Genomic DNA, 115,343 nt, shown 5'->3' on the forward strand with positions numbered 1-115,343 from the left:
TCACCATCTGGGATTCTATTACATTTTCTTCTTTCAGTCGTTTCATCGAAATGACGTCTCTGTCCGAAAATGCAAGAAGAGTGTTGACTTCAGTCAACACTCAATGCGACTGCCCGTCGCACAAAAACAAGCTGACTCTTCAGCTTGTTAGATTGAGCTTATCCTTCTTCACGTGAGGTTTCCTCAAGCGAAGCATCAATTACTCCACTATTATAGGAATCCATAATCTGTTGGGTTACTTCAGATGTACCATTTTCAATATAAGAATACGTTTCGCGGTCATTTCGTTTTGGCTTTTCCATATCTTATCCTCCCTCCTGACTATCTTATTGTTCGCCAGTTTGTAACATTCATACAATAAAAACTACTGTATAATTAAGGTAAAGGAGGAGGATAGCAATGGGTTTAACATACAAGAATGTTTTAGTAGCGGTTGATGGTTCAAAAGAAGCGGCTTGGGCCTTTAAGAAGGCCATTGAAATTGCCAAAAGAAACAACGCTAAATTATTTTTGACGCATGTGATTGATTTACGAACATTTGCAACAGTCGAAGCTTATGATCGTACTATTTCAGAGCGTGCAAAGGAATTTGCTGAAGAACTCCTAGAAAATTATAAACAACAGGCACTTGAAGCGGGGGTGAAAGAAGTCACCTACGATATAGATTATGGCTCTCCAAAAGTAAAAATTGCTAAAGACATCGCAAAACGTTTTAATGTCGACCTAATCGTTTGTGGTGCTACAGGTATGAATGCAGTCGAACGCTTCTTTATCGGAAGCGTCTCTGAACACATCGTTCGCTATGCCCCTTGTGACGTCATGATTATCAGAACGGAAAAAGAAGAAGAACAATTAAGCTAGTCATTCTCCTAACGAAAAAGCACGCAACCTCTTGGTCGCGCGCTTTTATTATTCTATTGATTTACCTTCAAGGATTTGTTTCCCTTTGTGGATTTGAGCAGATACTTCAACAAAGCCTGTTCCCCCTGCAGAATTTCTCCGAGCAACTGCGTTGTAAGGATTCAAAGCTTCATATATATCCTCGTCAAATAATGAACTTGCTTCTTGCAATTCCTTAAGTGGAAGGTCCGCTAAGTAGCAGCCCTTTTGGATACAGTGAAGGACTAACTTACCGACCACTTCATGAGCCTCTCTAAACGGCATCCCTTTTGCAGCTAGATAGTCCGCAAGTTCTGTAGCATTTGAAAAATCATTTGTAACAGAAGTCTTCATGTTTTCTTCATTTACCTTCATTGTCTCAATCATGCCAGCAAAGATTTTCAGAGAACCTTTTACTGTTTTCACAGTATCGAACATTCCTTCTTTATCTTCCTGCATATCCTTATTATACGCAAGCGGCAGTCCTTTCAGGATGGTCAATAGGCTCATTAAGCCTCCATAAACGCGACCAGTTTTCCCTCTAATCAACTCAGCCATGTCTGGGTTTTTCTTCTGTGGCATTATGCTACTACCTGTTGCAAACGTATCATCTAATTCAATGAAGCGGAATTCTTGGCTTGACCATAAAATAATTTCTTCAGCAAATCGTGATAAATGCATCATCATGATACTACTAGCCGACATAAACTCCAGAATAAAGTCCCGATCACTTACTGCATCGAGACTATTCTGATAGATTCCATTAAAACCTAGCAATTCAGCACTATACTCGCGGTCAATCGGGAAGGTTGTCCCTGCTAAGGCTCCAGCTCCTAATGGACTAATATTAATACGTTCTAAGGCACTCGAAAAGCGCTGTTTATCACGCTCGAGCATCCAGAAATAGGCCATTAAATGATGTCCCAAAGAAATCGGCTGTGCTCTTTGCAGATGCGTATAACCTGGCATAATGGTTTCAACATGTTGCTCAGCCTTTTCGAGCAATACTGTCTGAAACTCTTGAATTAGACTTTCAATTTCCTTTACTTGTTCTCTTAAATATAAATGCATATCAGTCGCAACTTGATCGTTTCGACTTCTTGCTGTATGGAGCTTGCCGCCAACTGGTCCGACAAGCTCAGTAAGCAGATGTTCTAAGTTCAAATGAATATCCTCGTACTTAGTCGAGAATTCAAGTTCTTTTTTCTCTGCTTTTTCTTTTAATGTCTTTAATCCTGTTATGATTGTTTCTGCTTCCTCTGCCGTTAGAATATCGCACTTCGCCAACATCGTAGCATGTGCGATACTCCCTTGGATGTCTTCCATCACGAGTTCCTGGTCAAAGGAAATGGAGGCACCAAATTCATCGACCCATTCTTCAGCGGAAGCAGTAAATCTGCCGCCCCATAATTTCTTCACACGTTCACCTTCTTGCCTTGTACCATGCTACTCACTTTTGTAGGAAGCCCCCATAGGTTGATGAACCCTACAGCAGCACTATGGTCAAATTCATCTTCTTTTGTGTATGTTGCAAGTTTTTCATTGTATAGAGAATAAGGAGATTTTCGTCCTTCAACAATCGCATGACCTTTAAACAGTTTTACTCTTACTGTACCTGAAACAAATTTTTGTGTTTCCTTCAAGAATGCTTCAAGCGCATTACGTAATGGCGAAAACCATAGCCCCTCATAAATAAGTTCTGTCATTTTCTTTTCAATAACAGGTTTAAAGTGAGCCACTTCTTTTACTAGAGTAATATCTTCTAATTCTTTATGAGCTTTAATCAAAGTCATTGCCCCTGGTACTTCATATACTTCACGGGACTTAATTCCAACAAGGCGATTTTCAACATGGTCAACACGGCCTACTCCATGTTTCCCTGCAAGAATATTTAATTCAAGGATTAGCTGGGCAAGAGTAAAGCTTTTACCGTTTAAAGCAACAGGAACACCTTGTTCAAACTCAATTTCGACAATATCAGGTGTATCCGGAGTATCTTCCAGTTCATTCGTTAATTCATAAGCTTCTTTAGGTGGTGCAGCCCAAGGATCTTCTAAGATTCCACATTCATTACTGCGTCCCCATAAGTTTTGATCTATGGAGAATGGGCTATCAAGGTTAATTGGAATCGGGATATTGTTTTGTGCAGCATATTCAATTTCTTCTTCACGCGACCATTTCCACTCACGCACTGGAGCAAGAACCTCCAATTCTGGGTTCAGTGCTTTAATGGATACTTCAAATCGAACCTGGTCGTTTCCTTTTCCAGTACAACCATGTGCAACCGCTACAGCACCTTCTTTTTCAGCTACTTCCACAAGTTTCTTTGAAATCAATGGGCGTGATAAAGCCGACACTAGTGGGTATTTTCCTTCATATAATGCATGAGCTTGAAGTGCTATTAAAGCATATTCCTTAGCATATTCTTCTTTTACATCTAAAACATATGATTTTACGGCTCCAACATTTAGGGCCTTTTCTTTTACAAAGTTTAAATCCTTACCTTCTCCAACATCGAGACAACAAGCAATAACCTCATAACCTTGTTCTTGAAGCCATTTAATGGCCACCGATGTATCTAAACCTCCAGAATAAGCGAGTACAACTTTTTTAGTTTCAGTCATTTATGATTCTCTCCCCTTGAATATTTATACAAACAATTATATGTTTATTCATTATAATAAAACTTAACAGGTTTTGATTTATTTTTCAATCCTTATTTTCAAAAAAATCATAAATGAGCGGAATTTTCCTCAAAAAGCCTTTATTACGTAGAAGCATCGCCATTTATGTTGTAAAATAAAGGAAGCTATAGAATGGGGTGAACCAAAACATGAAGAACTATTTCAAATATAATCAGCGGCTTGGGATTTCGCTACCTTCCTTTGATAGGGATTGGGATACTTACTCTCATGAAACACAATATGAAATTCTTCTTTACTGGGAAAAAATTAGGGGGGCAATTCCTGACCGGATTGCTGATTTAGAAGCACTCATTAATTCAAAACAAGCGGAGTTAAATAACGAAGCAGATTTCAATCGCTCTTGCCAGTTAAATAGTGAAATTGCCGAGTTGGCTTCGATTATAAATGACCTATGGCTTTGGTACCGAACCCATCAAGAAATAACAGAAAAAACACATATGTAAACGAAAAGCGGAGGCGACTGCCCAGCGACGTATGGGCTGGAGCGCTTCGACTGAGATAAAGGAAACACGAAGAGCGTAAGCGATTCGATGTTGACTTATCGCAGGGAGAAGAGCGAAGTCCACTAGTCGTTAGGAGCCGCAGCTAGACAATGAGAAAAGCGGAAGCGCCCTGTTTAGCGGCGTATGGCCCGGAGCTCTCCAACTGAGATAAGACTTTTCTATTCGGTTAACTGTCGCAAAACCTGAAAATGCAATCAAAATGTATTTATACTGGCATTAATTGTTTTGCAATTAGGAATAAAATGGCTCAGTTCATTAAACTGAGCCGTTTTTTATATCCATTATTAGATGGCTGTTGAACTCTCTTAAAAATTCTGCTCCCTATCCAACCATAACCCTCACGACCCAATAAGCGGAGAAATTTCTCTTATATAGGAAATAGCACTAAAAATAGCTTAAATAGATGGAAGGATTCCGACTATTGATTCAAAAAACATAAAAATGGTAATTTTGCTTTGCTTAATCGGAAAAATTCCGCTTATATAGCTTAGCTGAATCGAGCCCTATTCTGCAGTTTAACCGGAATATCTCCGCTAAACTTTAAATTTTTGTAAGATAAAATTGCATACCAAAAAAGGTACGACAGCCTTTACCTATCAAAATGTCTCCATCCAAAGGGTTTTACATCAATAAAAAAAATGAGTGTCAATTCCCTATGAAAATTGGCACTCATTTTAATTTGCATTATTAAATGTTTATTCAAAGATCTTTTTTTAACTCTCTCACCACATGACCAATCTCAGACAAAATCAGCTTATTCATTGCCAATTTCACAGCCCCTGTGGATCCAGGAGTGGCAAAGACTGCTTTATCGTTTATTACCCCTGCAGTAGCTCTGGAAAGCAGCGCAGCCGAACCAATATCCTCCTGATAGCTTAACATGCGAAACAGCTCACCAAAACCAGTGATATCTTTATCGAACATGGATTGAACTGTTTCGATCGTAACATCGCGCTTGGCAATACCTGTTCCACCATTAGTTAATACAACATCAATTTGAGGATCACTGCACCCTTCAATGACCGCTTGATAAATAGCTTCTCTCTCGTCTTTCACAATGACATAATCAACAACAGTGTGCCCTTTGTCTTCAAGCAGTTCGATCATTAACTTGCCACTTTTATCGGTATCTTTATTTCTTGTATCACTTACGGTAATGACCTTACAATTTACAGAATTAGGAGCTGCTTGCTTATGTTCTTGCGTACTCATGAATCTTACACTCCTTTATGTACAAAATATCGCATTTGATAATATTTATGTGCAAAGTCCGTCACTTTTCTCGTCAGTTGGTAATTTGCTCCGGCACCGATTGCCATACTAATAATTGGGACTCCTTGTATTCTCCTTTTCCGAAACATGAGAATACATACTGCTTTCATAAGCTGTTTGATTGGTTGCTCAACCCAGGTTATGTCTGTCAGTTCTTCCTTGCCATGATAAAAGTACAAATCATCATCTTCTGTTTGCTTAAGTTCTTCCATTAATTCATTCCATCCACTTGCCTGCATTCTTTTCGGCATCATCGCTACATGGAACACTTTTAACGCGGTCATCATTTCAAATGGTGTATTCACTTCAAAGCCATAGGACATTGCTATTAATTGTACAGCTCTCAGATTAATCACTGCTAATGCTGGGATATCGGCTCCAAGTACAAGGTTTCCTCCACTCCCAGTCATCCCACCTTGAACAAATGAATACAGGCGGTGACGGGCAATTTGCTGTTCGGCGATATACTGAATTTGTTCAATCGAAAGGTACCTCATTTCTTCAATGGAATCCATCTCTGGATTGAATATCCGTCCTGCAGAGAGAATCCGGTCTTTAGCATCCGTCTGCAAGTGTGATCCTTGAATAAACGAGTGTAAATGAAATAGCCAATTGTCAAATTTAGAAAAGAACTGTTCTTGCACCTCTTCAGGTAACAGGGAAAACGTCCGTTCAATATATTTGTCATAAACAAGTTCTAAATCATTGGGTATATACTCAGAAAGAGAAATCTCCCATTCTTTTAATTCACCAAGTACTTTCTTGTCCCTTTCTGTTAATGACATTCGCGAACCCTCCAGCTTGATTTTATCTCTAGTATAGCATAACTAATAATCTAAAAGCTTCCTGCTAAGAGGATGCAAAAAGGCAAAAGCGTTTGCTTTTGCCTTCAAAAAAATTACTTTGTTAGACGCACAATATCACGTGCAATCATAACTTCCTCATCTGTAGGAATCACCATGATTTTCACTGGAGAATGTGGGTAGCTAATAAAAGATTCTTCCCCTTGAATTTGATTTAATGCTGGGTCCCAATATACACCCATAAATTCTAGTCCTTTAAGGATTCGGGCACGAATAGCTGAACTGTTCTCTCCGATACCAGCAGTGAAAATGATTGCATCGACCCCGCTCATACGTGCTGCATAAGATCCAATGTACTTATGAATACGGTTTGCAAATACTTGAAGCGTCAACTCTGCACGCTCATTTCCATTTAATGATTCTTGGTGGATATCACGTAAGTCACTAGAGAATCCAGATAAACCGAGCATTCCACTCTCTTTATTTAAAACATCTAGTACTTCATCCGCTGTTTTGTTTGTTTTCTCCATGATATATGGAATTAACGCCGGATCAATATTACCAGAACGCGTACCCATTGTTACACCAGCTAGCGGAGTAAAGCCCATGGATGTATCAATTGATTTTCCTGCTTCAATTGCAGCAATACTTGCACCGTTTCCTAGATGACAAGAAATTAAGCGAAGGTGTTCAATTGGTCTTCCAAGCATTTCTGCTGCACGCTCAGAAACGTATTTATGTGAAGTGCCATGGAAGCCATACTTACGAATACCGTACTTGGTATAGTAATCATAAGGTAAGCTGTATAAGAAAGAATCCTCAGGCATTGTTTGGTGGAAAGCTGTATCAAATACAACAACTGCTGGTACATTCGGCAAAGCTCGTTGGAATGCACGGATTCCTGTTAAGTTCGCTGGATTGTGAAGCGGAGCCAATTCCGCAAGCCTCTCAATTTTCTCAATTACTTCTTCTGTAACTACAGCAGAGTCACTGAATTCTTCACCACCATGTACGACGCGGTGGCCAACTCCTTCAATCTCGTCAATGGATTGAATAATACCAAGAGTTGTGAGTTTATCCAAAAGCATTTGGACAGCTACTTCATGATTTGGGATATCAAGTACATCTTTTTGTTTTTCACCATTTACAGATATTTGGAAGACCGAATCTTTTAGGCCGATTCGTTCAACAAGTCCTTTAGTAATTACTTCTTCATTAGGCATTTCAAAAAGCTGGAACTTTAATGATGAACTGCCCGCATTGATTGCAATCATTTTAGCCATATTTCTTTACGCTCCTTTAATTAACAACTTGTACAAGAATCATTTTTTATTCTGTGCAACAAGCCCTGTTTCTATCTCTCCATTCACAATTAAAGCACTGTCTATTTTGGTTTTCAAATGTGTTATCGCTTACATTAAAATATGTTTTAATTCAGATATCTAGAAAATTTCGTCAATACAACTTCAACCCTTTATCTGCCTCTGCAGTACAAGCCCACATTAGGTTTTTCTATTCCAACATTCCTTTAGAAATACTTATAGATGCTTCTTGCACTAAAATTGGCTTTAGATCTTCCAACAACAAACTCTTGTAAAATAACTCCATAAAAAAGCCCTTCATTGAAGAAATATGAAGGACATTTGTTGCATTATATTCTTTGTTTTTAACTATTTTTTATTCTCGGCGACCCAACCGTCAATTTGCTTGAGAATTCTACTCATCGCTTGACCATCAGATAGCTTAGGTAAGTCAACAAGTAATGCTTGTTTCGGAGGCTTTACCTGATCGGATTGTTTTTGTAAGATTAAGATGCTTTTGGCAGCTTGTTTATTTTTAAACATTGAAAGTGGCAACTGTATAACACCTTGAATATATAAATGATTTTTTATAAATTCGTGCAAATGTTTAGCTTGTTCACTTTCAAATAAACCATTAGGAATAAGAAAAAATAAATACCCTCCTTGTTTTGTATGCTTCGCGCTTTGTTCAATAAATAAATGATGTGCATAGGTATGGCCTGATTCAGCGTGAATTTCATAGTCTGAAGCGCGAAGGTCATTCGGATAATATCCAATTGGTAAATCACAGATAACAGCATCAACAGGATCGATAAACAAAGGCTCTAAGCTATCCTGGTTAAAAAACTCTACTTCATGCATTTGCAAGTTAGCATTCACATAAGCAAGTTTAAGGAGGACCTCATCAATTTCACTACCAAGAGATTGAACATTTTTATCAGTTTGATGATTCAATACCGCTGATAGTAAATTGCCAGTCCCAACAGCAGGGTCTAACAGTCGATAACTAGTCTGGTCGATAAATTTGCTTACTAAATAACCGATAAACATCCCTATTGAGTCAGGCGTCATTTGATGGTTAGGCTGAATATTTTGTTGCATGCCTTTTAAAATCGCTAACTGGAATGCCTTTCGAATTTCTTCTCTAGAATAATCCGCTAGCTTTAGTTCATTATAAATCTTCTTAATACGTTTTATGCTAAGTTCACTCAATTCATCTTGAAGAATGTCTCCATGAAACATATTCTCTCCAGTCTCTGCTAGAGCTTCAAGGTAAGTACAAGATAATTCTTCTGCTAATATATCTGCTGTTTCACTAAAAATAGTAAATAACTTTTCTACTGGTACAATACTCAATTCTTTTCCTCCCGAATACAATATTTCTTCATTTTACTCTTCAATATTAGTGGACACAAGCAATGAGTTTATTGGTGATTCTTAACAAAGAAAACTCGCCAAATAGCGAGCATGAAGGCGGAGAATGCATGCGTGGGTTCCTTAGGGCATAGTTAATTATGTATGCTATAAACACCTTCTTGCAGAGAGGGCAATCCTCCCGTTTAGCCAACAAAAACCGCAGATTACTCTGCGGCTCTGTATTAATGTGATAAAACTAAGCTTGTTTAGCGGCTTCAATCGCTGCATCGTAATTTGGATGGTCTGTTGCTTCACTTACATATTCAACATAAGTAACTTTATCATTTGCATCTACAACAAATACAGCACGAGCTAAAAGTCTTAACTCTTTGATTGCCACTCCATATGCTTCACCAAAAGATAATTCACGATGGTCAGATAAAGTTTGAACATTTTCGATTCCGTTCGCACCACACCAACGCTTTTGAGCGAATGGTAAATCAACACTCACCGTTAGTACTTTAACATTACCAAGATTCGCTGCTTCTTCGTTAAAACGACGAGTTTGAGCATCGCAAACACCCGTATCAATCGACGGTACTACACTAATTAATCTTACTGACCCTTTAGAATCCTGAAGAGATACTTCAGATAAATCGTTCGCTAAAACTTTAAAATCTGGTGCTTGATCTCCAACCTTCACTTCATTTCCAAGTAAAGTTACTGAATTCCCTTTAAACGTAATATTTGCCACTTACCTCATCTCCTTGTCCATTATATGTACAGTGTTAAATATATCTTTAATCGTAAATATTTTCAATTAATTGCATTTAAACATGCTTTTTCGGAGCCCGATTTTAATGTCCCTATGGGTGTATACAAAGCTCAAAAGGCCGCAAATAAAAAGTTAACTTTTCAACGAAAAGTTAACTCTTGCTGTTTCTTATATATCTAAATCCTGCTTTGGTCCTTTATATTCACTTGGGTTACTTGGCTGTAAGTCATCGTTTTTTTTGTCGTTGCCTTTATTTCCTTTATCACCTTTTGAGAGCATTTGTTGAATCTTCTCAACTGCTTGCGGCGCAACATCTAAAATCTTTTCAATGAGATGTGTATTCTCGTCCAAATGAAGCATTTTTACCCCTTGGGAACTGACAATTAAAAAGGCAATAGGTGTAATAGAAACCCCGCCTCCACTACCTCCACCAAAAGGTTGCTTTTTTGAATCTTCTCCATCAACCACAAACTCACTTCCGCCTGCAGCAAAACCAAAGCCAACCTTTGAAACTGTCATGATAACACTTCCATCCGGGGTCTCAACAGGGTCTCCAATGATTGTATTAACATCAATCATTTCCTTTAAATTTTCCATTGCGGTCGTCATAAGTCCTTGAATTGGATGATCAGACATAAAAAATCCTCCTTAGTTAAACTGAGTTTGTATTATCACTAGGAAGGACAGATAAAGGCTTTGTTTTAAAATCTGGTATTCCGCCCTTCCAATATTTAACCAGTTTGAGTCCTGTCCACATAGCATGCCCGACACGTAGTTGAAAAATACACTTTAGCTGTATTTGTGATGCGAATTGTTGAAAGTTAGGAGTGACTGTTAATACTGGATGGACAGTGAGCCTCATATAATTACTAATTAATCCAACTATTGCTCCTTTAAGGCCCCAAATAGCACCACAAAGGATCGCTGTTGAAGCCGCATCACCAATTCCTACCCCGGTATGCCATTCAAGCTTTTTTACCTTTACTTTGCGCATCAGTTTGCGCACAAGTGTATGTAAGCCGAGAACATGCTCTAAGATTGCTTTTGTATCATGAAGACTGTTAACAAGATCTTTTTCATTAAAACTATTTTCTTGTTCATGCGTTGTGTTCTCAGATGGACCAGTTTTCGTTTTTTCTTTTATCACAACAGCGGCATCATCTTCAGCTACTTTAATCATTGGGATTTCTTTTTTATAGGTTAAGAGTCCCCCCCATGCTTTTAAAGTAATTGTTAATTGATCATCATCTTTTCCATGATAAAAATCGATAAACACCTTTATCTTGGTCAACACAATGCTTATGAGGAGTAGGATTAAAATAAGTAGAATTAGTAACAGCCACTTCAAATTGCTCACTACCTTTCAGCCTTTCATTATGCTCAAAAGATAAAAAAATAAACCTATCTTTAGATAGGTTTATCGTTCATGAACAACGGAAGTGTCAGCAAAAAGATCGTGAAGCCCTTGTTTTTTCGGCAAAAAAGCAACGATGATATATGTAATAAGAATCGTAGATGAAATAAAACGACCAATCCATTCACGGAATAAAATCGTACCCCATGAAAGTGTTTCTCCTTTTAAATTTACAACTTTTATCCCAAATACCATTTTTCCAAGCGTTTGCCCTAAGAATTTTGTCATTAACACAAAATATAAATAAAATGTAAGGGCAGTTGCAATCGCAATCGGTGTGAACATGTTCTGTTCAACAATTGAAAGATCCAATGCTCGAAAAACTGGATAAATGATTAAACGATTAAAGCTTCCAATCACAAGAAGGTCAAGCAAATACGCCCAAAATCTCATCCAAAATCCCGCAAACCGGACTGATTCCATTCTTTGTTCAATCTCATTTATTTCTTCAATCTGAGTTTCTTCTATCAAATTTGTTTCGTTATTTTCTAGGTTAGATCCATCATAATGGTCGTTGCTCAAAACGGTCCCTCCTTATTCAGCATATAAGTACATTAACCTTGGGGAGTTTGGCTGTGATAAAAGCTGAATTAGACCCGTCTCTTCCCCCATAAGTTTTTGCGTTCCCACACTTAAGAGTGAGTTCCAACCCATGTTTTCTGTATATTGACTAACTTGAGCATTCTCTAAGTTTTCTTCTGCCTTAACCGTTTCAATGACATCTTCTAAATGACCTAAACCATCAATTAAATTGACCTCTAAAGCTTGACGCCCATCATAAATACGACCATCAGCAAGCTTCTTAACTTCTGCTTCAGACATATTTCTACCTTCCGATATCACTTTAACAAACCCTTCATAAGAGTTGTCGATCATTTCTTGAAGAATCTCTCTTTCCTCACCTGTCATTTCCCTTGAACCACTCATAATATCTTTATATGGGCCACTTTTAATGGTCACAAATTCAACACCATAATTCTCCGCTAACTTTGAATAATTCACTCCCTGCATGATGACCCCTAAAGAACCGGTTAACGTTTCAGGACTAGCGTAGATTTTTTTTGCCGGAGCCGAGATATAGTACCCACCAGATGCCGCCATTGACCCCATTGAAACATAAACCGGCTTTCCTGCTTCTTCTTGAATCTCGACAATCTTATCATGTATTTCAGCACTTTCAACAACCCCACCACCAGGACTATTCACACGAAGAACAATTGCTTTAACATCCGCATCATCTTTAGCGTAATTCAATTGCTTCATAAATTTATTATGATGATACCCGGTTGAATCTAAAAAGGAGGATGAGTCCCCAGTATCTTGGATTGTTCCATTTACTGTTAAGACAGCAATTTTATTATAGGCATCTCCTTCTTCAAGAACCTCTTCCATCACCTCTTGATCAGTTGCTAATAAATCCGTAAATGCGGTATCCACCTTTGAGAACGCAAAACTAGATAATAGGTTAACAAACACAGATACTCCAAATAATACTACAGCAATTCCAAGCGCTGCCCATCTTTTCCCGTTCATCAAATTCCTCCTTTTTTTATTATCTTCCTAATTTCCCCGGCACGGTCAGAATGAATCTCCCTTATTTTAGCAAAATATGTGAAGAAAGGGGTAATATAACAATATAAAGCAAATTTTTTGGAGGTGTCCTTTATGCCAGATCGTCGAAAGCTCTATTTTTATCATAAACCTGACCCTGAAACGAAAGAAATTGTTGCACCCCTTTACAATTTAGCCACGAGAAGTAAGTTTGACCTTGTGAAAGACTATCGGTCTGCAAATATTATCGTGAGCATTGGAGACGATGACACTTTTTTACAAGCAGTTCGAAATACAGGATTTCGAGATGATTGTTTGTATACGGGCGTTTCGTTTACAGACAAACGCAGCATGTATTGTGATTTTCAACTAAACAATCTTTCCTCTATTATTGATGCTATGACGAATGACAACCTTGAAGTTCGGCGCTATCCTACCATTGATGTCAAAATAGACGAAGAAACTAGTTTCCAGTGTTTAAATGAATTTAGTGTTCGTTCTTCTATCATTCGGACATTTGTAATGGACGTATTTATTGACCAACTTCACTTCGAAACATTTCGAGGAAACGGGATGATTGTTTCTACACCAACGGGGAGTACTGGTTATACTCGCTCCGTAAATGGATCCATTGTTGACCCACTAATCCCTTGTCTTCAGGTGAGTGAAGTAGCTTCCCTCAACACAAATGATTATCGATCACTTGGCTCATCCTTTATTTTAGCGGGAGGTCGCAAATTAACTTTAAAAGTTGTCCAGGACGGCAACGACTATCCAATCATGGGGATTGACAATGAAGCACTGAGTATTCAACATGTCGAGAAAATCGAGGTTCAGCTAAGTAATAAACAAGTAAAAACCTTGAAGTTAAAAGATAATTCCTTCTGGGAAAAAGTTAGACGGACTTTCCTTTAAAAGAAACAAATGCTCAGCTTCTCCTATAAGCAAAAAAGGCCATTCAAATGAAGGCCTTTTTTTGCTAGATATGAGTGCTTTTCTCTTTACGCATTTTCACTTCAAGCAATGAAGCTATTTTGGTTTTTGATAACGAAAAAATAGTTAACGCCGCCCAAATAAATGTAAAAGCTAATAAGTCTGTCTTTGTAAACGACTCATGATATATAAAGATTCCCAAAATTAGTGTGATGGTTGGAGCAATATACTGAAGGAACCCTAACATGGTTAACGGAATGCTTTGTGCACCTTTCGCAAAGAACAATAGCGGTACTGCTGTTGCAATTCCAGCCCCCATTAATAGAAGGCTCGTTAACCATCCATCAGAAATAAATGAGTTTTCTGTTCCCACAAAAAATATTAAGTAAATCCCTGCTATTGGAGTAACCACCATGGTTTCTAATGCTAAACCAACTGCAGAATCCATTTTTATGAGTTTCTTTGCCATTCCATACAAACCAAATGAAATAGCTAAAGTAAGGGCAATCCACGGGACCGATCCATAGGAAAATGTCATAATTAGAACCCCGATAATTGCAAACAAAAATGAAACAATTTGGGCAGGAGAAAGCTTTTCTTTAAAGAAAAGGATCCCTAATAAAACGGATACCAATGGATTAATATAATAGCCCATGCTCGCCTCAATCATTTGCTCACTATTGACAGCCCAAATATAGACAAACCAATTAATACTAATAAGCACGGAAGCTATGGTGAGTGCGACTAATTGCTTTTTATTCTTTGCAAACCCCTGGATAGTCGAGAGGAATAAAGACCATTTTTTTAATAAAAGTAATAATCCTATCATAAAAACAAACGACCAAATGACTCGATTCGCAAGGATTTCTTCTGCGCCAACATCCCCCAATAGCTTCCAATAGACTGGAAGTACTCCCCACAAAACATAAGCAACAGCCGCATAGAGAATTCCGATTTGTTGTTCTGTCCGGTTTGCCATCTAACGCACCTCATTTCTTTCTATACTCGAAATAAGATAATTATATCGAGTGTTCAACTAGGTGACAATTCTTTTTTTAGCTCCATTTCCAACATTAATTCCCCTTCATAAGAAAAGGCTGCTTCCTAAGGTTTTTTTCGTAAAGATTATTGTTAAAATTGGTTAGCACTCTTTTCTCTTAAAATGTAGTTATTTATATTGAATAACCTAGCTTTTTCAGACGTATTTTTTGTTCAAAAACAACAAAGTTTGAGAAAGGCCTAAATAAAAAAGGAAGGTGCAGGTTAAGCTTCTGCACCTTCCAATGATCACACCTCTAATTCTTTTTGACGAAGTTCGATCCGACGAATTTTTCCTGAAGTTGTTTTTGGCAATTCATCAATGAACTCAATCTTCCGAGGATATTTATATGGAGCTGTCAAAGTTTTTACATGTTCTTGCAGCTCTTTAATTAGTCCTGGTTTCTGTTGATCATCTTCATTTCTTAATACAACAAAAGCCTTTACAACATTGCCCCGCACCTCATCAGGAGAAGCTACTACTGCACATTCTTTTACAGCTGGATGTTTAACGAGGGCATCCTCAACTTCAAACGGCCCAATTGTATAGCCAGAACTAATAATAATATCATCACTACGACCTTCGAACCAAAAGTAACCTTCTTTATCTTTTTTCGCTCTATCGCCCGTAACATAATAGTCACCACGGTACTGCTTAGCTGTTCGTTCAGGATCTTTATAATAGGTTTTAAACAGAGCCGGAGTATCAATGTGAACAGCGATATCTCCGACGACACCAACTGGACAAGGATTGCCGTAATCGTCAATAATTTCAACACGATTTCCTGGAGTTGGTTTCCCCATTGCCCCTTCTCTCAGCTCTGTTCCTTTTGTTACACCTACAAGCAATGTGTTCTCTGTTTGTCCATAGCCATCGCGAACATCGATATTAAAATATTTTCTAAATATATCAATTACTTCACGATTTAGCGGCTCACCAGCAGATACTGCGCTTTTTAATGCAGGCAGTTGATAGTCTGCAATATTTTCTACTTTTGCCATTAAACGATACTCAGTTGGCGTACAACAAAGAACGTTAATGTCATATTCCCCCATAAGACTTAAATACTTCTTAGGCTCAAATCTCCCATTGAAAACAAAACCTGTAGCCCCCATTCCTAAAACAGAGAGGAATGGACTCCATATCCACTTTTGCCAACCTGGTGCAGCTGTAGCCCATACTTTATCGCCATTTTCAATTCCTAACCAATGTTCAGCAGCAGTATGCAGATGTGCATATGCCCAACCATGAGTATGAACAACTCCCTTTGGATTCCCAGTTGTTCCAGAAGTATAGGATAAAAAGGCCATGTCTTCTCGATCTGTACCTGTTAGTTCAAGAGTTGATGACGCACCCATTAGCTCATCATCTAAACAAATCCATCCTTGCTGCTTATTTCCTATCGTAAATTTTAATAGCTTCTCCATTGCTGGGATTTCAACAAATTGATCCACGTACGGATAATAACTAACAACCGCCTTCACATCTCCATGTGTAATTCGGTATTGTAAATCTTTCGTTCGCAACATTTCTGAACTCGGAATCACAACTAGTCCTAATTTTAACGCCGCAATATATACTTGATAAGCTTCTATTAGCCGCGGAATAACAACCAAGACAACATCTCCCTTGGTTAATCCACTAGCCTTGAAGACATTTCCAATTCTGTTCGCATTTATCATTAAATCATGATAAGTGATTTCCTTTTTATCTCCAGCTTCATTTTCCCATTGAAGTGCAAGCTTTCCTTCCACTTGTGCATGCCGTTCAAATTCAGAAATAAGATTATACTTTTGCGGTGCAATTAATTGTTCCCTTTTCATTATTGCCCCTCCTTAATTTAGTACCAAGTAATAATATCTAATAACATTATAAACAGAAAACATTGGAGTTGTGTACTATTTTTTATAAAAAAGAGGGAATAGTAAAGAGGGAATTTGTTGAATACATTGTCATATTATCCTATATCTGGTACTAATCTTAGGTACTATTTATATCTGTTTAAACTACAAGAAAACCGCGTCGATTGGCAACTGAATAAAGAATAAAGCTTATACAAAAATTCTTTATAAAACGCAAAAAAGGAACGGGAATTTCTTCCCGTTCCTGTAGCCATTTTATTTTTTTTATCGAGAAAATCCGCTCATTTGTTGTTGAGCCATAGAAACTAAACGCTTAGTGATTTCTCCACCAACAGATCCGTTAGCGCGAGAAGTAGTTTCAGCACCAAGGTTTACGCCAAATTCAGAGGCAATTTCATACTTCATTTGGTTAAGAGCTTCTTCAACCCCAGGTACTAAAAGGTTGTTTGAGTTGTTTGAGTTAGCCATGTGATGTTCACCTCCTTGTGAGTATAGAGTGTGTAGAATCACATGAACTAATACAAATCATTTGTTGGTAATTATTCACAATTTAAAGAAGCCGTATTTCTTAAAATAAATCCTCTTCCTCTTTTTGACTCATACCTGGTATTACAATGATTGTTTCTGTCTCACTTACTGCTTTTTCAATAAGTGGTTCAAAATCAAAATAACTTTCATAATGCTGAACCTTTTCAAGTTTTGGTTTTGTTTTAGGTGATGACGGAACAAACACCGTACAGCAATCCTCATATGGCAGGTTCGATATTTCAAGCGTATCAATCTTCGCTGCAATCTCCATAATGTCGGTTTTGTCAGTCGCTATAAGTGGTCTAATAATTGGTGTGCTTGTCACTTCATTAATCGCATACATGCTCTCCAATGTTTGACTGGCTACTTGCCCAAGGCTTTCTCCTGTAATAATTGCAAGACCACCATGCTGTTCACGAAGTCGGTCCGTAATTCGAAGCATCAGTCTCCGTGTTGTTGTCATCGTATAGTTTTCTGGTACTTGTTTTTGAATGGTTCGTTGAATCTCAGTAAATGGCACAATATGCAGAACCATTTTCCCACTCACGTCAGCTAATTTTTCCGTTAAATCGATTACCTTTTGCTTGGCACGTTCACTTGTAAATGGCGGGCTTGCAAAATGGACTCCTTCCACTTCCAAACCGCGTTTCATTGACAAATAACCTGCAACTGGGCTATCTATGCCACCTGAAAGCATAAGCATGGCCTTCCCACCTGAGCCAACTGGTAGACCTGCTGCGCCCCTAATATTTTCTGCTGATAGGTATGCTGCCTCTGCGCGAATCTCAATTTGCAAATTAATATCTGGATTACGAACGTCCACTTTTAACCCAGGTACATTTTTTAACAAATGACCACCAAATTCTTGGTTGATATCGTTTGTTGTTAATTCAAAGGTTTTGTCCGACCGTTTTCCAGTGATTTTAAACGTCTTACCTTCCTTGTATAAGTGCGTAAATAATTCTAATGCAGCGTCTTTCATTTTTTCGATATCTTTTTCTACTTTAATGGCAGGACTTAGCGATTGGATACCAAAAACTTTCTTTAACTTTTCCGCAACTTCAACACCATCTTCGCCATTTAACAAGACATACATTCTATCTCGCTCGGATTTGACCGTCGCTTTCGGAAAGTCTTGTATTGCACGCTTTACGCTCTTTCTCAGTTTATCAATAAATTTATTTCGATTCCGCCCTTTAGTCGATATTTCACCGTAGCGGATGACAATATGATCATATAACATTTTAATTCATTACCTCTCTTAATCGTTTTACACTTTCCGAAACGGCCTGAATCAATATTTCTGCTTCTTGCATCGTATTTTCATATGATAGACTTATTCGGATTGCCCGTTCTGCTTGTTCTACAGGAACTCCCATTGCTAGAAGCGTTTTGCTTGGAGCATTTCGTTTTGATGAACATGCACTTGTTGTGGACACGTATATCCCTTTTTCTTCAAGTGCGTGGACGAAAACTTCTGATTTAATTCCCTTTATTGAAAAATTAAGGATATGTGGTGCTGAATTTTCTTCAGGCGAATGGATACAGACATCCGGCAATTGCTTTAACCCGGATTTTATTGTACCCAAAATTTCTGTTAATTGTGCAAATTTTTGTTCACGCAAGTCTAGCGTCATTCTCAAAGCTTTAGCCATTGCCACCATACCGGCAACGTTCTCTGTCCCACTTCTTCTTTCAGTTTCCTGGCCACCTCCAGAAAGCAAGGAAGAAATTTTAATCCCGTCACGAATAAACAATGCTCCCGTACCTTTTAGCCCGTGAAACTTGTGCCCTGATATCGTGCATAAATCAATTCCACATTCATAAAAATTGAGTGGTAGCTTCCCCACTCCTTGAACATGGTCAACATGGAAATAAATCTTTGGATAGTCCTTAAGCAAGCGACCGATCTCTCTTATCGGTTGGATTGTTCCTACTTCGTTATTAATATGAATCACCGAAACAAGGATTGTATCAAAACGAATTGCCTGTTCGACATCTAAGGAGTTTACACGCCCCTCCGCATCTACAGGAATATAAGTTACATCAAATCCTAACTCTTCTAACTGCTTAAAAGAGTTTCGGACAGAGTCATGTTCAACCTCGGTTGTAATGATATGCTTTCCTCTTTTTCTATGCTCCATTGCAATTCCTTTAATTGCAAGGTTATTTCCTTCTGTACCTCCAGATGTAAAAACAATTTCATTTGTTTTCACTCCAAGTAATTTAGCTATTTGTGAATGTGCCTGAGACAAGAGCTTTTCTGCTTGTCCACCCATCTGATGCAAAGAGGAAGGATTTCCATAATAACTTGAAGCAACCTTCGTAAAAGAATCAATCACTTCTTTAAAAGGTTTCGTTGTTGCACTATTATCTAAATAAATCATTTATTCTACCCCCTCTCAAAAATACCGACATTGCTAACAAGAGATTTTATCACACTAGCCCATATTTGAAAATACAATCACCTTCCGTTTTATACTACCAATTTGCTCCAATACGAAAAGCGGAAACGGCTCGTTCAACTCCGACAACATGCAAAAAGGCCTCCAACACGGAGACCTTCTTTTATACTGTCGTTTCAACAAAGAGTTCTTGAATTTTCTTTATGGCACCTGGTTCAACTTCCTCAATCGCTGCAGCCGCTTCTTCTAATGCTTGGCTATAATCATATTTTCTAAATGCCTCTTCTGCTACTGCCAACCGTTTGGCAACAGAAGGATGGCTGCTGCGATAGCGATTTCCATATTGGATGACTCTTTCCGCCAATTTTACATGGTCAACAGTTTCTTCGGTCATCGTTACTAGTTTTTCCACTGTTATTTCAGCAATTTCAAGGTACTGCTGAACTGTTGGGATTTTAAGCGGTTTTTGTTCAAGCTTATCTGCAGCATTCTGGATACTTTCTTTAGCATCCTCTAATAGATACTTGTAATTCTGAGACAATCCTGGCAAATTACTTTTAGAAATAAGCTTAATCATCTCGGTAGTCTTTTGAGAAAGATTTCTCACTTTTTCCCTTGCAGCTATTTCATCTTTCCTAAAGGCATTCAACGTTTCTTTGAACTCTTCTTGTTCCTTAATACATTCTTCTAAGTCTTGCTTCAGCTCGGAGAGATCATCGCGTAAGAAGCTGTATGCTGTTTCTCCTTGATCGATTTTGGCAACAAGTAGTTCGTATCTTTTCACTAATTGTTCAAGCCTTCCTTCAGCAACAATATGAGCATCCATTTTCTGATCAGAAATCTCGTAGCTTTGCTGAATCGACTGGATTTCTTCCTGAATATTATCGTTTTCAACCATTGCATTTTGCATCAATTGAGTTAGGTTTTTCTCATTATGAATTACAAACTGCTTTGCTAATGCTTCATTCTCTAATTGGTCAAAAAGGTTTTCAAGCTTATCTTTAATTGCTTCTGTACCCTGTTGGATTTCAGCAACTTCTGTTTCTGAAATTAGTGATAAATATTCATTTAATTGATTCTCAACTTCTTCTAATTCCTTAATTGCTCCTAAATGATCGATAACATACCCTTGGGCCGCCATTTCACGACAACCTTCTTTTAATTCGTTCATTTGAGCAGGTATTCCTAACTGGCAATCATGAAGGAGCTGAGGAATTATTTCCATCTTAGTAGAAATCTCATCAAGTTTGGCCGCAATTGCTAGCACAACCTCTCTCGCCTCAAGGTAATTACCGCTTGACGTTTTTTCATCAAACAGCTCGAACTGAGTTAGAATTTCATTTAATTGGTTCTCAAGACTCTTCTCTGCTGTCCCAAAGCTATGTCGATGTGCAAGAAGATTTTTCCGGCAATCACGATACTGCTCTTTAAGCAAATCAATTTCACTGCGGTTCTTCTCTTCACTGCCAACTAACTCATTTAATTCCTGAAGGAGCTTCTCAATTTGCTGTTCAATATCAGCCAACTTTGTTTCAATCTTGGCAAACGACTCTTTTGCTTTCCTAAAACGAAGTTTGTCTGTGTAATCTTCCGCATCAAGAAGAAATTCCTCAATATCTGGTAGTTCGGAAGTAACAATTTCATCCCATTCTTTACGCCATCTCTCAAATAGCTCTTCTGTTTGACCTGTCATATTCAGCTTTTTCACTTTAGACATTTCATCTTGGACCGGTCGATTCATGATATCAATCTTCCAAGCTTCATAACGGTCCACTTCATTAAAATACTTACGTTTCATTAAATAAGTTATTAAAAATAGGCCTAGTGCTATGCCTATAGCAGCTATGATATACTCCATGCCAATCCCCCTGGGTTTCATACAAAAATCAGCTTCAATAGATTTATATAATATAAGAAAATATAAGAACTGTTTTTTTTATGTATTTATGATACCATGTAAACGACATTTTTTGACCAGTAATTTCAATTTTTTGTTTAATTTCTTATCGAACTATATCAAATCCTGTCACGAATAGCTTTGCGATTGGGGGCGAACGTAGAAAATGAGAGACGGTCATGTACATACTAGATTCTGTCCACATGGTACAAATGACTCTTTTGAAGCGTATATTGAGCGGGCTTTAGCACTCGGGTATACAGAAATCTCATTTACAGAGCATGCACCACTTCCCGATACATTTGTAGACCCTACACCACAATCGGACAGTGCAATGCAAAAAGAAAAGTTAGATGACTATTTTGAAGAGGTTTCAAAGTTAAAAGCGCAGTACGAAGGAAAAGTGAAAATCAACGCCGGTCTTGAAGTGGACTATATTGAAGGGTATGAAGCTGAAATCACTCAGTTTCTAAATGAAGTGGGGCCAAAACTAGATGATGCTATTCTTTCCGTTCACTTTTTGAAAAGCTCCTCTGGATACGATTGCTTAGATTATAGTCCAAATCATTTCGCAAATATGATCCAGGACTACGGTTCAGTTGAAAAAATTTATCGTCACTATTACCAAACCCTATTAAAATCAATCCATGCTGAATTAGGTTCCTACAAGCCAAAAAGAATTGGCCATATGACGCTTGTCCATAAATTCCAACGGAAATACCCTGTTCAGTCATCCTTTGACTCAGAGATTGACCTGATCTTAAACGCAGTCAAAGACCATGGTTACGAGTTGGACTATAATGGCGCTGGCACAGCAAAACCATTATGCCGCGAGCCTTACCCACCTGATGCCATCGTTCATAAGGCAAAAGAACGAGGTATTCCCCTTGTTTATGGATCGGATGCACACCAAGCGAAAGAACTCGGTCAAGGCTATGAGCGTATCAAGCGTTTAGCCAACCTATAGATTCATAACAAAAAACCGGTTGATGACCGGTTTTTTGTTATACAGAAACAATTCTTCGATTATCATATGGTTTCGGTTCACATAGAATGGCATCCAACCATTGGTAAATGTCTCGACTATATTTCTCAACAAAGTATGTCTCGTGAGGCAAAATGTGTAACACTTCATGAACATAATGGCTGTTTAAAAATGGCGTATTCAATAAACTTTTTATTTGGAGAATGAGGTAAGGAACAGAATGATTGCGAAACTCTTTTTTCCTCATCCCTCTTTCAAGGACTTTTTTAAAATAATATCGTTCTTTCACATGATAGGTTGACATTACTTCCCGAACCATCTGAGAATCCAGGGTCATCTCTCTTAAAATAAATCGTGTTAACTGAATATCTTGGCATTGATATTTCAGCAAATTCACAACGATTTGTTTTAATGCCACTTCTGCCCCTTCATCTAACAATGCATACCCTTTTTCAATTTCCTTCAAATAATTCTCAAAATAGGCTGTAAAACAGTACTCTAGTAGTCCTTTCTTATTTTGAAAATAATAGGCGATATTAGCTGGGTTTACCCCTGCTTTTGCAGCAATATCACGAATCGAAGTGCCACTGAAGCCTTGGGTATTAAATAAAAACACTGCCGCTTCAACGATTGACTCTTTCGAATTTTTTCGCATTCTCCTTACCCGCCCCTTATTCAAGATTTTCCCTAGACACCTGCAACCCATTCCTTCTCGTTCTTTATCTATTTCTTATTACTTCCTTCTAGACATCTCATATTCCTTTAAGAATCCATCGACAAATTCAAGCATTCTTCCTGCTTTTCTGATAAAATAAATCTTGCATTTTTAGAGGAAAGGGTGAAAAAACTTGTTTGAAGTCGAAACATATAATGGTAACCGTGAAGATCAGTATGATTTACTCATAAAACAACTTAAGAGCTTGCTTGAAGGCGAAAAAAATGTCATCGCCAACCTTAGCAATGCATCTGCTTTATTAAACCAATTCCTTGATCGGATTAATTGGGTAGGATTTTATTTAATGGAAGAAGGCGAGCTTGTCCTCGGACCTTTCCAAGGATTACCAGCATGTGTGAGAATCCCTGTAGGGAAAGGCGTGTGTGGAACAGCTGTAGTAAAATTAGAGACGGTTCGTGTTGAGGATGTCCACCTTTTCCCAGGACATATCGCTTGTGATGCTGCCTCTCAATCAGAAATTGTCATTCCAATGCTAGACAACGGAAAGCTAATTGGCGTTCTTGATATTGATTCACCTGAGAAAAATCGCTTTGATGAAATTGACCAGGCAAAGCTTGAGAAGTTTGTTTCTACTTTGATGGAAGTTTATAAAGGCTAAAAAGATAGAGCTGTGAGCCCTAGGGTTCACAGCTCTTTTTTACTCCCTGAATGGTTTTTATTTCTGTAACGCTTGCTCTAAATCCTCCCAAATATCTTCCGATGCTTCTAATCCCACCGATAGTCTGAGCATATTGTCGGGAATCCCCATTTCAATCCGCTTTTGAACCGGCACAACAGCATGGGTCATGGTAGCCGGATGTTGGATCAGTGTTTCCGCATCCCCTAAACTAACAGCTATTTTTATTAATTTTAATTTATTCATCAGTTCTTGGGCATCTTGCTTCGAGCCTTTAATGGTGAAAGAAATCAGTCCCCCAGGCTTTTTCATTTGTTTTTGAGCAATGTTAAAATCGGTTTGTTTGGGATTCCCGGGGTAATAGACTTGATCAATAGCAGGGTGGGTCATGAGCGCCGACGCTAGCTTTACTGCATTTTCACAATGACGGTCCATTCGAAGATGTAAGGTCTTTAACCCTCTTAGTAAGAGCCAAGCATCAAACGGTGCAATAATCCCACCTATATCTTTTTGGGTTGTCATGGAAATTTTATTCAGCCTTTCTTCATTCCCAGCTACGATTCCTGCAATTACATCTCCGTGTCCACAAATGTATTTTGTTGCACTGTGTATGACGATATCGCAACCTAGTTCTAGCGGCTTTTGTAAATACGGGGTACAAAATGTATTGTCGACAATTACAGGTATGCCTTTTTCCTTTGCTACTCTAGAGACCATCTCTAAGTCTACAAGTCTCATTGTTGGATTAATTGGAGTTTCAATATAAATACAAGCCGTATTTTCTGTGAGTGCGCTCCTCACCTCTTCCTCTGTCGTCATAAACGAAAAAGCATGAGAAACATCAAATTTTTCCCGCATTAATTGAAGGAGCCCGAAAGTGCAACCATACACACCCTGTGAACAAACAATATGGTCCCCTGTTTTGACAAAAGAGAATAGCACTGCCGACACAGCGGCCATCCCTGAACCAAAGGCCAATGCTTTTTCAGCTCCTTCTAGATTTGCAATTCTCTCTTCAAGAATTTTCACTGTTGGATTGCCTAAGCGTGAATAGATAAACCCTGCCTCTTCGCCTGCAAATCTTCGTTCTCCCTGTTGGGCATTTGCAAAAGTAAATGTACTGCTCTGAAAAATGGGTGGTACAAGACTATCTTGATATTCAGCGCTATCATAATTCCCATGAATCACTTCAGTTTCAAACTTTTTCTTCATCTTCATCCCCCTCGATTGATGACAATCAATCCTTCCTCTATAATTATGATATTGCACTACTTATAAAAATGTTTTTCAAACTTGCTCTTGACTTATGTCCATAAAAAATAATATAATACTCTTTGTGTAAAATATCGCAGCCTATGTGAACCCCTTTATGTGTATATTTTGTTCCTCAATGGTTATCTTTGATGGTGCATCGCGTAACCCGCTGCTGCTAGGGCGAAGGTGCATGAAAACAAAATGTCCATAATTGAAGTCTCACAAACTGTTTTTATTTTACAAAATAAAAACTAAGGAGGAGTCATTCATGGCTCGTTATACCGGCCCAAGCTGGAAATTATCACGCCGTCTTGGAATCTCTCTAAGCGGTACAGGTAAAGAATTAGAAAAACGCCCTTACGCACCTGGACAACATGGTCCTAACCAGCGTAAAAAGCTTTCCGAATACGGATTGCAATTACAAGAGAAGCAAAAGCTTCGTCATATGTATGGAGTAAACGAGCGTCAGTTCCGCACTCTATTCAACAGAGCTGGTAAAATGCAAGGTGTACACGGTGAAAACTTCATGGCTCTTTTAGAGTCTCGTTTGGACAACGTTGTTTACCGTCTTGGTTTAGCTCGTACTCGTCGTCAAGCTCGCCAATTGGTAAACCATGGTCACATTCTTGTTGACGGATCTCGCGTTGATATCCCATCATACCGCGTAGCTCCTGGTCAAACAATCGGCCTACGTGAAAAATCACGTAACCTAGACATCGTTAAAGAAGCAGTTGAAGTAAACAACTTCGTACCTGACTTCTTAACTTTCGATGCTGAAAAGCTAGAAGGAACTTTCACTCGTTTACCTGAGCGTTCTGAACTTCCGGCTGAAATCAACGAAGCTCTTATCGTCGAGTTCTACTCTCGTTAATAGTTTCAAAACAAGAACCCTCACCTTTTGGTGGGGTTTTTTGTTTATCATCATTGTCTTCGTTCTATCTGGGATTTTCCTATAATATTTTTTATGATTTTCACTTTCTATTTTCACTTTTCTTCATTCTATTTTCAGATTTGCTTTTTCTATTTTCAAATAAACACCACGTATTTTCACTTTTCCCCGTTCTATTTTCAGATTGACTTTCTATTTTCATTTTCCTTCATTCTATTTTCAGATCTGCTATTTCTATTTTCAAGAAACACCACCTATTTTCACTTTTCCCCGTTCTATTTTCATATCGATTTTCTATTTTCACTTCTCTTCATTCTATTTTCAGATCTGCTATTTCTATTTTCAAAAAATCACCACCTATTTTCACTTTTCCCTGTTCTATTTTCATATCGATTTTCTATTTTCACTTTTCTTCATTCTATTTTCAGATCTGCTATTTCTATTTTCAAAAAGTCACCACCTATTTTCACTTTTCCCTGTTCTATTTTCATATCGATTTTTTATTTTCACTTTCCTTCATTCTATTTTCAGATCTGCTATTTCTATTTTCAAAAAGTCACACCTATTTTCACTTTTCCCTGTTCTATTTTCATACACACCACACCACATAACTGTTCCTCACTCACTACTGAAATGAAAAACCTCCCGAAAGAATTCGAGAGGTAAAATATCTTAGTATTTAATTAAGAAATATTTTTTCTTTCCACGACGAACGATGGTAAACTGATCTTCAATTCGATCAGCAGTTGTTAAAACATAATTCGTATCGGTTACTTTTTCACCGTTAATCGAAACTGCTCCATTTGTGATGTCTTCACGCGCTTGACGTTTAGATGGGGATATCTTGGCAGCAACAATTAATTCCACCAACGATAACTCTTCTTCAGCAGGAGCTTCGTATGAAGGAACATCTTTGAAGCCTTGCTTAATTTCCGCAGCAGTTAAATTCTTAACGTCTCCACTAAATAGAGCAGCAGAAATTTTAATTGCTTGCTGTAACGCATCTTCTCCATGAATCATCCGGGTCATTTCTTCAGCTAGTGCTTTTTGGGCTTTACGTAGATGCGCCTCTTCTTGGATCGAAGCTTCTAACGCTTCGATTTCTTCTTTTCCGAGGAAAGTAAAGTATTTCAAGTATTTGATGACATCTGCATCTGCTGTGTTGATCCAGAACTGGTAGAACTCATACGGTGATGTTTTCTCAGGGTCAAGCCAGATTGCACCGCCTTCGGTTTTACCAAACTTTGTTCCATCAGCTTTAGTGACTAATGGAATCGTTAAACCAAATGCTTTCGAACCTTCTGAGGCCATTTTACGGATCAATTCAAGACCAGTTGTGATATTTCCCCACTGATCACTTCCACCGATTTGCAATTTACATTGATGGTTCTGGTATAAGTGTAGGAAATCCATCGCTTGTAAAATTGTGTAAGTAAATTCAGTAAAAGAAATTCCTGTTTCTAGTCGTGATGCGATTGTGTCTTTCGCTAACATATAGTTCACACCTACATGTTTTCCGAAGTCACGTAAGAAACTTACAACATCTAACTTACTTGTCCAATCATAGTTATTCACCATGATTGCACCGTTTTCTCCTTCAAAATCAAAGATGCGTTTCAATTGCCCTTGAATTCCTTGTACATTGCGTTCTACATCTTCTGTTGTCTGAAGTTTTCTCTCTTCGCTTTTTCCACTCGGGTCACCAATTAGCCCAGTTGCACCACCAACAAGAACAATCGGACGATGGCCTTGATTTTGGAAACGTCTTAACGTTAGGAATGGCAATAAATGACCAATATGCATACTATCTGCAGTTGGGTCAACACCGCAGTATAGTGAAATTTTTTCCTGGTTTAATAGATCAGTCAGACCTTCTTCATCTGTCTGTTGATAAACGACTCCACGCCATTTCAAATCTTCTAAAAGATTCATCTTTCTTCCTCCAAATCGTAAAAATAGCATATAAAAAAGCACCCCTGCACAATGCAGGGGCGCTATATGCGCGGTACCACCCAGCTTGAAAACATACGTTTTCCACTCAATTCGATAACGGTTCAACCGACCGTTGCTACTATATTTGTTCACAACGGTAGCTCAAGGAGGTAATTCATTTTTCTATTTGTACCGACTCCCATCAACCGCCGGCTTTCTGAAAACAGGGATAGAAAAACTACTGATTCCCATCATTGCTTAATATAAAGTTATTAAAGCATTTTTACCACAATAAAGCTATTATTGTCAAATATCTCATGAAATAAAAGGAAAATGCGGCAACCTAGCATTTCAAGACGGTTGTTTATGCTATAATGTATGTGATTTTAGGGGGAATGATAATGAACCATGAACAAAAAGGGTGGAAACACTTTCTTTCTTCGTTGCAGTCATTTTTTACAAATAAAAAGACCGTAAAAAGTGCTAGAATCACCTACAATGTTGTTTGGAACTTACTATTACTTTTTATCATTATTATGGTGATTGGTGCTGGCTTTGCTGGTGGAGCTGCAGCAGGGTACTTCGCTTCACTCGTTAAGGATGAGCCACTTCGATCCTACGAGCAAATGGAGAAGGATATCTATAATTATGAGGAAACATCTAATCTTTATTTTGATAATGATGTGTACCTTGGAAAACTCCGAACGGACCTTTATCGGGAAGAGGTTGAGCTTGAGGATATATCCCAATACCTTATTGACGCTGTCGTCGCAACTGAAGATGAATATTTCTATGAGCATGATGGAGTTGTCCCAAAAGCGATTTTTCGCGCTCTCTTCCAAGAGGTAACCAACTCAGCAACCCAATCAGGGGGAAGTACATTAACTCAACAGCTCATCAAAAACCAAATCTTGACGAATGAGGTTAGCTTCGAACGAAAGGCAAAAGAAATCTTGCTAGCACTTCGGTTAGAGAGATTCTTTGAAAAAGAGGAAATTCTTGAAGCTTACTTGAATGTAGCAACCTTAGGACGAGATGCATCAGGAAATAATATTGCTGGTGTAAAAGCAGCTGCACAAGGAATTTTTGGAGTTGAAGTAGATAAATTAACGTTGCCACAAGCTGCCTTTATCGCAGGACTTCCACAAAGTCCATTCGGGTATACGCCTTTTAGTAGCGATCAAGGAAAGCTTAAAGAAAACCTTGAACCAGGATTAACTAGAATGAAAACCGTCCTCTCAAGAATGCATACCGGCGGTTATATCACGTCAGAAGAATACAATAAAGCAATTGAGTATGATATTACGAAAGACTTTATCAAAAACGCGGATGATGGCCATACGATTGACGAATATCCTTGGCTAACATTTGAAATCGAAAAACGCGCCAAAAATGTTCTGGCTTATATTTTAGCTGAAAAGGACGGCTACGAAAAAGCCGATTTAGATGCAGATGAGGACCTAAAAGGAGAATACCTTACTCTAGCAGATCGAGACTTACGCCAAAATGGCTATAATGTCCATACAACAATCAACAAAGACATCTACGATAAGATGCAAAAGGTTGCCCAGAACTTTGAACTTTATGGCAACGATAAGCCTGAAGAAATAACCGATCCAGAAACTGGTGAAAAGGTAACAATCAAGGAGCCGGTTGAGCTTGGAGCCATTCTCATTGAAAACAAAACTGGGAAGATTATCAGTTTTGTAGGTGGCCGTGACTTTAAGCGAGAACAATTAAATCACGCAACAGATGCAAAAAGACAAAATGGTTCAACCATGAAGCCACTACTTGTATTTGCGCCAGCGATGGAACTTGGAACTCTCCAACCTGGATCTGTTTTGCCAAATGTTCAAGTGTATTTAAATGGCCCTGGTAAGCCATGGCCACATAACTACGACCGTAGCTATAGTGGGCTCACATCAGCAAGATATGCACTAACGAGATCCTATAATGTTCCAACTGTTATCGCCTATAAAAACATTGTTAATCAACGACCAACTACTTTCCTTGAAAAAATGGGCTTTACTTCATTATCCGAGGATGACCATGTGAATCTTTCAGCTTCAATTGGATCGATTTCGGGAGTTACCGTTGAAGAAAATGTCAATGCATATGCAACATTTGCGAATGGCGGTAAATTCGTCGATGCTTATTTGATTGATAAAATTGTTGATAAAGATGGAAATACCATCTTTGAACATAAGGCAGAAGAAGTCGATGTCTTCAGCCCTCAAACAGCGTATTTAACGATTGATATGATGAGAGACGTTATTAACCAAGGAACAGCGACATCAATGCATAATCGTCTGAAGTTCAGTTCAGATTGGGCTGGGAAAACTGGAACAGGACATAATTATTATGATTCTTGGTTTGTCGCGACGAACCCAAATGTGACGTTTGGTGTTTGGAACGGTTATGATACCCAGAAACCATTGGATCTGACTTATAAAGGTGTTAGTTATGGAGCAAGAAATATCTATTTATGGGCGGACTTAATGAACGCTGCTTACGATGTTGATTCAAAGCTTGTTGATCCAGAAGAGCGATTTGAAATGCCTGGTGGAATTGTTCGAAGATCTTATTGTGGTGCATCTGGTTTACTGCCTTCAAAAGCTTGTTCCGATGCAGGCCTTGTGCAGACAGATTACTATAATGCAAAATATGTTCCGACTAAGGTCGATGACACTGTTGCGTCTAGCAGATATGTTCGTGTTGGGGATAAGCGTTACTTTGCTTTAGATTCAACTCCGAATGAATTTGTTGAATCTGGCGGTGCAACAATTGACCCAAGTTATATGGAGAGCATTATTGGGCATAAGATCAGCAACCCGTCTCAGCTAATTCCTAATCGTGGAGCATGGTCAAACGTCCTTGTTGCAAATGCGAGACTGTCCGACAATGGCAACACCCCAGCGGCTCCATCAGTTGGTGGGTCTGGTAGTACAATCACTTGGAAAAAGCATCCTGAAAATGACGTGATTGGTTATCGCATCTACAATAATGGGAAAAAGGTAAAAACCGTGAAAGCCGGTGAAAATCTGTCATACAAAGGCGGTAACGGTTCATTCCATGTAACGGCTGTAGATATTGCAGGTAAAGAATCTGCACCTTCCAATGTTGTCAAAATTGGTGAGGAAAAGAAGAAGGAAAAAGAAGTCGAACAGAAAAAGCAAGAGAAACCTAAAGAGCCTGAGAAACCATCCGAGGATCCACAGGCCTCAGCAGAAACGAACTCAGAGTCTAACGAATAAACAGGAAAAAGGACCCGTACAAATGTGTATGGGTCCTTTTTGAAGGCTCTTTTCTTAAACTTTGTGCTTTTAGACATAAAGAGGAAAGAATTAGCTGTGTTATCACTGGACAGCAACTGAAAATCAGGAGAAAAGAGCAAGTAAACTTAATAAGAACGCACATAATGGATTATCCTGCGTTAAAATCGGCGTTAGGATTTTAACAACAATCTTTACAAAAATAGCCTTTTCGATAGATTACTTGAATTAGTCTTCCATTGTCGATAAATCGCCTGTTGGCAAGTCTAACTCCCAAGCCTTTAAGACGCGACGCATAATTTTTCCACTACGTGTTTTTGGAAGCTTTTCACGGAATTCAATCTCCCTTGGTGCTGCATGGGCAGCTAATCCTTGCTTAACAAATTGACGTATCTCTTCTTTTAGCCCATCTGTTGGTTCGTGACCATCAATAAGGGCAATAAACGCCTTGATGATTTCTCCTCTAACTGGGTCTGGCTTTCCGATTACGCCAGCCTCAGCAACGGCTGGATGCTCAAGTAGTTTACTCTCGACTTCAAAAGGACCGACTCGTTCTCCTGAAGTCATAATCACATCATCGATTCTTCCTTGGAACCAGAAGTAACCTTCATCATCCATGTATGCTGAATCACCTGAAACATACCAATCTCCTGGCATAAAATAGGATTCATATTTTTGTTCATTATTCCAGATGGTCGCCATCATCGAAGGCCATCCTTTTTTAATCGCCAAATTGCCCATTCGGAATGGTGGTAATTCTTCCCCACGATCATCTACAATCGCCGCTTTCACTCCAGGGATTGGTTTCCCCATTGAACCAGGTTTAATTTCCAGACAAGGATAGTTACAAATTAACTGAGCACCTGTTTCTGTCATCCACCAAGTATCATGAATACGAAGGCTAAACACCTTCATTCCCCAACGAACTACTTCTGGATTCAACGGCTCACCGACACTTAAAATGTGGCGAAGACTGCTAAGGTTAAAACGCTTAATCACTTCATCGCCTGCGCCCATTAACATCCTAAATGCTGTCGGCGCACTGTACCAAACCGTTACCCCATATTCTTCAATCATCCCATACCATGCTTCCGGACTAAAACGTCCCCCAACAATAACATTAGATGTTCCAGTCAGCCAAGGTCCAAAAATCCCGTAAGATGTCCCAGTTACCCATCCTGGGTCCGCTGTGCACCAGTAGATATCCTCTTCTTTTAAGTCCAAAACCCACTTAGCTGTTTGGTATTGTTGAATCATCGCATTATGAACATGTAAAACTCCTTTTGGTTTTCCAGTGGAACCGGATGTATAATGAAGAATCAAACCATCTGTTCGATCTACCCATTCTACTTGTAGGGATTTACTGGCTTGGGACATTTTTTTCTTGAAGTCTTGGTATTTGCCAGTTTCCTCTACCTGATCTCCTACTAAGAAGATATGTTGTAGTGCCGGCAACTCATCAACCGGGACCCTTTTTAAGAGCTCTGGAGTCGTAACAAGTACTTTTGCTTCACTATCTTGAAGGCGGTCGCGGACTGCTCCTTCCATAAATGCTTCAAATAACGGACCTACAATTGCCCCCAATTTAATTGCTCCTAATACAGCAAAGTATAGCTCTGGGGATCGAGGCATAAAAATAAATACGCGATCTCCCTTTTCCACATCTCCATAATTCTTAAAAACATTCCCTGCCTGATTGGAGTACTCTTTCATTTCTTTGAATGTATATTTTTCTTTTCGCGTTCCATCTTGGTAATAGAGAGCAATCTTATTTTTCCGGGGCCCATCCGCATGCCGGTCAATTGCTTCATGTGCCATATTGACTTTCCCTGTATCATGCCAAGAAAAGTTCTTCTCTACATCCTGCCAGTTAAAATTGTTATAAGTATCCTGATAGTTTTGTAGATTGAATTGTCCTTGAAGGGCTGGTAGCGCTTCCACTTTCATCGAATCCTCTCCTTTTTCTCTTTATGGTTAAGGTCTATTATAGTATAAATACACCATTTTCACAATTTTAAAATTTTTTTAAATTGTTTTTTTGTTATTATTCTATAACTTTTCTATCGTGATAAGACTGAAAATTTTGTGAAAACGCTTTTACCTAAAAGATTTAAATGTATAATGAAGAAGACAATTTTAATCATTATGGTGGTGACTTAATGGAACATAAAAAAACATATAACGCAAAGGAATTAAAGACAATTCATGGAAGTTTAATTATAGAAGGACCTATTTCCCCTGAAAAACTTAAAAGCCTAGAGTTCCATCATGATTTAGTTGCTTTTCGACCTCCGGAACAACAACATAAAGCATTGGTTGAAATTGCCGGCCTACCAGAGGGGCGAATTATTATTGCACGGCACGGAGAAATGGTTGTTGGTTATGTCACCTACCTTTACCCAGATCCGCTTGAGCGTTGGTCTGAGGGAAAAATGGAAGATTTAGTTGAACTTGGGGCCATTGAAGTCATCCCGAAATTCCGTGGCTGTGCAGTAGGAAAAAACCTGCTTATTGTATCCATGATGGACGATGCAATGGAAGATTATATTATCATTACAACCGAATATTACTGGCATTGGGATCTTAAAAATACCGGATTAAATGTTTGGGACTATCGAAAAATGATGGAGAAAATGATGAACGCCGGGGGCCTCACTTGGTATGCAACAGATGATCCTGAAATTAGTTCCCACCCAGCAAATTGTTTGATGGCGAGAATCGGAGATCGAGTTAGCCTTGAATCCGTCGAAAAATTTGACCGTTTAAGATTTATGAATCGCTTCATGTATTAACTGTTCACCACTTTGAACAAGAGGGGGATTCAAATGATTGTAGAAGAAATAATGAAAACAGACCTTGCCACTCTAAAAAAGGACAACACAATTGAAGAAGCTTGTCATTTAATGGAGTCAAAGCGGATTAGGCATCTTCCTATTGTTGATGACGAGTTTGTTTTAGTAGGCTTAGTATCCGACCGAGACATCCGTGATGCCATGCCTTCTAGATTTCTTATTGAGCAAGATTCAGAAGTTCTAAATAAACCGATTGAAAGTTTGATGACGACAAGTTTAATTACCTGTCACCCTTTAGATTTTGTTGAGGAAATTGCTGCCTTATTTTATGAGCACAGCATTGGTTGCCTTCCAATTGTAAAAGACCAAAAACTGGTTGGAATTGTCACTGAAACAGATTTATTGCACAGCCTAGTTGCACTTACCGGAGCACATCAGCCTGGCTCTCAGATTGAAGTAAAGGTCCCGAATAAAGGTGGAATGCTCAATAGTGTTGCTTCCATAATTAGTGCACGAAAAGCCAATATCTCTAGCGTTTTGGTTTATCCCTATCAAAAGGATGAGCGCTACAAAATCCTAGTATTTAGAGTTCAAACCATGAATCCTACTCGCATTATTGAAGATTTAAAGAAAGCAGATTTTCATGTTCTATGGCCTAACCTGCCAGGTGTTTCATCATGAGTGGTCGTTCTGTTTTTGTTTACTCAGATGAGTTATTAAAATACAAATTTAGCAGTCATCATCCTTTTAACCAAGTTCGCTTAAAATTAACACTCGATTTATTAAAAAAGACGAACGCGATTACAGACGCAGACATCATTCCCCCGCGACCAGCTACTGAAGAAGAATTATTCCTTATTCATGATCCCAATTATGTGAATGCTGTTCGCCTCGCAGGATTGGGTAAATTGAGTGAAGAAACGGCAGAAGGATACGGGCTTGGGACGGAGGATACTCCTATCTTTCCAAACATGCACGAAGCCAGTTCCTTGCTTGTCGGTGGGACATTGACCGCTGTGGACCAAGTCATGACTGGAAAAGCCGACCATGCCCTACATCTAGGTGGAGGGTTACATCATGGATTTCGCGGCAAGGCATCAGGATTTTGCATTTATAACGATAGTTCTGTTGCGATTAAGTACTTGATTGAAAAGTATAATGTCCGTGTGCTTTATGTCGATACGGATGCTCATCATGGAGATGGTGTACAGTGGTCTTTTTATGATGACCCCAACGTTTGCACATTATCCATTCATGAAACAGGCAGATACTTGTTCCCTGGGACAGGGAATGTAAACGAACGGGGACAAGGAAAAGGATATGGTTACTCCTTTAATATCCCTGTTGATGCCTTTACTGAGGATGAATCTTGGTTATATGCGTATCAAAACGCTCTCAAAGAAGTCGCGGATTTTTTCAAACCTGATGTTATTTTCACCCAAAACGGAGCTGACTCCCATTATTATGATCCTTTAACACACTTATCTGCAACGATGCGGATTTATCGAGAAATCCCAAGACTTGCACATGAGATTGCACACCAATATTGTAATGGCAAATGGATTGCTGTTGGTGGAGGAGGTTATGATATCTGGCGAGTGGTCCCAAGAGCTTGGTCTTTAATTTGGATGGAAATGACCGAAAACTCAAACTGTTATGGAAGTTTACCTGATGATTGGGTATCTTACTGGCAGGAAAAAAGCAGTGTGGCACTTCCCATTGAATGGGATGATCCAGCAACCCTTTATCCAGCAATCCCACGAAAAGACGAAATAACCGAAAAGAATCGCCTTACTTTGGAAAAGGCCCTCTATCCAATTTTACAAAAGAAATCGAACGAGCGAATCGATACATAAGGATCGAGAAGAGAGGCCCTCTATCTGATTAACAGGCCCATAAAATAAAAAGGCTCTTTTCTCAAGTGATTATGGGGAATTAAGAGTTGTTGCACCCCAAATATCGTATTTTTATGAGAAAAGAGCTTGCAAACTGACTGTAACGTAAAAAATAGCTTATCTTGCGTTAAAATCGGCTTTAGGAATTTAAAAACACCCTTTACGAAAACAGCCAATAAGAATGACCGCTTTTTACAAAGCGGCCATTTTTATTAATTATTTTTTGTTGAGTCGCGCAACTCAATACGATGAGGAAGAAGAACAGTTTGGTCCTCTACTTCCTCTTTATTCATTAATTTTGTAAGTAGACGCATCGATACCGCTCCGATATCATATAATGGCTGGACAATGGTTGTTAATTGCGGACGGACCATCATTGCAAGCCTTGTATTGTCTGAGCTAATCACTTCAAAGTCCTCTGGAACCTTAAAGCCACGGTCTAGCGCCCCATGAACCACTCCCAATGCCATCTCATCGGAACCAACCACAATAGCAGTAGGCTTTGTTTCTAGCTCTACAAGCTTTTCAATAGCCTCAAGACCTGAATCATACGTATAATCTCCCTCAATGACTAGCTCTTCATTGAATTCATAAGAAGCCTCTTCTAATGCACGTTTATAACCCGCTAGCTTACGAACACTATTTATTGGCTCTTGTAGAGGACCCACAACAAAAGCAATTTGTTTATGGCCTTTTTCAATTAATAATTGCACCACGTCAAAAATCGCTTTTTCATAGTCAATATTAACCGAAGGAATCGTTTCTGTTTGTTCAATTGAACCAGCTAGGACAATTGGTACTGGAGACTTTTTAAATTCCTCTACATGTTCTTCGGTGATATTACCACCCATGAACACAATCCCATCAACCTGTTTTCCAAGCATAGTATTTAATAAATGTAGTTCTTTCTCTTTATTTTGGTCAGAACTACTAAGGATTATATTGTATTTATACATCGAAGCAATATCTTCAATTCCTCTTGCTAGTTCGGCAAAGAAGATGCTTGATATATCAGGGATAACCACCCCAACTGTTGTTGTCTTTTTACTCGCTAACCCCCGTGCAACCGCATTTGGACGATATCCTAAACGGTCAATAACCTCCATAACCTTTTTTCTAGTCACAGGTTTAACATTCGGGTTACCATTCACGACACGTGACACCGTTGCCATTGATACATTTGCTTCTCTTGCTACATCATATATTGTAATATTCATGCCTTTCACTCCTTTAATCCGTAACACAGCTTTCTTCTATTTTACTGCATAAGTGGCAAGTTTAATCATTGCTAAGTTTGTGATTTAATATACATATGAAAGAATTCATGTATTTACTATACGCTATCTAATTAAATCTCGCAATCTGAACGTTAGATAATCTTGCATAATTAATATGTAAACTTGGTTAACTTATTGGTTTTACTTAAAATAAAGCTCTTTTCTCAAAGATTGTTACTTTTTAAAGGAAATATAGAATGATTTAGCTATGATTCCATTCCAAAGTTCGTATACTAGATGAGAAAAGGAGTATACAAATTAAGTAATAACACAAGAACGGCCTATTTCGCGTTAAAATCAGCTATTAGATTTTAACATCGAACTATACAAAGACAGCCTAGAATAAAGACACTTTATTGTGGTTAGTATCTTAACCCGATATTCCGGAAAAATGCTATATTATAATTCTGGGCCAAAACCAAAAGGATCCAATCTAAAAACAAGTTTGAGAAAAGACCCCAATAAAAACTTTGAAAAGAAGTTTTCGCTATATTAAAAAGCCTTCCCATTGCTGGGAAGGCTTGGAATGCTTTTAGATTTGCACAAAAGCAGATGAACGAAGGGATTCAACAAACTCATCAAATTGTTTCAAATCCATTTGCTGAGCATTATCTGATAAAGCTACCGCTGGATCAGGATGAACTTCCGCCATTACACCGTCAGCACCAATAGCAAGGGCTGCTTTTGCTGTTGGAAGAAGCAAGTCTCTTCTACCTGTTGAGTGTGTCACATCCACCATTACTGGTAAGTGAGTTTCTTGTTTAAGAATTGGAACTGCAGAAATATCAAGTGTATTTCTTGTTGCTTTTTCGTACGTACGGATTCCTCGTTCACAAAGGATAATTTGGCCATTTCCTTGAGCCATAATATACTCTGCCGCGTTAATAAATTCTTCAATAGTTGCTGAAAGACCACGCTTTAGGAGGACTGGTTTATTAACAGCGCCTGCTGCTTTTAACAGCTCAAAGTTTTGCATATTTCTGGCACCAATTTGAATGACATCAATGTAATCAACGGCCACTTCAATGTCGTTTGGATGGACAATTTCACTGATTGTCGCTAAATCGTATTCGTCGCCAATTTGCTTAAGTATTTTCAAACCTTCTAAGCCAAGACCTTGGAAATCATATGGCGAAGTTCTAGGTTTAAAAGCTCCTCCTCTTAAGAACTTAAAGCCTTTTTCTTTAACAGAAGCAGCAACAGATGCTACTTGCTCATACGACTCAACGGAACATGGACCGAATACAAAACGCTGTGTTCCATCACCAATCTTGACACCCTTCACTTCTACAACTGTATTTTCAGGCTTTTTCTTTCTAGATACAAGCAGTGCCTTCCGATGATCATCTTCTTGAAGTTCAAGACCAGCTTTAAAAATTTGCTTGAAAATATGTTCAATCGTTGAATTTTCAAATGGACCATTGTTGTTCTCTTTAATTAAATCAAGCATATGTCGCTCCCGAACAGGGTCATAGCGATGGACACCTTGCGTTTCTTTTGCTTTTCCGATTTCTTGAACCAATAGTGCTCTTTCATTAATTAAAGTTAGTAATTGGAGATTTAATTCATCAACTCGATCGCGTAGCTGATCTAATTTGTTTGTCATCGTTTCCCGCCCCTTCATTTCTTTTATTCAGAATGTACTGCATTTTCTATAATTAGGGTTTATTATAAAGGATATCAATTCGTTTGTCACGAACTTTTCTTTATTAATTAAACGCTTTTAAGCACTAAAGAATATTTTTGGTCCGAAAAGAGAAAATGGAAAACATCCATGTGCGCATGGATGTTCTAGTTAATCTCTTCAAGTGCTGCTGTTAATGATTTTTGGGTGATTTTCCAATGAGAAGCATGCCAGCCGACATTTCCCTTTGTAAATAAGATTGCCTGAGGAGATTCGTGCTTAATATGGAAGTGTTCAGCAATGTGATTCGATAATGACCTTGCTTCTTGAACAGCCAAGTAATAGCAAGGAACACTGGTTTCATTAGCGAAAGTTTCGTACTCTTGAAATGCTTCTTGGCTTATCGGACATGTTAAACTGTGCTTTACCATGAAGAATGGGTCTTCCCCTTCAGCAAGCTGGTTAAATTGTTCAATCGAATTGATCTTTTTCATACTTCCACTCCTAAATTCTTTTTTCAGAATAAAAAATTAACGGTGAAGTAATCTTACCACTCCACCGTTTGATTGACAAATTTATTAATGATTTAATTTCTGCTCGGTTTCATCAAAAGCTCTTTGCGTTTCTTCTAATTTTCTTTGAATTTCATCACCAAAATTATTGTCTTCTTCTCGAACCGATCCCCTAACTTTCTGAATCAATTCATTCGATTGTTGTGTAACATTATGAGCAACCGTGTTCGCTTTTTCTTTAACAACTGATGCTAATCCATTGCTCTTATAAAGCGCCCTATCTTTCAACTGAGAAGTCTGACCATCAATGGTTGATCTTAAGTCTTTACCAGACTTAGGCGTTAATAATAGTGCCGCTGCTGCTCCAGCAAGAGCGCCTATAAAAGCACCAACAAAAAAATCACGCGAGTTTGATGTTTTTGCATCTTCTTTCCCATTCATTTCTCTGCTTGCCATATTTGTTCACCTCATTTTTATTGATTGGCCCGTTCACGTTGTCTCGCAAGTATTTGTTCAGCTTCAGCATGGTGTTCAGAGTGAAGTTTTTTTGCTTTCCATTTATCTTTTAACTCAAAGAAAACATTACTCCATTGGACAACTTGGGAAATTTTATCCTGGCTTTTTTCTACTTCTTCATCAACCTTAGAAGTTATCGTTTGTATGGATTTGTTAAAACGCTGAACAGAGTGGCCAACATCTTTTACTGCTAGTACAACTGAATTCAGATTTTCAGACTTTTCCTGGATATCTTCCGCAAGCTCATTGGTTTTATGTAGCAGCGTCGTTGTCTCACGTGTTACTCCATCAAGTTGTTTTTCCAATCCCGTCAACGTGTGTGCGACACTGTCGAGCGTGCCTTGAAGGGATTTTAACGTCTTCGCTAAATAGATCACGAGCACGAAAAAAGCAATAGCTGCTACAGCCGCACTTAAATAAAGAATGATTTCCACATTTGCACCTCCATTAGCCCTATACATGCTTTTCCCTAACTAAACGAGACAAAACCTAAATATCCTTATGTATACCGTATAAGGCTTTCCATTTCACAGTCTTCTAATCATTAGGATAACATTTACAAGCCATTTCGGGTACAATTATAATTGTTTTTTCACATTGATTAGGAGGGATTTACATGAAAGACCCACGTATTGAAAAACTAGCCAAAAATTTAATCAATTATTCCATTAAGCTCCAAAAAGGGGAAAGTGTTTTAATTGAAAATTTCGGCTTACAGCGTGAGCTTGTGACAGCTCTTGTAAGAGAAGCCTATGCAGCTGGTGGCTATCCATTCGTTTCCCTAAAGGACCAACAAGTTGACAGGGCCCTTTTACTCGGGGCCGAAGAAGAGCATTTTAATCGCATCGCTGAGTATGAAGCAAATGTAATGAAGAATATGGATGCTTATATCGGGCTTCGCTCAGGCGACAATATTAACGAACATGCAGATGTGCCAGATAACAAAATGAAAATTCATGGTCAAACGATTGGGAAGAAAGTACATAGAGAAATCCGTGTTCCAAAAACAAAGTGGGTTGTTCTTCGTTATCCTACTTCTTCAATGGCACAGCTAGCCAAAATGAGCACGGAGGCGTTTGAAGATTTCTATTTTGATGTATGCAATTTAGATTATAGCAAGATGGATCATGCAATGGATTCGCTTGTGGAATTGATGAACAATACTGATCAAGTTCGGTTATCAGGTCCTGGAACTGATCTAACATTTTCAATAAAAGATATTCCGGCTGTTAAATGTGCTGGAGAAGCCAATATTCCAGACGGAGAAGTTTATACCGCTCCTGTTCGCGATTCAGTTAACGGAACGATTACGTATAATACCCCTTCGCCATATCAGGGATTCACGTTCGAAAATGTCCAACTTACATTTAAAGATGGAAAAATCATTGAGGCTACGGCAAATGATACAGACAGAATCAATAAAATTTTTGATACAGATGAGGGAGCCCGCTTTATAGGGGAGTTCGCAATTGGGGTAAATCCATATATCCTTCATCCAATGCAAGATATCCTTTTTGATGAAAAGATTGATGGTAGCTTCCATTTTACTCCTGGTCAATGCTATGACACCGCTTATAATGGAAACCAATCAAATATTCACTGGGACTTAGTAAATATTCAACGCCCTGAGTATGGTGGTGGGGAAATTTATTTCGATGGAAAGTTAATCCGTAAAGATGGACGTTTTGTACTTCCAGAGTTAGAAGCACTAAATCCAGAAAACTTAAAATAAATATGACAGAACGAGAATGTTCTTCTAAAAAGAAGGCTGTTTTCGTAAAGATTATTGTTAAAATCCTAAATCCGATTTTAACGCAGGATAAGCCATTTTGTGCATTCATAATAAGTTTACTGGCTTTTTTTCTTGATTTAGAGTTGATGTCCAGTGAAAACAAAGCTAATTTTTTCTCTTTATATCTAAAAGCAACAAAGTTTGAGAAAAGAGCAAAAAAGAAAAAGGATGCGAGTTTTCGCATCCTTTTTTTTAAACCAATTGGTTTTCATAGGCAGCCTGGAATTTTTGAATATCCCCAGCTCCCATAAAAATAATGACACCGTTATCGTGCTTCTTGAGGAGCGAAGTATCTTCTTCTGTAATAATTTCTGCTCCATCGATTTTTTCTTGCAAATCCTCGATTGATAATTTTCCATGATTCTCTCGGGCTGACCCAAAGATTTCGCATAAATAAACCTTATCTGCTTGGTTCAGGCTATCAGCAAATTCTTGAAGAAAAGTTTGCGTTCGAGTAAACGTGTGTGGTTGGAATACAGCAACGATTTCACGATCTGGGTATTTTTGATTCGCTGCTTCAATCGTCGCTTTTATTTCCGTTGGATGATGAGCATAGTCATCGATGATCACTTGACCACCAATCGTTTTTTCCGAAAATCTTCGCTTAACACCCTGGAACGTGTTTAATTGTTCTTCAATGATCTTCGCTTCAATTCCCTCATAATTGCAAAGAGCAATAACCCCAAGTGCATTAAGAACATTATGATCTCCATAAGCAGGAATAGAGAAGGTATGATAATACGTATTGCGAACAAAAACATCAAAGGTAGTCCCATCAGTAGACTTTACTACATTTCTGGCTTGAAAGTCATTTTCTTCCGCGAAGCCATAAAATACAACTGGTACCTTTGCCTGTATCTTTTGCAGTTGTTCATCATCGCCACACGCAATGATTCCTTTTTTCACTTGTAAAGACATTTCCTGAAAAGCAGAAAATACGTCTTCAAGATTTGCAAAATAATCTGGGTGGTCAAAATCAATATTTGTCATAATCGCATAATCCGGAAAATAGGACAAAAAGTGGCGTCGATACTCACAAGCTTCAAAGACAAAATACTCTGCTGCCTTGTCTCCCTTACCAGTTCCATCTCCGATCAGAAATGAAGTCGGTTTAGCTCCTTTCATCACATGTGCAAGGAGACCTGTCGTAGAGGTCTTCCCATGTGCACCAGTCACCGCAACGCTTGTGAAATTTTGCATAAAATCACCTAAGAAACGATGATATCGAACAATTGGGAGCCCTAATTCCATAGCCCGCTGAATTTCTTCGTGAGTATCTGGGAAAGCATTCCCAGCAATAATTGTCATTCCAGGCAGTATATTATCCTTATTGAACGGAAGGATCTTTATTCCGGATTGTTCAAGGGCAATCTGGGTGAAGAAATGTTTTTCAACATCAGAGCCCTGCACTTGATAGTCCATATCATGGAGAATCTGAGCAAGAGCGCTCATTCCAGACCCCTTTATACCTACAAAATGGTAAATAGTCATATAAAGAACCTCCAACAACGTCTGTATGTAACACAGTATATGACGGTAATCGTTTTTTTGCTCATTATTAATGGCTGTACGAACTGTTCAGTCTGTGCAACCTTGAATATTGAAACATTATATCATTTTTTCTTTGTAAAAACTATGGCATTACTAATATTCATATTTTCAGGTAAAACCATTCTTCCAATTCACTCCGACAATCACACACTTATTAGCTATCATGGAAGGCTTCTAAATCGTCTAGGGAAATAAGCACATCCCTTGGTTTACTTCCCCGCCCTTCAGAAATAAAACCGTTCTGTTCCATCATATCAATCAATCTTGCAGCACGGTTATAACCTATTTTAAATCGGCGCTGGATACTTGACGTAGAGGCTCCTCCCTGCTCAATGACATATAAACAAGCGTCATAAAATAGCTCATCCTCTTCTTCGGTAATTTGTGATTTTTTGATTAACTCATCCTGTTCAAATAAATAGTCAGGTTCCCGTTGCTTACGAACAAAAGCGACAATTTCATCAATTTCTTCATCCGAAACAAAGGTGCCTTGCAATCGGAAAGGCTTGGAAGAGCCGCTTTCTAAAAAGAGCATATCGCCCCTGCCTAACAGTTTCTCTGCCCCACTTATATCGATAATCGTTCGTGAATCGACTTGTGAGGACACAGAAAATGCAATTCGCGTTGGAACATTCGCCTTAATCAACCCTGTGATTACATCAACGGAAGGTCGTTGAGTAGCAATAATTAGATGTATTCCACAAGCACGCGCCTTTTGGGCAATCCTGCTGATGGCCTCTTCAACATCGGCTGGAGACATCATCATTAAATCAGCAAGCTCATCAATCACAATCACAATATAGGGTAATTTTTCCGCATAGCGACCATGCCCAATTGCCAATTCATTAAATCGGCCAATATCCCTTACCCCTGTATGTGCGAATAATTCATAGCGTCTTTCCATTTCCTCCACTGCCCATTTCAATGATGCGGTTGCCGCTTTTACATCTGTAATAACGGGACTCACTAGATGTGGAATGTGATTATATGGAGCAAGTTCAACCATCTTAGGATCTATAAGCAATAATTTTACATCATCAGGATGTGCTTTGTATAAGAGACTTACGAGCATCGTATTAATGCAGACACTCTTTCCTGAACCAGTAGCTCCTGCAATCAAACCGTGTGGCATTTTCTTTAAGTCTGTTACTACAGGGGTTCCAGCAATATCAAGACCTAACGCCACTGAGAGGGGGGATTTATTTTCATTAAATCCTTCAATTGAAAGAATCTCACTGATTAGCACAGGCCGGCTTACTGCATTTGGTACCTCAATCCCAATGGTATGTTTTCCTGGAATCGGAGCCTCCATCCTGATGTCTTTTGCCGCTAGGCTTAATTTAATATCATCGGATAGATTCGTAATTTTGTTTACCTTTACTCCAGGTTCAGGTTGCACCTCAAAACGAGTAACAGCCGGACCTTGGGTAACATTTACCACTTTTGCGCCAACATTAAAGTTTATTAAGGTTTCATTCAAAATTTGCTGTTGTTTTTCTAACCATTCGTCATTTGTTTCATATCGAACCGGCGGCTGTAACAGTTCAAGTGGTGGAAATTGATATGCAGTAGCCTCTCCAGGTACACCCTTCGAATTTACCTCTGGTTTTGTGTCCTTCAAATCCATACCATGCTTTGCATCAAGCAGTATATTTTGTTCTTGAGATTCAGTTGTACTCTCTTTTTCAATAATTGAAATGACATTACTAGTCTCTTCGAGTGAATGATCTTTTGAATCTATTTGTCGACTAGGTTCCATTTCTATCTGATTTTCTTCATTTGCTTTATTTGAGTATTTGGTTTGAATAGAGTCCGCTGTGTTCAGTCTAGTTGTAGTCGCGGCTCCTATTTTCCTCCGCTCCTCCATTTTCCGCTTATCTTGTTTTAACATCAACACATTAAATGGAAGTTGCTTTCGTTTCGGCTTTTCAGCTTTTTCCATTGTAGCAGCAACAGGCACAGTCTCCATTGCCTCTTTTAGCGCTTCATTCTCATCGATCGCTTGTTCTTCATTTTCCGAAGGTATAGATGTTTCTATAACCTCATCGTGTTTTTCCGTAATCGATTGTGTACTTGTGTCAGAGTCTAAATCTAGCGCTGTGCTCGACTCTGTCTCAAAACTGACAATGTCACTCTCCACCACATCGGGAGTTTCGGATTCTCTCCTATTAGGCTCCACATGCTCCATTATCTCTTCGGCTTCAGATTTCAATTGCTCTGTGTTGCCAAAGTTTTGCCCCTTTATTGCGGAAACAAAGGTTTCTTGAGTATGTTCTTCCTGAACTTGTTCTTCTTGTGCTTGCACTTCTTGAGCTTGCTCTTCCTGAACTTGTTCTTCTTGTGCTTGCTCTTCTTGTGCTTGCTCTTCTTGAACTTGCTCTTCCTGAATATGTTCTTCTTGAGCTTGCTCTTCTTGAACTTGCTCTTCCTGAACTTGTTCTTCTTGTGCTTGCACTTCTTGAACATGCTCTTCCTGAACTTGTTCTTCTTGTGCTTGCACTTCTTGAACTTGCTCTTCCTGAACTTGTTCTTCTTGTGCTTGCACTTCTTGAACTTGCTCTTCCTGAACTTGTTCTTCTTGTGCTTGCACTTCTTGAACATGCTCTTCCTGAACTTGTTCTTCTTGTGCTTGCACTTCTTGAACATGCTCTTCCTGAATTTGTTCTTCTTGTGCTTCCTGAATTTGTTCTTCTAGAACATAATCCCCTTGGACTTCTTCTTCTTGGGCTTTGGAAAGGAATGGTTCTCTTTTGTTGTTCTCTCGGGAAACATTTTCATTCGTTTTTTGTTTATTGATGCGATTTAGAAAGTCCAATTCACTTCCCTTAATTCCAATTACATCGTTTTCCTTGGTTTTTTCTCCATCGGAATCACCCTTATTAAAACCTTTCAATTCATACTCAACCTCACCTGTTGGTTTTGGTCGATTATTAAACGCAAAGATGGGCGATGGCGTTTCCGTCGGCCGAAACGGCTGACGACTTCCCTTATGAGGAATACTAGAAACCTTTGCACTCGACATTGTGGGTTTCGGCTTAGATTTTTGAATGGGTTTTTCTATTGGTTTTTCTATTGGTCTTCTTTTTTGTTCTTCTGCTTGGAATTTTTGCTCCTCCATAATCGGAGCTTCTTCCCTTTTTCTTCGCGGTTCATTCCTCTTTTCATTTACAGGATCAGGGATGAGTGGAAATTTAAACTGACCTTTTGGGTATTTGTATAAAACCCGTGTTTCTACTTCTTTTTTATATTCTTTTGTGTCTGACTCCACTAACGGGCGCTGTTTGCTCCTGTTGGTATTTGACTGGTGGTCGTCTTGTTGGTTTGGTTCATTCTCTTCTTCTCCACTAAACATTTGCAAAAGCCTTTTAATCCAACTCACATTATCACTCTTTCTTAATCCATATATCATTCCTATTTTAACAGTTATTGATTAATTTTCGAGTGAAACTTACTAGAATAGGTCGTATTATTCAGTTTTAAAAATAACGCGAACAAACGAAAAAGCCCTCTGTACAGGGCTTTTTCGTTTATTCTTAATATAGAATATTATGTTTGTTTATTTTTACCCAATATGAAAATTGGTTCAAGTTCCCCATCTTCATAGAGGAAAGATAAAGCTGTAATTGGTACTCTGCCACTTGCAAAAAAGCTCATCGTCATTTGTGCAAGTACGTCATACCCTGTGTTATTTCGGATATCTGCAACAATCAAAACATCCTGATGTGGCACAGCTATTGCAAAATCACCTTCAATTTTCTCCTTCATCTCAGTCAATAATCGGTCATTTAAAATACGACTCGCATCATAACCATCATTAGAATTTAGAAAATAAAAGTAATTTCCAGCCACTGCATCCTTTTTAAATTCTGTGGACAAAGAACGCAGATTGAATAAGGCCGTCTCTCTGATTTGACTTTCTTCCCAGCCTTCTTTTTTTATTAAATTTTTATCAATAAGCCGGTAAGTTTTCCCCATATCCAATGCATAATAAATTCGAGTTTCTGCAGTATGGTCATCATAAAAGAATGGAACACCCTCCTCAGCCTCCGCTGGAAAAGAGGTTGAACGAATAACAGGAAAAATATTTTTTTCATGGCCAGATAATTGCGCTTGATCCTCCATCGCATTAAGACCTTCAACGACATAGTACACCGTTTCATCAATGGCCTTTTCCTTTTGTTCGTTCCATTTAGCAATGATTCCAGGCAAAGTAATCGTGATTCCACGACCAGTTTCCTTTTGCTCAATTCGGAGCGTGTCTTTCTCACGGTCGAAGGTAATTTTACGGTCTGGATGCTTGAGTTTTTCCTCAAGCAACTTTTTCATTTTCTTACTATCCATTTTCTAGGCCAGGCCTCCAATAAATTCCTCTATTTGTTCTTTTGTTTTTCGATCTTTGCTTACAAAGCGACCAAGTTCTTTCCCATCTTCAAAAGCAAGGAAACTAGGAATTCCGAATACATCCATACTTGCACATAAATCAATAAATTCATCACGATCAACATAAATAAATTCATAGTCTGCAAATTTTGCCTCAACCTCAGGCAAAATTGGGTCAATAAACCTACAATCAGGACACCAATCTGCAGAGAACATAAATATATGTTTACCGTTATTTTTCATTGAATCAAATTGTTCTACGGATTCTAACTTTTTCACCGTCTCGTCCTCCAATCAACAAATAGCAATTTGTCTCTATTTTAAACTCCCACAACAAAAAAAGAAAATAAGCTGACTGATAGAAAAGCGGAAGTGGCTCGTATAGGGGCGACAGGCATAAGACGAGCCGGCTAGAAGGTTGCTTTTTAACCTTCTTGACGGATTGGCTTATGTCCCGAGCCCCTAGCCACTGCAGCTGGACAATAAGAAAAGCGGAAGTGGCTCGTTCAGGGGCGACAGGCAAAAAAAAACGCCATCACTAAGATGACGTTCTCTATTTTACCTGAACAGAATTTGCAATTTCCATCATAGTAACCGCATCAGACTTTAGGCTATTGGACTCTGTTGTTAACTTAACGCCACCAACACCAGCAACAATCTGATAAACCTCTTTATCTTCATCTAGGATTTTGACTAACAGATACCCAAATTCCCCGTCTTTTTCAAATACTTCCTTTACATCCCATTCTTCATTCTGTTCGAGAGTCGATTCATAAACAACTTTACTATTGCGATCTTCATACTGATTATAAAATAAGATATACGTACGAGATCCATTTTTTAAGATAATGTTATTTTCGGTTTCCTCTTGCTTTTCAACCCCAAAAGGCAAACGGTACTCTATATCTTTATTGCTTTCATTTACTTCTTTAGTTTCTTGAACAAGTTCTGTCTCTACAGCCTCAGTTGTTTCAACCACCACTTCCTCAAAGGAGGCAGAACAAGCACCTAAAAAGAATATCGAACCAAAAATAAGTAATGCTTTTAAGGCAACTAACCGCATTTCGTGAACCTCCTTTATTCAGGACAGCAAATCCTTGATCCCACACATAACGAAGTCAGCCTCTCCCTTAAATTTCTGAGACAAAGAAGGTGTGGGTGAGGACAACTTCCTGTAAAGGTCTGAGAATAAATATGTTTCTTAGAGGGATGGGCTTTATAGAAAAGTCCGTCAGGCTCTGCTTTTAATTATACGCTTTACCATCAATGGCTTCTCCACTGATGGAGGCCTTTATATCATACCGCTACTTTAGAATTAGTGACAACCCCTTTTTGCAGAAATATGATGAATATTGTCGAATATTTAATAAAGCGCAAATTTTATTTACCATGATTGAGTTTATATTCAAATTGGCCTACTAATAGTTTCACCACATGAGTGAACATTTCATCACGATTCAAACGTCCATTTGTAAAAATCCCTATAGCGCCTTCTTTTTTACGGACATTTTGTTTTTTTGCGTATTCATCCATGACTGGGCCTAATTCTTCTCCAGCCATTAGGCGTTCAGCAATTTCATTTGGCAAAGGGATTCGAGCTCCACCAGCAATGATTGGATCCATGTCTTTTCCTTTAAGTGCTCCCCAATTACATAAAACCAAGCCATACTCAGTTTGCTGAACGCCTCCTTCCAGCCCAATCCCTATATCTGCTTTTGTTGCATGAGCAGCAGAAATTGCCCGATTGATCGCTCCTTTTATCGTCTCCTCGTCTGTAAGCGGTTGTGCTCTGACACCTGATTCTGTTTCAACAGCTTTGATTTCATATAGTTGGTCCTGGAAGACCGATTGAACCGCAGCGATTTTCGCCGGATTTTTTGATCCGATACTTACAATCATCATACTACCTCCCAAAATTCAGCAAAAAGAGGCAGATAGCCTGCCTCTCACCTCTTAACTATTTTGTTTAATGGTTTCCACAGTCGTTTTATCACACGCTTTTACAAGTTTGACTAATAGTTCTTTCGCAGCAGCATAATCGTCAACGTGTACAATGGAAGCATGTGTATGAATATAACGAGAGCAAATCCCTATGACGGCACTTGGCACACCCTGGTTAGAGATATGAACTCGGCCTGCATCTGTCCCACCTTGGGAAACAAAATATTGATATGGGATTTTGTGACTCTCCGCAGTATCTAGGATAAATTCCCTCATTCCTCGATGCGTTACCATAGAACGGTCAAGTATTCTTAAAAGAGCTCCTTGTCCTAATTGCCCAAACTCATTTTTATCACCTGTCATATCATTGGCTGGGCTTGCATCTAGGGCAAAGAAGAGATCAGGGTCGATTAAGTTTGAGGCTGTTTGAGCCCCTCTCAAACCAACCTCTTCCTGTACCGTCGCACCTGAATAGAGGATATTTGGTAACTTTTCATCTTTTAATTCTTTAAGTAATTCAATAGATAGACCGCATCCATAACGATTATCCCATGCCTTCGCAAGAATCTTTTTCTCATTCGCCATTGGTGTAAACGGGCAAATAGGGACGATTTGCTGTCCAGGCTTAATCCCAATTCGAAGGGCATCTTCTTTATCATCAGCACCAATGTCAATTAGCATATCTTTAATGTCCATTGGCTTATTGCGTTTCGCATCATCCAACAAGTGAGGTGGGATTGAACCTATAACTCCAGTAACTGGACCTTGATCCGTAATAATTTGGACACGCTGTGCAAGTAAAACCTGGCTCCACCAACCACCAAGTGTTTGGAAACGGATCATTCCATTTTTAGTAATAGATGTAACCATAAACCCCACTTCGTCCATATGGCCAGCAACCATGATTGTAGGACCTTTTTCATCGCCTTTTTTTATGCCAAAGATACTTCCTAAATTGTCTTGCACAATTTCATCACTATAAGGTGTTAGTTGTTCCCTCATAAATTTACGCAAAGAATGTTCAAAACCGGGTGCTCCAGGAAGCTCGGTTAAGGTTTTAAATAAAGCTAATGTCTGTTCATTCATATTTGCAGCTCCTCATAAATAGTTAGTCTCTCTAAAGAATTTATGTACATATTGTATTTTACATAAAGTTAAAATAGGATGCCAATATTATTCTCTCCTAAGTACTTGTCATTCAACTCAATATTTCTTTGAAGGCTATTTAAATTTTGATATGATTAAAACAATGGTAAGAAATGATAAAGGGGGTACGTAATGAACTGGAAATATTTTTTTCTAGGAGTTAGTACAGGAGTTGCTGGTGCTTATCTTGTAAAAGAGGCCACTGCCAGAAAAGAGAATGTTGCTCCTGAGCAAATTCTTGAAAAAGTTAAGAACGCATTTAAAAAAGAAGGCCCGATTACAGGTTCTTGGATTAATATGACAACTGAAACTTACTTTCGTTTTCCCATTGAACATCAAGTTTATAAAGGTGGGATTACGCGAAATCTTTCTGGCCAGTCTGAACAATATGAGTTTATAGCTGACGCCAAAACAGGGACCATTCTTGAAACGAGCGCCATTACATAAGACCTGCTAGAAGCAGGCCTTTTTCTTTGGTAACTATTCATATATGTTTCATACTATACCCAGCTGATTATTTTGTTGATAGCGTGTGCTTTTCCCGCTTAATACTTGAACAAATTTCACCCTGTTCATCGAGTTTAATGGCTCGATATACAGCATCATGATAAAACGTAAACCAAGCATTTTTTTCTTTGGCATATTGCATCCATTTTTGTTTTGCAGCGATTGAATCCATCGGATAGTCATCATAAGCCATAACCCATAGAACATTCTGGTGTGCATGTGTTCCCATAAGGTCAGCCATATGTACTACCGTTTCTTCCTCTGCTTCAATAATTAAAATGGAATGCCCATTACTATGTCCTCCTGTGTGCACCATTCGTAACGGACCTTGATTCCACTCTTCTTCAAAAGTTTCCACTTGTTCCTGAATAGGCTCCCAATTTTGGCGCCAATAAGTGGCTTTCGACCGGATGTTTGGATTTCTCATCTCATCCCATTCAATTTTGGACGTAACAATGGTAGCGTTTGGAAAAACGGAGATAAACTGACCACCTTTTTCTACAGTTAAACCATTTGCATGATCATAGTGCATATGTGTCATTAATACATAATCAATATCCTCTGGCAATAGGCCTAGAGTTTTTAACGATTCAGTTACACTTGATTCTTCCGTCACACCAAAATTCCTCTTTTGTTTATCCGTCAATTTTCCATTCCCCAGGCCTGATTCCACTAAATAATTTTTACCGCCTGTCTGAATTAAAATGGGATCAGCTCTCAGTTCAATTTGGTTATTTTCATTTACTTCATACTTTCTCGACCATAGTGGTTTTGGTACAACCCCAAACATGGCACCACCATCTAGACGGGAAACTCCTCCATTTAACCATGTCAAAGTAATATCGGCCAATTCTAGTTTCTCCATGCACATCCCCCTTTTTAGTTTTCAGTTTATTCTAACACTTTTGCAAGAGTCTTAAAAGAAGGATGGTTTGAATAACTGCAAACTCAGCGGATAGCCTAAATTTATCCCTGCTACTTGAAAAAAAAGCTATTTTCGTAAAGATTTTTGTAAAAAAGTCCCAAAAGCTATTTTAGCGTAGGTTAAGCCACTGGCCCTTTTCTCCTGATTTAAAGTTTCCGTCCAATGAAAACACAACTAATCCTCTTCTCTTTATATCTAAAAGCAACAAAGTTTGAAAAAAGAGCCTAAAAAAAACCTGCACAATTTGTGCAGGTCCCACAACTTAATTTTGGTATTGAACTTCACAACGATAAATTCGGTTCCCTTTAGAGGAAAATTTTTCCTCGTATTCCGTCATGATGTTCCCTTCAAAATCACTATTGTGTAAATCAAGACTTAGGAATTTTAAAAGCAGTCCGTACTGAGAAAAACTCATTAAAGAATATTCAAATAAACCTTGATTATCGGTTTTAAAATGAATTTCACCTTTTGGTACAAGAATTTTTTCATATACTGATAAGAAACTTTTAAACGTTAACCGACGTTTTTCATGTCTTGTTTTTGGCCATGGATCAGAAAAATTCAAATAAACGCGATTCACTTCTCCAGGAGCAAAATATTTTTCTAGTTCGTCCGCATTAACATTCATAAGCTTACAATTTGGAAGCTCAGCTTCAATTATCAAGTCAAGTGCTGATACAATAACACTTTGTTGCAGTTCAATACCGATGTAGTTAACATTAGGATTTGCTTTCGCCATTTCCGTGATAAAACGACCTTTTCCAGTCCCAATTTCGATATGAAGTGGTTGATCCACCTCAAATACTTCATGCCACTTCTCACGGTTTTGCTCTGGCTCATGGATTACATATTGTGGATATTCCGAGAGCTTGTCTTTCGCCCAAGGCTTATGTCTTAATCTCATTCATACACCTCTGAAAAATTCATATCGTTCAAAACATATCATGCTGGAATGGCTTTTTCAAGCTTAATCATATTTTGTAACCCGTAGTATCAGACCCTTTTCTCATCTTAGTTGTTCTTTATGGCCAAACTAGGGTTGATTTCCAAGATTTACTTCCGCTAAGACGAGCGGTGAGCAATGTCATCAAGGTTCTTTAATCTAAAACGGAGTGAATGGGCAATCTTAACCGTGAAAACAGTATTACCTTAAACATATAAAAGCTTCTTCGTAATAACGTTATTTACGGAAGTATAAAGAAAAAAGGAATCCACAAACTATTTATGTGGATTCCTTTTTCCATACCTAAAGTGAAAGGGTGATGAAGATGCCACTGAGTTACCAAGACCAAGTGAATCTCCTGACTGATATTCTAACCAATCAGCAAACAGATTGTTGCGGTTCTGTTGCAGAATGCGAGCAATTGGAGAGACTCGTTAAATCATTAATGGCAAATACAAACCTTGACAATAACGTAAAACCTATTTTACAGGAAGTTTACAATTACAGTCAGAATGGCAAGTATTCGGCAGACTTGGATCAGCATATCACAACGAATCAAGAGAATCTATCTAATTGGGTTGACGATATTGGGCAGTTTTCTTAAATGGAAACAGCATCTAAGAAATCAATCCAGTTATCCATTTCAACAAACCGATTTTGATTCTTATGCCATTGTATAAAGGTAATCGCTTGGGCAATCACGTACCACTTCATACGTAGTTCTAAGTTCTCAGTCAAAGTGACCCCATAAAGTTCAAGCCAGTCTTCCCAGCCTTCTTTAGGGATATAGGAGTAAAGCAATAGTCCTAAGTCAATGGCAGGATCGCCAATTATGGCACCATCCCAATCAATTAAGTACAACTGGTTGTTTTCTGTAAGCAACCAGTTGTTATGATTGACATCACAATGACAAACAACTGTTTCATTATACTCAATGTTCTCAACCTGATTTGTTAAGAAATTTAGTGCTGCCTCAACAATCGGAAGACCCGCAATCTCTCCGTCTAAGTCTTTTTTCAAAAGATTTAGGATGGTCTCAGGCTGAATTGGAGTTTTCCCAAGTCTTGTCAGCATGTTGAGAAGTGGTTTAGAGCTATGAATTTTTTTTAATAATTTGGCGACATTATTGTCACCCATATCATGGGACTTGAGCGCTCTCCCATTCATCCATTGTTGGGCTGTAATAACATCACCATTTTCTAACCGCTTTGTCCATACTAGCTTTGGGACGATACCTTCAGCAGATAAGACCGCAAGAAAAGGAGAAGAATTCCGTTTTAAAAACAAGCGCTGTTCCTCATGCTGGGCAAAATAAGCGGCCCCAGTGGCACCGCCTGCAGGAATAATCTCCCAATCTTGTCCTAATAAATCTTCCAAAGTTGTTCACCTTCAATTATGTCACAATCTCTTCAAGCCGAGATTTTAAATTTTGTTAAGTAATAATAAATTAAAAAAGACAGCTATTGGTATAAGATTGTACAATAGCTATCTTAGTAAATTTTAGCCCCCATTTGCTTGCTACGTCAAGTACCCCATACAGTTATTCTAAATTAAATCCATATAAGAAAAAAAACTTGATTCCGTTAGCGTACGATAATCATAAGTGAATATGGCTCTATATCAACGCTTTTGCCTTGAATTTCTGCAAATGGAATTGCAGATGTATACAGGTGGTTAGCTAAAATTTTCCACTCACCTTCTTCTGGTAATAGAAAATTTTCTTGTTCGACCGTAGGGTTGATTAATACATAAATGTCTTTCCACTTTCCATATTCTTGCACCTCTAGCAGACAATAGCCTAAAAGTGGTGCAGGAAGAGACAAATATGAAACATGTTTTCGAATGGAGACAGTATCAGGTAATCGAAAAGCTCGATGTGATTTTCGAATGGCAATCAGCCCTTTTATATAGTCAACATTACCAATAAATTGGTCCCGCCGTTCCCAATCCAGCCAATTGATTTCATCCGGTGATTTATAACTATTTCCGACGCCGTTCTTTGTCCGGAAAAACTCCTGCCCACTATGAATAAATGGAATCCCTTGGGCAAGGAGGACAAGTGATGTGGCCAAACGATGTTTTCGTTCCGGAAAATCCACCTCACAAGCCACGAGCTTATCCCATAAAGTATGGTTATCATGACATTCAACATAATTCACCGACTGTCTCGGTTCTGAGAATAAACCTACTTTACGATTGTCGATCCCAACACTGCCAGCCAAAACCTGCTTAGCCGCCTCTGTATACCGTTCATTGCCGAGCGCATACCCACGGTCAAATAGGTTGAATGTGCTTCCTTTTATTGAATCTCGAAACCAATCATTAAATTGACCAATACACGGAAGCATAGCTTGATTTCCAATGGTTGCTTTCTTGCCAGCTTCGATTGGTGTATTTAAATCCCAACCTTCACCAATGAGAATAACTGAAGGGTCTATTTCCTGAGCGACTCTTTTTACTTCTAACATGGTTTGAATATCTAAAATGCCCATGAGATCAAATCGGAAACCATCCACTTGATATTCTGTTAACCAATAACGAATGGAATCAAGGATAAATTTTCTAGCCATCAACTTCTCTGAAGCAAAATCATTCCCAACACCTGTGCCATTTGAAGGTAGACCATCTTGGCCATGCCGAAAATAGTAACCTGGCACTAATTTTTCAAAAGGAGAATTTTCTCGAACATAAACATGATTGTACACAGCATCCATGATCACTCTAAGCCCTTGTGCATGAACAGTCGCAATTAGCTCCTTTAATTCAATGATTCTTCGATAGGGATCTTCTGGATTGGAAGCATAACTCCCTTCCGGCACATTAAAATGCACTGGATTGTATCCCCAATTATAATCCTTATCGGGATATCGTTCATCGACTCCTTCAAAATCATGAAAAGGAAGAAATTCAATATGTGTAACACCTAAATCTTTTATATAAGATAATCCCGTTACCCTTCCTGAAGGGCTTGTTGTTCCAATTTCAGCTGCACCCAAGTACGTTCCTTTTCGGTTTACTCCACTAGCAGGATGAGCACTTAAATCACGAATATGCGTCTCATAAATTATCGCATCACAAGGATGGACAAACTCTGGCAATTGCGGCTTAGACATTTTGGTTTGTTCGAGATGGACCACCACTCCATATTGCCCATTTACCGTGACAGCTCTCGCATAAGGATCGACCGCTTCCCGCCATTCTTGGTTAATGCACGCTAGAAAACTGTAGGGATAAGAGTCTAAATTCTCTTCTAGCTCAATTCTCCATACTCCTTTCTCCTCGCGCATCATCGGATAGTACTTTGGATTCTCATACTGTCTATCGTAAACCACTAGCTTTACTTGTGACGCAGTTGGGGCCCAAACTTTAAACATCGTTCTATTATCGATTACCGTGACACCTAAGTCGCTGCCATCATAATAAAAGGACTCATCAAACTCCGATGTTCGAATCACCGCACCTATCTGGAGATCTGTTTTCCCACCGTATTGGTCAATAATGGAATAGGATTGACCAATTTTAGGCTGAAATGGACTATAACAAACATATTTGAGGAATGCATCAAGGTGAATCTTTTCTTGTATCTCTAGGGGCGTATTACCGTTTCCATCTGCTAAGTGAAAAGATGATGAATGACCATCATAATAAGAGTATGGAAGTAAGATTGTGATCAGCTGACTTTCATCCAAATATGCAAAAAACAATCGATTAATGGTCATTTTATTCTTTCAGCTCCTAGCCTAATCCTCAGATTTCCCTGCAAGAATATGAAGAGAATTCTCAACTACTTCAATATTGATTGGGGTCGTACCAATTACTTCCCCATCTGCATGGATAACCACTTGGTTTTCCGTTTGAATAGAGATCTTTTTCCCTTTATAAAAATGAACCTCTTTGAAATTTGTGTGCCCTCCCCAAAAAACCGAAGCAAACACCAATAATAACTTCCATCTTGATAAATTGTGGACAACGATGACATCGAGCTCTCCATCCATTGGGAGTGCATGAGGAGCAATTTTCATCCCCCCGCCAAAATAAACCTGATTTGCGATTGTGGCAAACCATACATTTGCAAACTCTCTTTTCTGTCCATCTATGAAAATCGTCATTTTTGTACATTTATAAGTAAATAACAGTTTTAATAAAATCAATACATAAACCAATCCACCTAGAGAAACAGAATTAAGTTTCGCTTTTAATTTCGATTGATTCGCACTTTTGCAAATGGCGGCGTCAAATCCAACTCCCATATTATTGACAAAATAGGCTTCTGACTCCTTAGTCCTAACCCTTCCAGTGTCAATGACTCTAAGCTCGTGCTTCTTTAATATCGTCTCAAGTGCCTCAATCGGGCTTCTTGGAATTTCAAAACCTCTTGAGAAGTCATTTCCAGAGCCACCCGGGATAAATCCAAGCGATACGTTAAGATGACCTGCTACCCCGTTAGCCACTTCATGCAGCGTCCCATCTCCCCCAACAACTACAATGAAAATGGATTGGTTGCTTGTCGCCGAGATAATGGTTGAAGCAATTTGAGTAGCCTGACCTGCATATTCTGTAAAATAGACCTTGTAAGCTATCCCCAGCTTTTGTAGATGTTTTTCTACCTCTCCCCATACCCTCAAGCATTGACCATTTTTTGCTTTTGGGTTCACAATAAAATATCTCTCTATCATCAAGATCCGCCTTTAATATTTCATTTGTTCTTTAAAATGTATGTCATAACTCTAAAAAGAATCAACCAAACTTGTAGACATGGTTCAACTCTTGTCTTGTAAGGGGAACTTTGCGACTGCCTCATATTTTGGTTCTTTCCCTAAATGAGTCTTGTACAAAACAATATTCTGAGCCTGAAAAACAATCTTTTCATTTTTGAAGATATTCTCTTTTTCTAATAAAGTTGGGTGAAAAGGCTGTTCATCGTTCCACTTTCTAGCCAGTGTAATATGAGGCTTGAATGGTCGCGTTTCCAGTTTAAACCCTGATTCAAGACAAGTGGAATACACCTTTTCTCGGACTTGATGTAAGACAGGTTGTGAAGCTGTTCCTGCCCAAAAAATTCTTGGTGCATCTGTCTTCCCGAATACACCTAAGTGATTAATTTCTAGCACAAAAGAAGGAAATTGACATGCTTGTTCTAGTTTTTTATTCGCAATAGCTAGTTGATCTTCTTCAGCAAATCCTAAGAACGCTAACGTAATATGTAGATCTTGATGATGAACCCAACGCGTAAAAGAAAATTTCTCTTGGAGATTAACTTTTATATCACGTAACTTTTCCTTTGCTTCCAAAGGAATTTCAAGTGCGTAAAAATAATGCTGCTGTGTCATCCTAGGACTCCTTCCTCTACGAGTAATTTCGCCTCCGTTTAGTATCAGGTTATTCAAATAAAGGGACTGCTTAAATAGCAATCCCCTTTAAAAAGCTGTTTATACAGCCCCGCATTGTTTCTCAATTTCAGCTTTAAACAAAGTTTGTAATCTTTGAGTGATTGTCCCTGGCCTCCCACCGGCAATCATTTTTGCTTCTAATTCAACAACCGGCATTACTTCTACTGTCGTACCCGTCAGAAAAATCTCATCCGCTTGAGCTAACGCTTCTAATGAAAACGGTTCTTCGACTACTTGAATGCCCTCACGGTTACAGATTTCCAACATCACTTGTCTTGAAATGCCATTCAAAATAAAATTATTAGCAGGATGCGTTTGAATGATTCCGTCCTTCACAATACTGATATTCGAGTGACTTCCTTCCGTCACTATGCCATCTCGATGTAATACGGCCTCATCACAACCAGCCTCAGCTGCTTTTTGATTCGCTAATAAATTCCCGAGAAGATTCAAGCTTTTAATATCGCAGCGTAACCAGCGAATATCTTCAGTGACCATCGCCTTCACACCGTTTTCCAGCTTAGCAGTTGGCCTCCCCACTTCCTTTGTATACGCCACAAAAGTAGGTGTCACATCATCCCCAGGGAATGGATGTTTTCGTGGGGAGATTCCGCGAGTAAACTGTAAATAGATTGTCCCTGTCAATAATCGGTTTTTTTCTACTAGCTCTATTAACTGTTGTTGCAATTCTTGTTTTGTATACGGAATGGTAATTCCAATACTAGCTGCACTCGACCATAGTCGATTGAGATGCTCATTTCCTGTAAAAAGCTTCCCGTTATACACCCGAATGACTTCATAAACGCCGTCCCCAAATTGATAGCCTCGATCTTCAATATCAATAGAAGCATTGTTGCGATCCAACAGTTCCCCGTTCAAATTAACGTATAGCATTTGGTTTCCTCCTGTTCTTATTTAGCTAGTTCATATATTGCTTGAGCATAAATGGCCGTAGCCTTGACCATATCATCAATGATGATATATTCATCTTTTTGGTGGGCAATATCAGGTCTTCCTGGGAAGAGCGGACCAAAAGCAACCCCAGATTTCAATGACCTTGCGTATGTACCGCCTCCAATTGAAATGAGCTCAGCAGCTTCACCCGTTTGCTGTTCGTAAACCTTTTTCAAGGTTTGCACAAGAAAATCATTTTCATCCACATGATGTGGTTTTGAGTCAGTGAAGTTTTCAATCGTAAATCCTTTTTCTTCTCCAACTTTAGATAACACTTTTTTTACTTTTTCTAAGTCGGTTGTTACTGGATATCTCATGTTCAAACCTAATTGGCCGCCCTTTTCCGCAGTATAACTAAGCTTTCCAACATTAATGGTTAGATCCCCTGTAATATCATCATGATACGCAATTCCAAGTTCTCGTCCACGCGACTCTGTTCCAAAATACTTATGTACAAATTTAAAATAGTTCTCGGCTTGTTGATCTAATTGAAATTCTGTCAAGAAATGCACCATATGCAGTCCGGCATTTTTCCCATTATCCGGTTCCATCCCATGAGCTGAAACTCCTTCAAGTGTTAGTACAAGTAAACCGTTATCAACATGGCAATTGCCATTGAGCTCATGCTGCGCTTTATATTCCTCATAGCGCTGGATAACGACGTTATGGTTCCCTTCCACTTCTAAACTGATTGTAGCAAAATCAGGAACCATGTTATATCTTCTACCAGATGAGAATTCAATCACTTTTACTTTATAGTTCTCTCCAGCAGTCTCCAGTTTCTTCTGAACGAAGTCAAAATCAGCGATCCCTTTTTCGGCATAGATAATCGGAAAGTCGGCATCAGGTGCAAATCCCATCGTCGGCATTTCCTCGTTTTCGAAATAATGGTCCACACAACGCCAATCACTTTCTTCATCCGTCCCAATAATCATTCGAACTCTACGATTCAATGGCAAACCTAATTCTTTTACAATCTTCATCGCATAAAAAGCAGCCATTGTTGGCCCTTTATCATCAATGGCACCACGCGCAAAGATTTTGCCATCTCGTATTTCGGCTGCGAACGGATCACTAGACCAGCCATCACCTTCTGGAACCACATCAACATGGCAAAGAATCCCAACAATTTCATCTCCCTCGCCAAATTCAAGATGTCCTGCTAAGTTACCCGTATTCTTTGGGGTAAACCCTTCCTTTTCACCGAGATTTAACATAAAATCTAATGCTTCCTTTACACCTGCCCCCAATGGAGCAGCTTCAGTCCCATTGTCCTCATCAAGGACACTCTTTATTTTCAGTAAATTTTGTGTATCCTTAACTAAATCGCTTTTTCGCTTTTCAACTTCTTTTTCCCATTGAATGGTATCCATAAAAAAACCTCCATTGTAACAAGAATCCTTCGTTATTTTATTACTTATATATTTTACCTTATCTTACAGTTTCCCAACTTATTTTCAAACTTATTTCTAATAAGCTTGTATTTTTCGTAATTTTCAATTTTTTATTCATAAATTGCCTATCCAAGACCATATGGTAGTATAACAATAGTGATGGAGGAGGGATTTTCCGAACATTAACTTCCAAGATATGATAAATTTTTTGTAAATTTCGTTAATTTAGTAGAAATTTAGCTTAATAAAGGGTAGAATAGTTTAAAAGAGGCCTGGTCATTCTTTAGGTCTTGAAAAGGAGATGGCTGAAAAGAAGAAAACTACATAAGTCGAGATTCATCTCAATGAACTGTCGGTTGTAGAAAATGTCAAGGGTTTAATTTAGGATAGGGAGTGGTTGTTTGAAACCTTCAACTAACCGGATGATAAACCGAATAAAGTCCATTTACATGTTCATTCACGAGAATGGAACTGTAACAACCCAGGACCTTGTAGAAGAATTTGGCATTACCCCGAGAACGATTCAGAGGGACTTAAACGTCCTCGCCTATAACGACTTAGTAGAAAGCCCGAGCCGTGGAAAATGGACAACAACTCAAAAAAAGGTCAAAATGACATCTTAGCAATATAGAACAAATAAAACGAGCTTGAAGAAGCTCGTTTTATTTGTTCATGTTTTTTTACACCTGATAACCCATTAATGCGTCAATCTCTTCTTCGGTTAACTCTCGATATTCTCCTAATTCGAGGGTCTCGTCAAGTGCAAGTGGCCCCATTGTAAGACGTTGTAAGTAAACCACACGCTTCCCCACAGCTTGAAACATTCGTTTGACTTGATGAAACTTCCCCTCTGTTATGGTTAGTTCAATATCTGAGCGAATCCCCGATTTAAGGATCACAAGTTCACCAGGCTTCGTTTCATAGCCATCGTCTAAAACGACTCCTCTTTTAAAAGCCTGAATATCTTCTTCTGTCACTTCTCCATCAATGACGGCAAAATACGTTTTAGGAACATGTTTCTTTGGTGAAAGCAATTTATGCGCCAACTGACCATCATTTGTAATGAGCAACAGTCCTTCGGTGTCCTTATCTAACCGACCAACAGGGAACGGTTCAAAGATACGATCTTCCAGTTCTAGTAAATCAATGACTGTTTGATCTCGGTCATCTTCGGTTGCAGAGATCACGCCCGGGGGCTTATTCATCATTAAATAGATAAATTCACGATACTGGATCTCTTCCCCGTGTACAGTCACAACGTCCTGATCCGTATCCACATGATATTTTGGATCCTTAACTAATTCTTCATTAACTTGTACAGCACCATCTTTTAATAATTTTTTCACTTCTTTTCGGCTGCCAAACCCAAGGTTTGACAACATTTTATCAATACGCATTATGTATCACTCCAATTTCTAATAGGCAACCGCCCACTCGCTTTTACTCTAACCACATAGACTATTATCATGCTTGATGTGTAATTTATAAAGGAGATGAGAATGATGATGGATTATCGACAACAAGGTCAAGGACAAGGACAATTTTTCCCTGGTTTTCCTGGTGGTGGGTTCCCTGGTGGTGGATTTCCAGGTGGCGGCGGAAACGTTGATCGTCGATTAGATCAACTTGAGCGACAAATGCGAAGAGTGGAAAACAGATTAGAATCACTTGAGCGCCGTACGGAACGGATTGAACGTCGCCTAGGAATGGGATCCGGCCGTCCTGAATACGACACTTATGGATACTATTATTAATTCAACGAAATGGTCCCCGCATAAGCAGGGACCATTTTGATTTCAGGTGTTCCCGTAATGATTTTCCTTGAAATCCTGTCCTGACCCATCGTGCATACGTTAAGAAAAATCCCTAAATTAGAGAGGCAGTCGTAATTTTTGTTTCACACGGTCGACTTTATCTCCAAATAAAAGATTGATTAATTTCGTACGGAATCCAAGATAAAAATAAATCGCAACTCCTATCAAGGCACAAATCACAATGATGAGAATGGAACTAAATTTCTCAGCTGGTGACAGCCATAAAGTCACACCCAGATAAGCCGCATAAGTCACACCAGCCATCAGCCCTGAAAAAATCATGATTAAAAAACCACGTCTAATGACCATCTTAAATTGGTACTGAGCAAATTTTTTAATCACAAACAAATTAATAAGCACAGCCGCTAAATACCCAAGGGCCGTAGCTAAAACGGCTCCTTCCGTTTCAAACATCTTTATCAAAGGGATATTTAAGCTTAGTTTGACCAAAAGACCCGTTAGCAAACTTAAAACGGTAAACCTTTGTTCATTGATCCCCTGCATAACCGCTGCGGTTACAGAAAATAATGCAAACAGAATCGCAACAGGGGCATATAACCTCAAAATGTCTGTGCCAAGTTCTTTGTGCTCATAAAAGATCGTAAACGCAGGCTCTGCAAGTAGAGCTAATCCAATTGTAGCTGGAACAGTTAAATATAATAACACTTGAAAGGTTTGATCAAGTTGTTGTTTTAAACTGTTGTAATTTTTTTCAACAAATGCTTTCGTAATGCTTGGTACGAGCGTTAATGAAAAAGCGGTTGCTAAGGAGACAGGAATGATGACCAGTTTGTGTGTTTGGAAGTTCAATATCGCAAAGGCTGCTGTTGCCTCTGCACCTTTTCCAATCGATGTCATTGCCCTCTCAAATGTTATCTGGTCAATGAACTGAAACAGTGGGTTGGCAATTCCGACAAAAACAAATGGAGCAGCATAAACCAAAATCTCTTTGTATATATTCTTTAAGGAGATATCAATGGTTCCTTTATCCTGTTTTAGTAATTCATCAAGATGAGGCTTTCGTTTAAACCAGTACCAACCTAAAACCACCAAGCTCCCAATCGCCCCAATAAACGCCGCGAAAGTTGCAACACTCACAGCTGAAACGATACTACCATTCATCACATTTAGTACGATGTAAGCCCCTGCAAGAACGAATACAATCCGGACTATTTGTTCAACCACTTGGGAAACCGCAGATGGTCCCATGGATTGGTGTCCTTGGAAAAATCCTCTTATGAGACTCATAAAGGGGACAACAATTAAAGCAAATGACACAGCACGGATGACTGTAGCAACATCGTCCTTGTTTAAATCTGGATTCTCCTCAGCTGAACTTAGGGAAAGATCCGCAAGCATGGGTGCCGAAAAATACATAACCAAGAAAGAAATGGTCCCAGTAGCTAACATAACAGCAATTCCTGATTTAAATAGCTTTCTGCCAACTGCATATTCGCCCATGGCATTGTATTTTGAAATAAACTTTGAAACTGCTAGAGGAACTCCCGCAGTTGCTATACTGATAAAAATTGTATAAGGAACGTAGGAAAATTGATATAAAGCAGTTCCTTGGTCTTTCACAATCGCATAAAACGGAATCACGTAAAACAAACCAAGAACCTTTGAAATAATTGTACCTAAGGTCAAAATAAAGGTTCCTCTTAATAGCTTTGATGACATAGAATCCCTTCCTACTTTTAAAAAGCGTAAATGCTATTTACGCCTCCTTAAGATATATACTGATTGAATTGTTTGGTCTCAACTTTTTATTCTATCATAACCCTGGTTTTCTTCGATGACTTTTTACAATTATTTAGTTTACCTTTATTTCCCTCTCTACGCCACTTTTACTTTTGATTCATTTACCTTCATAATGGAAATGTTTTATAATGAGAGAATCATTTTAGATAGGATGAATTTACGCATGAAACAAACAACGTATGACTGTATTGTGATTGGCGGTGGACCTTCAGGCTTAATGGCTGCAATTGCTGCTGGTGAAAAAGGAGCTCAAGTATTGCTCATTGATAAAGGAGACAAGCTTGGTCGTAAGCTTGCCATTTCTGGTGGCGGTCGCTGTAATGTGACCAACCGACTACCGGTTGATGAAATCATCAAGCACATCCCTGGGAATGGACGATTTCTATATAGTGCTTTTTCAATTTTCAACAATGAAGACATTATCTCTTTTTTTGAAGAATTAGGAATTGAATTAAAAGAAGAAGACCACGGACGAATGTTTCCGGTGAGCAATAAAGCTCAATCGGTAGTTGATGCATTATTAAACAAATTAGCTCAATTGAATGTTGAGATCAGAGTCAATTCTCCTGTACGCGATGTCCATTACAAAAATGGCAATGTGTCTTCAGTGGAATTGATGACTGGTGAATCGTTTGAAACGAAAAGTGTAGTGATTGCTGTTGGTGGAAAATCTGTTCCACACACAGGCTCAACCGGTGATGGTTATGCATGGGCTGAAAAAGCTGGACATACGATTACGGAATTGTTCCCAACCGAAGTGCCGCTTTTATCAGACGAACCTTTTATCAAAGAAAAAGCGTTACAAGGACTTTCCTTACGAAGTGTTGCTTTAAGTGTGCTCAATCCGAAAGGAAAACCATTGGTCACTCATCAAATGGATATGATCTTTACCCATTTTGGCGTCAGCGGTCCAGCCGTGCTTCGCTGTAGTCAGTTTGTTGTCAAGGCAATGAAAAAATGGAATCTTGAACGAGTCACCATGAACTTAGATGTTTGTCCCGACTCGAAGGAAGGTCCCCTCTTTCAAGAGATTAGTCAACAATTAAAAGCTGAACCGAAAAAAGCGATAAAAAATGTTTTAAAAGGATTCGCTCCTGAACGATACTTGTTATTTTTACTAGAAAGAAGCGAAATTGACCCTTCCGCTCAATGCGGTCAACTCTCTCAAGAGAAAATACGCAACTTTGTCCATCTTTGTAAAAACTTCCGCTTCACCGTCAATGCCACCCAGCCACTTGAAAAAGCCTTTGTCACCGGTGGAGGGATTTCCGTAAAAGAAATTGAACCGCAAACGATGGCTTCAAAATTCATGAATGGCTTATATTTTTGTGGAGAAATTCTTGATATTCACGGTTACACAGGTGGCTATAATATCACTTCCGCTTTAGTGACGGGAAGGTTAGCCGGGACCAATGCAGCGCAATTTGTTACATCTGGATAATGAAATCGGGCCTGACACTTTGACGTCAGGCCCGATAAATTACCATCGCACTAAAACAATATATTTGGTCATCCTCTTCTTCTTCTTCAACAAGTGCCGCTACGTTGTACTTTATATCCACTAACTGATCCTCATCCATTTGTTTGAGGAACCGATTCATCTCTTTTTCAAGATCTTTTTCATGCTCATGATCGAACACCTTTACTTGAATCACCCTTTTTCCTCTCCCTTGCCATTTTTTATCATTCTTGACAAAAAATTAAATTTTCAGACGTATTGTTCTGAATAATTTTCCTCGTAAAATAGGAATGAAAGGATGTGGATGTTTTGCTGATTAAACCGCGTGCTAAATCACAATTATTAATTGTAATGGAGGTGTTACATGGAAGAATGCAGCTTCCTGAACAAGAAAAACAGTATTATTTGGTTTTAAAGAAGGGTTATGAAGGCGAACGATTAAACGACCTCTGGATTGAAAAGTTGGTTGAAGAGCGACTCGTTTTACATAATCTGCTATACGAAGTAAATAACTCCCAGTTTCAAATTGATACGTGGATGCTCACCCAAGACACCCTCTACGTATTCGATGTTAAAAATTATGAAGGCGATTATTCTTATAAGGATAATGGATTCTATAACTCTTCTGGAAAAGAAGTGAAGAACCCCCTTCACCAAAGCAAACGTTGCGAAACATTGCTCCGTCAAATGCTCCAAACACTCGGATTCAACATCCCGATAGAAAGTTACCTCATTTTTATCAATCACGGATTTCATCTATATCATGCCCCTGCTAACAAATCCATTGTGTATCCAACACAGCTTAAACGTTTTTACCAAAACCTCAATACTAAATCATCCAAACTTCATGAACGTCATAAAAAACTAGCCCAAAAACTGCTATCCGAGAATATCCAAGAATCCCTTTATTCCAAATTACCAACCTATGAGTATGAACAACTTCAAAAAGGAGTTTCTTGTTGTTCGTGTCAATCTTTAAGAACCTCACTTGTGAAGAAACAAGTTCTCTGTCATGACTGTGGCTTTGCCGAAGCCTTCGAAGCGGCAGTGATGCGAAGCATAGGTGAGTTTAGAATGCTCTTTCCAGAAAGGCAAGTGACGACTAATCGTGTTTGGGAGTGGTGTGGGGGAATTGGGTCTAAAAAGGTGATAAGGGTCGTACTTAGGGGGAATTATAGATTCGTAGAAAAGGGGAAGTATAGCTATTATGAATAGTGTAGGGAAGCTTCAATGTTTACTTTTCTCGGACGCTAGACTCTTCTTGCGTTCCCTCTTTTATTCCTAACACTGTTTTTGGGAACGTTAGACTCTCCTTGCGTTCCCTTTTTTATTCCTAACACTGTTTTTGGGAACGTTAGACTCTCCTTGCGTTCCCTTTTTTATTCCTAACACTGTTTTTGGGAACGCTAGACTCTCCTTGCGTTCCCTTTTTTATTCCTAACACTGTTTTTGGGAACGTTAGACTCTCCTTGCGTTCCCTTTTTTATTCCTAACACTGTTTTTGGGAACGCTAGCTCTCTCTTGCGTTCCCTTTTTTATTCCTAACACTGTTTTTGGGAACGCTAGACTCTCCTTGCGTTCCCTTTTTTATTCCTAACATTGTTTTTGGGAACGCTAGCTCTCACCTTCGCTCCCTTTATGATTCCCCCACACTGTTTTTGGGAACGCTAACTCTTCTTCCCTGTTTCCTTCTCCACACTGATTTTGGGTACACTAGCTCTCTCTAGCATTCCCTTTTTACTAACCCAAAATTTGTATACGCAAATCCTATTTAACACTGACTACCAAATAAATGCCTATTTATAAACCCAAAAAAGCCGATACCTCCCCTCCTAGGTATCAGCTTCAATGGTTGCCCCATCCTTACTCGATTATACTAAAACCGGGTCCCCGATAGATTCGCGCTTAACTACTTTAAGGTCTTCTGCTACTTCATAGGACGCTGGTGTCATTTCTTTTAGTTGTTCCAAAGAGATCTCGTCCACCATTTCGACTAAGTACATGCGTCCTTCGCGGAACTTAAAGACTGCGTATTCGGTGACAATGGTATCCACTCTGTTTTTAGCAGTAAGTGGGTAGGTGCATTCTGGTAAAATCTTAGGCTCCCCTTTTGGTGATAAATGGGACATTGCGGCAATAACACGTTTGGCACCGATGACGAGGTCCATTGCGCCCCCAACGCCAAGAACATCCTTCCCAGGAACTGCCCAGCTTGCTAAGTCCCCTGTTTCAGACACCTGTAATGCTCCAATAACGGTTGCATCCAAATGGCCACCTCTCATAATCGTGAAGGATAGGGAACTATCAAAATAGGAGGCATGTGGTAAAGCTGTGATCGGCTGGACTCCTGAAGCATTTACAAGTTCGATGGATTCAGGATCAACAACGAATTCATTTGGATCTGGCTCTGGCCCTACACCTAGAATCCCATTCTCAGAGTGCAAAGTAACGAGACCCTTTGGTAAATAATCCGCTACTAATGTTGGAATGCCAATTCCTAAATTCACGACACCAGATTGTAATTCCTGGGCACAACGCCATGCAATATAATGCTTTACTGAACCACTCATTATACTTCCTCCCTTTTAACAACGATATCAACAAAGATAAATGGAGTCATGATTTCATCGGGATTCAATTCTCCAATTTCAACGATTTCGTCCACTTCAACAATCGTTAATTTCGCCGCTGTGGCCATTGCTGGATTGAAGTTTTGTGCGGTTTTTCGATAAACAAGATTCCCCGCTTTGTCCGCTTTATGTGCTCGAATGATTGCAACATCCGCCGTTAAGGAGTGTTCTAGTACATGCTCCCTGCCGTTGATGACACGAGTCTCTTTCCCTTTTGCCAAGTCCGTGCCTGCAGCTGTTGGAGTAAAGAATGCTGGGATTCCAGCTCCGCCTAAACGGATTGCTTCTGTTAAAGTTCCTTGAGGTAAAAGTTCGATTTCTACTTTTCCTTCACGGTATGCTTTCACTAAATCTTTGTTTGTCGAAAAGAAACTTCCGATCACTTTTTTAATACGATTCTGTTCAAACAAAGCATTTAGAGTTGAAACACTTCCTAGGCTGTTCATGATTAAGGTGAGTTCGTCAATGTCTGTCTGTTCCACCAACGCTCTCGATAAATGGCGAGGCATTCCTGGGAAGCCAAACCCTCCTACCATAATAGATGCTGCCTTAGGTATCTTTTTTACTGCTTCATCAGCACTTAAAAATTGAACCCCTGTCTGGATTTGATCAAGCGTAGCGCTCATCATCCATTCCCCCTCTATGATTTTTCTGATTTCTAGGTTTGATACTAACTGGTTGGTATGTAACTGCATAATAAAATAATAACCCTTCGAATAATTTTCTGTCAATTCTAATTCCAATATTTTCTACAATATTCACAAAATTCTCGAAATGTCCAAGGCCCTGCGGAGGATTTTTTTGAACTAAAAAGATTGATCTCCACCTACTGCCTGTTAATAGTAAACGCTTTCAAATTACTATTATTACTGACGTCAGCGGCCCTTAACAATTTTAACAATAGGTCCTCCTAACTTAATTTTTAAATCACAAAATTATTAGAAAATTCAGTTGACAAAATGTGGCAAGGTAGTACAATTAAGCATATATTCAACCAAAAGTGAAAAGTTTTACCAAGTTATTTTATTATCCTAGGATAACTTTCAAACGTAAAAGAGGGGATGAGATGAGAATGAAATTAGAGGATATTACAAGACAGATTAGCACTCCATTGGATGCGCCAGCATTTCCGCGCGGGCCATATCGATTTAATAACCGCGAATTCGTTAACATTTATTATCGAACAGATATTGAAGCCCTTAGAAAAATTGTTCCTGAACCACTTGAGATCGATGAGCCAATTGTAAAATTTGAAGTCATCAACATGCCAGATGTATCTGGACTAGGGTCTTATGTGGAATGTGGACAAGTCATTCCAGTTACATATAACGGGGAAAAAGGCGATTATATCCACTGCATGTATTTAGATAATTTTGGAGCAATTGCTTCAGGTCGTGAAATTGGCGCCTATCCAAAAAAGCTAGGGAAAGCGAATATGTTCGTAGATTCTGATACACTTGTCGGAACACTTGACTATGGTTCTTTACGGGTCGCAACAGCGACAATGGGGTATAAACATGTACCATTAGATGTTGAGGAGGCGCGCGAAGAAATCTGTAAGCCTTATTTTATGTTAAAACATTTACGTGGCCAGAATGGACAAGCACGTATTTGTGAATTAGTACGTGGAGAAATTAAAGATGTGACAATTAAAGGAGCATGGAAGTCCCCTGCTCGTTTGCAATTATTTGCCCATGTTCTAGCGCCATTGGCTGACTTACCAGTGCATGAGGTGGTTTATGCTTCGCATATTTTAACGGACTTAACTCTACCTCGTACACAAGTAGTCTATGACTACCTTGCAGCTGAAAACCAGCCTGAAAAAGATAAAGAACTTGTTACTCAAAAATAACAGAAATTTAGGGCCAGCAAAAAAAGAAGCATTTGTTGGTCCTACCAGCAAAACACCAGCCTAGAGCCGAAGGTACGAAAGAAGAGATACCTGGTATGAGTACTTTGTACAAGAACTAACAAATGGATTCTTCAAACTATCAAAAAAAGCCGATTCCCTCCATTTAAGAAATCAGCTTTTTCGTTATCATTTTAAAAAACTTTCTCACCGTTCCAATTCATCATGCCACCGACCATATTACGAACCTTGTATCCTTGTTCATGTAAGTAATGGCATACATGACCACTACGGTTTCCTGAGCGACAAATAAAAATATATTCTTTGTCTTTATCAAAGTGGTCTAGATGATCTGGAATCGTCCCCATACGGATATGTATAGCGCCGGGTATCATTCCCTCTGCTACCTCATCATCTTCTCTGACATCGATAAGATCCAACTGTTCGCCTGCTTCTAGTTTTGCTTGAAGTTCATCCGTTGTAATTTTTTCAATATGATCCACATTCTCAACCCCTTATTATCAATACAAACATTCCATTTCATTATACAAAATCTATTAGGATATGCAAAAAAGCCCGCTTATAAACACTTCTTATTTCACTATTTTCTAAAAAAGGTTCAACCTCAAATAGTTTACTGCAATTTCTACTAGATCTATTTTTATAAAAAACGTCTAGCATTCATTTCCAAGATGCTCTCTCTCAGCATTCAAAAAAAGATGGAGTCGCAAAAAGCAACTCCATCCTTCTCATTAAATTAATTCGCCACAATATTGACAAGCTTTCCTGGTACAGCTATCACTTTGCGAACAGTTTTTCCATCAATCTGTTCTTTTACAGAATCCGTACCCATCGCAATTTGTTCTAGCGTTTCTCTTGTCGCATCTGCTGGAACCTTCATTTTCGCCTTAATTTTACCGTTAATTTGAATCACGATTTCAATTTCATCATCGACTAATTTTGCTTCGTCATATGCTGGCCACGCTGCATAGCTGATTGTTTCTTTATGACCTAGCTTCTCCCATAGTTCTTCAGAGATATGCGGACAAATTGGCGCTAAAAGCTTTACAAAGCCTTCAACATAACTCTTAGGAAGAGCCTCTGCCTTATAGGCTTCATTTATAAATACCATCAGTTGAGAGATGGCTGTATTAAAACGAAGTCCTTCAAAGTCCTCAGTGACTTTTTTAACTGTTTGGTGATAAACCTTTTCTAAATCCCCAGCAGGGGCACCATCTTTAACTTTTGCACTAAGTTCTCCATTTTCTTCCACGAACAAACGCCAAATCCGGTCAAGGAAACGACGAGATCCATCTAACCCATTGGTTGACCAAGCAATGCTCGCATCAAGAGGTCCCATGAACATTTCATATAATCTTAACGTGTCTGCACCATGGCTATCCACAACGGAATCCGGGTTGACGACATTGCCTTTTGATTTACTCATTTTTTCGTTGTTTTCACCAAGTATCATTCCTTGGTTAAATAACTTTTGAAATGGTTCTTTTGTAGGAACAACACCAATATCGTAAAGGAATTTATGCCAGAAACGTGCGTATAGCAAGTGAAGCACGGCATGCTCAGCTCCACCGATATAAATATCAACTGGTAGCCACTCTTCTAGCTTTTTCGCATCAGCTAAGGCTTCTTCGTTTTTAGGGTCAATGTAGCGCAAGAAGTACCAGCAGCTACCCGCCCATTGTGGCATTGTGTTTGTTTCGCGACGACCTTTTTTCCCGGTTTCAGGGTCCACTACATTTACCCAGTCATCGATGTTCGCAAGTGGAGATTCACCAGTTCCCGACGGCTTGATTTCAGTAGTTTTCGGAAGGACAAGCGGCAGCTGATCTTCTGGAACAGCGGACATTGTACCATCTTCCCAATGAATAATTGGAATTGGCTCTCCCCAATAACGTTGGCGGCTAAATAGCCAATCGCGCAAACGGTACGTCACTTTCTTCGTTCCAATTTCTTTTTCTTCAAGCCAAGCAATCATTTTACTAATGGCTTCTTCTTTGTTCATTCCATTTAGGAACTCGGAGTTGACATGGTCTCCATCACCGGTATAAGCTTCTTCAGCAACGTTTCCACCAGCAACAACCTCTTTAATTTCCAAATCGAATTTTTTCGCAAACTCATAGTCACGCTCATCATGTGCTGGAACAGCCATGATGGCACCAGTTCCATAGCTCATTAATACATAATCCGCAATCCAGATTGGCATTTTAGCCCCATTAACTGGATTAATTGCGTAAGCACCTGTGAATACACCAGTTTTATCTTTCGCAAGATCCGTACGCTCTAAATCACTTTTGCTTTTAATTTGTTCTAGATAGCTTTCCACAGCTTCACGCTGATCAGCTGAAGTAATCTGGTCAACAAGCGGATGCTCTGGAGCTAGTACAGCATAAGTTGCTCCAAACAATGTATCAGGACGAGTTGTAAAGACCGTAAATGTACCGTCATGTCCTTCAATATCAAACGTTACTTCCGCTCCTTCTGAACGGCCAATCCAATGGCGTTGCATATCTTTAATGCTTTCAGGCCAATCCAGTTCTTCAAGATCCTCAAGCAAACGATCCGCATAGGCAGTGATTTTCAGCATCCACTGTCGCATTGGACGGCGTTCAACCGGATGGCCACCGCGCTCACTCTTTCCATCGATGACTTCTTCATTTGCCAATACGGTTCCCAAAGCTGGACACCAGTTCACCGCAACCTCATCAATATAAGCAAGCCCTTTTTCGTAAAGCTTTAAGAAAATCCATTGTGTCCACTTATAATAAGAAGGGTCGGTTGTGTTTACTTCCCGGTCCCAATCATATGAAAATCCTAATGCCTTAATTTGGCGACGGAAGTTATCAATATTATGCTTTGTAAACTCTGCAGGATCATTTCCTGTATCAAGTGCATATTGCTCCGCAGGAAGTCCGAAAGCGTCCCAACCCATGGGATGCAACACATTGTATCCTTGCATTCTTTTCATTCTAGAAAGAATATCAGTCGCTGTATATCCTTCTGGATGTCCTACATGTAGCCCTGCTCCAGATGGATATGGGAACATATCCAGCGCATAAAATTTTCTTTTCCCTTCGTCTTCCGTTGTTTTAAACGATTTATTTTCTTCCCAATACTTTTGCCACTTTTTTTCAATTTCATGATGTTCAAAGCTCATGTTTCTTACCTCCTGATTTACCGTTAAAATATCCAGCTATCTTTTATGTGAGCTTCTAAAATAAGGCTCAGCTAACCTAATTTGATTTATGCTACCTTTAATAACACGAAAATCAATTAGATTTTTTAGAGTTAAAAATAAAAAAACTCCCGTCCCTATAAAAAGGGACGAGAGGATATGTATAGATTCTCCCGCGGTACCACCCACATTAGTGACAAGTCACTCGCTTCATTCATCCTTAACGCGGAAAACGGCCAGCCTTACTATTAGTTCACACCAGCGACTAAAAGGCGAGTTCATGATGAGTCAGACTGACTTGCACCTACCGTCAGCTCTCTTCCTGTCAGACTTACACCACTACTACTCCTTCATTAACGTCCATCTTTATGAAAGTAAATCTATTGTAAACAATTTATGCATGAGATGCAAGCAGTAGTTCTATTGGCCTGCGTCCATTTCACTTTAATAATCTCCATTATTCTATGCAACCAAATAATAGCTGTGACTTTCCCATTATAACCAATTCACAGAAAAATAAAAATCTATTTTGAATTTATTTTTACCGATTTTATTATTTATTGAAAATTAGCCGATTTCACTTTCATTGTTTACATAGTTTATAGTAGTATTATTTTAATTAAATATTCTGAATAGACAATCGTAAATTGACTAATTTCACTTAAATCACGCTTTTTTTATCCTTTAATAACTAGGGAGAGATAAATAATGAAAGTAACTCTTTTTGCAACCTGCTTAGTGGATATGTTTCAAAGTGATGTCGGCAAAGCCACGGTTGAATTGCTAGAGCGCTTAGGTTGTGAGATAGATTTCCCACAAACACAAGTTTGTTGCGGACAACCAGCTTATAATAGCGGCTATGTCAAAGAATCGAAGGATGCAATGAAAAAAATGATCGGTACCTTTGAACATGCGGAGTATATCGTTTGTCCTTCAGGTTCATGCGCTTATATGTTTCATGAGTACCAACATGTGTTTAAAGGAGATCCAATATGGGAACCAAAAGCAAAAAAGCTTGCGGCCAAAACCTATGAACTCACCCAATTTATTATTGAAGTTTTAAAGGTTGAGAATGTCGGCGCATGTTTAGAAGGAAAAGCAACCTACCACACTTCCTGCCATATGACTAGATTATTAGGCGTCCAGAAAGCTCCTATGACTCTCTTAAGCAAAGTAAAAGGTTTAGAGTTTGTAGAGCTACCAGGTAAAGAACAATGCTGCGGATTTGGTGGAACCTTTTCTGTCAAGATGGCGCAAATATCGGAGCAAATGGTTGACGAAAAAGTGCGACATGTGGAAGAAACCGATGCGGAGTACGTAATTGGAGCTGATGCAGGCTGTTTGATGAATATCGGCGGACGAATCAATCGTCAAGGTAAGCCGATCAAAGTGATGCATATTGCTGAAATTTTGAATAGTCGTTAAATCGTATAATCTAGTAAGCCATTACCTTTTTAGAATGGAGGCGATTTTCGATGCCAATGAAAATCGGCAATGAACGTTTCGGTGAGCGCGTCGAAAAAGGCATTAATAATTCTTTCATGCGAGGCGCAGTTGCAGGAGCTCAGGACAACATCGGTGCACGCCGCTTGAACGCGATCGAGGAACTAGGGAATTGGGAAGAATGGCGTTCCCATGGCGAAGAAATCCGCCAACATGTTCTCGAACATTTAGATTACTATTTGGAACAATTGAGTGACAATGTTGCAAAACGAGGTGGAAATGTTTTCTTTGCAGAAACTGCTGAAGAAGCAAATGAGTATATAAAAGAAGTTGTACAAAGTAAAAACGCTCAAAAAGTTGTAAAGTCGAAATCAATGGTGACGGAAGAAATCAATTTAAATGCGAGCCTTGAGGAAGTTGGCTGCCAAGTGATTGAAACAGACCTTGGGGAATACATTCTCCAAGTCGATGATCATGACCCACCATCCCATATTGTCGCACCCGCTTTACATAAAAATAAGGAACAAGTTCGCGACGTTTTCACTAAAAAACTTGGCTACAAAAAGTCAGCTGATCCAACCGAACTTGCATGGCATGCCCGTGAAATGTTGCGACAAGATTATTTAACAGCAGATGTTGGCATTACTGGCTGTAATTTCGCAGTGGCTGAAACAGGTTCCTTCGCACTAGTGACAAATGAAGGAAATGCCGATCTCGTTACCTCACTACCAAAGACACAAATTACGGTCATGGGGATGGAAAGATTGGTTCCAACCTTTGAAGAATTAGAAGTCCTTGTCAGCATGTTAACAAGAAGCGCTGTCGGCCAAAAGCTACCTAGTTACGTGACCGTACTAACCGGACCACGGGAAGAATTGGATGTAGATGGCCCTGAGGATTTTCATCTGGTAATCGTTGATAACGGGCGTTCAAAGATTCTTGGGACAGAGTTCCAATCGGTTCTCCAATGTATCCGCTGTGCGGCTTGTGTCAATGCCTGTCCTGTATACCGTCATGTAGGTGGTCATTCTTATGGTTCGATTTACTCCGGACCAATTGGTGCGGTGCTCTCTCCTCTCCTTGGTGGGTATGAGGATTACAAAGAGTTGCCTTATGCCTCGACCCTTTGCGGTGCTTGTTCTGAAGTTTGTCCGGTAAAAATCCCATTACACGAATTATTGCATAAACACCGTCAGGTTATTGTTGAAAAAGAAGGCAAAGCTCCTGTTTCTGAAAAATTGCTGATGAAAGCTTTTGGTCTGGGTGCTGCCTCACCAACTCTATATAAGTGGGGTTCAAAAATTGCTCCGACAGCAATGAACCCATTTACAAGTGAAGATAAAATTACCAAAGGACCTGGACCGCTAAAAGCATGGACAGAAGTTAGAGATTTCCCAGCTCCTAATAAAGAAAGATTTAGAGATTGGTTTAAGAACCGAGAGAAAGGCGGAGGTACTTCATGGCCGGAGCCATCCAAAACCGAGAAGCATTTTTAAATAATATTGCCAATAACCTTGGTCGTGACCGACTCACAACACCCGTCAATAGACCGACTTGGAAACATAACCCTCAAGACGAGGTTTTAAAAGGAGCGTCACAGGATGACCTTGTCCAAGTATTAACTGATCATTGTGAAAAAATTCATACAACAGTCATTAACACGACAAAATCCAATTTAGGGTCTACATTAAATGGAGCGGTCCAGAATTATGGTGGCGGGCCTGTGGTCACTTGGAAAGATGACCGTTTCGCGGAGTGGGGGTTAAAAGAGTTATTTACCAATGAGTGGGCAAAGCAAGAGATTGATTATCATGAGTGGGATTTCAACTCAGCGAGTACCAATATCAACTATGCAGAAAAAGCGAACATTGGAATTACAATAAGTGAATACACTTTAGCTGAATCGGCAACTGTTGTCATGCTTAGTAGCAAAGACCACGGCCGTACTGTTAACTTTCTTCCTAAAACCTATATAGCCCTAGTACCTAAAAGCAGCATCGTGCCTCGCATGACACAAGCAGCAAAAAAGCTGCGTGAAAGACATTTAAATGGAAAATCACTTCCTGCATGTATCAATTTCATTTCCGGTCCAAGTAATTCTGCTGACATTGAATTGCAACTTGTTGTCGGAGTACATGGTCCATTCAAGGCAACTTACATCATTATTGACGACCTCTAAGAAAAAGAGAAGATTTTCGTTAACGATGGAAACCACTCCCTAGAAGCATAAGCTAGTTTTGAACTTTACTATAGGCTGCTTTTCGTAAAGTTTATCGTTAAAATCCTAAGGTTGATGTTAACGACATTGCAGTCATTTCATATATTTAAAATTAGTATGCAAATTTCTCACAAAATGCTGCTATTTTTTGAATAACCTAGCTTTTAAGTGTTTTTTGTTCAAGAGCAACAAAGTTTGAGCAAAGAGCCTTGCTATAAGATAAGATAAGATAAGATAAGATAAGATAAGATAAGATAAGATAAGATAAGATAAGATAAAGCCAAAACAAAGAGCGGATAAAAGCATCCTAGTTAGGTTCTTTTACCCGCTCTTATTCTATAACTTTATTTCCCAGTTTCTGGAGTATAGGTCTGCAGCATTGCTTGTTTCTTTAAACTACGGTCATAAATTGCAGTTGTAAAAATGGCAACAATGATTAAGATGATTAGGACGGTAAATAAAGCCGTCATTCCGTACAAATCAACCATAATTCCGCCTAATAATGGCCCAATCATTCTCCCTCCGGTAGCGGTACTATTCACGATTCCTTGGTAGAAACCCTCTCGTCCTTTTGGAGCTAATGCGTCTGCAATCGTTGGTACTGCTGGCCATACAAGCATTTCACCGATTGTAAGAATAATCATTGCTGTAAAAAACCCAGAGAATTGCTCTGCTCCTGCAAGAACAATAAACGAGCCCATGAAAATGACCATACCAATTTGAATTTGAAGTTTCAAATTATTTTCAAACACCCGAATCAAACGATTTAAAATCGGCTGCCCAAGTACAATAAGGGCACCGTTTACTGTCCATAAAAGACTGTATTGTTTAAGAGGAATCCCTAACTCTACTGTGTAAGCAGACACCGTTGCGGACCACTGTGAGTATCCAACCCAACAAAGTAAATAACCCGCACATAATATCAATAATGCATAAAGTTTACTATGATTTCTAACAGCACCATTTTCCTGGATGACAGTTGTATGCGCCCGTGTATTCACTTGAATTCCACGGTAACCAAAAACGGCGATTAATAAAAACACCGCATAAAGTAGTGCATTGGCTAAAAAGATCAGGCCAAAAGAGTAGGCTGCAACAAAACCACCAAGTGCAGATCCAATGGCGACACCTAGGTTTTGTGCTACATATATGGCATTAAATGCTTTTCTTCCACCTTCTTTCCAAACCGTTCCAGCCATTGCAAAAATGGAAGGGAAGACAATTCCCGAACCGAAGCCGACAATGATTAAGAAAATTATATAATGTGGCCAACCGTTCCAAATCGTAAGACCAAATAAGGCCATAATCGTAATCCCAATTCCAAGTAAAATAGATTTATAGCCACCTAGCTTATCAAATAATGTTCCACCGATTAAATTACCAGCTACTGTTGCTGCTGAATTGAGCATGAGGACAAACCCTGCAACCGTCAATGATTTTCCGAGATTTTCGTGAATATAGATTGTATTTAAAGGCCATAAAAAAGAAGAGCCTGTTGCATTTACCGCCATCCCAATTACTAGCAGCCATAAGGCTCTAGGCATTGTCATAACTCCTATCTATAAAAATAATTAAGTTTCAATAACCTAAGTAATTTTAGGGGTTTTAGTCAAAACATGCAATAGAAAAATCCACAATCAAAATAGTGAAATAAATGCAAAAAATGGTCCCTAGACTCGATCTCAAATTACTAAATGAACGTTGTGAATCGTTTTTATCTGTAATGCTTGACACCGGAAAAACTCCTGTTTAAACTAAAGAAAACACTGCACAAATTCCTATTTGCACAGTGTTTTCGTTCGAAATTTTTTATCTCTTTATTTTGGCTGTTGTGCTGGGAAATAGTCGTTTGTCGCTAAATCCTTCTTTTTGAAGTTATCTACTTCTTCGTACACAGCCTTTTTTACTTTCTCAATCTCTTTATCTAATTCCTCTATATTTACGCCTTTTTTCACTAGTTCTTCTGTTGCAAGTTTAATTGCAGCAAAGGATTCTTCAGAAGACATTTTTAATGTGTCCATCGCTCCTTGCGGATTATGGAAACCTGCCGCACTCTCTGCAGCTACGATATCCCAGAACCATTGCCCCTTACGTACATGTTCTTGAGCTGCTTTAATTTTATTCTCACTAACACCTGACGTAATCATTTTGTTGACATAGTAATGGGAAGTGATTGAAACATCTTCTGCTTTATGCAATGCTTCCATATGTGTTTCTTGAATATCCATAACACGTTCTTCTAACTCGTCTAAATCGCGGTTACTGTGGCATGTCGCACAAGACTGTTCCATTGTTTTCAGTGGTGATTGCCAATGGTGAGAAGAAATTTTCTTCTTGCCATCTGCACGTTCGTACGGCATATGACAGTCCGAACAAGTAACGCCAGCTTCACCGTGTGGTCCAGTCATATGGGTTTCAAAGTCTGGATGCTGAGCCTTCAGAATTGGTGTCCCAGAAACGTTGTGGATCCAGTCCTGATTAAAACCATTTTCTTTTGCCACTGTTTCATAGTACTCATACATATCTTCTGGTTTGAAGCCATTATCCCATGGGTATGTTACTTCACTATTATCTGCAGCGAAGTAATATTCTACGTGACATTGACCACAAACGTAGTTTCTCATATCATTTTTCGTTGGATTAGACATGTCGATACCTTGCGCTTCCATCCCTTTAATAAAGCTGGGACGAGTTACACGTAGATCCATCGTTTCTGGATCATGGCAGTCCGAACAACCAATTGGTGAGTGTCCCATTGATTCAGCTTTTGGCCAGATCTCTTCATTGAAATTGCCACCCCAATAATCATCGCCCATTTCTTCAATCATATGTGGGACAGCTGTTGATTTACAAGTTAAACATGAACCAACAGATTTATCTGTAATACGGGCAATTTCCCGGACATCTTCAAGCGCATAGATATGTCCGCGATCTTCGTTATACTCTGTCGCAAATCCATACCCATTAAATAGAATCGGTAAATATGGTTCCTTATCATGATCAAATTTAGATCGTTTTTCTGAACCACTGTATTTGGTGTCTTCCATTTCTTCATTTTTCAAGTAGCTGTCATATTGTAGAGGAAAGAGATCTTTAAAAGCTTCATTGCTGATTTCATCCGCACTAAGCCCGGTTTTCGCTTCATTTGCAGCAGTCTCTTCTTTTGCGCCACATCCGGATAGGATTAGCATGACAGCGACTAGGAGCAAAGATGCCCATTTTAGTTTCCTAGCCATTATTCATTGTACCTCCCTTGTTTTCTAAAAGCTCCCCTGATTTTGCTGGTTTAAAATAATCTTCTGTTTTAAAGTCATTGCCGTGGGGAATAGCTTGGTGACAGCTAGAGCAGCTATCTTTTGCATCATGCGAAACATTGTCCAACGTACTTTGGTGACAATCAATACAGTTTTGATTGACCACTTCTTGGGTATTCTCAGTCGGATGTAGAACCTGTGGAATCTTATCTTCACCAAGCGTATTGTAGTAAACATGGCCAATCCCTGCCTTGGCTTTGTTTGTATACTTATTGATCAAAGTATCATGTGGTAAATGACAATCACTACAAGACAATTCCGCGTGAGTAGAGTTGGCAAAGGAATCATGAACATTGTTCATAATATGACAACTGCCACAAAACTCGGGCGAATCCGTATAAGCTAGACCTTTTACGGTGACGACTGATAAAATGATCCCGGTAAAAACCCCAATAAATAAAAGCATTCGCTTATCCATCGATAAGAACTTTCTTATGCCTCTTTTAAACATCACTTTCACCTCCCCAATCCTTTAATATCTATTTAAAGCACAAATGTGCTTTAAACCATGGTTAGGATGAAACTTTCTCTGTAATTAGTTCAATTAAACGATCCTTCGTTGTTGGTCCAGTAAAACGTTCAACAACAATTCCCTCTTTATTAATAATGAGTGTGTCTGGCTGACCAATGACACTGTACTCATTAGAGGTCTCTTCCTTCGTATCCAATAGATATAGTAGCTTTGAATTATTTTCCTTAATGTATTTTTCCATTCTCATTTTCGACTCGCCCTTAGCAATAATAATGAGTTGAGCATCTTTATATTCTTCTCCAAACGCTTCCAACTCTGGGGCTTCATCGATACAAGGTTGACACCATGTGGCGAAAAAGTTCAACACCACTATTTGCCCTTTAAAATCGGATAAACGGTAGACTTGTCCATTTATATCTTTCAACTCAAACTCAATTGCTTTGTCCCCGGGGTTAGCGGAGACTTTGCCACTTAGACCACTCATAAGAAAGCCTATAACCCCGATCGCAGCAGCAATGACGAAAATCGGTACAATCTTCTTGACCATCCTCTTCACCTGCTTTTTATATTTCTTGATTCCATTCCTCTAATTGCTTAATTTCCTTTTCAATTTGCTTTTGGCGCTTTCCTAAAATCATCATGTATCCTGCAATCAAAGCAAAGATTACTGAATAACCCATTAATAAATATGTCATTTTGTTTCCTCCTAAGTCTTTTTCTTGTTTTTGAACTTTCCATTGTTCACGGATAGAGGGACGCTGAACTGCTTCTTGCCCAGCTCCGCTTTTTTTTAACTAGCAATTTTATTGATTATGTTGGTTTTTGCTTTTTTGATTACCTCTCGCATTTTTTCAATTTGGGCGCCTTTTCTTAATAAGAAGACGTATAGAACCGTGATGGTAAAGATGCTAAAGAACATTGTAGCTAACATCTCGGGTTCCATTCCTCCTCCTGTTTGGTCTTTTCCTTCGCCAAATACGACAGGGTGAAGCTTTGTATTCCACCAACGAGTAGCCATGAAAACGATTGGTACATTGATGACTCCAATAATCCCAAACACGGACGACAGCTTCGCAATTTTCTCCCATGAACCTTCCATTTTTCTGACAAACAAATAAGCTACATAAATGAACCAAAGAATTAAGGTAGTGATCAGTCTTGGTTCCCATGTCCACCAGGTATTCCAGCTAGCTCTTCCCCAAATCATCCCTGTTAAAAGTGCTAATGTTGTAAACAAAACGCCTATTTCGGCAGAAATCCCTGCATATATAAATCGTTCCATCTTGGGTTTAATAAGAGTTAAGACACTATAAAATCCAACAACGCAAAAGGCTAAAAAGGCAACCCAAGCAGACCCAACATGGAAATAAAAGATTTTTTGAACATCGCCCATCACTTTTTCTACAGGTGACCAAACAAAAATTAAGTATAAGTTAATCAAAAAGGCAGGTACTAGAATATAAAACAAGACGCGATCAATCGGACCGGAGTTGTTAATCTTTATCATCATGAGCCCTCCATAATAAATTCAAATAATAATAAACATGCAGCAAAAAATAATAAATCGTAGGCAGACATCAATTGCAACCAAGAAACTGCATTTTCAAGGTTTTCATTTTCAAGTGCCGCCCTCATTGCCTGAACAGCTGCAATCATTAATGGACTAAGCAGCGGGAGCAATAATACCGGTAACAGCATCTCACTATTTTTCGCATTAGCCGATAGCGCTGATAAGAAAGTTCCTACGATAATAAATCCCAAAGTCCCCGCAAAAAGAATCAAGATAAACCAAAAATATGAACCAGTAAATCGGTAATTAAACAAGATAAAAAGTACTGGGATACTAATGATTTGGACCAAGGTCACAATGGTAAAATTGGCAAGCACTTTCCCAAGATATATGCTAGTTGCATCAATGGGCCCTGAACGTAAACCCGTTAAACAGTCGTTTTCTAATTCTGAAGTAAATGAGCGATTTAATCCAAGAATACCTGCAAATATGGTAATAACCCAGACAAGACCTGGAATGACTGCCTTTACGGCATTATTAGTTGGATCAAATGCAAAGCTAAAGACAAGAATCACTAGAACTGCGAATATAGCCATCATGCTAAATGTTTGTTTCGTTTTAAATTCATTCCTTAAATCTTTAGCTGCAATCGTAAGTGCATCAGTTAGGATTGTGATCAACCTCCCATCACCACCTTGTCGTACCATTCCTTCATCTCATTGAGACTCATCTTTCCATCTAACTGTATCGTGTCTACAATTACTCCCTTTTTTAGAATAGCAACACGGTCAGCTAGCGTATGAACTTGTTCAAAGTCATGAGAAATAATAAGAATGGATTTCCCATTTTTCTGTTTTTCTTTTATGATTTTATTTAGTAAAGCAACGGCTTCTTGATCAAGACCCGTATGCGGTTCATCCAGCATCAATATATTCGGTTCAGCTAGGAGCACCCGTGCAATCGCCAATCTTTGTATCATTCCTCTTGAGAAAGACCGAATCGGAACGTCACGGAAAAGATAGAGACCGACTTCTTTTAGAAGATTCATAGATTTATGCTCCAAATCACTTACTTTGTATAGCTTTCCATAAAACTTTAAGTTCTCAAATGGAGTTAAGTTGCTGTATAAGAACGATTCATGTCCCAAAAAGCCAATCTTTTTCTTTACTGCCACTGATTTCTTCTTAATGATTTCACCATCGAGAATGATTTCGCCCCCACTAGGTTGCAACAAGCCAACTGTACATTTAAAAAATGTACTCTTTCCGGCGCCGTTCGGACCAACTACTGCTAGAGTTTCCCCTTCTCCCAGTGAAAGACTGATATTTCGAAGGATCAACTTGTTTCCGAGAACCTTCGTAACATTTTTTAGTTCGAGCATAGTCTCCAACTCTTTCATATCGTAAATTGTTGTAAATCATAAACCGTTCGATCCAAATGCCTCTTAAACTCGTTTCTTTTTTGTGTATATTGTTGCGATGAAATTCTATGTTCTTCGTAACTTCTTGTTAACTCTTCGATTTGATCTTCAATCACCTTTTTTTTCATTAAAAGGTGCTTAAACGCTTCCTCTTCTTCATCTGGTTTCTCCTCTTTGACGCGCTTTTTTTTCAAATAAACGGCCATGATTGTCAATAGTGTCAAAATAAATAATGTATAATGTGGATTTAACTGTTGAAGACCAGGCGTACTAAACCATAACCGAATGATCCATTCGGGGTGATATGCGGGAAGACCACTCATGATGATCTCCCTTTCTTCTTCCTAAGTTTTTGCAACTCGCGGAGCAATTCTAATTCAGCTTCTTCCGCTTGCGAAACATTATTATTGGTTTCCCTTTTTGGTTTGCCTTCTTGCTTGACCAACTCTGTAGCAATCATTTGATATTGTTCTTTCAACTGAAGAAAATCTTTCTCTTTGATTTTTTTCATCAAATAATCCATTTCAAGTTCATTGACTGCACTATAGACGGAATCAAGAGTGAGAGTACTTTCCCAAGAATCCGTTTCACTTGATCTACCCTCGTTTCTGGAAAAAAAAGGAGACACAACGAAATAGAAACAGGTGAGAATGATCGCAGATCCAACGATTAAATAAATAAAGTCCATTGTCTCAACTCCTTTGTCTTCTCTTTCAGAAGAGTCACTCGGTAATATTAAGGCTCAATCAATTTCTATGATAGCGATGCCTGCATTTCTATTTGCCATGGAATTATCACTTACCTTCCATTTTTAGCTGTTTTAGAACCTTAAAAATGCTTCATCCGTTCTTCTTCAAAAAGTTTTTCAGCAATTTCTTTTTCTGTCTCAGACTCCCATTTCACTTCCGCTATATCAAAAGTGTCCGTTGCCTTCCCTTTAACCTTCCTAAGCCAAACTCCGACAATGGCAATTCCAGAAGCTAGTCCAACAAATGGCATTCCCCAAGCGATCCATCCACTTTTATCTGTAGCTGGGGTTCTTAAAGCAGCTTGTCCATATTCATTGACATACGATTGAATAATCTCTTCTTCAGACATGCCTCCGTTGAGCATTTCAATTACTTCATCGTAATATACTTTTTGGATGCTGCATGTCGAAAACTCATGGTCGGCATGACCTTGCATATCAAGTTGTTTAATCACATTTTTAAATTCCTGAGAATTTACCGTAAACGCAGATGTCCCTCCTGGTAAAATCATTAAGATGATTAAGCCTGCAAGTAAAATTTTCTTCCGCACTTTTATCACCTTCCTGCCCTAAATGCTTTCAGCAAGCCAGTTGAGTTCGTTCTTCCACCAATCAAGGCAATTGCTGTACCAAAGACCATTATGCCTCCACCAATCCAAATCCAACTGACAAATGGATTCACCTTCACTTGTAAGGTTATTTTTTCGCTATTTTCCCAAGAGCTTAATACCACATATAAATCCTCTTTCCAGTTGGTCTTTATCGCTACCTCAGTAGAAGGCTCTGGCCATGTTTCATAAAATATTTTTTCTGGATTAATTGAACCAACGTTTTTTCCGTTATAATCAACTTTTAAATCGGCTGTTACAATGCCATTTCCATTCTCTGTTTGTTCTGTTAATCCGTTAAAGGTTAATACATAATCACCGATAGCAATATTTTCACCGCGTTCAACTGTTTTTAAAATATCTTCTGGGTATGCATGCGAAGAAATAACTCCGATAGCAATTAGTGCAATACCGATATGAACTATATAACCACCATATCTTCTTTGATTTTTTCTCGTTAACTTATAAATGGCTTTCGCTATATTTTCTTTTGTAGCTTTCATCCGCGCTCGGGTTCCTTGGAGGAACTCTTGCACATGAGTGGCAAACATGAACACTGTTGAGGCTAAACCAATAATTGCAAAGGTCCCTTTTACCCCAACTACTACAAGAATAATTGCTGCTAAGACCCCAACAGCAAATGGCCAAATTGCATTTTTTAAGAAACGGTCAACTGTTGCTTTTTGCCAAGCAATTAGCGGACAAACAGCCATTAACAATAGAAGTAATAAAAGAATTGGAGCCATTACCGAGTTAAAATAAGGTGCTCCTACATTTATTTTTGTTCCTTTTAATGATTCTGAAATCAACGGATACATCGTTCCCCAAAATACCGCGAATGCTCCAGCAACTAATATCAAGTTATTTAATAAAAATGAACTTTCTTTTGAAAAATAAGATTCTATTGGAATGCTTTCTTTTTTAATTAGTTGATATCTTGAGATGACAATATAAATGGAGAATAGCATCATAAACGCCATGAATATAAGGAAATAGGTACCGAGAGGGCCACTTCCAAATGCATGTACGCTTGTTAACACTCCACTTCGAACTAAGAAGGTTCCAAACAGTGTTAATAAATAGGACAAGATTACTAAACTAATATTCCATGTTTTTAACATTCCTTTTCGCTCTTGAATCATGACAGAATGCAAGAAAGCGGAAACGGTTAACCATGGAAGAAAGCTCGCATTTTCAACAGGATCCCACGCCCAGTAACCTCCCCATCCTAATTCAAGGTAGGCCCACCATCCGCCAATCATGTTTCCTAGTGTTAAGAACAACCAAGCTGTGATTGTCCATCTTCTCGTCAGTTTAATCCATTCTGCATCCATTCTTCTTAAAATCAAAGCACCAATTGCAAACGCAAACGGGACAGCAAGACCGACATATCCGAGATACAGTGTAACCGGATGAAGAATCATCCCTGGATGCTGTAACATTGGGTTTAATCCCTTTCCATCTGCTGGGATCGTTTCTGTCATTGCAAACGGATTTCCTCCTAAAATCATGACGACAAAGAAGAAAAGAATATTTAAAGATAAAATACTAGAAACATATGGCATCATTGAATTTTGTTTTTCTTTTGAAAAAACTAGCATTGCTGTGTAAACACTTAGTAGGACTGTCCATAATAAAAGGGACCCTGCATTCCCAGCCCAAAAGGCGGTAAGCTTGTACACCATTGGAAGGTTATGACTTGTATAGGCTGCAACATACTCAAATTGAAACTGACTTGTTCCCAATAGGTAGAGCAGCAAAAACGAAGCAATCAAGGAGACAAACAAAAGGGACAAAACTCCTCCTCGCGCACTTTCAATCCATTTATTATTCTGTTTTCTTATTCCAATTACATTGGCAATAATGGTATAGGCTGCAATCACTATACCGAGGTATAATGTGATGTTCCCAATTAAGTACATGCGGATAACCACCAATCTGTTTTATTCCTGTGCGTCTTTATAAATCTCTTTATGCATTTCGCTATCGTAATTTTCCATATCTTCGCCTTCATATTTTGAAGGACATTTGGTCATCACTTTTTCTGCTTCGAAAACACCATTCTTACTAATAAACCCTTCGACAATGACAATGACATCTTCTGTGAAGTTATCAGGTTGAACCCCTTTGTAAACAACTGGGAGTTTGGTTTCATTTTCATCGTAGATTTCGAACTGCAACTCGATTTTATCCGCATTCCATTGAACAGTTTCTTTATTTAATAAACCTTCTGTCATGATATAATCGCCATCATATTTCTCTGCATTTGCCATAACATCAGAGATTGTCAATTCTTTACTTCCAGCACTTGGCATTGATGCAAAAGTCATAATTATGATTGCCGCCGCCATCAGCGACAAAGCAGTGATAATTTTTTGGTTTTTCGACATCTTACTTCTCTCCCCCTACTTTTTTTAACAGTTCGATATACTCTTGTTCTGTGATCGTTCCATCGACAAGCAAGGCTCTTAATTTCGCTTTTTTAATGTTTAATGCTGATTCCTTCCTAATGCCTTTTTCGTTGCTTTTCTTCGAACGCTTTCTTAAGAAAACTAGTAAAACTGCCGCAATCACAATGGAAACGCCGCCAATAACCGTCACAATCATCCAAACTGGAATTTTTTCATTATTTGTTGCAGTAACACCGTGATTAGAGGTTCCACCGACCATGTCATTCATTACTTCTTCCGTCGTTCTTTCTTCTGCACGATCATATTCGAGCTTAATGTTTTTTTCTTCACCTGGTTTGACTCCATTTGACATGTACATAAACATATTCATGTTGTAACTATTCTTTTGGTGGGATTCAGCTTCGGGCTCTAACTTCATACTCTCAGTATTAAGCGGCTCCACAAAAATCAAATTCAACATACCTATGTCTGTGTAACTTTTAAAACTATACTCGAGGGTGTTTGTTTTTTCCCCTTCATGAATACTGTTTGTATAGTATTCGATCACAAATCGATAAAGCTCTTGAGGTTGGATATCCTCTGTTGTTGTCCATGTGATTGTGCCTTTTTTTTGGTCAAGTTCGTACTCAATTTCATTCATCTCTGTTAAATCACTTGAATAATCTGCTACAAAGCCAATCCTGAAATTTTCCTCTTCCATTGGGAGGGGGATTTCTATTTGACCCCTCTGTGGTTGTTCGCTATTGTTTATCAACGCACCATGATAACCGACAAGTAATGGCAATTTATTTTTTCCAGTATCCTCTGGATGGTATGCAAATTCAGGCATTACCTGAATCGTCAACTCTTCCATTTGAAGTGGATTTTGGTTTTCCTCCGCAGCAACTGAATGAGTCAACAAAATGAATAATGTGAAAATCAACGGCCATACAAAAGCCTTTTTCAACATGTCCAATACTTCCTTTCTTGATAGAACTTTGTGACGATTACGTGAATATTTTCACAAACAAATCGATTATTTTCGCAAAAAACTTGTTCCCAAGGGAAAAACACTAAAAAGGGAACAAGATTTTTTGACTTTTTCTACATATGAACGATTCCTGGTAATATCTTCACTATTATTTAACCCGTTTCGACTATCTACTAGCTGTGACGATTATCACGAAATAATTTCTCAGATTTAACCGTTTTGTGAACAGAAATAATGGAAGAAAAATGGATGGTGCCAGGCACCATCCATTTTTCTTCCATTTGTGTTAACGTTTAGCGCGATTGTTCCGGTTCTGGGTGGAATTTCGATTTGACTGGTTGGCCTCCGGATTTTTCATATTTCTTTTTTGCTTCTTTAATCAAATCCCGGTCGGAACCAAATTCCATGTCTTGGTTGTTTACCCCATTGCGCGTTTTTTGCTCTGGGTTGTTTTGTTTTGAACGTTTTTTCATGATTCTTCCCCTCCCTTTAATGGTCGAGCAAAATCATATTATTTTGTACTTGTTGAAGTTGAAGGCGCATGCGATGCAATTGTTCACGTTGCTGTCCATTACAGCTTAGCGCAAGCTTAGCAATATCATTATAAGCCTGTTCGATCTGGAGCATGCTTTCCGTAAACGAAACATCCTCATAATGTTCTTGCATACTGGCCTTGTTAAACTGTTCTTGGGCATTTCTGATTGCATCTTCACATTGCTGGAGATGTTCCTCGACAGATTGTCTTGTCGCCAATGAAAGCCCCTCCTTTATCGTTAAAACGCAAATTGGAACAACCATTTGAAGCAGGAACTGCTTCCCTTTTATTTTGTTCATATTAACGCTTCCTATCACAATTCCTTGTTGTATTTTGCTTCCATTCTTTTAATGACAATTGGATAAGCTCTTTCTTCGTGTTACAATTCCTTTTGTGAACGATAGAAATAGATGGAGGTTACACCACTTGAGTCAATTAAATCCGTTTTCATATGCTACCGATAATAAACGGTATCACACATGGAACTATCATTTGCGCCAACAATTTGGTCATAAAGTGTTCAAAGTAGCTCTCGATGGCGGCTTTGACTGTCCAAACCGTGACGGTACAGTCGCACATGGAGGTTGTACATTTTGTAGCGCCTCAGGATCAGGTGATTCTGCCGGCAACCGGGCAGAAGATTTAGAAATTCAATTCTTAAAAATAAAAAACAAAATGCATACAAAGTGGAAAGATGGCAAATATATGGCCTACTTTCAAGCCTTCACCAATACTCATGCACCAGTTGATGTATTACGCGAAAAGTATGAATCTGTCTTAAAACAAGAAGGTGTTGTCGGATTATCAATTGCGACTAGACCCGATTGTTTACCAGATGATGTTGTTGATTACCTAGCCGAATTGAATGAACGGACATACCTTTGGGTTGAACTTGGATTGCAAACTGTACACCAATCAACTGCCGATTTAATCAACCGGGCACATGATTACCAAACCTATATTGAAGGTGTAAACAAACTTCGTAAACATAACATTCGGATTTGCACCCATGTGATTAACGGCCTACCACTGGAAACACCCGAAATGATGATGGAAACTGTTCGCGAGGTAACTAAACTAGATGTTCAAGGAATAAAAATCCACTTATTGCATTTACTAAAAGGAACTCCGATGATAAAGCAATATGAGAAAGGTTTACTTGAATTCTTAAGCTTCGATGAGTACGTAAACTTAGTGTGTGATCAGCTTGAAATCTTGCCTCCTGAAATGATTATTCATAGGATTACCGGAGATGGTCCGATTGATTTAATGGTCGGACCGATGTGGAGTGTCAATAAATGGGAAGTGCTCAATTCGATTGATGCCGAACTGAAAAGACGCAATAGTTGGCAAGGCAAATATTACGCGAAAGAAATGGAAGGGATTGTAAAATGAAATTAGAGCGAATCCTTCCGTTTGCAAAAACCCTGTTACAAAAAGCAGTCAGTCCTGGCGATATTGCCATTGACGCCACTGTTGGAAATGGACATGATACCCTATTCCTGGCTGATCTTGTAGGTCCAACTGGGAAAGTATTCGGATTTGATATCCAACAGCAAGCCCTTGTCGCCTGTAAAGAGAAGTTAACCAACCAACAGTTAGACGACCGTGTTACATTATTTCTACAGGGCCATGAAGAAGTAAGGAATTGTATTCCTGCCGAATCACAGGGGAAAGTATCTGGAGCAATCTTTAATCTTGGTTACTTACCTGGTGGAGATAAAAGCATCGTAACTAAACCAGATACAACCATTGTTGCAATTGAAGAAATTCTTGATATGCTTCGTCCAGAAGGAATTATCGTATTGGTCATTTATCATGGTCATTCAGAAGGTCAAATAGAACGTGACCGGTTGTTATCTTATGTGGAAAATTTGGACCAAAATCAAGCACATGTACTAAAATATCAGTTTCTAAATCAAAAAAATCATGCACCCTTTATTATTGCGATTGAAAAACGCGCTTAAAAAAATGCTCAGTGAGACCTAGTCAGCACTGAGCATTTTTTGTTAGAGCCTGTTTCTTAAAAAATCAAACAAACGTAGCACTTGTATTTAGACTATAAACAGGCAACAATCATTTGAAAATCACGACAAATTGTTTTTAATAGGCTTTTTTCGTAAAGTTTGTTGTTAAAATCCTAAGGCTGATTTTAACGCTTAATAAGCTTTTCTCTTTTAATAAAAGTTTCCATTCAAACATTATGTTCCAAAAGACTTTTGTAAAGCACGGTAAGCTCGTCCATTTAAATAAAAGAACCAACTAATAGGTCCTCCACTTTTGATCATTTCTTTCGCTAACTTTTTCACTTTTGCTTGACGGCGAACTTTTTCATCGGAGAGATAAACACCCAATAAGCCACGATTAATCAGCTGATGAAATCGGCGATGTGGTAATTCTGCAGTATGCTGATCCGCGTTTATTAGAAAATGACGCATTCGCTTAAATAGTGCTTCTTCACTTTCATAATAAAAGCAGAAGTTCAAATCTCCTTCCTTTTTATCCTCTTCTTGGTCAATAAAATAATCTAATAAAATATGTAGACCTTGGATGTAAGGAAAATAACCATTTCTGATACTGTCCGCAAACTCTGGTCGAAAATCATCTCTTAATGCATAAGCAACTAAACAAAAGACTCCTAATGTTGAACCCGTACAAGCCGAAAATTCGTACCATTGCATTTCTGGTTCGGGCAAATGGTCTTTATGACCATCGAACCAACTTTTTAAGCGTGGCACTCTTTCTTCTTGTTCAACATGCTTATGAATTTGTAAATCACAGTAAAACCGACAAAGTTCATATAAGTAGTCCGAAATAAGTGGATAATTCTCGAGCTCTTGTAGTTCTTCACGACAAGTTAAGACGAGTGCGTTTAAATATCCACCATCATCCTCGCCTGGTCGTTCACGATAATACTGACGGAGCTCTCCCTCAATCGTTAAAGCGTCTACCATCGATTCATGTAATGCGGCAAAATCACGTGGATCAAGCGAAACACTTCGATCACAAAGATTATCTAAATAATCACTGATTGTCTGATAAGCAACAATAAAACGAATTGCTTTTGGATAATTCTCCATCGCAATCAAACTCATAATTGAACCACCTTCACAATGAAAGGTTTTTGATTCTATGCTAGCTAACGCTTGGTTGCGCAATTCATCACTTGGAATTTTCTCAGCTTTTTGTTTCCAATAATGAAGCTCTTTATGAACCTGTGGCATAACCTTCCGATACACTTTATACATTAAACTTATCGGCATTTGTGGAATTGACATGTTTTCCTCCTATTCATATACATAACCAATTGCCTTTAACTGTCCAAGCACAAAATCAAGCGCATATTGGAATACATCTTTCCGCTCTGGTTCATTAAAAATTTCATGATACAGCTTTGGCCATTCTTTATAGCGTTTCTCCGACAATGCCACGTGATTGAACCAATCCTTTACGGCTTTCTTGTCAGTAATCTGCTCATCACCACTTTGCATGAGAAGCATTGGAACATCTTGAATCGAGTCAATTTTTTCAAAGGCTTGTTCAATGGCTTCGATGGTTTCAATGTACCATCTTACAGAAACCGTCTTGACCGTCAAACTATCGCCTCCGTCTGCTTCTAAAACATCTTGATTTCTCGTCGCTTTCGTACCGGTAAGTTCAGGATTTATTTTATATGTAGGCATTGCGACATTGATTCCTCGCATCGCCAACCGGAAAGATTTTGATGGTTGATAAACGAAGCCTAATGTTGGGGAAGATAAAATAACCCCAGCAATATTTAATTTATTTTCCTGAATCAGCCTAATGGCGATTAACCCGCCAAGATCGTGCCCCAATAGAAACACTGGAAGATCCTGTTCATAAGCTGCCTGAAGCCACGTTTGTACTTCTAGAAGATATTCATCAAAGGACTCTATATGACCACGATTTACACGCGAGGTCATTCCCTGTCCAGGTAAATCACCCATAATCACATGGAACCCAGCAGACCTCCATTGTTCGATTACCCAGCCATAGCGGCCATGGTGTTCCATTGCTCCGTGTATCATGATAATTACTGCCTTTGCATCTCCTTCGGCTTCCCACTTCCACATGAGTTGTCCCTCCTATTTTGTCCCATCCTTCGGCGCTATCATATATAATAAACAGAAAAGGGGAAATTCAACCAGTTTAAGGGTTCGATAACCGCCTTACCTATTATAATAATATTATTTTTGAGGAGAGTGTAAAATGATTTACCCATTTAACGGGAAAACACCGAAAATTGCAACTTCTGCTTTTATTGCTGATTATGTAACAATTACAGGAGATGTGGAAGTTGGCGAAGACTCAAACATTTGGTTCAATACCTCAATTCGTGGTGATGTTGCTCCAACCGTCATCGGGAAAAAAGTGAGCATCCAAGATAATTCTGTATTACATCAAAGTCCGGGTAACCCTTTAATCATTGAAGATGAAGTCACCGTTGGTCATCAAGTCGTTTTACATAGTTGCGTAATTCGAAAAAATGCCTTAATTGGCATGGGTTCGGTCATTCTTGATCAAGCAGAAATTGGCGAGGGGGCGTTTATTGGTGCTGGAAGTCTTGTACCTCAAGGAAAGAAAATCCCACCTAATACACTTGCATTCGGAAGGCCAGCAAAAGTCATTCGCGAATTAAATGAAGAAGATATTAAGGATATGCAGCGCATCACTAGAGAATACGTAGAAAAAGGTCAGTATTATAAATCTCTGCAAAACAATGGACCGAAATAAACCTCGGTGAATGTTTAGTACATCATTCTTGACTATAACAAAAAGCACAAGGAACAATTTTTCAAATTATTCCTTGTGCTTTTTTTGGTTGATTAATTCGTTTGCAAAGAACTCTGTTGTAAAAGCTCTTTATCGAAAGAGTATTTCTTCTCAACATAAACATCATGCCAAAGCATAAACATGAGAACCGTCCAAATTTTCCGGCTGTTATCTGCTTTGTTTTGGCAATGATCCTCTAATAATTGCAATACATAATTTTTATTAATCAGGTGCTCTGTATTGCTTTCTCTGATAATTGTCTTTGCCCATTCATTCATTTCATCTTTTAGCCAATGACGGATTGGTACTGGGAAACCAAGTTTCTTACGGTTAAGAACATGGTCTGGAACGACTCCTTCAGCGGCTTTACGTAAGATATATTTTGTTGTACCATTAGCTGTTTTTAAGCTTGTCGGAATCTTAGACGCGGTTTCAAAAACCACTTTATCTAAGAATGGAACCCGCAATTCTAATGAGTGAGCCATCGTCATTTTATCGGCTTTAAGAAGAATGTCACCGCGCATCCAAGTATGAATATCTACATACTGCATTTGGTCGACAGGGTCATAGCCTCTGCTTTCTGCATAAAGAGGCTTGGTCACATCCGTATAATGCAGCCCAGATTGATAGGCAGTCATTAACTTGCTCTTTTCATCTTCACGGAAGATTTTCGCATTACCAATATAGCGGTCTTCCATTGGTGTGACCCCACGTTCAATAAAGCTTTTGCCTTTCATACCTTCTGGCATCATCTTAGCGAGTACTTTTAAGAACGATTTAATGATCGATGGTATTTTATTAAAAACAGCTAAATCATGCGGTTCGCGATAGATATTATATCCGCCGAATAGTTCATCTGCACCTTCTCCTGAGAGAACAACAGTTACATGCTTTCGAGCTTCGCGCGCGACAAAATAAAGCGGAACACAGGCTGGGTCTGCAAGCGGATCGTCTAAATGCCAAATGATTTTTGGCATTTCCGCCATATACTCCTCTGGAGTAATCACATAGCTAATGTTCTCCAACCCTAGTTTGTCAGCCGTTTCTTTGGCTACATCAATTTCGCTAAAACCATTTTGTTCAAATCCAACAGAAAATGTCTTGATGGATGGGTGATATTCTTTTGCAATTGAAGCGATAATTGAAGAATCAATTCCTCCAGATAGGAATGAACCTACAGGTACATCACTGCGCATATGCATTTTTACTGAATCAAATAATACGTCTCTAATTTCTTTAGTGTATTCATCCTCAGATTTATGAACGGGTTGGAAAGATGCTTTCCAATACCGATTCGTTTTCATCGGCTGACCAATTTTTTTAGTGAAATAATGACCTGGTTCTAGTTTTTGGATCCCTTTAGACATGGTATTTGGCTCAGGAACAAACTGATACGTAAGGTAGTGTTGCAATGATTCATAATCAAGGACGTCATTTTCTAGCGCAAGAAGAATGCTCTTCTTTTCAGAAGCTAAAAACGTTTTTTCACCATCATCAAAATAGAAAAATGGTTTAATACCAAACGGGTCTCTTGCTCCGTATAATTTCTGTTCTTGTTTATCCCAAATAACAAACGCGAACATTCCTCTAAGCTTTTCAACCGCTTTTTCTTTTAGATGGCTGTAAAGAGCAATAATCACTTCGGTATCAGAATGTGTTGCAAACTCAAGCCCTTCGTTGATTAGCTCTTCTCTTAATTCAACATAGTTATAAATTTCTCCGTTAAAAATAATCCAATAGCGCTCATTCTCATAAGTTAATGGCTGTGAACCACATTCAATATCAATAATACTTAAGCGACGGAAGCCGAATTGAATATGATCATCAAAATAATAACCTTCATCATCTGGTCCCCTATGAGTAATTAGGGTATTCATATTTTGAAACAGCTGTTTATCTTCAGTGCTGTAATTTTGTGCATTTTCATGTACACAACCGATAAAACCACACATTATGTACGTCACCTTCTCCATTTCTATTAATAGTACCTATTCTCGAAAGCTGAGATAGACTTTAAAACATATTTTCTATACTACCACATTTCTCAGATTTTGCATGATTGGCAAAAAAAATAGTTTATTTAAATATGGTTTACATTTTTAACAAATGTAAAACTGAAAAGCGAAAGCGGCTCGTTCAGCCCTGACAAGCGCTGGAGGACCGGCAGCTGAAGTGACTTTTTGACTTCAACTGCCGGTCCTAAGCGACTCGAGGGGCTAGCCGCTGGAGCTAGACAATCAGAAAAGCGAAAGCGCCTTGGGCAGCGGCGTATGGCTTTAAACTTACATACCCTAATTAGATTTTATATAAAAACAAGTCTGTTTTCGTAAAGTTTGTTGTTAAAATCCTAAAGCCGATTTTAACGCGAAATAAGCCTTCTCTGCGTTACTATTTAGTTTGTAAGCTCTTTTCACATCTTGAAACAACTTAGAATGGATTCATAGCTAAATCATTCTATATTTCCTTTTAGAAAAGAGCCAAAAACAAACAGGAGTTACACGATTATGTAACTCCTGCCAAGTATCTTCATTATAGTTGCGCTTGTTGACGAAGTGCCTCTACTTTGTCTGTTCGCTCCCATGGTAAATCGATATCTGTACGACCAAAATGTCCGTAGGCAGCTGTTTTCTTGTAAATAGGTTTTCTTAAATCAAGCATCTTGATGATACCGGCTGGACGAAGATCAAAGTTTTTATCAACAAGTTCAACAAGAACCTCTTCACTAACTTTACCCGTTCCAAACGTATCAACCGAAATCGATACAGGCTTGGCCACTCCGATAGCATATGCAAGTTGAACTTCTACTTTTTCCGCTAACCCTGCTGCCACGAGATTTTTCGCCACATAACGAGCAGCATACGCAGCAGATCGGTCTACTTTAGTTGGATCTTTCCCAGAGAATGCACCTCCACCATGACGTGCATAACCACCATAAGTATCTACGATAATCTTACGACCAGTTAAACCAGCATCCCCTTGAGGTCCGCCAATAACAAAGCGTCCTGTTGGGTTAATAAAGTACTTTGTATTTTCATCAATTAATTCAGTTGGAACGACTGGATTAATGACATGTTCTTTAATGTTGCGCTGAATTTGCTCAAGCGTTACTTCCGGGTGATGTTGAGTAGAAATAACAATCGTGTCAATTCGCACAGGCTTGTCGTTTTCATCATACTCAACAGTAACCTGAGTTTTGCCATCCGGGCGTAGATAAGGAAGAATGTCATCCTTACGCACTTTTGTTAACCGACGAGAAAGCTTATGTGCTAAAGAAATCGGTAAAGGCATAAGCTCTTTTGTTTCATTACAAGCAAAACCGAACATGAGCCCTTGGTCACCTGCTCCAATCGCTTCAATTTCTTCATCGGTCATTTGACCTTCACGAGCTTCAAGTGCTTGGTCAACCCCCATAGCAATATCAGCGGATTGCTCGTCAATTGAAGTGAGTACAGCACACGTTTCAGAGTCAAATCCGTATTTTGCACGGGTATATCCAATTCCTTTCACTGTTTCACGAACAATTTTGGGGATATCCACATAAGTAGAAGTAGTAATTTCTCCTGCGACCAATACTAGACCGGTTGTAACAGAGGTTTCCGCTGCTACGCGGGCATTCGCATCCTTAGCTAAAATTGCATCCAGAATCGCATCTGAAATCTGGTCACAAATTTTATCAGGATGTCCTTCCGTTACTGATTCAGAAGTAAACAAACGGCGTCTCGTTGACATCTGATTTCCTCCTAATTTTATAAGATAACGCGAGCTCAAGAGTCTCAGAGCTCTCGGACTGATACGGTACTCATTCCCTATGTAGTATGAAATAAACTCTGGGCTTTTATGAGAAAAAATACGCAAAAATAAAAAACCTTTCCTATTGAGGAAAGGTTATCTGCTAAATCAGCGCCTTTCGCTCTTATCGATCAAGGAAAAATTCCTTGCGTCAGGTTAGCACCTTTGTTAATGAAGATTTTCACACTTCTTCCTAACAGGTTGCTGGGTTTCACTGGGCCTGTCCCTCCACCAGCTCGGGATAAGAGAGTATCCGTTCAAAATTCAATCATACGCAATGAAAAAATACTTGTCAATGAATATGGTTTGAAAATAATTTCATTTTTGTTCGAGCCCATTCCTCGTTTTAAATGTTAATTTTTTAAATAATTAGAATAGACTATTAGAATAAATGTGTTATACTATTTTTACAGATGCGTATGCTTTCAAAGCCATTTAAAACCTAGAAAAAGGAAGGTATTCATTTGATGAACAAGGTTAGTATTAAAAGTGAAGTGTCGCAATTGCTAAAGGGAAATAATATTGAAGTTCAATTATCGGTACCACAATTAGTAGAAAAAGTACTTGCTAGAAATGAAGGGCAGCTTACTGCTACGGGCGCAATCTGTGCTACAACTGGCACTTATACAGGGAGGTCTCCAAAGGATAAGTTCATTGTAAAGGACTCCACTGTTGCTGATAAAATTGACTGGGGTCCCGTTAACCAACCGATTGAAGAGGAAGTCTTTTCGAACCTTTATACGAAAGTGTTACAATATTTAAAAGAAAAAGAAGAAGTATATGTATTTAAGGGATTTGCAGGAGCGGATAAAAAACATCGTCTTCCAATTCAAGTGATCAACGAATATGCTTGGCATAATTTATTTGTTCATCAATTATTTATTCGCCCTTCAGAGGAAGAACTCTTAGAGCATGAAGCTGAGTTTACGGTGATTTCTGCTCCTGGTTTCAAAGCGGACCCTAAAGTTGATGGGACAAAATCAGAAACTTTTATCATCGTTTCTTTCGAACAGCGCGTAGTCTTAATCGGTGGTACTGAATATGCTGGCGAAATGAAGAAATCCATTTTCTCTGTCATGAACTACTTACTTCCTGAGAATGGCATTCTTCCAATGCATTGTTCGGCAAATGTAGGCCTTGAAGGGGATGTTGCATTATTCTTTGGTTTATCCGGTACAGGGAAAACAACTTTGTCTGCTGATCCTAACCGACGTTTAATCGGGGATGATGAACATGGGTGGTCTTCAAATGGTGTGTTCAATATTGAAGGCGGTTGCTATGCAAAATGTATTAATTTATCAAAAGAAAAAGAACCACAAATTTTTAGTGCCATTCGTTTTGGTTCTGTTCTTGAAAATGTAGTACTTCATAAAGAAAGTAGACTGCCTGATTATGATGATGGTACGTTAACCGAAAATACTCGAGCAGCATATTCAATCCAAGCGATTGACAATATCGTTGATCCAAGTATTGCGGGTCATCCGAACACGATTGTCTTTTTGACAGCAGATGCATTCGGAGTACTTCCACCAATCGCGAAATTAACAAAAGAACAGGCCATGTATCATTTCTTAAGTGGCTATACTTCTAAGCTTGCTGGTACTGAACGGGGCGTAACCTCTCCAGAAGCAACGTTTTCGACTTGTTTCGGATCACCATTCTTACCGTTACCTGCCCAAACCTATGCAGAAATGCTAGGAGAAAAAATTGATGAGTATGGGGCAAGAGTATACCTCGTGAACACAGGTTGGACTGGTGGCGAATACGGGGTTGGTAAGCGAATGAACTTAGCTTACACACGAGCAATGGTTCAGGCTGCTCTAGAAGGTGAAATCAGCAACGTCGAAACGGTTAAGGATGAAATCTTTGGTTTAGAGATTCCACTTCATGTTCCTGGAGTACCTGACGAGGTATTGCAACCAATCAAAACATGGAGAGATGAAGCTGCTTATCTTCAAAAAGCAAATGAGCTTGCTGAAAAGTTCAAAGACAACTTCAAAAAGTTTAGCACTATATCCACTGATATCCAACTAAAAGGCGGTCCTCTTGTTTAAGAGGTTAAAAAATGCAACATTTAGGGTAACTAACATCATTTATTAGTACCAAGGAGTTGATGATTAACCCTAGGAGATAACAATAAGCGAGTTGGGACTCTATGTGAAGCAAAAACGAGAAAAGGTCACCAATGTTTGTTGGTGACCTTTTTGATGTTGAAAATCATAGGGGTGACAGCAAAGGAATGAATTGATTGCCTTAGTGCTGTGATGAATAACGAGAATGGGCACCAATGGGGCGGATTGGTTACTAAATATTTAAAAAATGCAGTTCAACCTTAATAAAGAGGCAGGGAATCCCTGCCTCTTTGTTTTATTAGTTTGGCGTATAAAGTGATACTAATTGATAAATAATAACCGTTTTCTTTTCAGACCACTCTAATTTTCTTATAAATCCAGTGCCACTTGTGTCCCCTTCGATATACTTTTTTACTTCAAGGGGAACATCAATCGGATAAAGTCTGTAACCATCCTTTTCTAATCGAAACAAATTTTCTTCCAATCTTTCTTCGCGACCCTTTGTAACAATCATTGTATTTAGCTCTAAAGGCATCCCCATTGAAATGCACTCCTTTTTAGGTAGTCACATCTATTTTACCATTTTTCTGATTTTGTTTTCATCCAATCTGATAAATCTTTTACGACTTGACGATTGATTTGAGGCGGAAAATAATGTGTGTAATCAGGAAAGTACCAGCTTGTTACACTCTTCTCTAACGTACTTAATCTTCTTTCAAGTCGATAGGAATGTTCAACGGATACATTCCTATCCTGCTCCCCATGAATAATCAAGACGGGTGAATGTAACTTTTCTAATTGATATAACGGAGTCCTCGCCTGATACCGCCTTGGGAATTTACCCGGAGTACCACCAATAACTCGCTTCATCATTCTGCGCATGTCTTTGCGTTCAATATAAGTTAGGCTCATATCGGTTACGCCACCCCATGTCACAACAGATGCCGCCTCCGGGTATTCAATTGCTGTCCATAATGCCATTACACCACCACGCGAAAATCCAAAAATATGGACATTCTTGATTTCAGGAAAAGATTTTAATAACTCAAAACCCGAAAATGCATCACGACGGTCATCCCCAGCAAAATCTTCATTGCCTTCCCCTCCTCGATTTCCGCGGTAAAAAGGAGCAAATACAATAAATCCCTCCGAGGCAAATTGTGCAATTCTCGCAGGCCTTACTTGTCCTACGCCTTTTATCCCTCCACGTAAATATAAAAAACCATCCGCTACCTCGCCTTTATTTGGTTTCGCTAATAAACCCTTAACTCGCAATCCGCCAGAGTAATAAGTGACTAGGAACAGATTGACATTTGGGTTCGGGGAAGGATAGGCAAATTGCGAAATGATTGTACCATCTTTCATTGATCACCACTCCTTTATGTTCCTTTTTTTCATATAGGCATTCACACATTTTTTATAAACTTCATACGATATCGTAAAAAGAATTAGCCCATTTTTGAGGAGGTCTCTATCGTGAAAAAGTGGATAAAACCATATGTAGTGTTTTTCCTTGCCATAGTTCTCATTATACCTTTAGCGGCATGTGGACAAGAGAAAAAGGAAACCATTCGCTTAGCAGAAGTAACTCGGTCAATTTTCTATGCCCCACTTTATGCTGCTCTTACTGAAGGATTTTTTGAAGACGAGGGCCTGAAGATTGAACTAACAACCGTCTGGGGTGGTGACAAGGTCATGACTTCACTCATTTCAGATGGATCAGACATTGGCCTAGTTGGTTCTGAAACCTCCATTTACGTTTATGCCCGTGGGGCGAGTGACCCTGTTATTAACTTTGGGCAGTTAACGCAAACCGATGGAACATTCCTTGTTTCCCGGGATGAAGTCGATGATTTCCAATGGGAACAGTTGAAAGATTCCACATTCCTTGGTCAACGTAAAGGTGGAATGCCACAAATGGTAGGCGAGTTTGTTTTGAAAAAACACGGTATTGACCCTCAAAACGATTTAAATCTTATTCAGAATATTGATTTTGCAAATATCTCAAGTGCTTTTGCAAGTGGAACTGGTGACTATGTCCAATTATTCGAACCACAAGCTAGTATTTTTGAAAAAGAAGGCAGAGGACATATCGTCGCTTCTTTTGGTACTGAATCTGGTCATGTGCCATATACAACTTTCATGGCAAAGCAAAGCTATATGGAAGAAAATAGTGAAACTGTTGAGAAATTCACCCGCGCTCTCTATAAAGCGCAACAATGGGTATCAGAAAGTGACTCTGCTGTAATTGCCGAAGCGATTCAACCATTTTTCGAAGATACCGAACTTGAAATTCTTGAAATGGCTGTAGACCGTTATAAAACACAAGGATCATTTGCTACTGACCCCATTCTGGATGAAGAAGAATGGACCAACCTACAAGTCATCATGGAAGAAGCAGGAGAACTGCCGAAAGAAGTTTCCCATGAAGAATTAGTCAACACCACCATTGCCGAAAAAGTGATGAACTAAAAGGAGGACGCAGCCAAATGGACTTCTTAACAATAAAAAATGTGCACCATACCTATTTTACAAAATCAAGTATGACAACCGCATTAAGTGATATCACGTTAGATGTAAACGAAGGGGAGTTTATTTCCTTTCTAGGCCCAAGCGGCTGCGGCAAAACAACTCTCCTATCCATTATCGCTGGTTTAATTGAACCTACTAGCGGAACCGTCCAACTCGAAAATAAAACGGTCAAAACCTCGAAAAATGATATTGGTTATATGCTTCAACAAGATTATTTGTTTCCTTGGAAGACGATTGAAGAAAATATCTTGCTTGGGTTAAAAATAAATGGTTCTCTAACTTCAACAACACGAGATTATTCACTCCAACTACTTGAAAAAATGGGGCTTGCTCATGTTATTCACTCATCTCCTAAAGAATTGTCTGGTGGGATGCGTCAAAGAGTTGCCCTCGTGCGGACTTTGGCTACTGAACCAAAGCTATTAATGCTCGATGAACCTTTTTCAGCCTTAGACTTTCAAACAAAACTTAAATTGGAAGATCTGGTTTCAACCACTTTAAAAAATTTTAACAAAACGGCTATTCTGGTTACTCATGATATTGGTGAAGCGATTGCGATGAGTGACCGAATCATCTTATTCTCTCCAAGTCCAGGGAGAATTCATAAAACCTTTGTGATTCCAAACGAACTAAAATCGCTTACCCCGTTTCATGCTAGAAATCATCCTCAATATACGGAATTATTCCAAAAGATATGGAAGGAGTTGGAATCACTTGACGAATCCTGATTTACAAGGTTTGCACCACCAATATCTTAAAGGATTAAAAAGAGAAAAGCGATTAGTACGATTTTTTCAAGTACTGATTTTCACTTCATTTTTTGTTCTCTGGGAATTCGCCAGCAGACTGCATTGGATAGATCCCTTAATCTTTAGTTCTCCTTCAAAGGTCTGGAATTTGTTTATTCAGAAATCAGTTGATGGTTCACTAGCTGCGAACATTGGAATTACGGTCACGGAAACAATTTTGGGTTTTTTAGCAGGAACATTGCTTGGAACCCTTTTAGCAGCAGTGCTATGGTGGTCTCCGCTTTTATCTAAAATCCTTGATCCGTTTTTAGTTATTTTAAATGCAATGCCAAAAGTCGCCTTAGGTCCAATTCTAATTGTCGCGATTGGCGCGAATATGACTAGTATTGTAGCCATGGGTACTCTCGTTTCGGTAATTATTACAACCATTGTTGTTTATACTTCTTTCAAAGAAGTAGACCCAAATTATTTAAAAGTTTTATACGTTTTCGGTGCTACCCGTTCCGTGTGTTTTAAGCAAGCAATTCTCCCAGCTTCTTTTCCAACCATTATTTCGACCTTAAAAGTAAATGTTGGTTTAGCATGGGTAGGGGTTATTGTTGGTGAATTTCTAACTTCAGCACGTGGTCTCGGCTATATGATTATTTATGGATTCCAGGTATTTGATTTCACCTTGGTTTTCCTCTCGCTCCTAGTCATCGCAATATTCGCCACTCTTATGTATCAACTTGTTGAATTGCTTGAAAGAAAACTGATAAAGAATGATTAAACGGCCGGCATTAAAACCCGGCCGTTTCAATTCTCTGAAGACTCAATCTCACAACATCGTCCTTCATAATAAAACTAAACTCGGGATTTACTCTCTCTTTGAGGAGATTCCCATCTTTCAAGACAGGACCGTTTGTTTCAAAATAATGGTCTTGTGTATGAAAAGTATCGATTTCAGCAAAATAAATTCGCTTAATAAAAGCAGTTTCTCCATTTTGAACTTTATATTCTCCAATAACAATTGGTTCTTTATTAATCACTCCACCGGTTTCTTCATATACTTCACGAATAGCCGCTTGAATTAGAGTTTCTCCTTTTTCGCGCTTTCCTCCTGGGAACTCGAAACCACGGATCTTATGATTGGTTAATACCCACTTACCTTCATATCTGCATATAATAAATACGTGTTCTGGTTCTCGCTCAAAAGCCATTTTTTCAAAAGCTAAAGTAACTTTTGAGCCATTTGAGTCTAGAAAATGTTCCATTTTATCCCTCACTCATGCATATTCTACTATTCATGATTATACAATGAATGGAGAATAAAAAGGAAAACCGCCGCTTATTCCGGCAGAATTCCCATACTTTCAATATGCTTTTTTGCCTCGTCATCGCCAAGCTGATGAATCATTTTATAAAGTCGAGTTAAACTTCGATCTTGATCATGGTTTGATTTGTCATTGTGATACTCTTCAAAGGGAACATGTGCCCTTAAAAAATTCTCCACACCTTTATTATAGTTATAATCGAACTCTTCCCTGAGTTGAGTGATTTCTTCATCATTTGCTTCAATTTTAAAATTCCATGTCGAGTCTGTAGCGCTTTGTGTTATTTCGCCACTGCCAATATCAATATAATAGGTCTTCTTACGATCCTCCATTGAAACTCACTCCTTTGATATGAGTTTCCCCAGCTTCACGTTTTAATAAACGAAGATAAATCTATAGTCACAGCACAATTCATGGTAAAATTAAATTGTAGTAACAATGAGGAATAAATATTCTAGTGGAGGGTATCTACTAAATATAATCAATAGAAAAAACAGGAATCTAACTGTACTGGAGGTGAGAAAATGAAATTAGTTGATGAATTGTTTGAGCTGTACCGTGATAAGCTTACAGGGGACGAAGAAGATATTGATATGCTTGCATTTGCCTTCCTTGAAGAAATGAACCGCGAGGACTTACTTCATATCATAAAAGAAATGGACACCCAAGAACTCTATGACCTAATCGGCGTTTACTTAATTGAAAGTTTAAAGGGGAAATTTGCTCAAGAGGAATATGGTCAAAGGCGTTCACCTTTTTTTCACTCTCGTGATATCCACTAAACCATCCAACTACATATCTATTCTTAATATCAGGCCTCTTAATGAAGGCTCTCTTCTAAAACTTTGTTGCTTTTGAAGAAAAATCACGACTGAATAAGCTCTGTAACCTGAAAAAATAGCTTAATTATAAGAACAAGTCTTCAAACTTAATTTAAACGTAAATGAAAAAAAACCACAAATGCTTTTGATTTGTGGTTTTTTTCTTTATAATACGCTTTTTATTAATGAAATACTTCGCTATTATTAGGATCCAAGGTAAGCCTTAAACATCCATAAATGTTTCTTCATACTTTGTTTTACCCCAAGAAGCATATCAGCTGTCCCTTCGTCGCCAGCTTTTTCAGCCACTTCCATACTCGCCTGGAGCTCATCAACAAATTTGGCTAAGTCCCCTGCTAGGGATCGTACCATTTCCTCTTCATTTTCCTGATTGGTTGCTTCCTCAATAAACGAAAGCTCTAAACACTCTTTTAGGGTCCCACCAGGTTTACCTTCTAACGCTAATATTCTTTCCGCAAATTCATCAATAACTGTTGCGGCTTCATTGTATAATTCCTCAAATTTTTCATGTAAAGTAAAAAAGTGAGGGCCCTTTACATTCCAGTGGTAATTATGCAGTTTCGTATAGAACACGGTCCAAGTTGCGACTTGTTTATTCACAGATTGGATTAATTCTGATGACATATAATCAACCTCCTATTAGTGTTATTCCCCCTTATGGACAAGCTAAACATTTTTCGCCATATCCCTAGGTAGAATGAAAAAAAACATGCTACAATCATTTTGAAGCAAAGGAGGGGTTTTTATGCTAACCGTACTCATTATATCGATTATTATTGTTATTGTTGTACTACTATTGGCCGTTCTTACTACTTCAAAAGCCTATACCTATAAACATACGGTAGATCCAATCAAAGATGATTCCCACCATGAGTCTAGAGACGCTGATGAAAAATCAAAGAATACTGAATCTACAAAGCAGTAGATTAAACCGGAGTTATTTCTTCCTACTGCACAAAAAAGATGCCCATAGCATGGGCATCTTTTTTAAAGCTTTGGCTTACTAAGGCACTTTAAGCAAATACTTGTCTTAATTCTTCTTTACTTTGCGTTAACCAGAAGCGCATGAGTCGCTTGGCTCCCTCTAAATCATGAAGCTTGGCTTGGCCACACTGCTTTTCGGTTGCTGCAGGTATTTCAGTTACTTCAACTGCTGTTGTCATTGTAGCTTCTAATAAATCAATGATCTCATCAACAGTTGGTGTACCACTTACCACTAAATAATAGCCTGTTTGACATCCCATTGGTGAAATATCAATAATATCAAAATGATCATATTTCTCAGCATGCTCACGAAGGTTAAATGCAAGCAAATGCTCCAACGTATGAATTGTATCTGGTTTCATTGCTTGTTTATTTGGCTGACAAAAACGAATATCATATTTATTTACGACTCCGTCACTTCCTACTTTATGGACGCCACAATGTCTCACATACGGAGCTTTGACAGCGTTATGGTCAAGTTCAAAACTTTCAACTGAAGGCATTCTCGTATTCCACTCCTTTAATCTATCTTTTCCTATCATACACGAAATGTTAGTAATTTTCACTAGAATGCAACTTATTTCTAAATCCCATTAAATTATGATAAAGTATCTACATTATAAAAGGAGTGACGAAACCTTGTTTAAAAAACTGTTCCTTAAAATGATTCGTTTTTACCAAATCGTGATTTCTCCTCTAAAACCACCTAGCTGCCGATTTTACCCTACTTGTTCGCAGTATGGGCTCGAAGCTGTAAGCAAATTTGGCGCTATGAAAGGCGGCTGGCTAACACTAAAACGAATTGTTAAATGCCATCCCTTCCATCCTGGTGGTTTTGATTATGTACCCGAGGAATGGCCAAAGAAGAAAAAATTTAATTCTTCGAATAACCGTCAATAACTAGATCAAGCTTACCAGTTTTAGGATCAATAACGAGACCGTGAACTGGAGTATCTTTTGGCATTAATGGGTGATTCTTAATTACATCCACACTATGTGCAACACTCTCATTTACATTTTCAAAACCATGTAACCATTCATTTACATTGATTCCCGAATAATTGAGGGTTTCTAGGATCTCTTCTGTAACTCCACGTGCTTTCATTTCTCCTAAAATTACATCTGGTTTCATACCGCTCATTCCACAATCATGGTGACCAATAACTAAAACTTCTTGCGCTTGTAGTTGATACACGGCGACTAGAAGGCTCCTCATAATACTTCCAAACGGATGCATTACCAGTGCCCCAGCATTTTTTACAATTTTCACGTCTCCATTTTTAACATTTAACGCATTCGGTAATAACTCTAATAAGCGCGTATCCATACAAGTTAAAATAACCATCTTTTTATTTGGAAATTTTGTTGTCTCGTATTGCTTATATTTCTTTTCACTAACGAAGCTACGGTTATAATCTAGAATATTTCCGAGTAAACTCATGTGTAATCAACCTACTTTCTCAAATATCTTTTTTATAAGAATACAGCAATTTTTCTGGATTGAAAAATCTCTTGCTTTTAGCGTCATTATTCTGTATGATACAAAAAGTAAATCGTAATCATTACGTATTACAATATACAAATGTAAATCAATCTAAAAACGATTGACTGGAGGAACCTTTATGAAAAAACTCTCCTTAGTTGGAGTGATCGGACTTGTAATTGGCCTTATACTTTCGGGTTGTTCTGAACAAGAAACACCTTCGCAAACAAATCAGTCGGATATGTTAACTGTATACACAACTGTTTATCCTTTAGAGTACTTTGCCCAAAGGATTGGCGGCGAACATATCGAAGCTAAGACAATCTATCCTCCCGGTGCCGATGAACATACTTATGAACCATCGCAAAAAGATATGATTCAGTTGGCTGAGGCAGATTTATTTATTTACGTCGGCCTTGGTTTAGAAGGATTTGTTGAGAAAGCCAAGGGGACTTTAGAAAATGAAGACGTACACCTACTCGGTGCAGGGGAACATCTCCATCTCGAAGAAGTTGATGAAGAAAACCATTCAGATGAAGAAGGTGTGGATGAACACGATCATGAAGAAGAAGACCACAATCATGGCAATGTTGATCCGCATGTTTGGATCGACCCTATCTACTCTAAAGAACTTGCTGAGGCAATTAAAGTTGAACTCGTAGAACTATTACCTGAATATAAAGATGAACTAGAGGAAAATTACCAGCAGTTAATTTCCGAGCTATCTGCTTTGAATAACAAATTCACCAACTTAGTTGAAAACGCAAAGCAAAAAGAAATCCTTGTCTCTCATTCAGCTTATGGTTATTGGGAGGAACGATACGGGATTAAACAAATTAGCATTTCAGGCATGTCCACCACGAGTGAACCGTCACAAAGAGAGCTACAAAAGATTATTTCAGAAGCAAAAGGTACAAATTTGAAATACGTATTGTTTGAACAAAATTATCAGTCTAAACTTGCAGAAATGGTAAAACAAGAAATCGGTGCCAAGTCGCTCACCTTGCATAACCTTTCTGTCCTAACAAAAGAAGACATCGATAATCAAGAGACTTATTTTAGCCTAATGGAGAAGAATCTACAGACTCTAGAAAAAGCGTTAAACGAGTGATCTTAGTTTGTTTCATAGTTTTTTGAGTTTCTAATTACAGTAAATTCATCAATTCTTACCTGATTGTGGTACGTTTTTTCTCATGGCAAATGACAAAAAATATAAGTGTATCAACCAAATCAAAAGGAGTGATACACATGGCTAAAGATGTCTTATGTGAGGTAAATAATTGTCAGTACTGGGCACAAGGGAACCTTTGCAGCGCTGATCGAATATACGTTGTCAGTCACACAGGAGAAACAGCAGAATCCACCAAGGCCACAGACTGTAAAACCTTTGAACCAATAGAAGAAACATTAAGCTAAAACAGAAAAGCGGAAGCGCCCTGTTCAGCGGCGTATGGCCTGGAGCTCTCCAACTGAGATAAAGGAAACACGAAGAGCCGGAGGCGATTCGATGTTGACTTATCGTAGGGCGGAGAGGGAAGGACACTAGCCGCTAGGGCGCTGGAGCTGGACAGTAAGAAAAGCGGAAGCGGCTCGTTCAACTCCGACAGGCATAAGACAACCCACGATGGAAGGCGCTCTTTGCCTTCAATTGGGGGATGGCTTATGACCCCGAGGAGTTAGCCGCTGGAGCTGGACAGTAGAAAAGCGGAAGCGCCCTGTTCAGCGGCGTATGGCCTGGAGCTCTCCAACTTAGTTAGAATTTCGGGTCGTCTTTAGGCCTGAGCGAGAGTTAGCAACTACACTTTTCCAAAGTCAAACGCAAATCAAAAGCCAGGCAAAATGCCTGGCTTTTGATATTTACTATGCTTCTAATTTAGCCATCGGGCCAAAGAATTCAAAATGGATATGCTCCTCTTGAACCCCAAGGTCTTTTAACGATCCATTAATGGATTGCATAAACGGAACAGGTCCACAGAAATAATAATCCGTCTCACTTGATGTAAGAAGATTATTCTTTAACCAATCCTTTGTTACATAGCCTTCGTAATCGAAAAGTCCTCGTTCTCTGTCTTCACTAGTTGGCGAATCATAAAAGAAGAAAGTTTTAACATTCCCTTTAGATGCTGTTTCAAGTACTTCATCACGTAATGCGTGTACCTGACCATTCGCTGCCGCATGAATAAAAGTGACTGGACGATTTGGTTGAAGTGCAACTACTGTTTTTAACATGCTGACCATCGGTGTTAATCCTACTCCTCCACTTAGCAAAACAAGAGGAGCATCTTTTTCGGTATTTAAAAAGAAGTCACCTGCAGGTGCACTAACATTTACTTTGTCACCTTCTGATATTTGTTCGTGAAGGTAATTGGATACAATACCATCTGGATTTGTATTACCTGATTCCTGTTTTACACTGATTCGATAATAAGGTTTTCCTGCAGAATCAGATAAACTATATTGACGAATATGTGTAAATTTTTCCCCTTCAATTTCTAGTTTGACACTGATGTATTGTCCGGGCTTAAAGCCAGGAAGAATATTTTTGTCCTCTGGGACTAAGTAAAAAGAAGTGATTACGTCACTTTCTTTAACTTTACGGTCAACAATAAATGGTTTAAATCCGTCCCAACCACCATGTTGAGTTTTTGCCTCCTCATACATCTCAGCTTCTACACTAATAAATACATCCGCAATAACACCATAAGCTTCTGCCCAAGCATCAATGATTTCATCTGTAGCTGCATCGCCTAGTACTGTTTTAATTGCACCTAGTAAATGCTCTCCAACAATTGGATAATGTTCCGGTTTAATTCCTAAGCTTCGATGTTTATGAGCAATTTGCGTAACAACAGGAACAATTGCTTCTAAGTTGTCTATATATTGAGCTGCGGCGTATACAGTGGAAGCTAACGCTCTTTGCTGTCTTCCTTGCTTTTGGTTCGCATGGTTAAAAATATTTAGTAACTCTGGATGCGCTTCAAACATTTGCTGATAAAACACAGTTGTAATATTTTCCCCATGTTGTTCAAGAACTGGTACGGTAGATTTAATCACTGCAATCGTTCTTTGATTCAATTCAACCACTCCCCTTTTTTCTCCGGTAATGTTTCTAATATTTACATAGTAATTATAAGGAATATTTATATTTAAATAAGTGAGCTACATCACACTCTAGTTATTTTTTTCTAAAAAAACAGACCATAACCACCATTTTCTTTATGAATTCGTCACTCTAAATTAGTATCAGTGTTTACCTTTAAGAAACAATGTTAGCTCAATAAACTGGGAAGTTACTTAAATTAATCTGAACAAAAGGCTGTTTTCGGAAAGGTTGTTGTTAAAATCCAAAAACCCATTTTAACGCAATTAGTACCCATTTCGTATGTTTAATAAAGTTTGAGAAAAAATCCCCCAAAAAAGTATTTGTGATTGTAAAAAATACTCTGCCTTTTATGTAAGAGGGTGTATTTGACTAAAGATAGTTAAAAAGTTTCAATAAATACCTGCAAACTAACAGAATAACTTTTTAGAACGGGATAAAAAGTTAACAACACTAAAAATCCCTATTAATTAAATGGAAAATACTCTTCAAAGACTGTGACTTCTTGCATTCGTTTTTTATTTATTTTAAAGCCGATCCCATTCAAAGTAGGTACGGCAATCATTCCATTTTCCACAATAATTTCGGGCTCAATTACGTCTTCCTCCCAGTAACGGTCAGACCCTGAAATATCACCAGGGATGGTAAAACCAGGTAGTGAGGCAAGTGCGATATTATGAGCTCTCGAAATCCCAAATTCAATCATCCCACCACACCAAACCGGTATCCCTTTTTCTTTACAATAGTCATGAATCTTAATGGCGGTTTTCAGCCCACCGACTCTCCCTATCTTAATATTGATCACTTGACAGCTTTTCAGTTCAATTGCTTTATATACATCCTCAAAAGTAACGATACTTTCGTCAAGACAAATAGGGGTTTTTATTTGGTTTTGAATAACTGAATGTTCAATGATATCGTCATAGGCTAATGGCTGCTCAATCATTAGTAACCCATACTCATCTAAGGCTTTCAATCGGTCAATGTCTTTCAGCGTATACGCTGAATTTGCATCCGCCATCAATTCTAAGTCTGGAAACCTTTTCCTAAGTTCCGATACTAGTTGGATATCGTTCTTAGGGGAAATTTTCACTTTCACTCTTCGGTATCCTGTAGCTAGATAGGTTTCAATTTGTTGAATTGTCTCTTGTAAAGATTTTGTCGCAACTACTACACCAGAAGGGATTTTATCAACAGTTCCACCCAACACATTAGATAGAGATCGGTTTTCCTGCCTTGCATACAAATCCCAAAGAGCTGTCTCTAGGGCTGCTTTGGCCATTTGATTGCGGCGGAAAACCCTGAACTTTTCAGTCACCTCTGCCGGATGAGCAATTGGATTTTCCTTTAGATATGGGATGAGAAAGTCCTTCAACATATGGTAAGACGTTTGAACTGTCTCTTCTGTATACCAAGGGGAAGAAAATGCAACTCCTTCGCCATAACCTTGATGCCCATCCATACCGTTGACTTCAACAATAATTGATTCCCGTTCAACTACCGTTCCCAAATGCGTAGTAAAAGGGGCTTTTAAGGGCATTTTTATCACAGATAATTTGACGGATTTTATTTCCATATCTATTCATACCCCTTTTTATACCAATCACGTAGTTCTCTTCTTAATAATTTTTTGGAAGCATTACGAGGTAATTGCTCGACGAATAGAAACCTTTTCGGAACCTTGTACCTTGCTAGTTGGTCCGTACAAAATTGAACCAAATCACTTTCTGATAGATGTGTGTTTGACTTTTTCACAATAAAGGCGATCGGAACTTGCCCCCATTTATGATTGTCAATACCAATTACTCCTACATCAGCTACCGTTTCATGAGCCATTAAAACACTTTCAATTTCAGCAGGATAGATATTTTCACCACCTGAAATAATTAAATCAGAGCGCCGGTCAAGAACATAGAGGAAACCATCTTGATCTAGATATCCAATATCTCCTGTATGAAACCACCCATTCGACAATTTTTCTTTTGTTTCTTTATCACGATTTAAATAGCCTTTTGTCACATTTGGTCCTTTGACTAAAATTTCACCCTCTTGCCCATTAGGCAGCGTTTCTCCTATATCATTGATGATTTTTATTTGATTTGGCAGTAGAGGTTTACCAGCAGAACCAAGCTTACTAAGACTATATTCAGGGGCCAATGTTGCAAACTGAGAAGACGTTTCAGTCATTCCAAATGATTGATAAACAGGGATTCCTTTTTCTTTGCATTTTTCAAGCAAGGATAATGGGGCAGGTCCACCTCCAAGTAGCATCCCTCGAAAAGTATCTGGTAGCTGGTTTGCTATAAGAAGGTCATTTATTTTTAAAAGCATCGTACTTACTACTGACATTGTGGTAACCTGATACTTCCAAATATCTTCAATTGCAAGCTTAGCATTAAAATTGGAATGAAGCACAACAGCCATCCCATAAATCAAACTCCGCATGAGAATGGAATAACCACTAATATGGAAAACTGGAACCGCACAAAGCCAGCAATCCTTATCACTTAAACCTAGATTTAAAGCAGAGGCTGTTGCACTCCACCAGTGATTCCCATACGATTGCATAACTCCCTTTGGATGCCCTGTTGTTCCTGAGGTATACATAATGGTGGTGATTTCTTCTAAGTCAAATTCTTCTAAAATAGCACCCCTAATACCTTGCAACTGAAACAGTTCCTCTTTTTCTACAACATGTTGAAAAGACTTTCTAATCTCAGTAACCTTCTCAGCAAAACTTTGCTCGTAGATTAGCTTCTCTACTTGAGAATCTTCAATTTGCCAAAGTAATTCAGCAGACGTGAGTTTATTATTTAAAATCACCGTCCTTACGCCGGTCATTTGTAGTGCATACAGAATCAGGACTGTTTCTTTATGGTTTGAAAGCAGTACCCCTACAGAACCACCCTTTTTTAGACCAAGCTCATTCAATTGTGATGATATCCGCGCAGCTTGTTCAAAAACTTGCTGAAAGGTTAACTCTTCACCATTAAAAATCAGCGCTTTTCTATCAGGAGTTAAGTCTGCACGCTTTTTTAACCAGTTTGGTATCACTTGTGTCACAAAAAATCACTCCAATATGAAAAGAGCCTGATGGGGGAATCCATCAAGCTACTTTGAGATTTTCTTATTTAAATCAAGGGAAACGAGGGAATTGCCCAAAATCAGGTTTACGTTTCTCTTTGAAAGCATCCCGACCTTCTTTTGCTTCCTCGGTTGTGTAATAAAGCAATGTAGCATCGCCAGCAAATTGTTGGATTCCTGCTAATCCGTCAGTATCTGCATTCATTGCCGCTTTCAAGAAGCGAAGCGCTGTTGGACTTTTCTCAAGGATCTCTTCACACCATTTAATTGTTTCTTCTTCTACTTGATCAAGTGGAACAACAGTATTAACTAGCCCCATATCAAGTGCTTCTTGGGCATTATATTGACGGCAAAGGTACCAAATTTCACGTGCCTTTTTATGACCAATAATACGAGCTAAATACCCAGAACCATAACCAGCATCAAAGCTTCCAACCTTTGGTCCCGTTTGGCCAAAGATTGCATTATCAGCTGCAATTGTTAAATCACATACAACGTGTAGAACGTGTCCACCACCGATTGCATATCCTCTTACCATTGCAATAACTGGCTTAGGAATAACTCTGATTAAACGTTGTAAGTCTAGCACATTCAAACGCGGAATTTGGTCTTCCCCTACATAGCCACCGTGGCCACGTACAGATTGGTCACCACCGGAACAGAATGCTTTATCGCCTTCACCTGTTAATACGATTACTCCTACGTTTGAGTCATCTCGTGCATAAGCAAATGCATCAATTAATTCCATAACCGTTCTAGGAGTGAAAGCATTGCGTACTTCCGGACGATTGATGGTAATTTTAGCGATCCCATTGTATGTTTCATACTTAATTTCATCATACGTTCGCTCTGTAACCCATTCAACTGCCATCTCTAAATCCTCCTTCTTATGTATTCTATGTTTTTCAACTACTTGAGTTTTTCTACCACTTTATCATTCGACAAAAACTCACTTACTATTGTACCAAATTTTTCAGTTTCTTCCACATGAATCGCATGCCCAGCGTTTTTTATCTTCATGAAGAGACCATTTGGAACAGCACTAGCAACCTCGATACCAATTTTGCAGAACTTTTCATCCCATTCTCCTGCTAAAAATAAGGTAGGGAAAGACCAAGTCGGCAATGTCTCCCACCATGAAGGTTGTGATCCAGTTCCCATACCGAGTAAACTATTGGAAAGACCTATACAATTATTTTGCATGCGCTGATTTCTAATCTGTTCTCTAACCTTATCAGGAAGGTTCAGTTGCGTTTGAAACAAAGGGATATTTTCCCAATGACGAACAAATGCCTCTACTCCCTCTGAAAGAATCTTATTAGCCAGTTTAGCATCTCGTTCTCTTCTTTCTTGTCGATCAAAATCCCTCTTCAAACCAGGGGTCGTGCTCTCAAGGATTAATTTCCTAACTCTGTTTGGAAAAAGAACCGCAAAAGTAATCGCTAGTCTTCCTCCCATTGAGTATCCTAGAACATCCGTTTTTTCTATATCTAATTGATCTAAAAGAAGATTTAAATCCTCAGCAGCCTTTTGAATATCATAGCGGTTACTATCAGATGGAGACTCTGTCTTCCCATGCCCTAATAAATCAATCATTATGTTTTGAGATTTAAGAATGGGAAGAAAGGGATACCATGTCTCAATCGATCCTGTAAAACCATGTAACAACAAAAGTGGGAAACCACTCCCACTTTGTTCGACATTGTACATAACATCGTTAAGATTAATCTTCATTTTTCCCACTCTTTAAAACATTACTTATTTCCCGGGAAACATATTTCCACAAATCTCGATGTTCTT

Annotated in this window: 115 protein-coding genes, 1 riboswitch and 2 other annotated features (1 of these 118 running past the window's edge); of the genes, 33 read left to right on the forward strand and 82 right to left on the reverse strand. The window is 38.8% G+C overall.

Annotation, left to right across the window (positions count from 1 at the left end):
- Positions 1 to 158 precede the first annotated feature (158 nt).
- A complete protein-coding gene (locus tag M3182_RS19310) occupies positions 159 to 302 on the reverse strand; it encodes a hypothetical protein (protein WP_251431658.1) in 144 nt (47 codons plus the stop codon).
- A 97-nt stretch (positions 303 to 399) separates the two neighbouring features.
- Between M3182_RS19310 and M3182_RS19315 the strand changes: the two genes are divergently transcribed.
- Positions 400 to 861, forward strand: coding sequence for a universal stress protein (locus tag M3182_RS19315; RefSeq protein ID WP_251431660.1), 462 nt, complete (start codon positions 400 to 402; stop codon positions 859 to 861).
- Between the two features lie 48 nt (positions 862 to 909).
- On the opposite strand, the gene argH is transcribed toward M3182_RS19315, so the two are convergent.
- The gene (gene argH, locus M3182_RS19320) at positions 910 to 2,298 is read right to left on the reverse strand and encodes an argininosuccinate lyase (RefSeq protein ID WP_251431663.1); all 1,389 of its coding nucleotides are present in this window, start codon (positions 2,296 to 2,298) and stop codon (positions 910 to 912) included.
- Entirely contained in the window at positions 2,295 to 3,503 is a 1,209-nt protein-coding gene (locus tag M3182_RS19325) for an argininosuccinate synthase (protein WP_251431668.1), read from the reverse strand. Before M3182_RS19325 ends, argH begins: the two co-directional genes overlap by 4 nt.
- 209 nt (positions 3,504 to 3,712) lie before the next feature.
- Between M3182_RS19325 and M3182_RS19330 the strand changes: the two genes are divergently transcribed.
- The gene (locus M3182_RS19330) at positions 3,713 to 4,027 is read left to right on the forward strand and encodes a hypothetical protein (RefSeq protein WP_251431671.1); all 315 of its coding nucleotides are present in this window, start codon (positions 3,713 to 3,715) and stop codon (positions 4,025 to 4,027) included.
- Positions 4,028 to 4,786: 759 nt separating this feature from the next.
- On the opposite strand, the gene M3182_RS19335 is transcribed toward M3182_RS19330, so the two are convergent.
- The 9 genes from M3182_RS19335 to sppA all read right to left on the reverse strand — a co-directional run bounded on the left by M3182_RS19335 (position 4,787) and on the right by sppA (position 12,541).
- Entirely contained in the window at positions 4,787 to 5,299 is a 513-nt protein-coding gene (locus M3182_RS19335; protein ID WP_251431674.1) for a MogA/MoaB family molybdenum cofactor biosynthesis protein, read from the reverse strand.
- A 5-nt stretch (positions 5,300 to 5,304) separates the two neighbouring features.
- Positions 5,305 to 6,144, reverse strand: a complete 840-nt coding sequence (locus tag M3182_RS19340) for an EcsC family protein (RefSeq protein WP_251431677.1) — start codon at positions 6,142 to 6,144, stop codon at positions 5,305 to 5,307.
- 113 nt (positions 6,145 to 6,257) lie between these two features.
- Complete coding sequence (locus M3182_RS19345) at positions 6,258 to 7,445, reverse strand: acetate kinase (RefSeq protein WP_251559686.1); 1,188 nt, start codon at positions 7,443 to 7,445, stop codon at positions 6,258 to 6,260.
- 387 nt (positions 7,446 to 7,832) lie between these two features.
- Positions 7,833 to 8,819, reverse strand: coding sequence for a class I SAM-dependent methyltransferase (locus M3182_RS19350; protein WP_251559687.1), 987 nt, complete (start codon positions 8,817 to 8,819; stop codon positions 7,833 to 7,835).
- A gap of 256 nt (positions 8,820 to 9,075) precedes the next feature.
- A complete protein-coding gene (gene tpx / locus M3182_RS19355; protein ID WP_251431686.1) occupies positions 9,076 to 9,573 on the reverse strand; it encodes a thiol peroxidase in 498 nt (165 codons plus the stop codon).
- A 189-nt stretch (positions 9,574 to 9,762) separates the two neighbouring features.
- Positions 9,763 to 10,230 (reverse strand): GerW family sporulation protein, encoded by a 468-nt coding sequence (gene ytfJ / locus M3182_RS19360; RefSeq protein ID WP_251431689.1) that lies wholly within the window; start codon positions 10,228 to 10,230, stop codon positions 9,763 to 9,765.
- A gap of 16 nt (positions 10,231 to 10,246) precedes the next feature.
- Complete coding sequence (locus M3182_RS19365) at positions 10,247 to 10,951, reverse strand: DUF2953 domain-containing protein (protein ID WP_251559688.1); 705 nt, start codon at positions 10,949 to 10,951, stop codon at positions 10,247 to 10,249.
- A gap of 60 nt (positions 10,952 to 11,011) precedes the next feature.
- Positions 11,012 to 11,431 (reverse strand): RDD family protein, encoded by a 420-nt coding sequence (locus M3182_RS19370; protein WP_251432016.1) that lies wholly within the window; start codon positions 11,429 to 11,431, stop codon positions 11,012 to 11,014.
- A gap of 111 nt (positions 11,432 to 11,542) precedes the next feature.
- Positions 11,543 to 12,541: a signal peptide peptidase SppA gene (gene sppA / locus M3182_RS19375; RefSeq protein WP_251559689.1), complete on the reverse strand. Its 999-nt coding sequence runs from the start codon at positions 12,539 to 12,541 to the stop codon at positions 11,543 to 11,545.
- Positions 12,542 to 12,673: 132 nt separating this feature from the next.
- Here sppA and M3182_RS19380 point away from each other — a divergent pair, with 132 nt between their 5' ends.
- Positions 12,674 to 13,474 carry an NAD kinase gene (locus M3182_RS19380; protein WP_251431698.1) on the forward strand — a complete coding sequence of 267 codons (801 nt, stop codon included), beginning with the start codon at positions 12,674 to 12,676 and terminating at the stop codon, positions 13,472 to 13,474.
- 64 nt (positions 13,475 to 13,538) lie between these two features.
- Here the strand turns inward: M3182_RS19380 and rarD are convergent, their stop codons facing one another.
- The 6 genes from rarD to ezrA form a co-directional block, all read right to left on the reverse strand.
- Complete coding sequence (gene rarD, locus M3182_RS19385; protein ID WP_251431702.1) at positions 13,539 to 14,471, reverse strand: EamA family transporter RarD; 933 nt, start codon at positions 14,469 to 14,471, stop codon at positions 13,539 to 13,541.
- Between the two features lie 308 nt (positions 14,472 to 14,779).
- Positions 14,780 to 16,354, reverse strand: coding sequence for an acyl-CoA synthetase MbcS (mbcS, locus tag M3182_RS19390; protein ID WP_251559690.1), 1,575 nt, complete (start codon positions 16,352 to 16,354; stop codon positions 14,780 to 14,782).
- 303 nt (positions 16,355 to 16,657) lie between these two features.
- Positions 16,658 to 16,861, reverse strand: a complete 204-nt coding sequence (locus M3182_RS19395; RefSeq protein WP_251431708.1) for an alpha/beta-type small acid-soluble spore protein — start codon at positions 16,859 to 16,861, stop codon at positions 16,658 to 16,660.
- Between the two features lie 100 nt (positions 16,862 to 16,961).
- Positions 16,962 to 18,164 carry a tRNA uracil 4-sulfurtransferase ThiI gene (gene thiI / locus M3182_RS19400; RefSeq protein WP_251431711.1) on the reverse strand — a complete coding sequence of 401 codons (1,203 nt, stop codon included), beginning with the start codon at positions 18,162 to 18,164 and terminating at the stop codon, positions 16,962 to 16,964.
- Between the two features lies 1 nt (position 18,165).
- A complete protein-coding gene (locus M3182_RS19405; RefSeq protein WP_251559691.1) occupies positions 18,166 to 19,308 on the reverse strand; it encodes a cysteine desulfurase family protein in 1,143 nt (380 codons plus the stop codon).
- A gap of 181 nt (positions 19,309 to 19,489) precedes the next feature.
- Positions 19,490 to 21,184, reverse strand: coding sequence for a septation ring formation regulator EzrA (gene ezrA, locus M3182_RS19410; RefSeq protein WP_251431717.1), 1,695 nt, complete (start codon positions 21,182 to 21,184; stop codon positions 19,490 to 19,492).
- Positions 21,185 to 21,389: 205 nt separating this feature from the next.
- On the opposite strand from ezrA, the gene hisJ reads away from it, so the two are divergent.
- Positions 21,390 to 22,190, forward strand: a complete 801-nt coding sequence (gene hisJ / locus M3182_RS19415) for a histidinol-phosphatase HisJ (protein WP_251559692.1) — start codon at positions 21,390 to 21,392, stop codon at positions 22,188 to 22,190.
- Between the two features lie 37 nt (positions 22,191 to 22,227).
- Here the strand turns inward: hisJ and refZ are convergent, their stop codons facing one another.
- Positions 22,228 to 22,863: a forespore capture DNA-binding protein RefZ gene (gene refZ, locus M3182_RS19420; protein WP_251431723.1), complete on the reverse strand. Its 636-nt coding sequence runs from the start codon at positions 22,861 to 22,863 to the stop codon at positions 22,228 to 22,230.
- Between the two features lie 193 nt (positions 22,864 to 23,056).
- Between refZ and M3182_RS19425 the strand changes: the two genes are divergently transcribed.
- Positions 23,057 to 23,542 carry a GAF domain-containing protein gene (locus M3182_RS19425; RefSeq protein WP_285868887.1) on the forward strand — a complete coding sequence of 162 codons (486 nt, stop codon included), beginning with the start codon at positions 23,057 to 23,059 and terminating at the stop codon, positions 23,540 to 23,542.
- A 57-nt stretch (positions 23,543 to 23,599) separates the two neighbouring features.
- On the opposite strand, the gene megL is transcribed toward M3182_RS19425, so the two are convergent.
- A complete protein-coding gene (gene megL / locus M3182_RS19430) occupies positions 23,600 to 24,778 on the reverse strand; it encodes a methionine gamma-lyase (RefSeq protein ID WP_432806609.1) in 1,179 nt (392 codons plus the stop codon).
- 304 nt (positions 24,779 to 25,082) lie between these two features.
- Here megL and rpsD point away from each other — a divergent pair, with 304 nt between their 5' ends.
- Positions 25,083 to 25,685 (forward strand): 30S ribosomal protein S4, encoded by a 603-nt coding sequence (gene rpsD / locus M3182_RS19435; RefSeq protein WP_251431729.1) that lies wholly within the window; start codon positions 25,083 to 25,085, stop codon positions 25,683 to 25,685.
- Between the two features lie 690 nt (positions 25,686 to 26,375).
- Here rpsD and tyrS read toward each other — a convergent pair.
- Positions 26,376 to 27,635, reverse strand: a complete 1,260-nt coding sequence (gene tyrS, locus M3182_RS19440) for a tyrosine--tRNA ligase (RefSeq protein WP_251431733.1) — start codon at positions 27,633 to 27,635, stop codon at positions 26,376 to 26,378.
- Between the two features lie 52 nt (positions 27,636 to 27,687).
- Positions 27,688 to 27,899, reverse strand: a binding site (T-box leader).
- 137 nt (positions 27,900 to 28,036) lie between these two features.
- Here tyrS and M3182_RS19445 point away from each other — a divergent pair.
- Positions 28,037 to 30,889, forward strand: a complete 2,853-nt coding sequence (locus M3182_RS19445) for a transglycosylase domain-containing protein (RefSeq protein WP_251559693.1) — start codon at positions 28,037 to 28,039, stop codon at positions 30,887 to 30,889.
- Positions 30,890 to 31,135: 246 nt separating this feature from the next.
- On the opposite strand, the gene acsA is transcribed toward M3182_RS19445, so the two are convergent.
- The gene (gene acsA / locus M3182_RS19450) at positions 31,136 to 32,854 is read right to left on the reverse strand and encodes an acetate--CoA ligase (RefSeq protein WP_251431739.1); all 1,719 of its coding nucleotides are present in this window, start codon (positions 32,852 to 32,854) and stop codon (positions 31,136 to 31,138) included.
- Between the two features lie 212 nt (positions 32,855 to 33,066).
- Between acsA and M3182_RS19455 the strand changes: the two genes are divergently transcribed.
- From M3182_RS19455 to M3182_RS19465, 3 genes are read left to right on the forward strand one after another with little or no spacing between them, the layout of a single operon-like run.
- The gene (locus M3182_RS19455) at positions 33,067 to 33,699 is read left to right on the forward strand and encodes a GNAT family N-acetyltransferase (RefSeq protein WP_251431742.1); all 633 of its coding nucleotides are present in this window, start codon (positions 33,067 to 33,069) and stop codon (positions 33,697 to 33,699) included.
- 33 nt (positions 33,700 to 33,732) lie between these two features.
- Entirely contained in the window at positions 33,733 to 34,380 is a 648-nt protein-coding gene (locus M3182_RS19460; protein WP_251431746.1) for an acetoin utilization AcuB family protein, read from the forward strand.
- A complete protein-coding gene (locus M3182_RS19465) occupies positions 34,377 to 35,555 on the forward strand; it encodes an acetoin utilization protein AcuC (protein ID WP_251559694.1) in 1,179 nt (392 codons plus the stop codon). The genes M3182_RS19460 and M3182_RS19465 overlap by 4 nt, the downstream gene beginning before the upstream one ends.
- 251 nt (positions 35,556 to 35,806) lie before the next feature.
- On the opposite strand, the gene ccpA is transcribed toward M3182_RS19465, so the two are convergent.
- The 5 genes from ccpA to M3182_RS19490 all read right to left on the reverse strand — a co-directional run bounded on the left by ccpA (position 35,807) and on the right by M3182_RS19490 (position 39,957).
- Positions 35,807 to 36,811, reverse strand: a complete 1,005-nt coding sequence (ccpA, locus tag M3182_RS19470) for a catabolite control protein A (protein ID WP_251431752.1) — start codon at positions 36,809 to 36,811, stop codon at positions 35,807 to 35,809.
- A 592-nt stretch (positions 36,812 to 37,403) separates the two neighbouring features.
- On the reverse strand, positions 37,404 to 38,477 hold the full coding sequence (locus M3182_RS19475) for a bifunctional 3-deoxy-7-phosphoheptulonate synthase/chorismate mutase (protein WP_251431755.1): 1,074 nt from the start codon (positions 38,475 to 38,477) through the stop codon (positions 37,404 to 37,406).
- A gap of 185 nt (positions 38,478 to 38,662) precedes the next feature.
- A complete protein-coding gene (ytxJ, locus tag M3182_RS19480; protein WP_251559695.1) occupies positions 38,663 to 38,989 on the reverse strand; it encodes a bacillithiol system redox-active protein YtxJ in 327 nt (108 codons plus the stop codon).
- A gap of 84 nt (positions 38,990 to 39,073) precedes the next feature.
- On the reverse strand, positions 39,074 to 39,463 hold the full coding sequence (locus tag M3182_RS19485; protein WP_251431761.1) for a YtxH domain-containing protein: 390 nt from the start codon (positions 39,461 to 39,463) through the stop codon (positions 39,074 to 39,076).
- 17 nt (positions 39,464 to 39,480) lie between these two features.
- A complete protein-coding gene (locus M3182_RS19490; RefSeq protein ID WP_251559696.1) occupies positions 39,481 to 39,957 on the reverse strand; it encodes a DUF948 domain-containing protein in 477 nt (158 codons plus the stop codon).
- A gap of 182 nt (positions 39,958 to 40,139) precedes the next feature.
- Here M3182_RS19490 and M3182_RS19495 point away from each other — a divergent pair, with 182 nt between their 5' ends.
- Positions 40,140 to 41,255: an aminopeptidase gene (locus M3182_RS19495; protein ID WP_251559697.1), complete on the forward strand. Its 1,116-nt coding sequence runs from the start codon at positions 40,140 to 40,142 to the stop codon at positions 41,253 to 41,255.
- Positions 41,256 to 41,507: 252 nt separating this feature from the next.
- On the opposite strand, the gene murC is transcribed toward M3182_RS19495, so the two are convergent.
- The 7 genes from murC to M3182_RS19530 all read right to left on the reverse strand — a co-directional run bounded on the left by murC (position 41,508) and on the right by M3182_RS19530 (position 50,273).
- On the reverse strand, positions 41,508 to 42,806 hold the full coding sequence (gene murC / locus M3182_RS19500; protein ID WP_251431772.1) for a UDP-N-acetylmuramate--L-alanine ligase: 1,299 nt from the start codon (positions 42,804 to 42,806) through the stop codon (positions 41,508 to 41,510).
- 214 nt (positions 42,807 to 43,020) lie between these two features.
- Positions 43,021 to 46,245 carry a DNA translocase FtsK gene (locus tag M3182_RS19505; protein WP_251559698.1) on the reverse strand — a complete coding sequence of 1,075 codons (3,225 nt, stop codon included), beginning with the start codon at positions 46,243 to 46,245 and terminating at the stop codon, positions 43,021 to 43,023.
- Between the two features lie 167 nt (positions 46,246 to 46,412).
- Positions 46,413 to 47,207, reverse strand: coding sequence for a DUF1444 domain-containing protein (locus M3182_RS19510; protein WP_251431779.1), 795 nt, complete (start codon positions 47,205 to 47,207; stop codon positions 46,413 to 46,415).
- A 3-nt stretch (positions 47,208 to 47,210) separates the two neighbouring features.
- A complete protein-coding gene (locus M3182_RS19515; protein WP_251431782.1) occupies positions 47,211 to 47,525 on the reverse strand; it encodes a thioredoxin family protein in 315 nt (104 codons plus the stop codon).
- Between the two features lie 274 nt (positions 47,526 to 47,799).
- Positions 47,800 to 48,309 (reverse strand): hypothetical protein, encoded by a 510-nt coding sequence (locus M3182_RS19520; RefSeq protein ID WP_251431785.1) that lies wholly within the window; start codon positions 48,307 to 48,309, stop codon positions 47,800 to 47,802.
- A 317-nt stretch (positions 48,310 to 48,626) separates the two neighbouring features.
- Complete coding sequence (locus M3182_RS19525) at positions 48,627 to 49,145, reverse strand: DUF84 family protein (RefSeq protein ID WP_251432022.1); 519 nt, start codon at positions 49,143 to 49,145, stop codon at positions 48,627 to 48,629.
- 54 nt (positions 49,146 to 49,199) lie between these two features.
- The gene (locus M3182_RS19530) at positions 49,200 to 50,273 is read right to left on the reverse strand and encodes a M42 family metallopeptidase (RefSeq protein ID WP_251559699.1); all 1,074 of its coding nucleotides are present in this window, start codon (positions 50,271 to 50,273) and stop codon (positions 49,200 to 49,202) included.
- 192 nt (positions 50,274 to 50,465) lie between these two features.
- On the opposite strand from M3182_RS19530, the gene M3182_RS19535 reads away from it, so the two are divergent.
- Positions 50,466 to 50,780 (forward strand): PepSY domain-containing protein, encoded by a 315-nt coding sequence (locus tag M3182_RS19535; protein ID WP_251431791.1) that lies wholly within the window; start codon positions 50,466 to 50,468, stop codon positions 50,778 to 50,780.
- A 67-nt stretch (positions 50,781 to 50,847) separates the two neighbouring features.
- Here M3182_RS19535 and M3182_RS19540 read toward each other — a convergent pair whose 3' ends face one another.
- Together M3182_RS19540 and trmB are read right to left on the reverse strand one after the other, a co-directional pair.
- Positions 50,848 to 51,705, reverse strand: a complete 858-nt coding sequence (locus M3182_RS19540; protein WP_251559701.1) for a YtnP family quorum-quenching lactonase — start codon at positions 51,703 to 51,705, stop codon at positions 50,848 to 50,850.
- Between the two features lie 322 nt (positions 51,706 to 52,027).
- On the reverse strand, positions 52,028 to 52,669 hold the full coding sequence (gene trmB / locus M3182_RS19545) for a tRNA (guanosine(46)-N7)-methyltransferase TrmB (RefSeq protein ID WP_251431797.1): 642 nt from the start codon (positions 52,667 to 52,669) through the stop codon (positions 52,028 to 52,030).
- Positions 52,670 to 53,033: 364 nt separating this feature from the next.
- Here trmB and M3182_RS19550 point away from each other — a divergent pair, with 364 nt between their 5' ends.
- Positions 53,034 to 53,312, forward strand: coding sequence for a YtzH-like family protein (locus tag M3182_RS19550; RefSeq protein ID WP_251431801.1), 279 nt, complete (start codon positions 53,034 to 53,036; stop codon positions 53,310 to 53,312).
- Here M3182_RS19550 and M3182_RS19555 read toward each other — a convergent pair.
- The 6 genes from M3182_RS19555 to pepV all read right to left on the reverse strand — a co-directional run bounded on the left by M3182_RS19555 (position 53,309) and on the right by pepV (position 60,425).
- Positions 53,309 to 54,085, reverse strand: a complete 777-nt coding sequence (locus M3182_RS19555; protein ID WP_251431804.1) for a phosphotransferase family protein — start codon at positions 54,083 to 54,085, stop codon at positions 53,309 to 53,311. The genes M3182_RS19550 and M3182_RS19555 overlap by 4 nt on opposite strands.
- Before the next feature lie 206 nt (positions 54,086 to 54,291).
- On the reverse strand, positions 54,292 to 56,427 hold the full coding sequence (pulA, locus tag M3182_RS19560) for a type I pullulanase (protein ID WP_251559703.1): 2,136 nt from the start codon (positions 56,425 to 56,427) through the stop codon (positions 54,292 to 54,294).
- 21 nt (positions 56,428 to 56,448) lie between these two features.
- Positions 56,449 to 57,384 carry a diacylglycerol/lipid kinase family protein gene (locus tag M3182_RS19565; RefSeq protein WP_251559706.1) on the reverse strand — a complete coding sequence of 312 codons (936 nt, stop codon included), beginning with the start codon at positions 57,382 to 57,384 and terminating at the stop codon, positions 56,449 to 56,451.
- 84 nt (positions 57,385 to 57,468) lie between these two features.
- Positions 57,469 to 58,038, reverse strand: coding sequence for an RNA 2',3'-cyclic phosphodiesterase (gene thpR / locus M3182_RS19570; protein ID WP_251559707.1), 570 nt, complete (start codon positions 58,036 to 58,038; stop codon positions 57,469 to 57,471).
- Between the two features lie 99 nt (positions 58,039 to 58,137).
- Entirely contained in the window at positions 58,138 to 58,992 is an 855-nt protein-coding gene (gene dat, locus M3182_RS19575; RefSeq protein ID WP_251559709.1) for a D-amino-acid transaminase, read from the reverse strand.
- 17 nt (positions 58,993 to 59,009) lie between these two features.
- Positions 59,010 to 60,425, reverse strand: coding sequence for a dipeptidase PepV (pepV, locus tag M3182_RS19580; RefSeq protein ID WP_251559711.1), 1,416 nt, complete (start codon positions 60,423 to 60,425; stop codon positions 59,010 to 59,012).
- A gap of 422 nt (positions 60,426 to 60,847) precedes the next feature.
- Between pepV and M3182_RS19585 the strand changes: the two genes are divergently transcribed.
- Entirely contained in the window at positions 60,848 to 61,069 is a 222-nt protein-coding gene (locus tag M3182_RS19585; protein ID WP_251431821.1) for a DeoR family transcriptional regulator, read from the forward strand.
- 57 nt (positions 61,070 to 61,126) lie between these two features.
- Here M3182_RS19585 and M3182_RS19590 read toward each other — a convergent pair whose 3' ends face one another.
- Positions 61,127 to 61,843 carry a pseudouridine synthase gene (locus M3182_RS19590; RefSeq protein WP_251559714.1) on the reverse strand — a complete coding sequence of 239 codons (717 nt, stop codon included), beginning with the start codon at positions 61,841 to 61,843 and terminating at the stop codon, positions 61,127 to 61,129.
- 102 nt (positions 61,844 to 61,945) lie between these two features.
- Between M3182_RS19590 and M3182_RS19595 the strand changes: the two genes are divergently transcribed.
- A complete protein-coding gene (locus M3182_RS19595) occupies positions 61,946 to 62,200 on the forward strand; it encodes a hypothetical protein (RefSeq protein ID WP_349774449.1) in 255 nt (84 codons plus the stop codon).
- 117 nt (positions 62,201 to 62,317) lie between these two features.
- Here M3182_RS19595 and M3182_RS19600 read toward each other — a convergent pair whose 3' ends face one another.
- The gene (locus M3182_RS19600; RefSeq protein WP_251559716.1) at positions 62,318 to 63,940 is read right to left on the reverse strand and encodes a putative polysaccharide biosynthesis protein; all 1,623 of its coding nucleotides are present in this window, start codon (positions 63,938 to 63,940) and stop codon (positions 62,318 to 62,320) included.
- A 244-nt stretch (positions 63,941 to 64,184) separates the two neighbouring features.
- On the opposite strand from M3182_RS19600, the gene M3182_RS19605 reads away from it, so the two are divergent.
- On the forward strand, positions 64,185 to 65,462 hold the full coding sequence (locus M3182_RS19605; protein WP_251559718.1) for a BaiN/RdsA family NAD(P)/FAD-dependent oxidoreductase: 1,278 nt from the start codon (positions 64,185 to 64,187) through the stop codon (positions 65,460 to 65,462).
- 25 nt (positions 65,463 to 65,487) lie between these two features.
- On the opposite strand, the gene M3182_RS19610 is transcribed toward M3182_RS19605, so the two are convergent.
- The gene (locus tag M3182_RS19610; protein WP_251431834.1) at positions 65,488 to 65,676 is read right to left on the reverse strand and encodes a sporulation protein Cse60; all 189 of its coding nucleotides are present in this window, start codon (positions 65,674 to 65,676) and stop codon (positions 65,488 to 65,490) included.
- Between the two features lie 113 nt (positions 65,677 to 65,789).
- Between M3182_RS19610 and M3182_RS19615 the strand changes: the two genes are divergently transcribed.
- Positions 65,790 to 66,695 (forward strand): nuclease-related domain-containing protein, encoded by a 906-nt coding sequence (locus tag M3182_RS19615; protein WP_251559720.1) that lies wholly within the window; start codon positions 65,790 to 65,792, stop codon positions 66,693 to 66,695.
- A gap of 656 nt (positions 66,696 to 67,351) precedes the next feature.
- Here the strand turns inward: M3182_RS19615 and M3182_RS19620 are convergent.
- Positions 67,352 to 68,050, reverse strand: coding sequence for a 3-oxoacid CoA-transferase subunit B (locus M3182_RS19620; protein WP_251431840.1), 699 nt, complete (start codon positions 68,048 to 68,050; stop codon positions 67,352 to 67,354).
- Positions 68,050 to 68,739 carry a CoA transferase subunit A gene (locus tag M3182_RS19625; RefSeq protein ID WP_251431843.1) on the reverse strand — a complete coding sequence of 230 codons (690 nt, stop codon included), beginning with the start codon at positions 68,737 to 68,739 and terminating at the stop codon, positions 68,050 to 68,052. Before M3182_RS19625 ends, M3182_RS19620 begins: the two co-directional genes overlap by 1 nt.
- Positions 68,740 to 69,176: 437 nt before the next feature.
- Here M3182_RS19625 and M3182_RS19630 point away from each other — a divergent pair, with 437 nt between their 5' ends.
- Positions 69,177 to 69,962 (forward strand): acetoacetate decarboxylase, encoded by a 786-nt coding sequence (locus M3182_RS19630; protein ID WP_251431847.1) that lies wholly within the window; start codon positions 69,177 to 69,179, stop codon positions 69,960 to 69,962.
- Positions 69,963 to 70,153: 191 nt separating this feature from the next.
- Here M3182_RS19630 and M3182_RS19635 read toward each other — a convergent pair whose 3' ends face one another.
- Positions 70,154 to 70,462 (reverse strand): rhodanese-like domain-containing protein, encoded by a 309-nt coding sequence (locus M3182_RS19635; RefSeq protein WP_251431850.1) that lies wholly within the window; start codon positions 70,460 to 70,462, stop codon positions 70,154 to 70,156.
- A gap of 254 nt (positions 70,463 to 70,716) precedes the next feature.
- On the reverse strand, positions 70,717 to 73,134 hold the full coding sequence (gene leuS / locus M3182_RS19640; protein WP_251431854.1) for a leucine--tRNA ligase: 2,418 nt from the start codon (positions 73,132 to 73,134) through the stop codon (positions 70,717 to 70,719).
- 160 nt (positions 73,135 to 73,294) lie between these two features.
- Positions 73,295 to 73,518: a binding site (T-box leader), on the reverse strand.
- Positions 73,519 to 73,860: 342 nt separating this feature from the next.
- Here leuS and M3182_RS19645 point away from each other — a divergent pair.
- Genes M3182_RS19645 through M3182_RS19655 form a run of 3 tightly spaced genes read left to right on the forward strand, consistent with a single transcriptional unit; the run spans position 73,861 to position 76,774 of the window.
- Positions 73,861 to 74,577: a (Fe-S)-binding protein gene (locus tag M3182_RS19645; protein ID WP_251431857.1), complete on the forward strand. Its 717-nt coding sequence runs from the start codon at positions 73,861 to 73,863 to the stop codon at positions 74,575 to 74,577.
- Positions 74,578 to 74,627: 50 nt separating this feature from the next.
- Positions 74,628 to 76,091, forward strand: coding sequence for a LutB/LldF family L-lactate oxidation iron-sulfur protein (locus tag M3182_RS19650; protein ID WP_251559722.1), 1,464 nt, complete (start codon positions 74,628 to 74,630; stop codon positions 76,089 to 76,091).
- A complete protein-coding gene (locus tag M3182_RS19655) occupies positions 76,055 to 76,774 on the forward strand; it encodes a LutC/YkgG family protein (RefSeq protein WP_251559724.1) in 720 nt (239 codons plus the stop codon). Before M3182_RS19650 ends, M3182_RS19655 begins: the two co-directional genes overlap by 37 nt.
- 383 nt (positions 76,775 to 77,157) lie before the next feature.
- On the opposite strand, the gene M3182_RS19660 is transcribed toward M3182_RS19655, so the two are convergent.
- The 16 genes from M3182_RS19660 to M3182_RS19735 form a co-directional block, all read right to left on the reverse strand.
- Positions 77,158 to 78,357, reverse strand: a complete 1,200-nt coding sequence (locus tag M3182_RS19660; RefSeq protein ID WP_251431866.1) for an MDR family MFS transporter — start codon at positions 78,355 to 78,357, stop codon at positions 77,158 to 77,160.
- A gap of 273 nt (positions 78,358 to 78,630) precedes the next feature.
- The gene (locus tag M3182_RS19665; RefSeq protein WP_251431869.1) at positions 78,631 to 80,049 is read right to left on the reverse strand and encodes an ammonia-forming cytochrome c nitrite reductase subunit c552; all 1,419 of its coding nucleotides are present in this window, start codon (positions 80,047 to 80,049) and stop codon (positions 78,631 to 78,633) included.
- A complete protein-coding gene (locus M3182_RS19670; protein ID WP_251431872.1) occupies positions 80,042 to 80,578 on the reverse strand; it encodes a cytochrome c3 family protein in 537 nt (178 codons plus the stop codon). The genes M3182_RS19665 and M3182_RS19670 overlap by 8 nt, the downstream gene beginning before the upstream one ends.
- Positions 80,579 to 80,639: 61 nt before the next feature.
- Positions 80,640 to 81,146, reverse strand: a complete 507-nt coding sequence (locus M3182_RS19675; protein WP_251431875.1) for a TlpA family protein disulfide reductase — start codon at positions 81,144 to 81,146, stop codon at positions 80,640 to 80,642.
- A 16-nt stretch (positions 81,147 to 81,162) separates the two neighbouring features.
- A complete protein-coding gene (locus tag M3182_RS19680) occupies positions 81,163 to 81,294 on the reverse strand; it encodes a CcmD family protein (RefSeq protein WP_251431878.1) in 132 nt (43 codons plus the stop codon).
- A 95-nt stretch (positions 81,295 to 81,389) separates the two neighbouring features.
- Positions 81,390 to 82,109: a cytochrome c biogenesis protein gene (locus M3182_RS19685; protein ID WP_251431881.1), complete on the reverse strand. Its 720-nt coding sequence runs from the start codon at positions 82,107 to 82,109 to the stop codon at positions 81,390 to 81,392.
- Positions 82,106 to 82,789 carry a heme exporter protein CcmB gene (locus tag M3182_RS19690; protein ID WP_251431884.1) on the reverse strand — a complete coding sequence of 228 codons (684 nt, stop codon included), beginning with the start codon at positions 82,787 to 82,789 and terminating at the stop codon, positions 82,106 to 82,108. The genes M3182_RS19685 and M3182_RS19690 overlap by 4 nt, the downstream gene beginning before the upstream one ends.
- Positions 82,786 to 83,490 carry a heme ABC exporter ATP-binding protein CcmA gene (ccmA, locus tag M3182_RS19695; protein WP_251431887.1) on the reverse strand — a complete coding sequence of 235 codons (705 nt, stop codon included), beginning with the start codon at positions 83,488 to 83,490 and terminating at the stop codon, positions 82,786 to 82,788. Before ccmA ends, M3182_RS19690 begins: the two co-directional genes overlap by 4 nt.
- Positions 83,491 to 83,504: 14 nt before the next feature.
- Positions 83,505 to 83,852 carry a hypothetical protein gene (locus M3182_RS19700; protein ID WP_251559726.1) on the reverse strand — a complete coding sequence of 116 codons (348 nt, stop codon included), beginning with the start codon at positions 83,850 to 83,852 and terminating at the stop codon, positions 83,505 to 83,507.
- Complete coding sequence (locus tag M3182_RS19705) at positions 83,849 to 84,217, reverse strand: hypothetical protein (protein WP_251559728.1); 369 nt, start codon at positions 84,215 to 84,217, stop codon at positions 83,849 to 83,851. Before M3182_RS19705 ends, M3182_RS19700 begins: the two co-directional genes overlap by 4 nt.
- A gap of 140 nt (positions 84,218 to 84,357) precedes the next feature.
- A complete protein-coding gene (locus M3182_RS19710) occupies positions 84,358 to 84,828 on the reverse strand; it encodes a cytochrome c-type biogenesis protein CcmH (RefSeq protein WP_251431895.1) in 471 nt (156 codons plus the stop codon).
- Between the two features lie 5 nt (positions 84,829 to 84,833).
- Positions 84,834 to 86,807, reverse strand: a complete 1,974-nt coding sequence (locus M3182_RS19715) for a heme lyase CcmF/NrfE family subunit (RefSeq protein WP_251559730.1) — start codon at positions 86,805 to 86,807, stop codon at positions 84,834 to 84,836.
- A gap of 21 nt (positions 86,808 to 86,828) precedes the next feature.
- Positions 86,829 to 87,275, reverse strand: a complete 447-nt coding sequence (locus M3182_RS19720) for a cytochrome c maturation protein CcmE (protein ID WP_251559731.1) — start codon at positions 87,273 to 87,275, stop codon at positions 86,829 to 86,831.
- Between the two features lies 1 nt (position 87,276).
- Positions 87,277 to 88,245 carry a hypothetical protein gene (locus tag M3182_RS19725; RefSeq protein WP_251559733.1) on the reverse strand — a complete coding sequence of 323 codons (969 nt, stop codon included), beginning with the start codon at positions 88,243 to 88,245 and terminating at the stop codon, positions 87,277 to 87,279.
- Positions 88,246 to 88,559: 314 nt separating this feature from the next.
- Entirely contained in the window at positions 88,560 to 88,739 is a 180-nt protein-coding gene (locus M3182_RS19730) for a glycogen biosynthesis protein GlgD (protein ID WP_251431906.1), read from the reverse strand.
- Between the two features lie 16 nt (positions 88,740 to 88,755).
- Positions 88,756 to 89,019: a YtzC family protein gene (locus M3182_RS19735; protein ID WP_251432029.1), complete on the reverse strand. Its 264-nt coding sequence runs from the start codon at positions 89,017 to 89,019 to the stop codon at positions 88,756 to 88,758.
- Positions 89,020 to 89,227: 208 nt separating this feature from the next.
- Here M3182_RS19735 and mnmL point away from each other — a divergent pair, with 208 nt between their 5' ends.
- Positions 89,228 to 90,196 carry a tRNA modification radical SAM protein MnmL/YtqA gene (gene mnmL, locus M3182_RS19740; RefSeq protein ID WP_251559734.1) on the forward strand — a complete coding sequence of 323 codons (969 nt, stop codon included), beginning with the start codon at positions 89,228 to 89,230 and terminating at the stop codon, positions 90,194 to 90,196.
- Complete coding sequence (gene mnmM / locus M3182_RS19745; RefSeq protein WP_251431912.1) at positions 90,193 to 90,768, forward strand: tRNA 5-(aminomethyl)-2-thiouridylate-methyltransferase MnmM; 576 nt, start codon at positions 90,193 to 90,195, stop codon at positions 90,766 to 90,768. The genes mnmL and mnmM overlap by 4 nt, the downstream gene beginning before the upstream one ends.
- A gap of 234 nt (positions 90,769 to 91,002) precedes the next feature.
- Here the strand turns inward: mnmM and M3182_RS19750 are convergent, their stop codons facing one another.
- Both M3182_RS19750 and M3182_RS19755 read right to left on the reverse strand, forming a co-directional pair.
- Positions 91,003 to 92,079 carry a tetraprenyl-beta-curcumene synthase family protein gene (locus tag M3182_RS19750; protein ID WP_251431915.1) on the reverse strand — a complete coding sequence of 359 codons (1,077 nt, stop codon included), beginning with the start codon at positions 92,077 to 92,079 and terminating at the stop codon, positions 91,003 to 91,005.
- 9 nt (positions 92,080 to 92,088) lie between these two features.
- The gene (locus M3182_RS19755) at positions 92,089 to 92,895 is read right to left on the reverse strand and encodes an alpha/beta fold hydrolase (RefSeq protein ID WP_251559736.1); all 807 of its coding nucleotides are present in this window, start codon (positions 92,893 to 92,895) and stop codon (positions 92,089 to 92,091) included.
- Positions 92,896 to 93,031: 136 nt separating this feature from the next.
- Here M3182_RS19755 and M3182_RS19760 point away from each other — a divergent pair, with 136 nt between their 5' ends.
- The gene (locus M3182_RS19760) at positions 93,032 to 93,556 is read left to right on the forward strand and encodes a gamma carbonic anhydrase (protein WP_251431921.1); all 525 of its coding nucleotides are present in this window, start codon (positions 93,032 to 93,034) and stop codon (positions 93,554 to 93,556) included.
- 92 nt (positions 93,557 to 93,648) lie between these two features.
- Here M3182_RS19760 and asnB read toward each other — a convergent pair whose 3' ends face one another.
- The gene (gene asnB, locus M3182_RS19765; RefSeq protein WP_251559738.1) at positions 93,649 to 95,547 is read right to left on the reverse strand and encodes an asparagine synthase (glutamine-hydrolyzing); all 1,899 of its coding nucleotides are present in this window, start codon (positions 95,545 to 95,547) and stop codon (positions 93,649 to 93,651) included.
- Between the two features lie 577 nt (positions 95,548 to 96,124).
- Positions 96,125 to 97,324 (reverse strand): methionine adenosyltransferase, encoded by a 1,200-nt coding sequence (gene metK / locus M3182_RS19770; RefSeq protein WP_251431928.1) that lies wholly within the window; start codon positions 97,322 to 97,324, stop codon positions 96,125 to 96,127.
- Positions 97,325 to 97,505: 181 nt separating this feature from the next.
- Positions 97,506 to 97,632, reverse strand: a riboswitch (SAM riboswitch).
- Between the two features lie 219 nt (positions 97,633 to 97,851).
- On the opposite strand from metK, the gene pckA reads away from it, so the two are divergent.
- The gene (pckA, locus tag M3182_RS19775; protein WP_251431931.1) at positions 97,852 to 99,438 is read left to right on the forward strand and encodes a phosphoenolpyruvate carboxykinase (ATP); all 1,587 of its coding nucleotides are present in this window, start codon (positions 97,852 to 97,854) and stop codon (positions 99,436 to 99,438) included.
- Positions 99,439 to 99,754: 316 nt separating this feature from the next.
- Here pckA and M3182_RS19780 read toward each other — a convergent pair whose 3' ends face one another.
- Both M3182_RS19780 and M3182_RS19785 read right to left on the reverse strand, forming a co-directional pair.
- Entirely contained in the window at positions 99,755 to 99,997 is a 243-nt protein-coding gene (locus M3182_RS19780; protein ID WP_251431934.1) for a DUF2584 domain-containing protein, read from the reverse strand.
- A 35-nt stretch (positions 99,998 to 100,032) separates the two neighbouring features.
- Positions 100,033 to 100,821: an alpha/beta hydrolase family protein gene (locus M3182_RS19785; RefSeq protein ID WP_251559740.1), complete on the reverse strand. Its 789-nt coding sequence runs from the start codon at positions 100,819 to 100,821 to the stop codon at positions 100,033 to 100,035.
- Between the two features lie 111 nt (positions 100,822 to 100,932).
- Between M3182_RS19785 and M3182_RS19790 the strand changes: the two genes are divergently transcribed.
- From M3182_RS19790 to M3182_RS19800, 3 genes are read left to right on the forward strand one after another with little or no spacing between them, the layout of a single operon-like run.
- The gene (locus tag M3182_RS19790) at positions 100,933 to 101,928 is read left to right on the forward strand and encodes an ABC transporter substrate-binding protein (protein WP_251559742.1); all 996 of its coding nucleotides are present in this window, start codon (positions 100,933 to 100,935) and stop codon (positions 101,926 to 101,928) included.
- A gap of 17 nt (positions 101,929 to 101,945) precedes the next feature.
- The gene (locus M3182_RS19795) at positions 101,946 to 102,716 is read left to right on the forward strand and encodes an ABC transporter ATP-binding protein (RefSeq protein WP_251431942.1); all 771 of its coding nucleotides are present in this window, start codon (positions 101,946 to 101,948) and stop codon (positions 102,714 to 102,716) included.
- Positions 102,703 to 103,506: an ABC transporter permease gene (locus tag M3182_RS19800; RefSeq protein ID WP_251559744.1), complete on the forward strand. Its 804-nt coding sequence runs from the start codon at positions 102,703 to 102,705 to the stop codon at positions 103,504 to 103,506. Before M3182_RS19795 ends, M3182_RS19800 begins: the two co-directional genes overlap by 14 nt.
- A 10-nt stretch (positions 103,507 to 103,516) precedes the next feature.
- On the opposite strand, the gene ytkD is transcribed toward M3182_RS19800, so the two are convergent.
- Together ytkD and M3182_RS19810 are read right to left on the reverse strand one after the other, a co-directional pair.
- Positions 103,517 to 103,990 (reverse strand): RNA deprotection pyrophosphohydrolase, encoded by a 474-nt coding sequence (gene ytkD / locus M3182_RS19805; protein WP_251559746.1) that lies wholly within the window; start codon positions 103,988 to 103,990, stop codon positions 103,517 to 103,519.
- A 74-nt stretch (positions 103,991 to 104,064) separates the two neighbouring features.
- On the reverse strand, positions 104,065 to 104,382 hold the full coding sequence (locus M3182_RS19810; RefSeq protein ID WP_251431951.1) for a hydrolase: 318 nt from the start codon (positions 104,380 to 104,382) through the stop codon (positions 104,065 to 104,067).
- Between the two features lie 192 nt (positions 104,383 to 104,574).
- Between M3182_RS19810 and M3182_RS19815 the strand changes: the two genes are divergently transcribed.
- On the forward strand, positions 104,575 to 104,832 hold the full coding sequence (locus M3182_RS19815) for a DUF6154 family protein (protein ID WP_251431954.1): 258 nt from the start codon (positions 104,575 to 104,577) through the stop codon (positions 104,830 to 104,832).
- Positions 104,833 to 105,075: 243 nt separating this feature from the next.
- Here M3182_RS19815 and M3182_RS19820 read toward each other — a convergent pair whose 3' ends face one another.
- Entirely contained in the window at positions 105,076 to 105,516 is a 441-nt protein-coding gene (locus tag M3182_RS19820; RefSeq protein ID WP_251559749.1) for a Dps family protein, read from the reverse strand.
- 121 nt (positions 105,517 to 105,637) lie between these two features.
- Between M3182_RS19820 and ytzI the strand changes: the two genes are divergently transcribed.
- Positions 105,638 to 105,817, forward strand: coding sequence for a YtzI protein (gene ytzI, locus M3182_RS19825; RefSeq protein WP_251431960.1), 180 nt, complete (start codon positions 105,638 to 105,640; stop codon positions 105,815 to 105,817).
- 88 nt (positions 105,818 to 105,905) lie between these two features.
- Here ytzI and M3182_RS19830 read toward each other — a convergent pair whose 3' ends face one another.
- Complete coding sequence (locus M3182_RS19830) at positions 105,906 to 106,379, reverse strand: S-ribosylhomocysteine lyase (protein WP_251559751.1); 474 nt, start codon at positions 106,377 to 106,379, stop codon at positions 105,906 to 105,908.
- A 136-nt stretch (positions 106,380 to 106,515) separates the two neighbouring features.
- Here M3182_RS19830 and yidD point away from each other — a divergent pair, with 136 nt between their 5' ends.
- Complete coding sequence (gene yidD, locus M3182_RS19835) at positions 106,516 to 106,776, forward strand: membrane protein insertion efficiency factor YidD (protein WP_251431966.1); 261 nt, start codon at positions 106,516 to 106,518, stop codon at positions 106,774 to 106,776.
- Here the strand turns inward: yidD and M3182_RS19840 are convergent.
- A complete protein-coding gene (locus tag M3182_RS19840; protein ID WP_251431969.1) occupies positions 106,751 to 107,317 on the reverse strand; it encodes a beta-class carbonic anhydrase in 567 nt (188 codons plus the stop codon). The two genes, yidD and M3182_RS19840, sit on opposite strands and share 26 nt — an antisense overlap.
- Positions 107,318 to 107,498: 181 nt before the next feature.
- On the opposite strand from M3182_RS19840, the gene M3182_RS19845 reads away from it, so the two are divergent.
- Entirely contained in the window at positions 107,499 to 108,470 is a 972-nt protein-coding gene (locus M3182_RS19845; protein ID WP_251559753.1) for a metal ABC transporter solute-binding protein, Zn/Mn family, read from the forward strand.
- A 137-nt stretch (positions 108,471 to 108,607) separates the two neighbouring features.
- A complete protein-coding gene (locus M3182_RS19850) occupies positions 108,608 to 108,775 on the forward strand; it encodes a DUF1540 domain-containing protein (RefSeq protein WP_251431975.1) in 168 nt (55 codons plus the stop codon).
- A 444-nt stretch (positions 108,776 to 109,219) separates the two neighbouring features.
- Here M3182_RS19850 and hmpA read toward each other — a convergent pair whose 3' ends face one another.
- From hmpA to menD, 6 genes are all read right to left on the reverse strand, one after another.
- Complete coding sequence (gene hmpA / locus M3182_RS19855) at positions 109,220 to 110,434, reverse strand: NO-inducible flavohemoprotein (RefSeq protein WP_251559755.1); 1,215 nt, start codon at positions 110,432 to 110,434, stop codon at positions 109,220 to 109,222.
- Positions 110,435 to 110,925: 491 nt separating this feature from the next.
- Positions 110,926 to 112,035, reverse strand: coding sequence for an o-succinylbenzoate synthase (gene menC / locus M3182_RS19860; RefSeq protein WP_251431978.1), 1,110 nt, complete (start codon positions 112,033 to 112,035; stop codon positions 110,926 to 110,928).
- Positions 112,036 to 112,037: 2 nt separating this feature from the next.
- Positions 112,038 to 113,522, reverse strand: a complete 1,485-nt coding sequence (locus M3182_RS19865) for an o-succinylbenzoate--CoA ligase (RefSeq protein ID WP_251559757.1) — start codon at positions 113,520 to 113,522, stop codon at positions 112,038 to 112,040.
- Positions 113,523 to 113,595: 73 nt separating this feature from the next.
- Complete coding sequence (gene menB / locus M3182_RS19870; RefSeq protein ID WP_251431984.1) at positions 113,596 to 114,414, reverse strand: 1,4-dihydroxy-2-naphthoyl-CoA synthase; 819 nt, start codon at positions 114,412 to 114,414, stop codon at positions 113,596 to 113,598.
- 38 nt (positions 114,415 to 114,452) lie between these two features.
- Positions 114,453 to 115,277 (reverse strand): 2-succinyl-6-hydroxy-2,4-cyclohexadiene-1-carboxylate synthase, encoded by an 825-nt coding sequence (gene menH / locus M3182_RS19875; protein ID WP_251559759.1) that lies wholly within the window; start codon positions 115,275 to 115,277, stop codon positions 114,453 to 114,455.
- Positions 115,267 to 115,343 carry the 3' end of a 2-succinyl-5-enolpyruvyl-6-hydroxy-3-cyclohexene-1-carboxylic-acid synthase gene (gene menD / locus M3182_RS19880; protein WP_251559761.1) on the reverse strand. It continues 1,678 nt past the right edge of the window, so 77 of the gene's 1,755 nt are visible here — the last part of the coding sequence; its start codon lies off the right edge, out of view; its stop codon occupies positions 115,267 to 115,269. Before menD ends, menH begins: the two co-directional genes overlap by 11 nt.

It is taken from the genome of Mesobacillus maritimus, assembly GCF_023715205.1.
Lineage (GTDB): Bacteria > Bacillota > Bacilli > Bacillales > Cytobacillaceae > Mesobacillus_B > Mesobacillus_B maritimus_C.

What these genes read in the sequence shown, in the direction of transcription:
- M3182_RS19310 (WP_251431658.1), bottom strand. Translation starts at nt 302, where the DNA reads ATGGAAAAGCCAAAACGAAATGACCGCGAAACGTATTCTTATATTGAA.
- M3182_RS19315 (WP_251431660.1), top strand. Translation starts at nt 400, where the DNA reads ATGGGTTTAACATACAAGAATGTTTTAGTAGCGGTTGATGGTTCAAAA.
- M3182_RS19325 (WP_251431668.1), bottom strand. Translation starts at nt 3,503, where the DNA reads ATGACTGAAACTAAAAAAGTTGTACTCGCTTATTCTGGAGGTTTAGAT.
- M3182_RS19330 (WP_251431671.1), top strand. Translation starts at nt 3,713, where the DNA reads ATGAAGAACTATTTCAAATATAATCAGCGGCTTGGGATTTCGCTACCT.
- M3182_RS19335 (WP_251431674.1), bottom strand. Translation starts at nt 5,299, where the DNA reads ATGAGTACGCAAGAACATAAGCAAGCAGCTCCTAATTCTGTAAATTGT.
- M3182_RS19340 (WP_251431677.1), bottom strand. Translation starts at nt 6,144, where the DNA reads ATGTCATTAACAGAAAGGGACAAGAAAGTACTTGGTGAATTAAAAGAA.
- M3182_RS19345 (WP_251559686.1), bottom strand. Translation starts at nt 7,445, where the DNA reads ATGGCTAAAATGATTGCAATCAATGCGGGCAGTTCATCATTAAAGTTC.
- ytfJ (WP_251431689.1), bottom strand. Translation starts at nt 10,230, where the DNA reads ATGTCTGATCATCCAATTCAAGGACTTATGACGACCGCAATGGAAAAT.
- M3182_RS19370 (WP_251432016.1), bottom strand. Translation starts at nt 11,431, where the DNA reads ATGGAATCAGTCCGGTTTGCGGGATTTTGGATGAGATTTTGGGCGTAT.
- sppA (WP_251559689.1), bottom strand. Translation starts at nt 12,541, where the DNA reads ATGAACGGGAAAAGATGGGCAGCGCTTGGAATTGCTGTAGTATTATTT.
- M3182_RS19380 (WP_251431698.1), top strand. Translation starts at nt 12,674, where the DNA reads ATGCCAGATCGTCGAAAGCTCTATTTTTATCATAAACCTGACCCTGAA.
- rarD (WP_251431702.1), bottom strand. Translation starts at nt 14,471, where the DNA reads ATGGCAAACCGGACAGAACAACAAATCGGAATTCTCTATGCGGCTGTT.
- mbcS (WP_251559690.1), bottom strand. Translation starts at nt 16,354, where the DNA reads ATGAAAAGGGAACAATTAATTGCACCGCAAAAGTATAATCTTATTTCT.
- M3182_RS19395 (WP_251431708.1), bottom strand. Translation starts at nt 16,861, where the DNA reads ATGGCTAACTCAAACAACTCAAACAACCTTTTAGTACCTGGGGTTGAA.
- thiI (WP_251431711.1), bottom strand. Translation starts at nt 18,164, where the DNA reads ATGTTATATGATCATATTGTCATCCGCTACGGTGAAATATCGACTAAA.
- M3182_RS19405 (WP_251559691.1), bottom strand. Translation starts at nt 19,308, where the DNA reads ATGATTTATTTAGATAATAGTGCAACAACGAAACCTTTTAAAGAAGTG.
- ezrA (WP_251431717.1), bottom strand. Translation starts at nt 21,184, where the DNA reads ATGGAGTATATCATAGCTGCTATAGGCATAGCACTAGGCCTATTTTTA.
- hisJ (WP_251559692.1), top strand. Translation starts at nt 21,390, where the DNA reads ATGAGAGACGGTCATGTACATACTAGATTCTGTCCACATGGTACAAAT.
- refZ (WP_251431723.1), bottom strand. Translation starts at nt 22,863, where the DNA reads ATGCGAAAAAATTCGAAAGAGTCAATCGTTGAAGCGGCAGTGTTTTTA.
- megL (WP_432806609.1), bottom strand. Translation starts at nt 24,778, where the DNA reads ATGAAGATGAAGAAAAAGTTTGAAACTGAAGTGATTCATGGGAATTAT.
- rpsD (WP_251431729.1), top strand. Translation starts at nt 25,083, where the DNA reads ATGGCTCGTTATACCGGCCCAAGCTGGAAATTATCACGCCGTCTTGGA.
- tyrS (WP_251431733.1), bottom strand. Translation starts at nt 27,635, where the DNA reads ATGAATCTTTTAGAAGATTTGAAATGGCGTGGAGTCGTTTATCAACAG.
- M3182_RS19445 (WP_251559693.1), top strand. Translation starts at nt 28,037, where the DNA reads ATGAACCATGAACAAAAAGGGTGGAAACACTTTCTTTCTTCGTTGCAG.
- acsA (WP_251431739.1), bottom strand. Translation starts at nt 32,854, where the DNA reads ATGAAAGTGGAAGCGCTACCAGCCCTTCAAGGACAATTCAATCTACAA.
- M3182_RS19455 (WP_251431742.1), top strand. Translation starts at nt 33,067, where the DNA reads ATGGAACATAAAAAAACATATAACGCAAAGGAATTAAAGACAATTCAT.
- M3182_RS19460 (WP_251431746.1), top strand. Translation starts at nt 33,733, where the DNA reads ATGATTGTAGAAGAAATAATGAAAACAGACCTTGCCACTCTAAAAAAG.
- M3182_RS19465 (WP_251559694.1), top strand. Translation starts at nt 34,377, where the DNA reads ATGAGTGGTCGTTCTGTTTTTGTTTACTCAGATGAGTTATTAAAATAC.
- ccpA (WP_251431752.1), bottom strand. Translation starts at nt 36,811, where the DNA reads ATGAATATTACAATATATGATGTAGCAAGAGAAGCAAATGTATCAATG.
- M3182_RS19475 (WP_251431755.1), bottom strand. Translation starts at nt 38,477, where the DNA reads ATGACAAACAAATTAGATCAGCTACGCGATCGAGTTGATGAATTAAAT.
- ytxJ (WP_251559695.1), bottom strand. Translation starts at nt 38,989, where the DNA reads ATGAAAAAGATCAATTCGATTGAACAATTTAACCAGCTTGCTGAAGGG.
- M3182_RS19485 (WP_251431761.1), bottom strand. Translation starts at nt 39,463, where the DNA reads ATGGCAAGCAGAGAAATGAATGGGAAAGAAGATGCAAAAACATCAAAC.
- M3182_RS19495 (WP_251559697.1), top strand. Translation starts at nt 40,140, where the DNA reads ATGAAAGACCCACGTATTGAAAAACTAGCCAAAAATTTAATCAATTAT.
- murC (WP_251431772.1), bottom strand. Translation starts at nt 42,806, where the DNA reads ATGACTATTTACCATTTTGTAGGTATAAAGGGGTCTGGAATGAGCGCT.
- M3182_RS19510 (WP_251431779.1), bottom strand. Translation starts at nt 47,207, where the DNA reads ATGGATAGTAAGAAAATGAAAAAGTTGCTTGAGGAAAAACTCAAGCAT.
- M3182_RS19520 (WP_251431785.1), bottom strand. Translation starts at nt 48,309, where the DNA reads ATGCGGTTAGTTGCCTTAAAAGCATTACTTATTTTTGGTTCGATATTC.
- M3182_RS19525 (WP_251432022.1), bottom strand. Translation starts at nt 49,145, where the DNA reads ATGATTGTAAGTATCGGATCAAAAAATCCGGCGAAAATCGCTGCGGTT.
- M3182_RS19530 (WP_251559699.1), bottom strand. Translation starts at nt 50,273, where the DNA reads ATGAATGAACAGACATTAGCTTTATTTAAAACCTTAACCGAGCTTCCT.
- M3182_RS19535 (WP_251431791.1), top strand. Translation starts at nt 50,466, where the DNA reads ATGAACTGGAAATATTTTTTTCTAGGAGTTAGTACAGGAGTTGCTGGT.
- M3182_RS19540 (WP_251559701.1), bottom strand. Translation starts at nt 51,705, where the DNA reads ATGGAGAAACTAGAATTGGCCGATATTACTTTGACATGGTTAAATGGA.
- trmB (WP_251431797.1), bottom strand. Translation starts at nt 52,669, where the DNA reads ATGAGATTAAGACATAAGCCTTGGGCGAAAGACAAGCTCTCGGAATAT.
- M3182_RS19550 (WP_251431801.1), top strand. Translation starts at nt 53,034, where the DNA reads ATGCCACTGAGTTACCAAGACCAAGTGAATCTCCTGACTGATATTCTA.
- pulA (WP_251559703.1), bottom strand. Translation starts at nt 56,427, where the DNA reads ATGACCATTAATCGATTGTTTTTTGCATATTTGGATGAAAGTCAGCTG.
- M3182_RS19565 (WP_251559706.1), bottom strand. Translation starts at nt 57,384, where the DNA reads ATGATAGAGAGATATTTTATTGTGAACCCAAAAGCAAAAAATGGTCAA.
- thpR (WP_251559707.1), bottom strand. Translation starts at nt 58,038, where the DNA reads ATGACACAGCAGCATTATTTTTACGCACTTGAAATTCCTTTGGAAGCA.
- dat (WP_251559709.1), bottom strand. Translation starts at nt 58,992, where the DNA reads ATGCTATACGTTAATTTGAACGGGGAACTGTTGGATCGCAACAATGCT.
- pepV (WP_251559711.1), bottom strand. Translation starts at nt 60,425, where the DNA reads ATGGATACCATTCAATGGGAAAAAGAAGTTGAAAAGCGAAAAAGCGAT.
- M3182_RS19590 (WP_251559714.1), bottom strand. Translation starts at nt 61,843, where the DNA reads ATGCGTATTGATAAAATGTTGTCAAACCTTGGGTTTGGCAGCCGAAAA.
- M3182_RS19595 (WP_349774449.1), top strand. Translation starts at nt 61,946, where the DNA reads ATGATGATGGATTATCGACAACAAGGTCAAGGACAAGGACAATTTTTC.
- M3182_RS19600 (WP_251559716.1), bottom strand. Translation starts at nt 63,940, where the DNA reads ATGTCATCAAAGCTATTAAGAGGAACCTTTATTTTGACCTTAGGTACA.
- M3182_RS19605 (WP_251559718.1), top strand. Translation starts at nt 64,185, where the DNA reads ATGAAACAAACAACGTATGACTGTATTGTGATTGGCGGTGGACCTTCA.
- M3182_RS19620 (WP_251431840.1), bottom strand. Translation starts at nt 68,050, where the DNA reads ATGAGTGGTTCAGTAAAGCATTATATTGCATGGCGTTGTGCCCAGGAA.
- M3182_RS19625 (WP_251431843.1), bottom strand. Translation starts at nt 68,739, where the DNA reads ATGATGAGCGCTACGCTTGATCAAATCCAGACAGGGGTTCAATTTTTA.
- M3182_RS19630 (WP_251431847.1), top strand. Translation starts at nt 69,177, where the DNA reads ATGAGAATGAAATTAGAGGATATTACAAGACAGATTAGCACTCCATTG.
- leuS (WP_251431854.1), bottom strand. Translation starts at nt 73,134, where the DNA reads ATGAGCTTTGAACATCATGAAATTGAAAAAAAGTGGCAAAAGTATTGG.
- M3182_RS19645 (WP_251431857.1), top strand. Translation starts at nt 73,861, where the DNA reads ATGAAAGTAACTCTTTTTGCAACCTGCTTAGTGGATATGTTTCAAAGT.
- M3182_RS19650 (WP_251559722.1), top strand. Translation starts at nt 74,628, where the DNA reads ATGCCAATGAAAATCGGCAATGAACGTTTCGGTGAGCGCGTCGAAAAA.
- M3182_RS19655 (WP_251559724.1), top strand. Translation starts at nt 76,055, where the DNA reads ATGGCCGGAGCCATCCAAAACCGAGAAGCATTTTTAAATAATATTGCC.
- M3182_RS19660 (WP_251431866.1), bottom strand. Translation starts at nt 78,357, where the DNA reads ATGCCTAGAGCCTTATGGCTGCTAGTAATTGGGATGGCGGTAAATGCA.
- M3182_RS19665 (WP_251431869.1), bottom strand. Translation starts at nt 80,049, where the DNA reads ATGGCTAGGAAACTAAAATGGGCATCTTTGCTCCTAGTCGCTGTCATG.
- M3182_RS19670 (WP_251431872.1), bottom strand. Translation starts at nt 80,578, where the DNA reads ATGTTTAAAAGAGGCATAAGAAAGTTCTTATCGATGGATAAGCGAATG.
- M3182_RS19675 (WP_251431875.1), bottom strand. Translation starts at nt 81,146, where the DNA reads ATGGTCAAGAAGATTGTACCGATTTTCGTCATTGCTGCTGCGATCGGG.
- M3182_RS19680 (WP_251431878.1), bottom strand. Translation starts at nt 81,294, where the DNA reads ATGACATATTTATTAATGGGTTATTCAGTAATCTTTGCTTTGATTGCA.
- M3182_RS19685 (WP_251431881.1), bottom strand. Translation starts at nt 82,109, where the DNA reads ATGATGATAAAGATTAACAACTCCGGTCCGATTGATCGCGTCTTGTTT.
- ccmA (WP_251431887.1), bottom strand. Translation starts at nt 83,490, where the DNA reads ATGCTCGAACTAAAAAATGTTACGAAGGTTCTCGGAAACAAGTTGATC.
- M3182_RS19700 (WP_251559726.1), bottom strand. Translation starts at nt 83,852, where the DNA reads ATGAGTGGTCTTCCCGCATATCACCCCGAATGGATCATTCGGTTATGG.
- M3182_RS19705 (WP_251559728.1), bottom strand. Translation starts at nt 84,217, where the DNA reads ATGGACTTTATTTATTTAATCGTTGGATCTGCGATCATTCTCACCTGT.
- M3182_RS19715 (WP_251559730.1), bottom strand. Translation starts at nt 86,807, where the DNA reads ATGTACTTAATTGGGAACATCACATTATACCTCGGTATAGTGATTGCA.
- M3182_RS19720 (WP_251559731.1), bottom strand. Translation starts at nt 87,275, where the DNA reads ATGTCGAAAAACCAAAAAATTATCACTGCTTTGTCGCTGATGGCGGCG.
- M3182_RS19725 (WP_251559733.1), bottom strand. Translation starts at nt 88,245, where the DNA reads ATGTTGAAAAAGGCTTTTGTATGGCCGTTGATTTTCACATTATTCATT.
- M3182_RS19730 (WP_251431906.1), bottom strand. Translation starts at nt 88,739, where the DNA reads ATGAAAAAACGTTCAAAACAAAACAACCCAGAGCAAAAAACGCGCAAT.
- mnmM (WP_251431912.1), top strand. Translation starts at nt 90,193, where the DNA reads ATGAAATTAGAGCGAATCCTTCCGTTTGCAAAAACCCTGTTACAAAAA.
- M3182_RS19750 (WP_251431915.1), bottom strand. Translation starts at nt 92,079, where the DNA reads ATGTCAATTCCACAAATGCCGATAAGTTTAATGTATAAAGTGTATCGG.
- M3182_RS19755 (WP_251559736.1), bottom strand. Translation starts at nt 92,895, where the DNA reads ATGTGGAAGTGGGAAGCCGAAGGAGATGCAAAGGCAGTAATTATCATG.
- M3182_RS19760 (WP_251431921.1), top strand. Translation starts at nt 93,032, where the DNA reads ATGATTTACCCATTTAACGGGAAAACACCGAAAATTGCAACTTCTGCT.
- asnB (WP_251559738.1), bottom strand. Translation starts at nt 95,547, where the DNA reads ATGTGTGGTTTTATCGGTTGTGTACATGAAAATGCACAAAATTACAGC.
- metK (WP_251431928.1), bottom strand. Translation starts at nt 97,324, where the DNA reads ATGTCAACGAGACGCCGTTTGTTTACTTCTGAATCAGTAACGGAAGGA.
- pckA (WP_251431931.1), top strand. Translation starts at nt 97,852, where the DNA reads ATGAACAAGGTTAGTATTAAAAGTGAAGTGTCGCAATTGCTAAAGGGA.
- M3182_RS19780 (WP_251431934.1), bottom strand. Translation starts at nt 99,997, where the DNA reads ATGGGGATGCCTTTAGAGCTAAATACAATGATTGTTACAAAGGGTCGC.
- M3182_RS19785 (WP_251559740.1), bottom strand. Translation starts at nt 100,821, where the DNA reads ATGAAAGATGGTACAATCATTTCGCAATTTGCCTATCCTTCCCCGAAC.
- M3182_RS19795 (WP_251431942.1), top strand. Translation starts at nt 101,946, where the DNA reads ATGGACTTCTTAACAATAAAAAATGTGCACCATACCTATTTTACAAAA.
- ytkD (WP_251559746.1), bottom strand. Translation starts at nt 103,990, where the DNA reads ATGGAACATTTTCTAGACTCAAATGGCTCAAAAGTTACTTTAGCTTTT.
- M3182_RS19810 (WP_251431951.1), bottom strand. Translation starts at nt 104,382, where the DNA reads ATGGAGGATCGTAAGAAGACCTATTATATTGATATTGGCAGTGGCGAA.
- M3182_RS19815 (WP_251431954.1), top strand. Translation starts at nt 104,575, where the DNA reads ATGAAATTAGTTGATGAATTGTTTGAGCTGTACCGTGATAAGCTTACA.
- M3182_RS19820 (WP_251559749.1), bottom strand. Translation starts at nt 105,516, where the DNA reads ATGTCATCAGAATTAATCCAATCTGTGAATAAACAAGTCGCAACTTGG.
- ytzI (WP_251431960.1), top strand. Translation starts at nt 105,638, where the DNA reads ATGCTAACCGTACTCATTATATCGATTATTATTGTTATTGTTGTACTA.
- M3182_RS19830 (WP_251559751.1), bottom strand. Translation starts at nt 106,379, where the DNA reads ATGCCTTCAGTTGAAAGTTTTGAACTTGACCATAACGCTGTCAAAGCT.
- M3182_RS19840 (WP_251431969.1), bottom strand. Translation starts at nt 107,317, where the DNA reads ATGAGTTTACTCGGAAATATTCTAGATTATAACCGTAGCTTCGTTAGT.
- M3182_RS19845 (WP_251559753.1), top strand. Translation starts at nt 107,499, where the DNA reads ATGAAAAAACTCTCCTTAGTTGGAGTGATCGGACTTGTAATTGGCCTT.
- M3182_RS19850 (WP_251431975.1), top strand. Translation starts at nt 108,608, where the DNA reads ATGGCTAAAGATGTCTTATGTGAGGTAAATAATTGTCAGTACTGGGCA.
- menC (WP_251431978.1), bottom strand. Translation starts at nt 112,035, where the DNA reads ATGGAAATAAAATCCGTCAAATTATCTGTGATAAAAATGCCCTTAAAA.
- menB (WP_251431984.1), bottom strand. Translation starts at nt 114,414, where the DNA reads ATGGCAGTTGAATGGGTTACAGAGCGAACGTATGATGAAATTAAGTAT.
- menH (WP_251559759.1), bottom strand. Translation starts at nt 115,277, where the DNA reads ATGAAGATTAATCTTAACGATGTTATGTACAATGTCGAACAAAGTGGG.